The organism is Candidatus Zixiibacteriota bacterium, assembly GCA_017999435.1.
Taxonomy (GTDB): Bacteria; Zixibacteria; MSB-5A5; order GN15; family FEB-12; genus JAGNLV01.
The window spans coordinates 1-115,343 of the sequence record JAGNLV010000005.1; the positions used below are offsets into that span (position 1 = coordinate 1).

Below are 115,343 nucleotides of genomic sequence, written 5' to 3' on the forward strand. Positions count from 1 at the left end.
TAAGTCTTACTTAACGTTCAAAGGTGCCACAGATACAAAACAGAAGCATAATTCATACACAACTGTTTCCCTAGACCGATCATAAACTACATCAACACACAAAATTGTCAAGAACTTTCTTCAACAAAATACACAAATCACTAAATACGGTGAGATGTAGTAATAAAACCTCGCAATCACCTAAGCGAGCTCTCGCCCCGGCGCCTACCCCAGAGCCGAACTAGTATCGCGGCCCCGACCGTCAAATTGGACCGAGCAAAACCGGCGTACCCAACCGCTAGCGACAGCCGACCGGGCTCGGGTATCTATACGCCTGGTATTCTGGCGAACCTGGCGCCACCGAACTGACCGGACGGACAAAGGCGGGGTGAAGGCCTCAGAGCGGAAGCATGGGGCGCCCTCCTCGCGAGGCAGATTGTGACGATAGTCACAATCTGCCCGGTAACGACCCTCTGCGAGGCAGGGTCGATCATAGTGTTGCCCATCCATGAAATCACCGCCTGACGTCGGCCCCACTATTGGCGCCCGCCCCCTAAAAGCGAGGGGGACCGACGCCTGCTGTTGCCTCATTTCGCCCGTCCGGGTCGGCCCCGCCGAGCCGGACCGTTTCGCCTCTTGGGGTCGCCGTGATACGGTTAAGACATCCTCGCTGCCGGAGTCGCCCGCCGAAGGGCGACCCTAACCTGAGCGACCTCCCGGTACCGGCATCGGGCAGCCCGGCACCACCCCTTTGATGATCCTCTCATGATGGCCGGGAGTTGCCCCCTCACGGAGATGCCTCGGGGAATGACTGTGGATAAAATTTATCTGACCGGCTCGCGACACTTCGATCCGCGGCCTCTTAAGGTCCCGACTGTGTCATAGATGACACGCCGGCTGAGGGTCAGAAAGAGCCCCGTCATTGGTTGCTCAAGAGCCAATGACGGGGCCGCAAATGGCCGATAGAAGATCCGGACACCCGGTCACCGGGCCCGGTATTTCTGGTAGAGCTCGGTGTGTTTCGAACTCAAATCCACCGCCCGGCCGTCGATGAACTCCATCCGAACGCGAGCCCGAAGCGGGTCCAGAAGGTCGCCGTCGGACACCACCAGCGTGGCGCGCTTCCCGACCTCCAGGGAGCCGAGCTCGCCCTCGATCCCCAGAATCTCAGCCGAGGTCAGCGTGAGGGACCGGAGAGCCGCCTCCCACGGCAGTCCGAAGCCGACCGCCTGGCCGGCCTGGAAGGGGAGATTCCGGACCCCGGTCGCCCCGCCCCCGGCCGAAAAACAGAACTCCACCCCGGCCTGGTGAAGGAGGGCGGGGATTTTGTAGTTGAGGTCGTAGTCGTCGTCCTCCCGCATCGGGAGGCGCTGCGTCGGTCCGAATATAACCGGGATGCCGTTGTCCCGGAGCAGGGGGGCCATCTTCCAGGCCTCCCGTCCGCCCACGAGGATCATCCGGAAACCGTACTCCCGGCAGAGGGCCACCGCCTGATCGATCTGCCGGTAGTCATCGGCATGCACAAAGAGCGGCATCGTGCGGTCGAACAGGGGGAGGAAGCCTTCCCAGCGGGAATCGACGGGGATGGCATAATCGGCCGTTTTGGCGAGATAGTAGGCGCGGGCCTGGTCGAATACCCCGCGGAGCTGCGCCTGCTCCTCCTGTCGGGCTTTTTTCTGCTCCTCGACCGACTCTTCCATCCACCACTCCGAAGTGGTCGACGCCCGCGGCCAGCTCAGGTGGAGCCCAACGACCGGCCGCACCAGCGCGTCCTCGACTGTCCAGCCGTCCAGATTGACCAAACTGGACCGTCCCATCACGAGTTGGCCGCCGGGCACGATCAAGGCCGTGGTGATGCCGTTGGCGCGAACGGTCGGGATGATCTCGGAGTCCGGGTTATACGCCGCGTAGGCTTTCAGTTCGCCTTTGGCCAGGCCCCGCTCCTGCGTATCCTCGGTGGCGCGGACCGCGCCGATTTCGGACAGACCGAGAGTCGAGTGCGGGGCGATCAGGCCGGGGTAGACGTGCAGCCCGGTGACGTCGATGACCTGGGCGCCCTCCGGCGCTTCGAGGTTCCGCCCGATGGCCGTGATGCGCCCGGATTCGAACAACAGGTCCGCCCCGTCCATGACGCCGTTCGCCACCGTGAAGAGCTTGCCGTTCCGGAGCAGAATCGGGCGATCCTGCGGCGGGCCGGGGAGATAGTCGTGGGCGGCTCCGCTGACAGCAAAGGCGACGAGCATGGCGGCCGCAACACCCGTCGTCCGCAGCCGCTCCCGGAGAGGTCTACCGGTGTGCTTCACGGGCGCCTCCTTCTGTCGAAGATAACCCGCCGTCGGGCGGCGGACCCGGCCGTCCGCGCGGCGGCCGCTTGGGCGACCCGCCTCCGGAAGCCCGCAGTACTTTCTGAATCAACCGCTGCTTCTCTGTCTGAAGCTGCTCCCGGAGCAGGCTGTCGGTGGCCAGGTCGAAGAACTTCCGACCGTCCACCCACGTCTGCTCCGCCCGGGCATATATGGAGAGGGGGTTGTCGCTCCAGATGACAAAGTCGGCGTCCTTGCCCACCCGCAGGCTTCCGGTCAAGTCATCCACACCGAGGAGCCGGGCCGGATTGATCGTGACCATTTTGAGCGCCTCTTCCGGCTTCATCCCGCCGTACATGACCGATTTGGCCGCCTCCTGGTTCAGGTGGCGGGCCAGCTCCGGGCTGTCGGAGTTGATCGCCACCACCACGCCCTTTTCGCTCATGAGGGCGGGGGAGTGGGGGATTCCGTCATAGGTCTCGAACTTGTATGCCCACCAGTCGGGGATGCTGCCCACGCCGACGCCGGCGTCGGCCAGCTCGCGGGCGATCTTGTAGCCCTCGAGACCATGGGCGAAAGACTGGAGTTCGAGGTCAAACTCCTGGGCGAGGCGGATCATCATGAGCATCTCCGGCGCCACGTATCCGTGACAGTGGATCGCCATCCGCCGGTGGAGAACGTCGGCGAGGGGCTCAAGCTGCAAGTCGCGGCGCGGGGGAATGGTTCGCTCCTGCTCGCTCTTGCCGAGGCGGCGGAAGCGGTCCCAGCGCTGCTCGTAGGCCTGGGCGGCCAGAAACGCATCGCGTATGATCGCGTCCACGCCCAGCCTTGTCTGCGGATAGCGGATGGTGAAGCGCTCCCCCCAGCCGCTCTGTTTGACGTTTTCGCCGAGGGCGAACTTAATTGCCTTCGGCGCGGCCGCGAACACCAGGCTGTCCGCCGGGAGCCCCCAGCGCAGCTTGATGGTGGCCGCCTGTCCGCCGATCGGGTTGGCCGATCCGTGGAGCAGGCGCGAGGCCGTCACGCCGCCGGCCAGTTCGCGGTAGATGTTCAGGTCGTCCGGATCGAGGATGTCGGCGATCCTCACCTCGGAGGTCACGGCATGGGTTCCCTCGTTGACGTCGCCGTCAATTGCGATGTGCGAGTGTTCGTCGATAATCCCCGGCGAGACGTGTTTCCCGGCGGCATCGATCACCGCCGCCCCCGAGGGCGACTCGAGGTTGCGGCCGAGCGCGGCGATCTTGCCGCCCCGCACCAGCATGTCGGCGCCCTCAAGTACGCCGGCCTCATCCGACGTCCAGATGGTCGCGTTGCGCACGAGCACGTCCTGCGGGACCGGCACCGATTCCAGACCGTAGGCCCGGTTGGGGTAGGTCAGGCGGGACACAAACGGCTCCGGTTCGGGCGCGGGGGACGGCGCCCCGGCGGTGTCTTTTTCCGCTGCTAGCGGGGCGGTGCGGACCGCCTGCCATTCGCTGCGCCGGCCGTCCGGGAAGGCCACGAATCCCCGAAGCGAGTCTCCGAACAGCCGCCCAGAGAACCGGCAGACTCCGGGCTTCCCCCAGAGGCTGTCGGCCCGGAACGTAATGCGGTCGCGGGCGGCTTCAATCTCGCCCAGCTCCACGGAATCGGAGCCGGCCACCAGTCGGCCCGCGAGTTTCGATGGTGCACCTTCCAGGGCGAGTGTCGCGCTGTCCGCCGCAGTTCGCAGTTGCCACTGACCCCGGTATTCCCCCGGATGCAGCGGCTCGAACTCGTATTTCTGGCCGGCCGCCCAGACGGCCAGGATGCGCGTCGTGTCGGCGAACAGGTCGCCGCTGCACACAACGAGGTTGGCCAGCTTCCCCGGTTCGAGGGTACCGACATACCGGTCTACTCCGCAGAGCCGCGCAGGGACCGTCGTAAGCGCTCTCAGGGCCGTTTCCGGGGGCAGACCGTACCGCACGGCCGTGCGGACGCGGGAGAGGTATTCGGAGGGGTCGTCCAAGCCGGCCGCGGTGAAAGCAAACGGGATCTTTTCCTGGGCCAGGCGCGCGGCGTTGCCGGGGGCGCGCTCCCAGTGCCGGAGATCCTCCAGGGTGACCTCGAGTTCGTCCTCCAGAGAGCCCACTTCCGGCGCTTCCGGGTAGTTGACCGGAATGATCAGCTCCACCAGCTCACCGCGGATTTCCTCAGCCCGCTCGTATTCGCACCCGCTGCCGACACAAATGAAGGTCCGCCCGAACTCCCGGGCAAGCCGTGCGGCCCGGATGATTTCTTTGTCATCGGCCGCCACGAAAATCATGGTGTCAGCCTGCCGTCCCAGAGCCTCGATGGCCGCGTTGAATTCGGGCATTTCCTGACCGGGGTTGCGTTCCCAGGCCGCCCGCGCGGCCCGATACCAGTCTACGTCGAGCAATGTTTGCCGAATCAGGGCGATAGCCCCCATTTGCGAAGAGGGGTAATCCTGCGCCGATGAGCCCTTGTAGAACGACAGCGCCGGATAGGAGCGGGCCCGCAGCACCTGATTGTTGGGCAGCCCCTGCCGCAGGAGAACCACAGCCGGGCGTCCCCGGAAGATTCCCTCCTGTCGGGTCGTTTGCGTCACCGTGATGCCCGCCCCGAGGTACTTCTGGGCCGCCGTCGAGTCGGGTCGGAAGGAATCGACCCAATCGATCTCGGCGCGGATCGCCTCGTTCCAGGCGCTGCCGCCGATCCGGTCAGCCTCATACTTGGGACCGCCCCAGGCGATTCGGCCGCCCTGGCCGTGTCCCTCTTCCTCGGCGAGCAGGCCGTAGTCGGAGTGGGGATCGATGAATCCGGGGTAGACCACGCGGCCGCCGAGGTCAACCACCAGCGCTCCCTCGGGTACGCGCGCCGACCGGCTGACCTCGCGGATGACACCGTGCTCGAACACGATCACCGCCGAATCGATCGTCCGGTCGGGGGAGATGACGACGCGGGCGTTGACCAGGGCTGTGAGATCCGGCGTATGATCGCGAATGCCCAGCTCCGGGGTGGTGCCGGAGGCGGCGAGCACGCTGCCGGCACACAGCGCGAGAATTATGACCGAGTGATTTGACTTCATGATGATGCTCCCAGTTGCCTCGACCTGCAGTACGGCGAACCGCCTGCGCCAGAGTTAGGATGTCGCGGCAATATGTCGGGAAACACGGCCGATGGCAAGCGGCAAACGGTTCCGACGGCCCGCGTGCGAAAACGCCGCCGGCGGCGGCCGGCGGCGCGAAGTCTGTTGCAGTGGAGGACCGGCGATCCCGGCCCCCGCGCCTCTATGGGCAGTCGGCCGGCGGGGGGCCGCCCTGGAAGAGGTAGGCGGTCAGCGCCGTCAGGTCGGACACTCCGATGGTTCCGGAGGAATCCCCGTTGATGTTGGCCTCCTCAAGACAGCCCGGCGTCGGCCCGCCCTGGAAAAGGAACGAGATCAGGAATGTCACATCGGCAATGGAGATGTTGTCGGCCGCGTCGCCGTTCACGTTGCCTCGCCGGGGGGCCACGCAGCACCCGGCGTCGCACGCGTCGCCGATGCCGTTGCTGTCGGCATCGGCCTGCGACGGATTATAGGTGTACGGGCAGTTGTCCGTCGGGCAGGTGTTGGCCGGGTACCCGGGGTTGCCGTAACCGTCGCCGTCCGTATCCGTGCACGGATCGCAGGCGTTGCCGAGGCCGTCGGCGTCAATGTCGGCCTGGTCGGGATTGCCCACCGTCGGGCAGTTGTCGCAGGCGTTACCAAGGCCGTCGCTGTCGTCGTCGGCCTGCCCGGCGTTGGCGCGCGCCGGGCAGTTGTCGCAGCTGTCCGGCACGCCGTCGGAGTCGCCGTCCTGGGCATCGTCAAACCCGGGGCACAGGTCGCACCCGTCGGCGACGCCGTCGCCGTCCGTATCGACGTTGTCGTTAAAGCCGGGACAGACATCGCAGCCGTCGGGCACCCCGTCGGCATCGGCATCGAGGCTGTCGTCGAATCCGGGGCAGACGTCGCAGAGGTCGCCCGCGCCGTCGCCGTCGGCATCCGCCTGGTCCGGGTTGGCGACCAGCGGGCAGTTGTCCGTGGGGCACTCGTTTTCGGGGTGGCCGGGATCGCCGAACCCGTCGCTGTCAGTGTCCACGCATATCCATTCGTCGATCGCCAGCCGCAGGACGAACATGTCGTACCCGCCGCCGTGGGTCCCCTGGATGGCGTTGACGGTCGGAAACGTCGTGCTGCTGGTATACCCGCCGATGTAGGCATTCTGCCCGGTGTCGACCGCCACCGCGTAGCCGAAATCCAGCGCCCCGGAGCCGAGGAAAGTCGAGTACACGAGGGTGTCGCCGGGCTGGCCGAAACAGGTCGCGAAAGCATCGGCGCCGGCCGCGAACGTGCTGTCAACGGCCGCGCGCGTGGGAAAATTCGGGGAGAAGGTGTTGCCCGTGACATAGGCGAACCCCAGGTAGTCGACGTCAATCCCCGCCCCGAGATCGTTCCCGCTCCCGCCGAGGTAGGTGCTGTAGGCGAGGCTGTTCCCGGACGGGCCGAGCTTGGACGCGAAAGCGTCCAGATAGGCGTTGTGCGTCGCGTCGAAGGGCGCGACGACGGGGAAATCCGTCGAGAGGGTGTAGCCGGTGACAAAGGCATTGTCCGCCGAGTCGAGGGCGATGGCCAGGCCGGCGTCATCCGCCGCTCCGCCCAAAAACGTGCTGTACACCAGCCCGCTGCCGGCGGCATTGAAACGCGTCACAAACACATCGCCGGCCGAGGATCCGCCGGCGTTCGTGGCGTCGTAGGCCGAGAGAACCGGGAAATCTGTCGACAGCGTGTAGCCGGTCACGAATGCTTCGCCCGTACCGTTCACTGCTGTCGCCAGCGCCGCGTCGTTGGCGCTGCCGCCCAGAAACGTGCTGTACACCCGGGGGCCCGTCGGCGAGAACTTGCCCAGAAACGCCTCCTGCGTGCCGCCGAACACGTTGTCAAAGGGCGACCCGGAGAGGGGGAAATCGGATGACTCGGTTCGCCCCACGACATACAGATTGCCGGAGTTGTCCACAGCAACGCCGTTGGCCACGTCCGAGGCGGTTCCCCCGAGGTACGACGCCATCAGAAGGGCGTCGCCGCTTGCCGACAGCCGCAGCAGCGCGGCGTCGTCGCCGCCCGCGAGCGCCCCCTGGGAGGCGCTCACGACCGGGAAATCGCTCGAGGACGTCTGTCCGACCGCGCAGGCCTCGCCGGCGCCGTTGACCGCGACACCGTAGGCCCGGTCATCCCCCGTGGCCCCGCCGATGAAAGTGCTGTAAATCAGCGAGTCCCCCAGCGGCGAAATCTTCGTCACGACCATGTCGTAACCGAATGTCCCCCCGCCGTTGTAGCTGCCGTCGTACGCGGCCTTGACGGGGAAATCAACCGACGAGGTGTACCCGGCCGCGTAGGCATTGCCGTCGGCGTCGATCGCGAGACTCCGGCAGTAATCGTTCGATGCGCCCCCGAGCATCGTGGAATACTCGACCACCGGGTCAATGACAAGGGGGAGGTCCGGGTTGTAACCGGCCGGCAGCCGGAACCCAAAGGTGTTGTCTCCGAGAATTACAAATTGGGCCGGCACGGCCAGCCGCGACGATCCGGAGAGCTGGTAGACGACCGGCGCGTACTCTTCGATCCGGCCCCCGTCGGTTTCGATTACCAGACGGCCGTCGGCGGCGATCACCGTCCGTTCCGCGCCCTGCACCGCGATACGGATGCGGGACGGATCGGCATGCGGGTCGATGTGGAAATCATACTCCAGAGCGTTTCCTGCGGCGCGGTACACCAGATCGATGCCGTCGTACAAGTCTTCAAATGCAACCGCCCCGAATTGCGGCACGTGGGTGCGCCAGTCTGCGGGATCCGCGCCCACGAGGTAGTGGCGCAGGCCCGGCATTGGCTCGCGCCCGACCACGGCCGGCGCCGGATTCGCCCCGGCGAAAGAGACCCTCACCAATCGGTAGGTGAAACGCGCGGCTTCGCCGGCCGGGTAATACCCGTAGCGGGAGAGATCGTCCGGAGGCGGCGTTCCCTCCGCGGGTTCGATGAATTCATAGAATACTTCGTTTCCGGCAACCCAGACAATGGCATCGCCGTTCTCGGCCCGAAACGTCACCGGCGCGGCGTACTGGCCCACGTTGGGGACGAACGCCAGGGAAGCGGCCGCGAGTGTGATTCCGATCGGCAGGTCGGCGGAACGATCGGGCAGCGGCGCGGACGCGTACAGTCCACCGGTTGCGGCGGCCGCGAGCGCAACCACATATCCCGATAAGACTGTCAGTGTGAATTTGGCCCTCCGGGCCAAAAACCGGCAGTTTGTCACTTGTTACTCCGGATGTCGATCTGCAACGAAACTACAAAGAAAGAGATGTCAATGCACTTACACTTCCAATAAACGCCGCGACCCTCCGCTTGTCAAGTCCAAATCCGGAATCGGCCGCAGGCCCAACACATATGCCTAGATTCGACAGACTCCGCGCCGGGGTTTATCGTTGCCGGCCCGCTTTTTTCCGAGGCGTCCCTGTATACGCAGTAATACGGAATGGACGCCGCGCTCCCGAAGGTCTATTGCGCACGATGCCGGCCGTTTTCGCAAATCGGCGGGGGTCCGCCCCGAAACAAAAATCCGATAAAATAGGTCAGGTCGCCTACCGTCGGAAGTCCCCCGGAACCGTCGATGTCCGCGGCTGCCATGTCCGCCGGCGGCGGGCCGCCGCGGAAAAGGAAATTGACGAAATAGGTAAGGTCCGCCACGTTCGGCGTCCCGCCGTTCCCGGTGAGGTCCCCGCACACGTACTGGGGGGGGAGCGTCACGTGCACCGTCGCCGGCACCGACCACGGGCTCTCGTCGGGATCGTTGCTGGTCACCAGCAGGATCAGGCCGTAGCTGCCGGAGCCAAGATTCGCCGTCGTGATTGTCAGGGCGAGCGTGTCGGCCCCGCCCGGGTCGACCGACCCGGCCGTCCGCTCCAGCGCCAGCCACTGGGAGGGATTGGTGAAGAGAATGGCCAGCGAGTCTTTCAGATAGGGCGTCAGGTAGGCCACCTCCAGCCCGTCGGCGCCCGCGGGGTTCTCAATCCCCACCGCGCAGCTGGCAACGTCGAAACCCGGCGCGATCGACAGGTACTGGTAGACGATCGACCCGTCCGGATACAGGATCACTTCAGCGTTCACCACATCCCCGGCGCCGGCCAGGTACTCCGGATACGCGGAGAACTGGATGACGCAGCGGGCCGGCGTCGCGTCGACATACACGGCCGCCCCCGGGTTGGCCCCGTCGGTGGGATTCAGATCATCCCATAGCCAGGCCAGCAGGGCGTTCGGCGCGGTAGTGTCGGGGAGGTGCCTCTTGAACCGGCTGTTCAGACTTATCGGTGCGAACCCGATGATTCCGTTCGATCCCACAAAGAGCGTCGAGTACGTGCTGTCGTAGAAGGGGAAATCGAAGCCGATCGCATACGGCCCGCTGAACGAATCATCGGTCAGCGTGCCGATGATGTTGATCCCGGTGGTGCTTGCCTCAATCCAGGCAAAGGTCGGCCCGGCCGGCTCATCGGAGTCGACCCAGAAATACCCGTAGGCGTCCGGGCCTCCGGCATCACGCGTCACCGGCGCTCCGATCCGGGGATCCTCGCCGCCCTTGGGCTCGGCGTAGTCGTCGAACCCATCCGGATAGGACCGCAGCGCCGGCTCCAGGCCATCTTCTGCTGCCAGGCGCGCGAACGGCAACGTGGCCGTCGCGGGGACCCGGCTGAGCGAGTAGTCCAGCCCGCCCAGCCCCTCATTTTCGATAATCAGGTGCGCGGCCGCCGAATCCCCCTGCTCGAGCGTCACCTCAATGGCGGCCGGGGCCACGGCGATGTCCGGGGCGTAATCGATGCGGATATCGTCAATGTACCAGTGGTCGCAGTTGGCGCAGGAACCGAACGAGCGCAGCCGCAGCTGGAACCCGCTGTGCAGGGCCGCCGGGACCAGGGGGATCACCCGCTGTGCGAAGTAGTTCATGGCGCCCCCGCCCCCCGCCAGTTGATCGAGCTGCACCCACTGCCCGACCGATGTCTTGTACTCCAGCCACAAATCCTCGCCCGCTTCCGGCGGGTCGCTCGCCGCCCGCTGGTAATAGAAGGAGAGATTCGCCTCGCCGACCGCGCTCAGGTTGAGCACCTGGCTGACAACCGTGTCGATCCCGCCGTCGAGGTCAAGCGCGTACGGCGGGGTCGGGGGATCCACCGCCGACGCGGTGACCGTGGCCCCCGAATTCTGCGGCCACCGGAAGGCGATGAGGGTATCCTCGGGGAAGCTCTCGTACCACGGGAATCCGCCGGGCGGTCCGCTCGAGACCGTTTCAAGGGCGGCGGTGTCGGCTACCGACGTGTTGCTCAGCGAGACCACGCGCACCCGGGCGGCGCTCGCGTCGTTGGCGGCCGCGTCGGCCGGGATGGGCACTTTCGCGGCAAACCGGCTCGAGTCTCCGCTGGGGACGAAATCGGTCACGGTAATAATCCCCTGGCCGAGCGAATCGTAGGCCGCGACCGGCCACCCGCCGAGATCCTCGGCGAACAGGTGGTAGCGGTCCGTGTTGAGCCCCCGGTTGTGCACCGTCACCAAGTACATTACCGTGTCGCCGGCGAACCCGTACTGCCGGGACTGCGGCGGTGTCACGCGAACGGCGTAGGCCGGCGGCGGCCCGACATACACGTCGTCGACAAACCAGTCGTCGAACACGCCGATTGTGCCCGTGCAGCGCAGGCGCAGACGGAAGCGCCGGTGGAAGGCGTCCGCGGGTAGCGAAAACTCCACCTCCTCGAACGTCGTCATGTCGGGATCGGCGCCGAGGTGCTGGCGGATCAGGCGCCACGTGCCGGTCGAATCGAAATACTCGACCACGAGATCGTCGCCGGCTTCCGGCGAATCTCCGCCCCCGGTCCGCTGGTAAGCGTACCCAACCATGGCGGCCGTCTGCCCCCGCAGATCGATCGCCATCGAGAGTACCGTATCCGCGCCGTACCGGTTGCCGTCGAGGTTGAGGCTGTAGGGCGGCGAGGGTTCCGCGAGCCCGGCCTCGCTGATCTCGGCTTCGACCACCCCCGCCCACCTGGAGGAATCGAACGCGGCGGCGGCGAATTCCTCGCTGAACGGAACGGCGAGGGCCGGTCCGTCCGACACCGTCACCGCGGCGCCGGCAGCGGTCACCGCCGGATTCGCCGTCGAGAGGACGGCCATTACCGCCGTGTCCGCCGCCAGATAAGTGCTGGCGGGGATGAGCACGCGGACCTTGACTTTCACCGAATCTTCCGCCCCCACCGCCCCGGTCGCGCTGATCGGGCCGGCCATGGTGCTGTCGAAAATCTGGGTCACCCACTTCGCCTGTCCGATCCCCAGGGTGTAGTCGTCCGCGCGCAGCCCCGTGTTGACCACCCAGAGGTCAAACCACATCGTGTCGGACACCAGCCCCGTCTGCGTCTGCCAGTCGGGGCGCACACTCACCGCGTAGTCGATCACCCGGAACGTGAAGATGTCGGTGGTGTCCGCTTTTCCCTCCACGTCCGCCGCGGTCAGATAGTAGCGGATCGTCGTGCCGGGCGGCTGGGCGGGAATGGCGCCGCTGTACTGGACTCCGCCGGCCGGGGAAAGGATCGCGCTTGTCCACACGCTCGCAATCTCGTAGTGCAGGCGCAGCGAATCCGGCGCCAGAGTCGTGTCCGACGTAATCTGGGCGGCGACCGCGTAATCGTTCACGGTATCCCGGGTGTCCGCGAGCGGTTGGTGGACGATCGTCACGCCGGTCGGGATGGCCTGCACCAGCACCGCCGCGGTGCGAAGGTTGAGCCGTCCGCCCGTGACCGTCACGCCGGTGAGCGACCCGATCGAGTCGACGCCGTCCAAGATAGCCTGGCGGATAAGCAGGGCTACCGAGTCGGGGCGCCGCCGCGCCAGGTCGATGACCACGGGGGAGGCTGCGCTGTACATGAACCCGACTGCCCCCGCGACATGGGGGGAGGCCATCGACGTCCCCGTCTTGTTCCCGTACCCGCCTCCGAGCAGCGTGGAGTAGACCGAGGTCCCGGGTGCGCCCAGGTCGATCGAGGCGGCGCCCCAGCCGGCCCCGCTGTTGCGCACGTCGCTGGAGGTTGTGTTGGTCACCGCAATCAGGTAGTCGCTGGGGCAGGCGGTGGGGACGTCGCCGTTTGCGTCGATGTCCATGCCGATGTTGGCGGTGGCCGCCGCGCTCAACACGCCGTAGGCCCCGAGCGAGTCAAACATGGCGCACCAGACAGGGAAATTGACCGGGTCGCCGTAGTCCACGCCGAACGAGGAATTGGTCGCCACCACGAACGCTCCGAGCGCGCCCTCCGATTCGTTGTACTGCGCCCGCATCTCCAGGGCGTAGGCGTACGCGGCCACCACCGTCGCCTCGGAAGTCGAGGACCCGGCGATCGGCATCACCTTCACCTGCCAGTTGACCCCGCTCACCCCCGCGCCGTTGTTGCCGATGGCCGCGGCGATCCCCGCCACGTGCGTTCCGTGGTCGCTCGCCGGCAGCGTCCCGTCGTTCGAGTACGCATCCCAGCCGTCGTAGTCGTCGATATACCCGTTGCCGTCGTCGTCAATCCCGTTCGCGGGCGTTTCATGGGTGTTCTTGAAAAAGGAGATGTCGGGGTGGTTCAGGTCGTACCCGCGGTCGACAATGGCGATCACAATCTGATCCCCGTCGGCCGTCGTCCCGGAGGTCGTCAGATCCCAGGCCTCGGGAGCGTCAATATCGGCATCCGCAACCCCTCCCGTCTGGCCGGTGTTGTGCAGCGCCCACTGCTGGCCGAACGAGGAGTCGTCGGGGAAGGTCGAGCGGAGGGCCACTTCATGATTGAACTGGCCGAGCTCGACCGCGGGATGCCGCCGCACCCGGGCGAGCACCTCCTCATGCGCAGCCGTGTCCTTGTGCCCGTCGGCGCGGTATTCGTAGAGCCAGATGTTCAGGCGGCGCGAGAGCAGTTGCCGGGGCCGCAGGTCGAGGGCGGCGAAATCCGAAGCCAGTTGGCCGGCGGCTTTGGCCGAGGACAACTGCAGAATCATCTCTCCCGGCACAAAGACCGGTTCCCGGGTTTCTGCCTCCGCCGTCCGAGCGGCGGAGGCCAGGATGAGAATGACCAGGATGAGGGTCGCCGAGAGGGGGAAGTGCCGGCCTGTGTGCGCGCGCATGGAATACCTCAGAGTCGGGTGTGACGATTTGCCCGTCCGGCCACATCGGCAACGCGGTCGTTGGCGGTCGTTCGGCGGATGCGGTCCGACGTACTTCTCCGGGTCGGTACTACACTACAATCTACGTGCTTGCCGGTCGATGTCAACACCTTTGACCGGCGGCGCGGGCGGCAATAATGGATTGCCGCCGCCGACGGCGGCCGGTCGCCCGGGGGGGAGGTCCTCCCGGGATTGCCGCGGCTCCCGGCCGCACAGTTTCTGTCGCTCGCCGTCTGCTTCCTGCCGTACCTCTTCCTCATCAATCCCTCCTGATGATCGGAGCGCCGCATGTGGAGCCGTTGGAAAATGCGCATCGGCCTTATTCTTGGTCCGGCTGCGGCCCCGGGCCTCCTGGCGCCGGCCGATCTCCAGCCCGGCCACCCGGCCGTCACCGCCGCCGCCGCGGTCGCTGTCCTGATGGCCGTCTGGTGGATCACGGAGGCCATTCCCATTCCGGCCGGCGCCCTTCTGCCGATCGCCCTGCATCCGGTCCTGGGGATCATGAAGGGGGACGCCGTGGCCGCCAAGTACGTCAGCAGCGTCATCTTCCTCTTTATCGGCGGATTCATCGTGGCCCTTGCCATGGAGCGGTGCGGTCTCCACCGGCGCATCGCCCTGCGCATCATCACCCTCATCGGCGCCTCCCCCCGCTGCCTGCTGGCCGGCTTCATAGCCGCCACCTTTGTTCTGTCGATGTGGATTTCCAACCCGGCGGCGACGATGATGATGATTCCGATTGCGATGGCCATTGTGCTGAAGGTGGAGGAAGGCGCACCGGGCGCTCCGACCGCCAGGTTCGCCGCCGTTGTCTGGGCCGTCCTCACCGCCTTGTATGCACCGTCCGCCGGCGAGCTAAAGGAGGGAAAGGAAATCTTTGCGTGGTTGGGATCTCTACGTTGGCTCGGCCGGCGCCGCGGGGAGGGCCAACGAGAAATCAGGGTGGAAAAAGCACGGGACCGGTTCGGCTTCTGTAACCTGCTGTACGCCAATACGGAAGGCTCTTGCGAAGAGGCGGCGGCGAACGCATGGAACCCAGTTTCTCCGTGACAGTCTGCCGTCGAGCGTATAAATTGGAGCTTTCATGCTGTGTGTTCAACCTCAGGAGGTTTCGGTTCGATGAAGCTCTCACACTCGCTGGCTCTCATTTTGATCGCGGTCGCCCTTGTCGCCTCGGCCGCGTTGGCCCAGGAAACGGCCGTCGCACCGCATGCCCCGGTAGCCGCCATGATCCCGCGCGTCGACACTGTGAACGGCAATATCGTCCGCATTGACGACTACTACTGGCTCCGCAACCGCGGGGACTCGGCTGTTATGGCGTACCTCGAAGCCGAGAATGCCTACACTGAGGCCTGCATGGCGCACACCGCGCAGCTCCAGGAGGACCTCTACAAGGAGATGCGCGCCCGCATCAAGGAAACCGACATGAGCGTGCCGGCCCGCTACATGGACTACTACTACTACGCCCGGACAGAGGAAGGCCGGCAGTACAACATCTACTGCCGCAAGAAAGGCTCGCTGGAGGCTCCGGAGGAGATCATTCTCGATGTGAACAGGCTGGCCGAGAATTTCGACTACTATCAGGTCGGCGCTTTCGAGATCAGCCCCGATCAGCAACTGCTGGCCTACACCTTCGATACCGCCGGCAGCGAGGTGTACACGCTGGTGGTCAAGAATATGCTCACCGGCGATTACTTCAGCGACACCCTCCCCAATGTCTCGGCTGTCGCCTGGGCCGGCGACAACCTCACGCTATTCTACACGGTCGAGGACGAAACCCGGCGGCCCTACCAGCTCTTCCGCCACAAGCTGGGCGCCGCGCCGGCCGAGGACCGGCTGGTCTATCACGAACAGGATCCGGCCTTCTACGTCGGCGTGGGGGAGACCCGCAGCCGGCGGTACCTGATGATGATGATCGGCAGTCAGATCACGTCCGAGGTCTGGTATCTGCGGACCGACAATCCCGAGAGCGACTTCACGCTCTTTGCGCCCCGCGAGCAAGGGGTGGAATATTCCGTCGACCACCAGGGGGACAATTTCTACATCACGACGAACAAGGATGCGGTCAATTTCCGCCTGCTGCGCACCCCCACGGCTGACCCGTCGCCGGCCAATTGGACCGAGGTCATCCCGGCCCGGGATTCGGTGAAACTGGACGGCGTCGACTGCTTCAAGGACTATCTCGTCGTCTACGAGCACGACCGCGGTCTCCCCATGGTCCAGATCCGGACCGTGAGCGACGGCGCCGTGCACTACATCGCCTTCGACCAGCCGATCTACTCGGTCTATCCGAACCGCAACCCGTCGTACGATGCGTCGAAGCTCCGCCTCAATTTCCAATCGCTCATCACGCCGAGCACGATCTTTGACTACGACATGGATTCGCGCAAGCGCACCACGCTGAAACAGGAGGAAGTGCTCGGCGGCTACAACCCCGAGGACTACGCCCAGGAGCGGGTGTGGGCGACGGCACCGGACGGCACACGGATCCCCATTTCCATGTGCTACCGGAAAGGGATGGTGAGAGACGGTTCCCACCCGCTCTACCTGTACGGTTACGGCGCTTACGGCATGACGATGGAGCCCTGGTTTTCGGCCAACCGGCTGAGCCTGATCGACCGCGGTTTCATCTACGCCATCGCCCACATCCGGGGCGGGGGATACCTCGGGCGGCCGTGGTACGAGGACGGCAAGATGCTGCGCAAGCGCAACACCTTCACCGATTTCATCGCCTGCGGCGACTACCTGGCCGAACAGGGCTACACCGCGCCCGACCGAATGGTGATCTCGGGGGCCAGCGCCGGCGGCCTGCTCATCGGCGCGGTCGTCAACATGCGCCCCGACCTGGCGGCCGTGGCCATCGCCGATGTCCCGTTTGTCGACGTCATAAATACCATGCTCGATGAGTCGATCCCCCTGACCGTGATCGAGTACGAGGAGTGGGGCAATCCCCATGACCCGGCCTACTACGATTACATGATGTCCTACTCGCCGTACGACAACGTCACCGCGAAGGATTATCCCGCGATGCTCGTCACGGCAGGGCTGAACGACCCGCGCGTGCAGTACTGGGAGCCGGCCAAGTGGACGGCGAAACTCCGCGCCACCAAGACCGATGACCACGTTCTGCTGCTCAAGACTAACATGGGGGCGGGGCACGGTGGGGCCTCCGGCCGCTATGATTACCTGAAAGAGGTTGCCCTGGAGTACGCCTTCATTCTCGACCAGCTCGGCCTGACCGGGCCGTGAGCGGAGGAAGCGGCCTGGGCGCAAACCGGAGGGCCGGGGACCCGACCGGGGCGCCCCGGCGCAGTCGTCAGGCAAACAAGAAACTCGCCCGGGCGGGGACACCGCGGGCGAGTTTCTTTAGGGGAGGTCTCATGAAGCGACGGCAGTATAATAGGCCTTATGGATCAAGTCAATCTTTTTTTGCACCAAAACGCGACTTTTTTTATCCCCTCGTCGCGCCGGTCCCGGACAGCAAACCAAGGCACGTATCCTATTGCGTCACAAACTATTGCGTTGTCGTGTGGCCGTCGAAAGAAAGGAAAACGGCGCTCCCCAGGCGGGACAGCGCCGTTAAGGTCCATCGGAGAATGACCTCAGACTGATCCCTGCGGCGGCCGCTCGAGCCGCCCGAGGTGCCGCTGGGCGACGGCGAAGTAGATGAGGAATCCGATCCCGGCCAGGACAAGCATCAGCCCGAACACGCCCCCATCGTCAAACATGTCCGGATTCATGTAGCCGACCAGCAGCGCAATCCCGAGCCCGACCAGCACCATGCCCCACTTCAGCGACGACAGCCGGGCCAGTTCCGCCTCCCGGAGAAGGAAACGCTGCGCCTTGTCATCCACCGGTCCCTTCTCGAGGATCTGGCGCCGGAGCTTGTAGTCCAGCACCAGTTTGACGATGACGACGCCGGTCCCGAAAATCACCAGCGGGATCAAGACATCGGTCCACATAAATACTCTCCTTGCATCGCGTTTCCGTCCTGTCTGACCGATTCGACCGCCCGGCGCGGCGTTTTGTTGCACCGGAGAATGCATTTTCTTTGATGCAACACCGCGGCCGCCTATACTGTCTTTAGGTATGTATGGAGCAGGCTGCGCCGGACAACCGGTCCTTAATTGAGGAAATCCTCCGCGGCAGCCAGGCGGCGTTCCGGACGTTCGTGAGCCGGCACCAGCGGCTGGTCAGCCACATTGTTTTCCGGATGGTGGCGAATGCCGCCGACCGCGAGGATGTCTGCCAAGACGTGTTCCTCAAGGTTTTCCACAACCTCGGCAGCTTCCGCCATGACGCCAGGGTGTCGACGTGGGTGGCCCGGATCGCCTACAACGCGTGCATCGACCACCTGCAGAGGCGGAAGATCCCGCTGCTGGAAGATCTGGCCGGCGAGGACGGATCGTCGCCGCTGGAGACGATCGCCGATCCGGCGGAAGGGGCGGATGCGGCGGCTGAGACGCGCGACCTGTTTGCCCGGGTGCAGGCGGAGATGGCGTATCTGCCGCCGCAGTATCGGGCGATCCTCACGCTGTACCATCTCGACGAGATGACGTACGAGGAGATCGTGGAGATCACCGGCCTGCCCATGGGCACGGTGAAGAACTACCTGTTCCGGGCGCGCCGGCAGTTGCGCGACCGGCTGTTGACGAAATACCGAACGGAGGACATATGGTTGACAGGCACATGACCGACGACGAGATGCAGGCGTATCTGGAGACCGGGACGTCGGCGCTCGACCAGGTGTTCGAGTCCCACCTTGCCGAGTGCCGCGACTGCCGGGAGCGGGTGGAGAGCTATCGGGCCCTCTTTGCGGCGCTCGGCCGGGATCCCGGCTGGGTGTTGTCGCCGGGGTTCGTCGGGGCGGTCGAGGCGCGGCTGGCCGCGGACCGGGCTGCCGGCGCCAAGCGGCGCTGGTACCACGCCCTCTGGTGGCTGGGAGGGATGGCGGCGGCGTTCGGGGCCACGGCGTACTTCATGGGGCTCGGCACTTTCACAGGCTATCTGCGCGGGGTGTTCGAGCCGTCCCTGCAGCATGGGACACGCGCGTTCAACAACGCCCGCCAGGCGGTCGGAACGCTCGAGGGGGTGCCGCAGTCGGTGGCTGGGGACGGCGGCAATACGCTCATAGTGGTAGGGATCTGCCTGCTCATTCTCGCAGCCGTGGCCGGGGCCGATCACCTGATCTTTCGCAGCCGCCAGGCCAAGTTCTGTCTCTGACGATCCCGCCCGCCAAGAGGCCGAGTCCGAACCGGGCCGACGAGGCCGGCGCGACCGGCTATTTCAGGTAGTACGCGTTGGACAGCCGGAGAATGTCGTTGATGAGGGAGGCGTTGAGCGAGGCTCCGGGCAGTTCGTTGAGCGATGTGTCGGTAATATCGAAAGTGCGGTCGAAGTTGATGCTGGTGATGCGATCAGGTTCGAGCACGGCGAAGTTGTCCTCGCTGCCGACCAGCAGCCAGCCGCGTCCGGCGGCGTCGGCGAGGTTGCGGCCGATGCTGTAGTCGCCGACAGGGTTTTGGCAGCGGAACAGACGCTGCATGAGAGTCGGTACAATGTCGAAATGGCTGGTCCAGTGGCGAGCGACGGGTGGTTGGGCTGCGGGCGCCGACAGCGAATCGGTCGGCCGCAGGGAATCGGGCCAGCGGATGATCAGCGGGACGCCCAGCTGGGCGCGCGAGTAGTTGCCGTTGTGCCCCCAGTAACCCTTGCCGTTTTCGTTGAATTCCTGGCCGTGGTCGCCGGTGATAATCACGACCGTGTTTTCAAGCAAACCGTGCGCCTCGAGGTCGGCCAGAACGAGGCCGACGAGCGAGTCTTCGAAGTAGGCCACGTTGCAGTAGAGGTTCCAGAAGGGGGCCGGGTCGGTGTCCTCGCCCAACGCTGAGTACTTGGCGTGGGTCCAGGCGGGCTGAAAGGGGCCGGTGAAATCGTCCGGGTGGCTGATCGAGTGGAGGGCATCGTAGAAGAGAAAGCCGAAGAAGGGGGGGGCGCCGGTGGAGGCGGCATAGTCTTCAGTGAACGCGAGCCAGTCTCTGGTAATCTGAAGGTCGCGGTCGTGCGCGCGCTCGCCGGGGACGCGGAGGGGAATGCCCGGGACGCCGGCGAACACCGTCTGATCGAAAGGCGGGCTGACGAGACTGGCCGAGGTGAAGACCCCGAACCGATAGCCGCAGGCAAGCAGGTGGTTAATGAATACCGGGCGGATCTTGGCCGCGAGCACCTCATACCAGTAGGTGCCGGGGAGGCTGTAGAACAACGAGAAGATGCCCGTGCGGGTCCCATTGGAGCCGCTGTAGTGGTTGCGGTACTGCTCCGCCGAGGCGGCGAAATGCCAGAGGCGCGGCGTGACGAGCGAGTCCAGCGCCCGGTAGTTCCAGGAGTCGAGCAGGATGAGCAGAATGTTGGCGCCGGAGCCACAGTCGGCGCGGAGGGGGGCCAGCGGGTAGCGGAGGTACTTGCGGGACTCATCGGCGCCGGCGGCCAGAGCGAGCTGGTTCTGTTCCGGCGACGCCCAGCCGTGTTTGATGAAAAAATCGTTGGCGGTGGCGGGGAAGTAGAGCGGGTAGAAGCGCGAGGCCCGGGTGATCGAGCGCGAGCCGTTGGCGGCCGCCCAGGCATGGACGGCGTGGCCGGCCAGCATCATCAGGAGCACCGCCGGGACCGCCCAGCGGGCGACGCGCAGGGGACGCCACCACTGTCCGCGCCACACCCAGCGGAAGAGGAACAGTTCGAAAAGGATTCCGAGAACGAGCACGGTCGCGACGAACGCGTACTCCGAGGGGTGAAATTCATAGATCTCCGCGCCGGCCCCGCCGAAAAGCAGCTCGAGGGTGAAGCGGTTGATGTGGAAGCGGTAGAGGTTGAACACGTGAGTGTCCAGAGCCAGCAGGCCGAGGGTAAGCGCGGCGATCAACGCCCCCCACGGCAGCAGCACGCCGCGGCGCGGCACGAGGAGCGCCACCGGGGCATAGAGCGCCAGCCAGGGGATGAAAACCAGGGCCACAAAGTGGCTGAGGGTCACGATGGCGATGTACAGGTAGGCCCCGAGGCCCGCGATCGCGGTAAAGTGGACCATGTAGCGGGTCGCGATGAGGATGGCGAACCCGGCGTTGATCAGGAAGAACCAACTGCCGGCGCGGAGAGCATCGCGGCGGGGTGTCGGAGACACGGTCTGCATAGGGTGAGATAATCGTAGGGCGAAAGGAGGGGGAAGTCAAGGCGGTTGTGACGCGCGCGGGCCGGGGCGTGCGGACGGCCGGCGAGGGCCGACCGCACGCCGCCGCCCCGTTCACTTGTTCTGCGTGTCCTCCGCGGTTCGTTTCTCGGCGCTGAAGACGCCGTTGGGCTGCTTGAAGCGAAGACCGGTAATCCGGCCATCCTTGGCGCGGTCGAACGCGACACTGTACCCGGACAGGTCTCTGAAGGTGAATTCGTCATTCCGGTAGGGCAGGAGGGTGTAGGTCGGCTGGCCGGGGACAGTGACAGTCAGGCGGTCGGCCTGGATGGCGACGGTCACAGCAAGTTGCTCCAAGAGGTAGTCGCCGGTGAACTGGGCCAGGTAGGCGGGTTCCGAGAGGCGGCTGTCCGGCCGGCGGACGAATTCGATAGGCGGGAGAGTCGGTTCGAGAACGACGCTGAGGCGGTCGATGTCGCCGAAGGTGTTGGTCGAGAAGGAGAGGAAGGACCGCGCTTTCTTGTCGGCCAGCGGCTCATCGATCATGCGGAAAACATCGTAATGCCAGTGCTCCAGATCCGACTCGAGGGAGTGCAGGACAGCGCGGAGGTGCTGGTCCTTCCGGGGAACGCCGGCGAGGCTCACCGTAACGACGCCGTAGCCGGGGTGTTCGTACTCCCCCGCGTAGGCGCTGAGGTCGTGCGAGGGTTTGGTGTTCGGGACGCGGTCGGCGGCCGCCTGGGCCTCGGTTCCCCGGCTGCTGTCGGCGGCGGCGAGCTGGGTCAGGGCGCGCCGATGGTAGTCGACCGGCTCAAGGCCGAGGAGGAGGTCATCGACGTAGTTCGCGACGATCGAGGGGAGGGGCGTGCCGTTCTTGTTGGTGAGGATGACCAGGCCGAGCCGGTCGTCCGGGAGGAACGACGCGAGGGCGGAGAAGCCGTCGATGTTGCCGCCGTGGTGGACGCGGTAGTGGCCGCGGTAGGACTCGATGAACCAGCCGAGACCGTAGCTCGTGAGAATGGTCTCATGGTAGCGGCCACCGGCGCGATCGAGGGAGACGCAGGGGGAGTGCATCTCAATCATCTGGCCTTCGCTCACCAGTCGCACCGTGTCCCGGAGGCCGTTGGCCAGGTGGAGGCGGATCCAGTTGACCATCTGATCGACGGAGGAGTTGATGGCGCCGGCCGGGCCGATCGCCTCGATCGGACGGTACGGCATGAGCGCCAGGGTGTCGTTCTTCTCCTCGTAACCGCGGGCAAACTCGGGCGCCTTCTCCAACTCGGCGATCGAGAAGTTTGAGTTGGTCATGCCGAGGGGGAGGAAAATGCGGGCGCGGACAAACTCCTCCCAACTGGTACCGGCGACCCTGCCGACCAGATACCCGGCCGTCATGTACATCAGGTTCTGGTACTGGAATTCGCTGCGAAAGTCCTTGCTGAAGTCCAGGTAGCGCAGACGGCGGTACATCTCCTCGCGCGTGCAGTCGGAGCTGTACCACATGAGGTCGTGGCGCGGCAGGCCGATGCGGTGGGTGCAGAGGTCGCGCACGGTCGCCTGGTCGGTGATCTCGGGGTCGGAGAGGCGGAAATCGGGGAGGTAGTCGCGCACCCGGCCGTCCCACTCCACCAGCCCGGAGTCGACGAGCATGGCGAGGGCGGTAGTCGTGAAAGCTTTCGTGGAGGATCCGATGGGGAACAGGGTGCGGGGGGTGACCGGGAGGTTGTTCTCGCGGTCGCGCAGACCAAACCCCTCCATCATCAGCACACTGTCGTCCTTGACGATCGCAATGGCCAGGCCGGGGACTTTCCAGGGGGCGAGCGCGGTGTCGATGAACGAGCGGATCCGGGCGAGGTTGTCCGCCAGAGCCGCGGCCCGCGCCTGCCGGGCAGCCACATCGAGGCGGGTCATGGAGAAGGGGAACGCCTGGCCGCCCTGGGTGAAGTTACCGGCGACGGCGCCGGAATCAGCGGCGAAGGCGCCGCGGAAGACCGGGGCGCCGGGAATTCCGGCGAGGGCGAAGATGAGGGAATCGTCGGTGACGATGATGCCCTCGACCGGCAGGTCGGCGGCGTTCTGGGCGGGGATGTCGACCACGGCGGCCCAGGCGCCGGCGGAATCCCGGCTGAATTCCACGGTGAAAGCGAGGGCAGAACCGGGGATGTCGATCGAGCCCTCCCACCCGCCGCTCGGATCAGCGGCGCGAACACCCGAGGCAAGGCACACACCGGCGAGCGCCGCGAGAGCGCTCGCGCGAAGGCGGTTGCGAACAGCAGACATGAGGTCCTCCACAACGAGAATATGGGTCACAGCCTGTCCTTAAGGACAGACGGAGGAAATGTTTGCGATGTTGCGCGGGGAACGCAAGAGCATTCGGCGGGGAAGAGGCCGCTTTGCACGCCGACGCCGTCCACCGCAATAAAAAGCCGGCGCGCGCCGGCAGCCGGCGGGGAGGGAAAGACCGGCCACCGGCATTCCGCAGCCGGCGAAATCAGCGCTATTTATACAACATCAGGTGTTGTAGTACAACTCAAATTCGTGCGGTGTGGGACGAATTTGTATCTGGGCGACTTCTTTTCGCTTCAGGGCAATCCAGTTTTCCACCAGGTCGCGGGTAAAGACCCCCCCCTGGAGCAGAAAGTCGCAGTCGTTCTCCAGGGCATCCAGCGCCCCCGTCAGGGTGGTGGGCAGCTGGTGGTGGGCCTTGAGTTCCTCGGGCGTGAGGTGGTCGGCGTTGCGGTCGAGGGGGGCGCCCGGGTCGAGTTTGCGCTTGATGCCATCCAGCCCGGCCATGAGCATGGCCGCATAGGCAAGGTAGAAGTTCATGGTGCCGTCCGGGGGGCGGAACTCAAAACGCATCTTCCGCGGATCACGCTGGTAACCGGGGATGCGGATACAGGCAGTCCTGTTTCCCATCGAGTAAGAACCGATGATAGGGGCTTCGAAACCGGGCACCAGGCGCTTGAACGAGTTCGTCGACGGGTTTGTAAAGGCCAGCAGGGCATCGACATGCTTCAGCAGACCACCGACAAAGTGCAGGCCGGTCTCGGAGAGCATCGCCGGGCCGTTCTTGTCGTAGAACAAGGAACCGTTGGCATCGGCAAGGTACTGGTGGACGTGGAGGCCGGAACCGGGTTCGTTGAAGAGCGGCTTGGGCATGAAGGTGGCGGATTTGCCGCGGCGGAAACAATGGTTCTTGATAATGTACTTCACGAGCATCGACAGGTCGGCCATGCGGCGGAGGGGAGAAAACTCCACCTCGATCTCGTGCTGTCCGCCGGAACCGACCTCGTGGTGGTGGTACTTAAGATGGACGCCGACATCCGCAAGCAGGACCGCGAGTTCCGAGCGCAAGTTAAAGGTGCGGTCCATGGGCGGAGCGATATGATACCCCTTCTTGTGGGGAATCTTGAAGCCGAGGCTCTCCTCGTCGGCCGCCGCGCTCCAATCGGCTTCGACCGAGTCGAGGTGGTAGAAGGCGCTCTCGGCCCCCTGGAAGAAGTTGACCTTGTCGAATACGTAGAACTCGAATTCCGGGCCCAGAATGCACTGGACGCCGGGGAAGGCTGCCTGGAGGAAACGCTCGGCGTCGGCTGCAACCCGGCGGGGGTTCCGGGAGTACGGGAGGATCCGGTCCGCCGATTCCATCACGTCCCCGATCATGGAGAGCGTCGGACGGTCGAAGAAGGGGTCCATGAAGGCGGTCGCGGTGTCGGGGATAAGGATCATGTCGCCGCGCTCGATCGAGGAGAAACCGGGGAGGGAGGAGCCGTCGACGCCGACGCCCTGTTCGAAGAGGCTGGGTTTCAGCGCGGCAATGGGAAGGGTCATGTGATGCCACACACCGAGAAGATCGCAGAATTTCAGGTCAAGGAACTCCGCCCGGTGTGATTCGGCAAGTTTTTGCAGTTCGGCCAGATTCATGTATCGTCCTTTCTGCCTTACGAGCTTGTGATACAATTCACATTATATGACATCGCGCCGGTATCTGACAAGGAGATTCTTTCGCCGCGCGGCATACCGCGAGAGGCGGCGGGCAAAGAAAACCGGCGGGTCGGAACCCGCCGGCTGGGAATGTCCATGGGGCGAGGGTCTCACATGATGATGGCGACTTTGCCCATCTGGGTGTTGCCCTCTTCGTCCTCCACCGTCCAGTAGTACAGACCGGACACGACCATCTGCGTGTTGCGCGTGATCAGATCCCAGGAATCATGGGACGCATTGGGATCGCTCGGATCCATGTCGTGCTTGATCTCGCGCACCAGGTCGCCGTCGAGCGTGTAAATCCGGATCGTGCACTTGGCCGGCAGATTGGCAAAGTGCAGGTCGCGCACCCGGCTGTCGGGCCGGTTGATGTCGTCGGCGCCGCGCCCCTCGAAGCCCAGAGCGCGGTACCCGCCGTCCGATCGATACGGGTTCGGGTACACGATGACATCGAGATTCTCCTGCTCCACGGCCTGCGCCGTAGCCAGCGGGTAAGCCATCTTCGAACCGACCGTCTTGGAGGTCTCCAGCGACGACAGGCCGGAGGAGGGCGAACCGTAGTCGAACGCCGTCACGTTCACGTAGTACGGGACGGTGGGGAGGAGCGAGTCGATGATGTACTCGTACTCGAAATACTTGAAGAAGCCGTCGGGAGTCAGTTCGCTCGGATCCGCCTCGGAAGGAATCAGGCTGGAGGGGTAAGGTTGATCCGGGTAGATTTTGTGGATGCCCTTCAGGTTGGTCAGATCCGACACGTTGTAGTCCTGCGCGGCGAAGTAGTACTGGGGGAAGCGCGGATCCGGGTTCACGGCCGGCGTGTAGGCGCGCGAGAAGGTCCACGCACCCGGGTCGAGAGTGGGATCCTGGAAGAGAGCGCGCAGGGAGTCGAGCGTATAGGGCGGGTCGTTGAGCTGCCAGCCCTTGTCCAGATCGTAGTCCCACTTGTTGAAGTCGTGCCGGTCGTAGGACGCCAGCACGCTGAAGCTGGTCTCCCGGTTGTCGCGGCCGAGGTAGATCCGGTAGCCTTCGAAGTCATTCAGGCCGGAGAAGCGGTCAACCCCGGTTTCGGAGGCCTTGCCGTTGAAGCGGACCCGGATTTGGCCGACCTTGGGTTCAAGCCAGATGCGCGGGGCATCCGGCGGCCGGGCGCCGCGGAAGTCGGGGATGCCGTCGCCCATGTAAGCGACTACCTCCCACTGCGCACCCGGCGCATTGGCGGCCGTCGTGTCGCAGTCCTCCAGGCAGATGCGAGACCCGTCGGGCAGGGTCGCCATGCAGCGAAACTTTCCCGAATAACCGTCGCTGTCGCTGTCGACGCCGGGGTTGTCATAAATCCAGGAGGCCCAGGTGGCGTTTTCGGCCAGCGAATCGAAATAGAGGTTGGAGTAGTAGAGAACCGGATCGGCCAGGAGATTGTCGCCGTTATCGGGATCCCGATGGAGATCGGCCCCGGCCACATAGGCGAATGAAAGCGGCAGCTTCTGTCCCTTGCGAATGTTGAACGGTCCGAAGGAGAGCAGGTAGCGGGTATCGAATCCGTCGGCGATGTCCGGCGCGAGCGCCGAGGGCGGCTTAATCCAACTGGGGTCGCCCTCGCGGATCGTGTTGGTAAAGATCTGGTCGTAGTCGAACTCGCGGTTCCGGAGCGAGTAGTAGCGGTTGCGGTCGCCGACCGGGGTGCCGGTGCCGCCGGTCCGGAAGTCACGGTAGGGTTCTTTCCAGCGTCCGACCGAGTCCTTCTCGCGCGGGCCGAAATCGAGCGCGGCATTGCCGTTGCTCACCCACCAGTTGAAAGAGACATCGAGCGTGTCGGCGGGGGTGCGGACGATGCGGGTGCCGGTGACGTGCGGCGTGGACTGAATCCCCTCGCCGGCGTTGAAGTCGCCGTCGTTGTCCGCGATCCAGGCGATGTACACGGTGTCGTTGTACTCGCAGCGCATGCGCCCGTATTCCCGCGGATAGGTCACGAGGAAGCCGCAAATGTCGTCGGCAAACCCTTCGTTGTCCTGGCAGTTATCGCACACGTCGGCATCCACATAGACGCCCATATACACGTTGCGGAGGTCGATGTTGCCGATATTTTTGATTTCGTAGTCGAAGAGGATGATGTCGTCGGCATAGTCATAGGACCACGCATAGGAACGCTGGGTGACCTGAATGTTCAGCGGCCGGTGGGCGGTGCCATCCTCCTCGGCATCGGCCAGGATCGTGGAGGTGTCGGTATAGAGCGCAATGAAATCCTGTTCCGAGACGGCATTGACGTACTCCTCCGACTCGGGGTCGATAATCGAGCGGCGGACAGTATTGCCGAAAGGTTCGTCATTGGGGAAAAACTGCCGGACATCGCTCCAGCCCTCCGAACCGGTCGACACAAGGGTGTCGCGGCCGAGGACGGCGCCGATCCAGAAGGCGGCCGAGAACATATACATGGCGCCCGTGCCCTTGGGGTACTGGCAGCCGCCGGGCGGAGGGGTTTGGCCCGTGAAGCAGTCCGGAGCGTCGCTGGGCACGGAGAATTCCGAACCGAAGGTTCCGTTGTTGTTGACGGCCAGGACGAGGCGGCCGACGTTGTGCAGGGTCATGCAGTAGGCCGGGCTGCGGCTGGCCATGGGCCGGTTGTACCCGCGGCCGGAAAGGCCGCCGTCGTCACGGGCCTCCGCGGAACCGGATATCAGCAACAGGCCTGCGGCAAGGGCGGCAGTGATAGTGAGCACTCTTCGCAACATATACCTTCCCATCGGATTAAACCGTTTTACCTGACAGACGCACAGGACCGCTCAGGCGTTTAATCGCATTATGCAAAGTCACACACGGGGTAAACTAATGTCGGTACATCGGATAAAGCAAGGAATTTCGGCGAAAAAAACCGCCCTCTCCGGAGGTCCGACCGCCCGGCTGCCCATCGGTCTGAAATGTTTGCCAAATGGACGTTTAGACGAGTTCGGGGGATCGCAGATTCTGCCGGGCCGGGACGTGCAAACTCCGCAGGGCGCCGTCGCTCCCAACGCCTCTGGCCGCCAATGTCCGGGTCCGCCAAAAACCCCCGTGCAAACACCGAGTCGTTGCGGCCGGGCGTTGAAACCCCGATATTGCGGATCGTTAACGAACCGCCGGCGCGTGGGGGAATTGCGGAGCCGATGAGTGACTGAGTTTCCGGTCAGCGGCGTCGAGACCTGGTGGTGGTTGCCATCGCTGGTGGCTTTCTGCGTGTCAACGCTGACTTCGACCGGCGGGCTGTCGGGGGCATTCCTCATGCTGCCCTTTCAGGTGAGCGTGCTAGGCTTTACCGGGCCCGGAGTCACGCCCACGAACCTCCTGTACAACGTGGTCGGCATACCGAGCGGCGTCTACCGGTACGGGCGGGAGAAACGGATGCTCTGGCCGCTGGCTTGGGCGATCGTGATCGGGACCATGCCCGGCATGGCGATCGGGACGGTCATCCGCGTGACCCTGCTGCCGGACCCGTCGGCGTTCAAAGTGTTTGCCGGATTGGTGCTCGCCTTTGTCGGCGTACGGTTGCTCCGCGATGTGGTGCGTGGGGAAGGCGCAAGGCCATCACCGCGGGGCAACGGGGCGGGGCGGTTCGAGGTCTCGGGGGGACGGCTGACGAAGCTCACTGTGGAGTACGATTTCGGGCGCCAACGATACACGGCCTCAACTCCGAAAATCCTCCTGCTGAGTTTCCTGGTCGGCGTGGCCGGCGGGGCTTACGGGATCGGCGGCGGCGCGGTCATTGCGCCGTTTCTGGTCTCGGCCTTCGGTCTGCCCGTCTACACCGTGGCCGGGGCCGCGCTCTTCGGCACTTTTGTCAGCTCGGCGGCCGGTGTGGCCATGTTCTGGCTGATCGACCTCTCCGGGTTGACCGGCAGCACGGCGGCCCAGCCGGACTGGCTGCTGGGTCTGGCCCTGGGGATCGGCGGGGCCTTCGGGACGTATACGGGAGCGCGGCTGCAGAAGCGGGTGCCGGCGCGGGGCATAAAGGCGCTCCTGACAGCGTTCCTGCTGTTTGTCGCCGGGCGGTACATAGTGGAAGCTTTCTGACACAACAGGGTCACGATATGGATGACACGATTGCGAAATTCGCCTCCCCGGCGCCGATTGCCGTGGTGGGCGCAACCGACGAGACGCGGAAATTCGGGGGCTACCTGTACCGCGAATTGAAGCGGCAGGGGTACCGGGTGTACCCGGTCAATGCGCGGAGAGCGGAGGTCGACGGGGACCGGGCGTACCGGTCGCTGCGGGATATCCCCGACGACGTCGAGGGAGCGGTGGTCGCAATCCGTCCGGACCGGGCGGGGGAGGTGGTGGCGGACGCTCTTGCCCGCGGCATTCGGCGCATCTGGTTTCAGCAAGGAGCGGATTTCACCGAGGCGGCCCGCACGGCCCGAGAGGCAGGCATGGAGACGGTTGTGGGGAAGTGCATTCTGATGTATGCCGGAAAGGCCCGCGGCGTGCACCGGTTTCACGCGGTGCTCGCCAGGCTCTTCGGGCGGTACTGAAAATCAGACGGAGGACGCGCGTGGCGACGGAGATTCGGGAAATTGAGGACCGCGACCTGGACGCCTTCATTCGCCTCCAGATCGACGCCTATCCGGGGCTGGGTATGATCTACGAGCGGGACCGGGAGAAACTCCGGCAACGGATCGCGGAACGGCGCCAGGATGTGCGCGTGACCCTCTATGGAAGCTACCGGGGGAACCGCCTGGTCGGGTGCATGCGGGTCCATGACTACCGGATGAATTTCCGCGGTGCGCTGGTGGCGGCGGGCGGGCTGGGCGGAGTGGCGGTGGATCTGACGGTCAAGCGCGAGGGAGTGGCCGGCGGCATGGTCCGGTTTTACCTCGACAAGTATGCGGCCGCCGGCGCGCCGATGGCGGTGCTGTGGCCGTTCCGGCCGGACTTCTACCGCAAGATGGGTTTCGGGTACGGCGGCAAGAAATACCGCTACACGATTCTGCCCGAGACGCTGCCGCACGCGGCCGGCAAGGGCCACCTGGCCCACGGGGAGGAGAGGGATTTCGCCGCCATGACGCGCTGCCATAACCGGCTGCTGGCGCTACGGACCGGCATGCTGGACGAGACCGAGCTGTCGCTTCGCCAGACGGTGGGGGCGGCCGGCGGAGGGCGCGCAGTCGTGTACCGCGACGGGCGCGAAGTGCGCGGCTTCATGGTCTATCGCTTTCGCCCCGGGGCGCCGGGCAATTTCGTCAGCAACGATCTCTGCGTGGAGGAGTGCCTGTACGAATCTCCCGAAGTGCTGGCGGAGTTCCTGGCCTTTCTCCACAGTCAGCGCGATCAGGTGCGGCGGGTGATTTTGGACTTGCCCGATCCGAATTTCCACTACGCGCCGGTCGATCCGCGCAACGGTTCGGAGGGCCTTTACGCCTCGGTGTACCACGAGGTGGCCGCCTGCGCCGTGGGGCCGATGTACCGCGTCCTCGACGTGCAGTCGCTCCTGGCGGCGGCGTCGGAGGCGAAATTCGGGCCGGGCGAGGCAACCGTGGCGTTTACGCTGGCCGACCGGTGGTGGGGAAAAACCGCCGGGACGACCGCCATCCACTTCTGCGAGGGCAGAGCCGCAGCGGCGCCGAAAAGGAAGTGCGACGTGGCGGTTGAAATGGAGGTCGCCGATTTCTCCTCTGTGATATTGGGGGCGGTGCGGCTGTCGCAACTGGTGGATTACGGCCTGGCACGAGTGTCGAAGCGCAAATCTGCAGAGGTTGTCGACAGCATCCTGGCCGCCGCCCAGCCGCCTTACTGCTTCTCAAGATTCTGACGCGCGTTCCGCGGTCCGCCCGACGTCACGATCCCTCAAGCCGGGGCGGCGGCGACCGCCGCCGCCGCTCAACACGGCGCCGGGGCCGGACCGCCGCGAAAGAGGTACGCGACCAGGAAGGTCAAGTCGGCGATCCCGATCTCGCCGTCGGCGTTGACATCCGCCTCGGCCATCACGGGAGGCGCGGGGCCGCCCCGGAAAAGGTAGGCGACAAAGAACGTGATGTCGGCCACGTTGACCAGGTCGTTCAGGTAACCGTCGATATTCCCCCGGATGCCGGTGCAGATGTCGAGGACTTCGCAGGCGTCGCCGGTGCCGTCGGCGTCGCTGTCCTCCTGGAGCGGGTTGTAGTGGCCGGGGCAGTTGTCGGCGGCGCCGCAGATGCCGTCCCCGTCAGCATCGTTGGAAGGATCGGTCGGGCAGGGATCGCACAGATCGCCGAGGCTGTCGGAGTCGGCGTCGGCCTGTGAGGCATTGGACACGGCCGGGCAATTATCGCAGGCGTCCGCATAACCGTCGGCATCGGCGTCCTCCTGGCCGGGATTGGGATCATTCGGGCAGTTGTCGCAGGCGTCGCCGAGGCCGTCGCCGTCGGTGTCGAGCTGGCCGGCGTTGGCGACCGCGGGGCAGTTGTCATACTGGGCGCAGATCAGGTCGCCGTCGGAATCGTCGCAGCAGGCCAAAGAGCGGGCCTCTCCGCCTACCCAGAAGAAGGGGAATCCGGGATCGTAAACCCAGAAGATGTTCCAGGCGTACCAGGCGGTGTCGTAGAACTGGAAGGCGTCGCAGAGGGCCGGGGAGGAATCGGTGTCCCACATGATGGAGGGGAGACGCAACGAGGTGGTGTCGGTGTACCTGATGCCGATGAAGAAGGGTGCGTCGAAGCAGCAGGGAGAGGGGAGAGGGACGGTGCCGACCTGCGGGAACGCGAAAGAGGCGGAGTCGCAGGCAGCCGAAACCGAGCACAGCAGAGCGCCGGGACCGTCGCACGGATCCCCGGACGGGGCCAGGGCGTAGACGACCACCTCGAGCTCAACCGGCCACTTGTAGAGACGGGAATCAATGTAGGACGGCGGGTCGAGGAGCGTGAAGGACAATTCGGTGATGCCGAAGGGATAGGTGGAATCGGCGGCACAGGAAGTCGGGTCGAAGTAGACGATCGTCTGCTGGCCGGCAGTGAATGACGAACTGTAGCCGAGAACGGAATCGTCGGGATTATGGCGGAAGAGCAGGCAAGTGTCCGTGCTGCGGCCCAATCGGTCGAACTGCACCTGGCGATCCGGGCGGAATGTCTCCCAGCCGGTTTCCGGGGCGCCGAAGGCGGCGCTCGCAGTGCACAGGTACAGGCAGGCGAAGGCAAGACATTTGGACATTGGCAGCCTCCAGTGTTACGTGGCCCCGCCGCCGGCAGGAGTTTCGGCGGCGACGTGCGGCCAGAGCAACGGTGTACGCATTCAGTATACCTTGTGCCGCGGCAGGGCACAAGCGAAAATGCGGGCAAGCGAACCCCCGCCTCAGCAGTCGGCTGAGGCGGGGGTGAGTAGAAAAGCTGCTATCAATGGCAGATGGGAGGCGGACCGCTGCGGAAGAGGAAGGCGACCAGGTAGGTGAGGTCGCCGATGGCGATGGCGTCGCCGCCCTGGCCGTCGCAGTCGGCGGCGGCGAGCACCGGCGGCATCGGGCCGCCGCGGAAGAGGAAGGCCACCAGGTAGGTCAGGTCGCTCACCTTCGGGCCCGTCCCGTCGCCGTCGACGTCACCGCACACCCAGCTGCTCACCGTCAGCGTCACCGGAAGCGTCGCCGTCGGCAAGAGCGGGTCGTTGGTCGTCACCGACACCTGGCCGGTGTACACCCCGGCCTCCAGCTCCCCCGCATCCAGGTGCACTACCACCTCGGCGGTCCCGTACGGCTCCACCGTCCCCCCGCTCGGCTCCGCCCACAGCCACCGCACCACGCTCAGCGTGATCGCCAGGTTGTCGTGCATGTACGGACCGTTGTACACCACCTGCAATCCGTCCGTCCCGCTCGCGTTCTCCATCCCCACGGTCGCCCCCGACAGTCCCTCCGCGTCCGTCCCCGGATCCATCGTCTGGTACTGCAGCGTGATCTTCCCGTTCGCCCACAAAATCGCCTGGAAATTCAGGCTCCCCGTCCCCGACGGGTACAGGTAGTTCCGAATGTCCACAAAGCTCACGATGAACCGCCCCAGGCTCGCATCCTGGTAGTAGTAGATCTGGCCACCGTTCGACGGATTCAGGTCGTCCCACCACAGCGCCAGAAGGTTGTTCGGCACCGCCGCCGTCGGAAGCCCCGTGTTCACCCGCGCCGTCGATCCCGACCCAAACGTCAGGATCCCGTTCGACCCGATGTACACCGCGCTGTAGCTCGAATCGTAGTAGGGAAAGGCAAAACCCAGATCCAGCGCCCCGCTCATCGCATCGTCCCCCAGCGCCACCGCCGTCCCCACCCCGCTGATGTCCACCCACGAAAACGCCGGACCACCCGGATCGTCCGAATCGATCCAGCTGTACCCGTACGTGTCCGGGCCCCCGTGGCTCCTGCCCCCCGCCGCGTAGAACGGCTGCTCGCCGTCACCCTTGTCATCCCCCGCCGACCGGTACCCCAGAAGCACCGCCGTCTCCGCCGCCGCCGCCGCGCTGGCCGTCTTCGGAAGATCGAACGCCTGGCAGGTCAGGTTGTACACCAACCGCCCCGCACCGCTGTTGCTGATCGTGAACGGCACCTCCACCGAATCCCCCGGACTCGTCGCCGCCGCGATCTCCGCCACGCTCAACTGCGCCGCCGGCGCGTATATGTACAAGTACACCGGCAGGCTCCCCGTCGCGTGCGCCGGATCGTCCGACGTGTAGTTCAGCGCCCCGTTGTACGCCCCCGGCGCCAATCCCCCGCAACTGAATGTCACCGCCACCGCCGCGCTGTCCGACGGGTTCACCGTGATCGCCCCGCTCGGACAACTCAGCCACGGCAGGCTCTCCGTGAACGTGATGTGCAAGACCCCCAGACCCGAGTTGCGCACCCAGATACTCTGCTCCGCCACGTCCCCCGTCGCCAGGCTGTCCGTCAACCCACCCGCGCTGAACTCCACCCCCGGCGTGTGAACGTGCAGGCGCACCGTGATGTCACCCGACGCGTGCAGGTTGTCGTTCGTCGTGTAGTGCAACAAACCCACGTGGTCCCCCGGCGCCAGGCCCTCCGTCGTGATCGTGAACGGAAACACCAGCGAATCCCCCGCCGGCACGTAGTTCTGTTCCGTCCCGCACACCAACCACGACACCATCGGCACAAAACGGATCCGCAGCGTCCCGTCCCCCGTGTTGTACACCTTCACCCCCTGCGACGAACTCCCCCCCGCCAACAGACTGTCGCTCACCTCCGTCTCCGGAAGCACGCACACCGCCGTCCCCCCCGTCGCCTGGTTGTACCCCTTCAACTCCACGTCGTCAAGGTTCCACCCGCAGTAGTTCCAGCTCCCGTCCGTCGTCCCAATCCCAAAACGAATCTGGAAATCCGCATTCTCATCCGCGTACGCCGACACGTCGTAGTACGACTCCGTCCAGCTCGTCTCGTCGGTCGACGCCGCGTTCGTGAACAACTGCACCCAGCTCGTCCCGTCGTACACCTGCAGGTACACGTGGTCGTACGACGGACTCTCAATCCCCAGCCAGTGCCAGTACCGCAACTGCACCCCCGTGTAGTCCGCACAGTCGATCACCGGCGACGTCACCCAGTACGTCGTCGTCAAACCCCCCGCGTAGTCACCACCCGTCCCCGACGTCAGGTCGTTCCCCAGCACCCCGTTGTCGCTCGTCGCCGTGTGGTCCACGCTCGGATCCGGACCCCCGTAACTGTCGCTCCCCGTGCCCCCCGTCGCCGCTCCAATCGTCCACTCCCCCGAACCCCCGAGGCCCGTCCACCCCTGGTTGTACGAAAAATCATCCGTGAAAAACGCCACCCGATCCCCCACAATCAGGGTGAACGACAGCACCGCCGTGTACCCGTTCGCACCCGTCACCGAAAGACTCACCGGCACGCCGTACCCCATCGGACACGACGACGACGCGCTCACCGTGTACACGTCACCACCGTTGCTCGCCACCCCCACCAGCGAATCCAGCCACCCATACGTCCCCCCGCCGTCCACCACCGTCACGTAGCTGTCGCTGACCCCCAGATCGGCAACCACCCCAAACGCCTCGCCCGTCCCCGCGTTCGTCAACGTCACCGTCAGATCCACCGTCTCCCCGGGATCCAATATCCCGTTGCTGTTGCCCGAAACGTCGTTGATCGCCACCTGACCAAAACCCACCTCCGGCGCGTGCACCTTCACCGTGAAGTTCCCCGTCCACGTCTCCCGGTTCGTCCCCGTCACCGCCAACGTGAACACCACATTGTGACCGTCCGGCGTCCCCGCGTCCAGACTGAACCCGTACCCGTCCGCCACATACCCCGTCCCGTTGTCCCCCGCGATCGTCCCGTACGACTCCACACCGTCCGTGATCGTCACGTACGTATCCGATGTCGTCAACGACGCCTCCACATTGTACGCCGCGTCCGGACCCACGTTCTTGATCTGAACCCCCATCGTGAAACTCTCCCCGCCATCCACCACACCGTTCCCGTTTCCAGATACCTCGGTCAGGGTGTTCGTGTCATAGAGGCAGTAGGGACCGTCGGGCGTAATGACGGTCAGCTCGACCTCGTAGGGGATGCGGTTGTGGGCGGTAACCGTCAGGGTCATGTCGTTGCCGATGGGGAGTTCCGGGGGCAGCGCGAGGGAGGCGTTGCCGCCGGCATCGGTGTAGGCGGTCGCGTAGATCTGCCCGTTGTAGGTGAGGGCGCAGAGCGCGCCGGACACGCCGGCGACGGTCACGGCCATGCTGCTCCAGCCGACCATGATGACGTCCGAGTGGGAGACCGCCAGGGCGGTCGGCGCGAGCGTGCGGAGCATGACCGAGGGATCGCCGAAGATGTGCCAGGTGTCGTATATCTCGATGCCGTCGGCCCCGTTGAGGTCGATCATTTTACAGGAGCCGTTAAAGCAGAGGCCGCCGACAGTCAGTTTGGCTTCGGCGACGAGGAGGTCGTTGATCTCGTCCTGTCCGTCCATGGGAGGATTCCAGGACTGATTAATCGACGACATGTACGCGGCCAGCGCGCCTGAGGGATTTCCGTTATGTGTGGCGCGCAGCCAGGCTTCGCCGAAGCAGGTGGTGCCGCCGAAGTCGCCGTTGACGCAGGCGACGCTGAAGATCACCGGCAGCAGATTGTCATTGACGAGGCTGTTGACGTTGCTGTTGCTGAAGCCGGTGGTGGACCAGGCGGTAGTGGATCCGTGGCCGACGTAGTTGACTACGCCGCGGCCGGCGTTAAGGGCCGTGGCCACAGCCGACGCGCTCGCTCCCGGGTCGTAGATCTGATCGACCGACGTGTAGTTGTAGGCGAGCAGGTCGTTGCGGATCAGGTTCATGTGCTGGTAGTCGTATTCGCCGAAGTGCCCGGGACCTTCGGAGGACGCGATGCCCGTAGCCTGCACGTACATGTCGGCGCCGGCCGGGTTCATCTCATACATGAGCGTGCGCTGCACCTGGGTCTGGACCTGGGCGTCGGTCTCCGCCGAGAAGCGGCCGACCAGAATTTCCGGGTAGGAGTCGCCGCCGGCGAGTTTCGCGTAGCTCGGGTCGGACTCGCCGCCGGAGGCGGAGGGAGACGCGACCTGGGCGGCGTCGCCGACGAGGAGGAGGAAAGCGAGGTTGGTGGAATCGTAGAAAGCCTGGACGAAGTTCTTGATCGAAGCGGCATTGTTGCCGATAGCGGCGACATTGACCATCGTCGTCTTCATGCCCTTTTTCGTCTTCCAGTCCACGAGCGGCTGCATGTCATCGGCGAACTGCCCGTAGGTGATGATGAGCATGTCGCCCGCTTCGGCCACGGGAGTGTACTTGCCCACAAAGGCATCGAAATTGATGAAGTGCCGGCGATAGGTGAATTCGAAATCGGCGACCGGACGGCGGGCCATGCCGGGGGAGTCCAGGACATTGATCCGGCCCGGGCCGGTAACGCGGATTTCGATGGACACCGATGTGTAGATGCGCAGAATTTTGGTCGCCGGGTTGTACTGGATCGGGTTGACCTCTACGACCAGGCCGCGGTGGTCGCGCAAGATGTAGGGCTCGCCGAGCGCGGCGAGGTCGGCCGGAGCGAACCGGTCGAGCGAATAGGCCGGTCCGAATTCGAAGGGCACGTCGCTCGGAAGGACCGTGCGGAGCAGATTCCCCTTGGACGGGGCGACGAGCACGTTTTCGATGTCGACGTAGTCGGCCGAGAGGACCGTGACGCCCATTTCGGCGTCAGCGGGAATGATGATGCTCCTCCGCAGGGAGGGGAGAGCCGGCTCCCCTTTGGCCAACTGGACGGCCTCGTCGGGAAGCGTGATTTCGTAGTAGGTTTCGCCGCCGATGGTATACGGCGTTTTCTCGTAGGCGCCGATCGAGTAGGAGATGACGGTACGGACCGGGCCGGACTGCTCGACCGTGACGGCAACCGGGTCGCCCGCGGCTGCGCCGGGCAGGGCGACGAGTTCGGTTTCGCCGGACGGGCCGTAGGGGCCGGCAAGCAGGGGAGAGGCAAGCAACAGGAGTGCGAGCGCCGTGGACACAAGTAATGCTCTCATGGGGTCCTCATATCTTCTAAGAGTGCTTGGCGGAAAGCGCGTGTGTCATGCCTGGTTACCTGTTCCTCTTTGCGCCGCCACCCCGGCTGTTGAGCCGGGGTGGCAGGTATTCGCAGCAGATTATCAATGGCAGATGGGAGGCGGACCGCTGCGGAAGAGGAAGGCGACCAGGTAGGTGAGGTCGCCGATGGCGATGGCGTCGCCGCCCTGGCCGTCGCAGTCGGCGGCGGCGAGCACCGGCGGCATCGGGCCGCCGCGGAAGAGGAAGGCCACCAGGTAGGTCAGGTCGCTCACCTTCGGGCCCGTCCCGTCGCCGTCGACGTCACCGCACACCCAGCTGCTCACCGTCAGCGTCACCGGAAGCGTCGCCGTCGGCAAGAGCGGGTCGTTGGTCGTCACCGACACCTGGCCGGTGTACACCCCGGCCTCCAGCTCCCCCGCATCCAGGTGCACTACCACCTCGGCGGTCCCGTACGGCTCCACCGTCCCCCCGCTCGGCTCCGCCCACAGCCACCGCACCACGCTCAGCGTGATCGCCAGGTTGTCGTGCATGTACGGACCGTTGTACACCACCTGCAATCCGTCCGTCCCGCTCGCGTTCTCCATCCCCACGGTCGCCCCCGACAGTCCCTCCGCGTCCGTCCCCGGATCCATCGTCTGGTACTGCAGCGTGATCTTCCCGTTCGCCCACAAAATCGCCTGGAAATTCAGGCTCCCCGTCCCCGACGGGTACAGGTAGTTCCGAATGTCCACAAAGCTCACGATGAACCGCCCCAGGCTCGCATCCTGGTAGTAGTAGATCTGGCCACCGTTCGACGGATTCAGGTCGTCCCACCACAGCGCCAGAAGGTTGTTCGGCACCGCCGCCGTCGGAAGCCCCGTGTTCACCCGCGCCGTCGATCCCGACCCAAACGTCAGGATCCCGTTCGACCCGATGTACACCGCGCTGTAGCTCGAATCGTAGTAGGGAAAGGCAAAACCCAGATCCAGCGCCCCGCTCATCGCATCGTCCCCCAGCGCCACCGCCGTCCCCACCCCGCTGATGTCCACCCACGAAAACGCCGGACCACCCGGATCGTCCGAATCGATCCAGCTGTACCCGTACGTGTCCGGGCCCCCGTGGCTCCTGCCCCCCGCCGCGTAGAACGGCTGCTCGCCGTCACCCTTGTCATCCCCCGCCGACCGGTACCCCAGAAGCACCGCCGTCTCCGCCGCCGCCGCCGCGCTGGCCGTCTTCGGAAGATCGAACGCCTGGCAGGTCAGGTTGTACACCAACCGCCCCGCACCGCTGTTGCTGATCGTGAACGGCACCTCCACCGAATCCCCCGGACTCGTCGCCGCCGCGATCTCCGCCACGCTCAACTGCGCCGCCGGCGCGTATATGTACAAGTACACCGGCAGGCTCCCCGTCGCGTGCGCCGGATCGTCCGACGTGTAGTTCAGCGCCCCGTTGTACGCCCCCGGCGCCAATCCCCCGCAACTGAATGTCACCGCCACCGCCGCGCTGTCCGACGGGTTCACCGTGATCGCCCCGCTCGGACAACTCAGCCACGGCAGGCTCTCCGTGAACGTGATGTGCAAGACCCCCAGACCCGAGTTGCGCACCCAGATACTCTGCTCCGCCACGTCCCCCGTCGCCAGGCTGTCCGTCAACCCACCCGCGCTGAACTCCACCCCCGGCGTGTGAACGTGCAGGCGCACCGTGATGTCACCCGACGCGTGCAGGTTGTCGTTCGTCGTGTAGTGCAACAAACCCACGTGGTCCCCCGGCGCCAGGCCCTCCGTCGTGATCGTGAACGGAAACACCAGCGAATCCCCCGCCGGCACGTAGTTCTGTTCCGTCCCGCACACCAACCACGACACCATCGGCACAAAACGGATCCGCAGCGTCCCGTCCCCCGTGTTGTACACCTTCACCCCCTGCGACGAACTCCCCCCCGCCAACAGACTGTCGCTCACCTCCGTCTCCGGAAGCACGCACACCGCCGTCCCCCCCGTCGCCTGGTTGTACCCCTTCAACTCCACGTCGTCAAGGTTCCACCCGCAGTAGTTCCAGCTCCCGTCCGTCGTCCCAATCCCAAAACGAATCTGGAAATCCGCATTCTCATCCGCGTACGCCGACACGTCGTAGTACGACTCCGTCCAGCTCGTCTCGTCGGTCGACGCCGCGTTCGTGAACAACTGCACCCAGCTCGTCCCGTCGTACACCTGCAGGTACACGTGGTCGTACGACGGACTCTCAATCCCCAGCCAGTGCCAGTACCGCAACTGCACCCCCGTGTAGTCCGCACAGTCGATCACCGGCGACGTCACCCAGTACGTCGTCGTCAAACCCCCCGCGTAGTCACCACCCGTCCCCGACGTCAGGTCGTTCCCCAGCACCCCGTTGTCGCTCGTCGCCGTGTGGTCCACGCTCGGATCCGGACCCCCGTAACTGTCGCTCCCCGTGCCCCCCGTCGCCGCTCCAATCGTCCACTCCCCCGAACCCCCGAGGCCCGTCCACCCCTGGTTGTACGAAAAATCATCCGTGAAAAACGCCACCCGATCCCCCACAATCAGGGTGAACGACAGCACCGCCGTGTACCCGTTCGCACCCGTCACCGAAAGACTCACCGGCACGCCGTACCCCATCGGACACGACGACGACGCGCTCACCGTGTACACGTCACCACCGTTGCTCGCCACCCCCACCAGCGAATCCAGCCACCCATACGTCCCCCCGCCGTCCACCACCGTCACGTAGCTGTCGCTGACCCCCAGATCGGCAACCACCCCAAACGCCTCGCCCGTCCCCGCGTTCGTCAACGTCACCGTCAGATCCACCGTCTCCCCGGGATCCAATATCCCGTTGCTGTTGCCCGAAACGTCGTTGATCGCCACCTGACCAAAACCCACCTCCGGCGCGTGCACCTTCACCGTGAAGTTCCCCGTCCACGTCTCCCGGTTCGTCCCCGTCACCGCCAACGTGAACACCACATTGTGACCGTCCGGCGTCCCCGCGTCCAGACTGAACCCGTACCCGTCCGCCACATACCCCGTCCCGTTGTCCCCCGCGATCGTCCCGTACGACTCCACACCGTCCGTGATCGTCACGTACGTATCCGATGTCGTCAACGACGCCTCCACATTGTACGCCGCGTCCGGACCCACGTTCTTGATCTGAACCCCCATCGTGAAACTCTCCCCGCCATCCACCACACCGTTCCCGTTTCCAGATACCTCGGTGATCGTGCGGGAATCATACACGCAGTACGGGCCATCGGGAGCGATGACCATGATAGTGGAGATGTAGGGCTGCCGGAACTGGCAGGAGACGACGATATCGACCTCACCGGGGACGCCGAATGCGTCGATCGGCACTTCGACCGAGCCGGTCGCGTCGACATAGGCGGCGCCGTGGAGGACGCCGTCCTTGGAAATCCCCACGTAGGAGCCGGGATCAGCCTGTACCGACACCGAGGTGGCGGTGAGGAGGATGGTCGCCGGGTGGTCGACGTTGTTGACCGAGGGGACCCCCATGTAGGACATCAGGGAGGGGTCGCCCATCACGTGGTAAATCTGCCAGTAGTAGGCGATCCGGGAGGATCCGGATTCCGTGACCGCCATGTTGCCGGCGAAGATGATGGCGTCGTTGGTCACATAGTGGTGATACACCGCTTCGCCGTGGTCGTGGAACAGACCGTCGTAAGCGCCCTGGGTGGTCTGCTCATAGGTGGGGCCGGCGCCGACCACCGGACCGTAGCCGACGCCCCAGTAGTAGTCTTCGTACCAGTAGGTCGAATTGCTGCCGCCGATGTAGCCGATCCCGCCGCGTTCAGGCAGCTGAAGGAAGGCTTCGCCGAAGCAGGGTGTGGAGTAGTCATCGCCAAAAGTGTTGGAGAGGCAGCAGTTCCCGATGCCGAGGAGGTACTTGTGGTAGTTGGTCAGGCCCGGTATATCGCTTGTGGTGAACGACGGGTCGCCGTGTCCTTCGTGGCTGCAGTGAGCCGTGTAGTTGTAGAGGCCGACACCTTCGTTGATGGTGTTGATAATCGCGGCTTCCACCGAGCCAGAAGATGCGGGATAGAGCCAGACATTCGGCGTGATGCCGTGGGCGGCGTTGAAGTAGTAGTTGGTGCCGTAGTTGAGCTGCCCGTTACCGTGGGTGGCGGCATAGGTGCCGTCGACACCCGAAACCAAGGTGACCTCGGCCAGGTAGCTCGGATCGGGCATCAGGTATTTTTCGTATTCGAGCGTCTTGTCAATCTGCGGCTGCAGTTGACCGGTGTTCTGGGCGGAGAAGCGGCCGTAGTAGATTTCGGGGAAGTTGTCGTTGGTGAATTCGCAGAAGTAGAGGTCGGAGATGTGGCCGCTGTAGCCATAAGCCGGAATCTGCTGGTCATCGCCGACGAAGAGGACAAACGACGGGGCCGGCTTCCCGACCGTGTCGGCGTAGACGCTCTGGATGTAGGTCTTGATCGCCGAAGTGGTCGAGCCGATCACGTCGGTGTAGGCGACCTGAACCTGGAAGCCCTTCTGGGTCTTCCACTCGATGAAAGGAGCCAACTGAGCTTCGAACATCCGGTGCGAGACAATCAGGTACCGGACCGGGTACTTGACCAGGTCGTGGCGGAGGTTCGCTTTCTGCTGATCATAGTTCGCAATCTGCCCATAGATGGGCTCGAAGTAAGGAGAGGCGAGGTTGGAGCGCAATTGATCGGTGAGCACCCAGTCGGCGCCTTCGTAGGTCACATTGACGATCATGTTCTTGTGAACCCGGATGGCGTGCTTGACGGGGTTGTACTCGATCGGAGAGATCGAGATGAAACCGATGTTGACGGCGCGCATGGCGCCCAGGACCTTCGCCTCGGCCTGCGGGAGTGAGTACCACGTGTCCTGGTTGTAGAGAGACACGTTGTACTCGAACGGCACGCTGGCCGGATCGTCGGACTTGGAAATCGAGGGCTGTACCGGGATGAGCACGTTGGTGATGCCCAGATCGGCCAGCGCGATCTCCTCGACCTCACCGTCAATCACCTCCACGCGCAGGTTCGCCCCGAAGGGGACCGAGAGCAGGCGGTTGACGGTGGGGAGATCGGGAGCGCCCAGCTCCTGGGAACGGTAGCTCCCGGGGAAACTGAGCAGTGTAAAATCCCCCTGAGGGGTGGTCACATCGTGGAACTGAAGTTCCCCGAGGCCTATCTCGAGGCGTACGCCGTCCCGATACAAATCTGTCACGGTAGCGTGGTTTGAACTGTTAGCAAGCGTGACGGTTTGAAACCCGGAGGCGGATGCGGCGAGACAGAGGCATGCAAAGCACGCAGACGCAGTTAGCAAATACCTCTTCACGACGTCCTCCTGGAAAAAACGCGAGTATGATAAGATGACTTGATCGCCATTGTATGTACAAACACAGCAAGAACCTGGCGGACGGTTACTGTCGGTCGGATGTACATGTTTTGTATCTACATTATAAGGCATTCAACGCCGTCTGCAAAGCAAAAAAATCGATATATCGGCCCGTTTGTCGAAGCTCAGCGGGGGGCCGCACCGGCCCGGCCGGGGCCGCCGCTCGCCGGCGCGGGAAAGGCGACGGCGCCGGCAGAATCACGCCGAATCGTTTGCCAAACAGCCGACATTTTATTATTCTGTCCGGACGCCGGCGGCCCCAGGCGGGGCGGAAGAGGAATACAGCGTCGGTGAAATCTCGCGTTCCCGGCGGGTTGCCCTGCGGCGGCGCGATTGACAGGTGGTCGCAATGGAGACGGAATACATCGCCGGGCAGCAGACCGGTCCGGTTGACCCGGACGCAAACATCCGGCAGACGGCCGCGCTCGTGCAGTACGTCCCGCGCAACCGGGCGACGCGGGAAACCTATGCGGCGCTCGGGTTCAAGTGCGGACTGGAAATTCATCAACAGCTTCTTACCCGGAGCAAGCTCTTCTGCCGCTGTCCGGCGGGCATCTACCACCACCGGGATGACTTTGACGCCGAGGTCATCCGGCACATGCGCCCGACGCTGTCGGAGATGGGGGAGTACGACGGCACGGCGCTGATGGAAAAGCGGACGAAGAAGAACATCATTTACCGGATCAAGGACCGGACCGCCTGCACCTACGAAATTGACGACACGCCGCCGTTTAAGATCGACCGGGAGGCACTGGAAATCGCGATCGAGGTTGCGCTTCTGCTGAAAACCAACATTGTCGGCGAGCTTCACATAACGCGAAAGCAGTACCTGGACGGGTCGATCCCGACGGGTTTTCAGCGCACGGCGATTGTCGGCATCGAGGGGGAAATTCCCCTGGCGGCCAGGAAGGTGCGGATCATCCAGTTAAGCGTCGAGGAGGACAGCTGTCGGGAAGTGTCGGACGTCGCCCACGACCGGACCTACACGACCGACCGGCTGGGGATGCCGCTGATCGAAACGGTGACATATCCGGACATGCTGACGCCCGACGAAGCGGCGGAAGCGGCCCAATACCTGCGGTATCTCGCGCGGAGCACGGGTCACGTGCGGACCGGGATCGGGGCGGCCCGAGAGGATGTGAATGTGAGCATCACCGGGGGAACGCGGGTGGAAATCAAGGGGGTGGCGAAGATCAAGTGGATACCGGAATTGACCCACAACGAGGCGTTTCGCCAGCGGGCGCTGCTGGAGATCGCCCGGATTCTGCGGGAGCGGGTGGGTGATCCGGCCGCCTGGCGGATCAGCCAGGCGGACCTGCCCTTCGCCGTCTTCGAGCAGCCCTACGCGGTCTGGGCGAGCGCGCGCCAACGCGGGGGGCGGCTGGCGGTCATCAACCTGCCGGATTTCAAGGGGATACTCTCGTTCTTCACCCAGCCGGGGCAAATGTTTGCGCACGAACTGGAGGGGCGGGTGAAAGTGATTGCTTGCCTGGAGCGCCCGAATATTGTGCACAGCGAGCAGCCCGACCTGGTGCTCTCGGCGGCCGACTGGGCGGCCGTTTACGAACGGCTGCAACCGGGGCCGGGGGATGCCCAGGTCCTGGTGTGGGGGCCGCCGGCCGACGTAGCCACGGCAATCGAGACGATCGAAGAACGGTGCCGGATGGCTTTTGACGGCGTGCCGAACGAAACGCGGAAAGCGCTGCCGGACGGGACGACGATTTTTGAGCGGGTCCTGCCGGGACCGGACCGGATGTACCCGGACACCGACTCGGCGCCGCTGTCGGTGTCGGAGGAGCTGATCGAGAGACTGCGGAGGCGCCTGCCGGTCGAGGTGGCCGAGCGGATGCGGCAGTTGAGCACCTGGCAGGTGCCGGCGGACGCACACCGGTATCTGCTGGCCCGCAATCTGACACCGCTCATCGAGCGGATCGCGTCCGATTGGAGCTACGAGCCGCGCTGGGTCGGCAAAGTGCTCGGCCACGGACTGAAAAACATCGAACGCGAGAATATCTCGGAAGGGGCGCCGCTGGATTATGAACGGCTGTACGGGCTGTTCGCTTTCGTGAAGGAGCAGGGGCTGGACCGGGAGATCATCAAGGCAATGCTCCCGGCGGCCTACCGCAACCCGCAGGCCGGTTTTGCGGAGATTCTGGAGCGCACGGGATTCCGCCGGCGAAGCGAGGGCGACCTGCTCGGGCGGATTCCCGGGTTGGTGGGCCAATTCCGAAGGCACCGCCGGTCGGGCCACCCGGAGGCCGCAATCCGGTGGGCGATGGGCGTGCTGCGGCCGGAGGCGCTGGGGAACCTGTCGTTCGCCAAACTCCGGAAGGCCATCGCCGAGGAGGTGCGGGTATGACGGAAGATATCCTGAAGGGATACCGGGGGGCGGCCCGCGAGGTGCTCGAAAAGTACCGGATTCGGGTCTGGAGCCAGACGGAGATCAACACGACCCGGGGCGGGTTCGCGGGAATTCTGTTGCCCCGGTCGGTCAACGACGACGAGAACCACCTGGTGCTGAAGCTGGCGACAGGGTACAACATCGGGATCGACGTGGCCACCATCCTGGACATGAAAGAGAGCGGGTACAAGGAGGCCCACTACAAGATTCCGGAGAAGGAGTTCCCGGTTTCGCCGGGGAAACCGCATGTGAAGCTGCTGGGGACCGGGGGCACGATTGCGTCGCGGCTGGACTACCGGACGGGGGCGGTGATTCCGGCCTTTTCGCCGGGGGAGCTGTACGGGGCGGTGCCGGAATTGGCGGACATCTGCAACCTGTCGACGGAGAAGTTGTTTGCGGTGTTCAGCGAGAACATGGGGCCGTACCAGTACCGGGAGCTGGCCAAAGCGATCGGGCGGGAGATCGAGAAGGGGATCGACGGCATCATTATCGGTCACGGGACGGACACGATGCACCACACGGCGTCGGCTCTGGCGTTCATGGTGCAGAACCCGCCGGTCCCGATCGTGATGGTAGGCTCGCAGCGGTCGAGCGACCGGCCCTCCTCGGACGCGGCCCTCAACCTGATCCACGCGACTAAGACGGCGGCGGAGTCGGACATCGCCGAGGTGATGGTGTGCATGTTCGGGCCGACCTCCGATGAGTACGCGTTGCTCCACCGGGGCACGCGGGTGCGCAAAATGCACTCGTCGTACCGGTCGACGTTTCGGACGGTGGGGGACACCCCGCTGGCGATGGTCGACCGGCAGCGGATCACGCCGCTCAAAGACACCTACAACCGGCGTCGGAGGGACCGGCAGGTGAAGGTTCTGCCGTATTTCGAGGAGATGGTGGCGCTGGTCTACTACTACCCCAACATGCGGCCGGACATCATCGACTCCCTGCGCGAGAACGGCTACCGGGGGATCGTGATCGCGGGCACGGGCCTGGGGCACATCAACAAGCCGGTGTACCCGGCGATCGAGCGGGCGGCCCAGGCCGGCATCGCGATCTACATGACGGTGCAGACGCTGTGGGGGTACGTCCACATGTTCGTGTACGACACGGGGCGCGACCTGATGAGCCTCGGGATCATCCCGGCCGAGAACATGTTGCCCGAGGTGGCGTACATCAAACTCGGGTGGGCGCTGGGCCAGACGGAGGACCTGAACGAGGTGAAACGGCTGATGCTGACGCCGATCGCCGAGGAGATTACGCCGCGCGAGCCATACAACGGGTACCTGATTTTCCAGGGAGGCGTCCCCGAAGTGGAGGAGTTCCTGAAGAAGATTCACAAGTAAGTGAGCGGGGATCTCGGCGCGTGTCAGACCTCAAACGCCGAAAGCCGCCGGCCAGCCACCGGCGGCTTTGCTATTGAGGGCAATCGGCCGGGAGCGTCACGGGGCGCAGCGGCGGGCGCACGGGTGGGCGTCGTCGTTGAGACCGACCGGAACCGCCGCGCGCAGGTCATGCACCAGTTCAATCGAGGGGCGGGCGTCCTCGAGGCCAAACCCCCGGCCCGCGAGCGTCTCCCGGTACACCAGAGTGTGAAGGTCGGTGAAGCCTTCAGAGAATTCGATCTCCTCGCCGTCGATAGTGATGGAGCGGTAAGTGCGCTGTCCCTTGGCCTTGGCCGAATCGGGGAGGTCATCCTGGTTGATCGAGAGAAACCACTGGACGCGGGCGCGGTCGAGTTCGAGGAAACCGGCCGTCTGCAGCGGGTTGGCGAGGTGGACGGCGGAGCGGCGGACGCCGCCGAAAAACCACATGAGCATGTCGAAGAAGTGAATGCCGATGTTCGTGGCCAAACCGCCGGAACGCTCGATCTGCCCCTTCCAGGAAACCAGGTACCAGGGACCGCGCGAGGTGATGTAGGTGAGGCGTACGTCGTTCTTGGCGTTCGCCGGCTGCGCCTGGAGACGGGCGCGCAACGCGATCAGGGCCGGATGGACGCGCAATTGGAGGATCGTGTAGATGCGGCGGTCACTCTCCTCCTCGAGCTCCTTGAGGGCGTCGATGTTCCACGGGTTGAGCACGAGCGGTTTTTCGCAGATGGCGTTGGCGCCGACCCGGAGGGCGAACCGGCAGTGCGCGTCGTGGAGATAATTGGGGGAACAGATGGAGACGTAGTGCACCGCCTTCTCGGAACCGAGGCGGCGCAGTTTCTCGATGTGCCGGTCAAAGCGTTCGAACTCGGTGAAGAAGGCGACCCGGTCGAAATAGCCGTCGAGAATGCCCACGCTGTCGTGGGGGTCGACGGCGGCGATGAGGCGGTTGCCGGTCTCCTTGATCGCTTTGAGGTGGCGCGGGGCGACATACCCGGAGGCGCCGGTGAGAGCAAAGTTGTAGGGCATGGAGTTCCTCAACGTGATTCCGTAACGATCCAGTGGTCTGTCAATCCTCCAATAAACGGCCCCTCGCGGGAGGCGCAAGGACGAAATTGCGGCGGTCGGGGCGGCCGCCGTCACAAAAAAGCGCCGGGCCATCCACGCAACGCGCGGGTGGCCCGACGGATCTTTCAGACCCCGCCGAAGGCGATGGTCCGCGGAGTCCGATGCCGCTCAGCAGGCGGCCGGGGCGGGACCGCCGCGGAAGAGGTAGTTGATCAGAATCGTGAGGTCCCCGACTTTGATCGTGCCGTCACCGGAGGTATCGCCGTGGTCGAGGCAGACCGGCGCCACGCCGCCGCGGAAGAGGTAATTGATCAGGGCGGTCAGGTCGGCGACCTTGACGACCCCGTCGGAGTTGAAGTCGCCGCGGAGCTGGCAGCACTGCGCGTTCACGGTCAGCGGATCTGACCAGGCCGTCTCGGCCAGCCACAGATCGCGCGCCTTGACGCGGACGTCATAGGCGCCCACGGCCGCCCACTGGTGGGACTGGGAGCACGGGTCGCCGGAGGCGTACGGGCCCTGCCAGGCCGACTGCTCGCCGTCGCCCCAATCAAACTGGTACCACATCTGATCCCCCTCGGGGTCGGTCACCCCCGTGGTGTACAGATGGGGAGTGCCGATGAGGGGCTCCACTTCGCCGGTCGGCGGACCCGGGTTGGCCGTGCCGGTATTGAGCGGCGTCCCCTTCGCGATGGCGTAGTCGACCTGCAGATCGCTGTTGCCCATCCAGGTGACTTTCACGATGACGTTGGCGCCGCTGACGACGCGGCTGTCGGCGGCGGCGATGGCATTCTGATAGTAGCTGGCGGCGGTGTAGCCACCGATGAGGATCTGGTTGCCGCCGTCAAGGTAGCAGGTCGGGAAGTAAATGATGTTGTAGGAATCCAGCCGCTTCTGGGCGTCGCTGTTGCGGTCGTCGACCAGAGCCGTATAGATGAAGTTCAGGACGCCCTGGTTATAGACGTAGTAGAGCCAGTAGTTCGGATCCGGGCAATACGGACACCAGACCGCCGTGCCTTCCTCGATGAACACGGTGTGGGTGGAGTTGCCGGAGGTGTTGTTGCTGTCGCAGAAACCGGGGCGGGCGTAGGCCGCCGCTTCCGCGTAGTACGCGTTAAAGACTCCGCCGGACGGCGGATCGCTGTAGGCGGTGTGCGGGGTGCCCTCAAACAGCACCGCGATCACCATCGCATTCTGCTCCGTCATCGCCCAGGTCGTCCCCTCCCAGAAGCGGCTGCGGACATAGCGGTCGCCGTCGTTGAGGGCGATGGACGTGTCGAGGGCGATGTCGATGGTGGCGAAGTGGTAGGGGAGTCCGTCGGCGTCGTCCCAGCGCGACTCCGGCTCCACGACATAGAGGCGCAGGGCGCCGCTGAAGGGCGCCTTGGGCGATCCGTCGGCGGGCATGATAATCTCGGACGCGTTGTCGGCCACGCGCCCCCTGTTCGCGACGCTGTAGTTGACAGCGTCTGCGCCGCCGGCCGAAAGGCCGAACAGGCACAACAGCAGCACGGCAAGGGCTGCCTGACGGTTGCGGGTACTCATTCCGGGATCCTTTCTCGTCAATCGGACAATCGGTGGTTCTGTTGCCAAGGTACCGTTAACGGCCTCACGGCCGGACAAGGATATTGAAGGTCACGGCCGTGGTCGAATAGTCGAAATTGTCGCGCGTGGAGCGATTGTCAATGTACTCCAGGCCCAGGCTGGGTTCGAGGTACAATCCGCCGCGGAACGTGAACGGGCGCTGGAGACCAAAATAGAGCCGGGTCATGTCGTCTTCGCGGGCGGTCGCGTCCTTGGGATCCACCCAGCGCGTTTCAATCCGGACGCGGTCGGGGTCGTCGGGGCGGGGCGTCGGAATGGTGTCCACTACCACCTCAGTCGAGCGCAGGAAGGTCTTATCCCAGTAGCCCAGGCCGCCGGTCAGAATGAAATCGGAAATCACATAGCTCTTAATGCGCAGTTGCAGCGAGGAGCCGTCGAAGAAACTTGTCCACGGCGACAGGAAGTCGGTCGTGATGCCGAGAACCACGGCTTCGTCGACATCGAGGAACTGCCGGTAAACGTAGGTGAGGCTGATGCCGGTTTTGTCTCCGAGCGGCCGCGAGACGCGCGGAGAGACGTAGAGAGCACGAAAGTCTCCATCCTCAAGGAACTTGGTGGCCGGCCACTGCACGCCGGGCGCGGCGTAGGGGTTCTGAAAATCCGGGTTCTTGGCCGCGTCGATCAGAGCAAAGTTGGTCTGGCCCAGGCCGGCTTCAAGATCGAAGGAGTTACTCCACGGAAGAGCGATGTTGACGCCCGCAAAGAGCTCGTACTGCTCGTAGTCGGCATCGGTCGTGCTGTCCGGGGTTATGTAGTTCGTGCCGTTGAACTTGATCCCCGATCGGAGGAGGAAGCGGGGGTTGAGCCGGAATCCGACCGAGCCCTTCAAGTAGCCTTCATTGGTGCTGTAGGAGGAGTACGCGGCCCGATACCGGCGCGCGCTGGTGTTGCCCTCAAGGTAGAAAGTGAGGCGGCCGGCCGGGTCGGTCGGCACCCAGATCAAGCCGGCGCGCGGGGTGTTGTTGCCGAGGCCGATGACGTTATTGTAGTAGGTATAATCGGTGCCGAGGCTGAGCTGGAGCTGGGGGAGGGGGTACCACCTGGCGGTGAGGCGGGCTGTGGAGTAAGCATCGTCCTGGGCCGAGGCCTCGCTCAGGAGGTTGTTGGTGTAACCGTTGTTTAGGCCGAATTCGATCTCCGCATCCGCGCGCGAGGAAGGGGGATACAGCACGAGCGCCGCCAGAAGAACGGCCGGGCCGAGACAGGCAGGTTTCACGTTTCCGCGCCTTTCAGTGGCACACGCCGCCAACGCACGTGCCGCTGCTGACCGCGCCGGCGCTGATGCCGTTACCGGGACCGAAATTCTCGGCCGAACCAAACCCGCCGCGGTTGAGCGTGAGGCAGGTCAGGCGGCTGAGCCGTTGGTTGAAAACATCGGAGTTGCGGGCCGCCAGGGCAAACGATGGAGAGGCAAACCGGGTGTCGCCGGAGAAGATGCCGGCGGTCGAAGCAATCGGCTCGGGCTCGTCCGGGATACCGTCGCGATTGGCGTCGACGAAATTGTCATTGATGCCATCGCCGTCAAAATCGACAAAGAGAATCGGAGCGGCAGGAGGGGCGGCAGGAACAGGGGCCGGGGTGTCCGTCGCGGATGCCACACTGACGAGTATCGGAAACACAACCGAGAGCACTGAGCGAATTCCCAAAGACGTCTCCTTTCGCGATGCGAGTCTCAGCACAACTCAATTTGCGACGAGCGGATCGCGGCTGTATCCAATACTTGATAATAAGGTACATTTGACCAAATTCCAAACTATTTCTGGGGTTTTTTGCGGTAGTGCCCCCAATCGCAAAGATTGACGACGCGTAACGGGAAAGCCCCTCCGGGGGGAGGGGCCTTCGCGCAAAAGCGGGACGAAACCTGTCAGTGGGCCGAGAACAGGGAGGGCCGTCCGGCCAAAGCCGGACCGGTATCGCCGGCCAGGTAGGCAATTGCCGACTGGAGCAGGGCCACCGCGTAGTTGGTGTTGTGAATGCCGTGCGAGCCTTCGCTCTCAACAAACAGGTAGTTCCAGACTGCCCCGGCCGAGTCCGCCGACGTGGTCACCTCGGGGTCGGGCTCGAGCAGGCCGTCTTCCTCGATCACCAGGCCGGCGTTGAGCAGGAGAACGCCGAGGCTGTCGAGAAGACCGTGGATTTCGTCCTGAACGCCCTCGGAGGTGCCGTCGTAGTCGTAGTCGATGTCGGCCGGGAAGACGGGGTTGATCGTGGCGAAGGACTCGTGGCAGCCGCCGCAGGAGTTAGCGAAATTGGTTACTTCTTCAAACATCCCCGGCTCATCCTCGACTTCGACTTCACCGGCGATGTTGAAGGTGTGGCCGCCGACGGGGGCCCAGAGGGCGGGATCGGCCATGTGGCAGGCGACGCAGCCGTCTTCGATGACGCTGGGGTGGCGGGACGGGCTGTAGTCCCAGTCGTCGTACTCGTACCCGTTGGTGCCGATATACATGTCGGCCTGCGGGCTGCCGTGGGGTCCCCAGTGGGTGCTGCCGAAGGTCTCGGGGTCGGTGATGTAGACGTTCACGCTGCGCCGGGAGTGGTGGCAGGTCGCACAGAGGTTGGACGCGCCCTCGTCGTACTCGGCGCCATTTTCCAGCGTGACCGCCGTCTCCACGCGGACACCGAACTTGCCCGTGCTGTGCGGGGCGTGACAGGTGAAGCAGGCGAAATTGGTGAAGTAATCGCCGTCGGCCGGGACGCCGGTGACGAAGGCGACGAAGCCCTCGTTGGTGTGGCAGCGCTCGCAGCCCTGGGAACCGTTGAGGCGGTTCTCGTTCACCGTGGCGCTGTGGGCGTGCGCGGACAGGTCGTACTGGGCGGCCACCTGAGCCAGGTCAAAATCCTGATCGCTGTGGCAGTCAAAACAGCCGGCCGCCGGCTGGTTGACCATTTCCACGTCGCCGGTGATTTCCCGATCGCAGCCGGCGACGCACAGGGCAAGGGCAGCCAGAGCCAACAGAAGCAAGGTCGTGTGTTTCATGGCATCCTCCATGGGAAGACTTCTCTTATTATGCGCAATCATGTGTTCGCTCATTCATCGGGCCGCGGCGCTCACCGCTGGGCGCCGAAATCGTAGACGAGGCTGACCTGGACGACGTTGGCCGTGTAGTACTGGTCATATAGGCCGCCCAGATCGGCGAAGTCATCGTAATTGTGCGCCGCGTAGACCGCCTCCACCGCGTAGTGCTTGAGGAATTCGTACACGCCGCGCAGGCGCAGGCTGAAGCTCTCGATGTCCTGATCGAGACGGGTGCGGTAGTATTGGCCGCCGACCCCGACCCGGAAGCCGCGGCAGGGGGCGGTGAGCAGATCGCCGGAGACCACGTGTTCCTCGAACGCGAAACAGTCGCCGCCGGCGTTGGCATAGTCGCCGTGGTAGTAGGCGTACGACGCCGACACCTGGCCGTAGCGGGGCAGGTCGGCGGTCAGGTCGGAGGCCACGCGGACAAAATCAACCTCGGTGGCGATGGTTGTGTCGGAAGCGGTCACGTTGATAATGCCGCCCCCCTCATCGAGCGAGCGGTCGTCCAGGACGCGGTCGCGGGACTGATGCTCCACCTTGGCCTGCCAGGTGACCCGGGGGTGGCGATACTTCACCGAGGCCCAGCCCCGGGTCGTCTCGTCCTCGCGGATGAGCGGGTCGCCGGCCCGGGTGTCGAGCATGTCGGCGCCGTAGCCGGCCCGGACCGTCAGCGCGGGAACCGGCCGAATCCATCCGGACACCACGAAACCGTCGGCCCGGCGCTCGTTGCGGATGTCGTCGTTGTACCGGTAGCGGTAACCGGCGGTGGCGCCGGCGAACGTGCCGAAGCGCTTGTCGCCGAAGACGGCGTGAGTGATGTTGTCGGTGCTGGCGAGGTCATCGGTGGACCGGGCACGGTTCCACACGGCGTTGTAGCGGACGCCCCACCCGTCGCCGAACGAATAGCGCCCACCGCCCCAGACGGTGGTGGCAACCAGACTGTCGTCGCGGGTCGTCAGTGAATGTTCAAAGCGCTGGGCGCCGCCGTGGAGGACGAGCTTTTCAAAACCGGGCACGGGTCCGTAGGCCGTGAGGCGGTAGCGCCGCGAGGCCCGGTCGGTCGCCGTCAGACTGGGACCGTCCGAAAAGTCCGAGCCGCGGTACTCCAGGGTGGCGAAGCGGCGATTCCCGCCGACGGTCACGCCCGCATTGTAGAAGAAGTGATCGTAATCGACCCGGTAAGTCGGCAGACCGAGCGGGGGTGCGGCGACCGACTTGACGACCGTCCCGTGCTTGTCGACATACCCCAGGCCGCCGAAAAGCTTGAGCCAGGGGAGGGCCTGCAGCCAGCCGTCCGTCCGCGTGGCATTCCGCCGGGTGAAACGGTCCGCCGTAAAGCTGTAAGTCCGCCGGTACTGGGAGTTGCGGACGGAGAGGCCGAACAGCCGCGCCTTGGTCGCGCCGACCAGGATCGTACGGTCGTTGAGGGTGACGTTGTCGAGGTCGGCATAGAGGCGCAGGCCGTTGTCGAAGGCATAGTAGAAATCCTTCAGGGAGAGGGCCGCCCCCTCGTAGAGGTTGTAGGTCGGCTGGAAGACGCCGCGGTTGCCGTCCTCATCGGAGTACACGTACCCGGCGCGCAGGGTGCCGCTGTAGTCGGCCGCGAATGCGGGCGCCGGCGCAAGCAGACTCACCAGGACAACGACCGCCGGAGTCAGTATGCAGAGCTTCATGGGCATCCTCCTCTCTTACTCCACGCCGTGGCAGTAACAGGTTTCGGGGCCGTCGGGCAGATCCGCCCCCAGGTTGGGATCCAGCAGGGAGCGCGTGCTGTACGAGCCGTGGACCTGGGTGTGGCACTCCAGGCACTGGAAGCGCGCCCCGATCCCCTCGTGGGCGGTCCGGTGGGCGGCGGGGAGGGCATGGCACTGGAAGCAGAGATGGTTGCCCGTCTGCACGAGGAGGCGGTCATTCGGGCTGCCGTGGGGACGGTGGCAGGCGACGCAGCCGCCGTCACCCTCGGTCGAGAAGGAATTCACCGCCTCGTGCGGGAACGGATGCGGTTCGCTCTCCTGGGGGTGGCAGCGGTAGCAGGCGGCCGAGGCGCCGTGGCCGTACATCGTCTCGCCGCTCAGCGTGAAGTCGTGGCAGCTCAGGCAGGTGACCATCTGATCCGTCAGCGGATGGTTGGACCGGTGGCGAAAATCGTTCACCTGGGCGACATGGCACTTGCCGCAGAACGCCGCGCGGTCATCGATGAGCAGCGCCGGCGTCCCGGCGTGGATGCTGTGGCAGTCGGTGCAGGCGAGATTCAGCCCGGCGTGCGGGTCGATCCCGGCCTGGCCGGAGGCGGTGTGGGGCTGATGGCAGGCACTGCAGATTTCCGTCTGTACGGCCGCTGGGGCAGTCGCCGGATTCACAATCGTCTGCACCGAGGGGTCATCGACGTGCGCCGCCGCTCCCCGGTGGCAGCGCGCACAGGCGAGGTCGGCGGCCGGCTTGTCCGTCTCGGACCGAAGGCGATGGGCCGTGATCCTCAGATGCGCATCGAAACCCTCATGACAAGTCAGACAGGTCTCGTCATCCACTTGTGTGTCCTGTGTTCGGCCGACGGCGAAGAGGCCCGCCGACAGGAGCACCAGCAGTGGGATCATAAGGCGCTGGAAACGGGCTCTGTGCCCGTTGGCATCGGTCATATCGCACCTCGAGCGGTTGCTGATAAATGTCATTTCACTGTCATCTGCTTTTTTATATCGGTTAGTCGGTTACTAAAGCAAGTAAAAAATACCTATTTTGCGGCGTTTATCTCGCTCTGTCTGAGGCAGCGCGCGCAGGCGACAGCCGGAATCAGACTCATGGATAATTTGGCCTAACCCATTGGCTCCTAAGCGCCAACAAGCACGGCCACGCTCCCTGCAGTAATGTCAAGTATAGGATCAACCTCTTGACAAGCAATGTACCGCTTTGTGATGGCCGGCACAAGTGAAAACAATGAGAATTGACTATTAAAGGCTATCTTGACCAGTTTCAAGGTGATCTTCGACGGTGTCGCGAAGTTCGGGGAAGGTTCGGAGGAAGAGCCAAAAAAGAAAGCGGAGCCGACAGCTCCGCTTTCGCTTGACACATGACTTTCAGACCTTATTCGCACATCACGGGAGCCGGGCCGTCGCGGAACATGTAGGCGACGAGTTTGGTGATGTCGCCGATCCCCACAGCGCCGCTGCAGTCGACGTCGCCCGCCTCCGCCGGATCGGGCGCCGGCCCGCCGCGGAAGAGGAATCCGACCAGGAAAGTGACGTCGCCGATGGTGAGGCCGGTGCGGCCGTCGCAATCACCCGGCTGCGCCAGCAGCGTGACGCTGCCGGCCAACGGGACGGGGTTCCAGTCCAACGTCGGCGAGTGGAAAATCGGCGAGAATTGCAGGTAGCCGCTGACATCGAGCGGGGTAACCTGACCGTAGTTGCCCTGCGGCGGAATACTGAAATAGAGCTTCAGGATCGGCCCCTCGCCGGGCGGCAGGAAGGGTTGGGAGCCGTCGGTCGAAGACAGCAGGAGCAGGGTCGCCTGCTTTGCCTCCGGGTGGGAGTAGGTGGGGGCGACGGAGGCGAAGTAGTCGGTGCGGCAACCCTCGGTGGACCAGGAGTCCAGTACGAGGTCGACCGGCCCGCCGTAAGTCAGCGGGAGTGTGATCGACTGGACCGGGGCGTTGTTGCGAATGCAGACCGGGACCTGGATGACGCTGTTCACGGATCCGGCAAGGTGAGCCGGCCGCACGGTGTCGGCGAGAGCGGCGATGAAGCCGGGCTTGGAGATCTGCCGCAGGCCGCCGAGAGAATCGTACGCGGAGACGGTCACGGTGAAGCTCCCCGGAGTCGTGTATGTGTGGGCGGTGTACTGGCCGGCGCCGGTGTGGCCGTCGCCGAAATCCCAGGACCAGTCGGTCAGGTTGAGGCCGGAGCGGCCGGAGAAGTTGACCGTCAGCGGCCCCCAGCCCGACTGGACATCGGCCGAGAAGGACACCCCGCCGTAGTACTCGACATAACACGCGCCGTACCCGACCTGGAGACAGCCGTAGGCGATGTACATATAGCCGTTGTCCCCCCAGCCCGGTCCCCACGAATTGCGCAGAATCCAGACCCCATAGTCGCCCATGGTGTCATCCCATCCGACGAGCGTCACGGCGTGGTTGATGGTGCCTTCGGAACAGGCGTTGAACACGCCGCCCGAATAGGCGTGAAAGGGGGAAGTGACGGCGAGGGCCACGGAAATGGGACCGTGCTCGTAGATGGCCAGTTTCATGGCGCCGACGCTCGGGACGCCGGACTGGGAGTCAATGAAGGCCCAGTCGCGGATCTTGTAGGGGTGAGGGTCCGGACAGGCGCAGGGAGCGTCGGAGGCCGTGTACGGGTAGTCCTGTTCGAGGACGGCGCCGGAGCTGTCGCAGGCATCCTTGGACCAGCGATGGTATTCGTGGGCGAACCAGCCGCCGTCGCAGCCCCAGCCCATGCGGTTGCAGCTCACGAGCCACTGCTCGGACAAGTCCACGATGTCGCCGTCTTGAATCTTGATGTTGCACTCGAGGGGCCCGACGGTCCCGAAAGCCCAGCAACTGCCGCAGCTGCCCTGGTTGCGCACCGGCGGCAGGCCGCCGGCCGTCTCGCGCCAGTCAAAGCGGGGGCGGAGCGGCCCCTTGTCGTCGAAGGGGACGAACCGCGCGGAGTCGCGCCAACCGGGGGGCTCTTTAAGGCCGCAGAGCTGCTCGAGGGGATACTGGGTGGCCTCATTCTGGGAGACCTTGAAAGTCCAGCCCTCCCGGGCCGCCTGTTGCTGCATGCGGGCGATGTCCTCGGCCGTGAGCTGAGCGAACGAGGAGGCAGCAAGAAGGGTGAGAGCCGGAAGGAGAGCGCCAAGGGCGAGATTCCGCCGGCGGAGGAAACGCAACGGGTGTGACATCACTGTCGTCCTTTCGCAGTTCGCGCGAGCCGGCCACACCGGCTGATCGTCAGGACGCCTCCCCCGGAGGGCGGCGGATCAGCGGCGGCGGCGCGAGGGGACCGTTATTGATTCTTAATATACCTGAAACCGGGCCTTTGTAAACAAAAAAGCGGTCCCGTGGGGCGCGGCCAGTTCCTGGCGGCAGCGTAGCCGACCGTTCCACCGCCGCATCGAACAGCGCCGGGTCCGCCCACAGCCGGCGGCGGCGCGAGAAAGGGCTTGTCTTGGGACCGTCCGCACGGTACTTTCCGCGCTGGTGTGTGATCCCGCAGGCTGCGGACCGGCGGGGTGAGGAAGGTACCGCTATGACCGACAAACTTCGACCCGTCACAGTCTATGACATTCCCGACAATGCCTTCAAACTGATCGCCGACGACTGGATGCTCATCACGGCCGGCGGGCCGGGGGCGTTCAACACGATGACCGCCTCGTGGGGCGGGGTGGGGGAGCTATGGCATCGGAAGATCGCCATCTGTTTCGTCCGGCCGACGCGCTACACGTATGAGTTCATGAACCGGCACGAGTTTTTCACTCTGACGTTTTTTGACGAGCGCTACCGGGAAGTGCTCAACCTCTGCGGCCGCCGGTCGGGGCGGGATTTTGACAAAATGGGCGGTATCGGCCTGACGCCAATCGCCTCGCCGCGCGGGTCGGTCTACTTTGCGGAGGCGCGCCTCGTGCTCGAGTGCCGCAAAGTCTACACGCACGATCTCGACCCGGCGCGCTTTCTGGATCCGGCGATCGAGCAGGAATATCCGCGGCGGGATTACCACCGCATGTACATCGGGCAGATCGAAACGTGCCTCCGGCGGTGAGAGCAGGGAGCGGGTGAGAGCCGGATGCTGACGACGTGGCTGGGTTTCGGAATCTCGCTGGCGGTCATTCTGGCGGTCGCCAGCCGCACCATGCCGGCGGCCTTGCTGGCCGGGGCCTTCGTGCTCGGCCTGACCACCCTGCCGTGGAGCGTGTTCGCCGACCGCGTAACCTTCACCCTCACCGATCCGGCGGTGCTCCTCTTGGCGGCGGCGATGGCCATGGTGCCGATGATCGGCGGGGCGATGCGGCAGAGCGGGCAGGTGGACGCGCTCGTGCGCAACCTGCGCGTGCGCCAGCGCTGGCTGCTGCCGCTGTCGGCCTCGATGATGGGGCTTCTGCCGATGCCGGGAGGCGCGCTGCTCTCGGCGCCGATCGTGGAAAAAGCGGGCGGCGGCGTCCCCGACGAGTTGAAGGCGGCGATCAACAACTGGTTCCGCCACCTCTTCATTCTGATCTATCCGCTCAGCCCGGCCCTGATCGCCTCGTCGAAGATCGCCGGCGTCGATGTCTACGCGGCCATGCTGCACCTGCTGCCGGGCTCGCTGCTGTCGGTGGTGCTGGGGTACTTCTTCTACCTCCGCCAGGTGAACGGGCCGACGCGCCGAGAGGGGCGGTTCTCGTGGGCGGAACTGGCGCTGCCGCTGGCCGTGGTGCTCGCGGCCCCGGTGCTCGATTTCACGCTCAAGCGGGCGGCCGGCCTCGGGAACCTGGCGACCGTGATCGGCACGGTGACGGCGTTCGGGCTGTCGGCGGGACTGAGCCGGGAGCGGATCGATCTGACGGCGTTGACGCGGCGGGCGCGGCCCTGGAATTTTGCCCTCATAATCATCGGCATGTTCCTCTACGTAAACGTCTTCGTGGCCTCGGACATTCGGGAGTTGATCGCGGCGCTCCCGCTGCCGACGCTGATTCTCGCGCTGGCCGCCGGATTCGGGCTCGGTTTCGGCACGGGCCGGGTGGACCTGTCGTCTTCGATCATCTTCCCCATCTACCTGGCCGGCGCGGGGTCGGTGACGCCCTCAGTGTTTGCCCTGATTTACGCGGCCGTGTTTTTCGGATACATGATCTCGCCGGTCCACCCCTGCCTGGTGGTCACCAGCGAGTATTTCAAAGTGCCGGTGCGGAAGATTATGCGGCGGCACGCCGCGCCCACGGCCGCCGTGCTGGGGATTGTGCTGACGATCGCCGGTGTGCTGCTGGCGCAGTGACGGCCAAAGAGGTAAGATCAAGAGGCAACCTTGGCGTGCCTCTTTTCGTCATAAATGGCTAAAGCGGTTCGTACTTTCCGGAGGTTCAATGCGATCATTCATCAGTGCTCTGGCGCTCGCGCTCTTCATCGGCGCGGCGGCACAGGCGGAGGAAGCCCGGCTGCTGCGGTTTCCGGCAGTGCACGGCGACAACGTGGCGTTTGTCTACGCCGGGGACATCTACACGGCGCCGCGGGCCGGCGGGGCGGCCACGCGGCTGACCAGCCATCCCGGACTGGAAATCTTTCCCCGGTTTTCGCCGGACGGCGCGAAGATTGCCTTCACCGGGCAGTATGACGGCGACATGGCCGTGTACGTGATCCCGGTCGCGGGCGGCCAGCCGCAGCGGCTGACCTGGCACCCCGGGCTCCAGCGCACGAGCGAACGCATGGGGCCGGAGAACGTGGTCATGGGCTGGAACCGCGACGGATCGAAGGTGCTGTTCCGATCGCGGAAAGAATCGAAAAGCGACTGGGAGGGGAGGACTTACCTGGTCGATCTGAAAGGGGGAATGCCCGAACCGCTGCCGATGGCGTCGGCGGGGTTCACCAGCCTGTCGCCGGACGAACGCAAAGCGGCCTACTGCCCCATCTACCGGGATTTCCGCACCTGGAAACGCTACAAGGGGGGAATGGCCCAGGACGTGTGGATCTATGACATGGAGAAGAATGTCTCGGAGAAGATCACCGACTGGGAAGGTACGGACAACGTGCCGATGTGGTACGGCGACCGGATTTACTTCAACAGCGACCGCACCGGCAAACTCAACCTGTACCGCTACGACCTGACCACCGGGCAGGTCACGCAGGTGACGTCGTTCACCGAGTACGATGTCCGGTGGCCGAGCCTCGGCGACGACGGGATTGCATTCGAGAACGGCGGCTATCTCTACGTGCTCGACCTGCCGGGGGAGAAGGTAGCCAAGGTATCGGTGGAGGTGATCTCCGACCGGCACGCGATGCGGCCGGAGATCATGGAGGTGTCGGACAAGATCGGCGATTACGATATCGCACCGAACGGCAAGCGGGCGGTGTTCGCGGCCCGCGGGGACATCTTCACCGTGCCCGCCAAGGAGGGAAACACCCGGGCGCTCCTGGCCCGCTCGGAGGCGCGGGAGAAATCGGTCCGGTGGTCGCCCGACGGCAAGTGGATTGCCTTCTACTCGGACATCAGCGGCGAGGAAGAACTGTATCTGGTGGCGCACGACGGAAGCGACACCGTGCAACTCACCAGCGGCAACCGGATGCAGCGGAACGATCCCGAGTGGTCGCCCGACAGCCGCATGCTCGCTTTCGTCGATATGACCGAAGCGATCTGCTGTGTCGACGCCGCCACCGGCCGCGTGGAGACGATCGACTCGGCCGAGTTCGGCGGACTCGGCGGCCTCGCCTGGTCCCCCGACAGCCGCTACCTCGCCTACAACAAGGCGCCCGGCGTGAATCGGATCCGCACGATCTTCATCTACTCCTTTGACGACCGGCGCAGTTACCAGATCACGCCCGGCTTCACCCACGACTACTCGCCCGTGTTTTCAGCGGACGGCAAGTATCTCTTCTTCATCTCCGAGCGGAACTTCAACCCGATCCTCGGGTCGTACGAGTTCTCATTCGTCAACCAGGCGATCGAGGATCTGTACCTGATCATTCTCCAGAGCGACGGCGCGTCGCCGTTCCGGCCGGGACAGGACGAGGGAATCGCGGAGAAGACCGAGGCGGGCGCGGGAGGCGAGCAGGAGAAGAAGGGGAAAGACCGGGACGGCGGGCCGCCGCCGGAGCCGGTGAAGGTCCGGATCGACATCGAGGGAATCTTCGACCGGCAGGTCGCGTTCGACCTCCCGGCCGGCAACTACGGCAACCTGGCGGCCCTCGACGGCGCGGTGCTGTACATGTCCTTCCCCATCCGCGGGCTGCGCGGTCCGGTCACCCACGACGATCGGACGCTCCACAAGTACGACCTGAAGAAGAAGAAGGACTATGAATTCGCCAGGGATATCGGCGGGTACCGCCTGAGCGCCGACCGCAAGTGCCTGCTGGTCGACAAGGACCGGTCGTATTTCATCGTCGGGGCTGACGGCAACCAGGCCGACCTGTCGGAAGGGCGGCTCGATCTGTCGCACCTGAGCACCCGGGTGGACCACGTCGCCGAGTATCGCCAGATGCTCCGCGAAGTCTGGCGCGGAGAGCGCGATTTCTTCTACGACCCCGCCATGCACGGCGTCGACTGGGACAAGATGTGGGACCGCTACGCCGCCCTCCTGCCCTATGCGGCGAACCGCTATGACCTGACCTATGTGATCGGCGAGATGATCGGCGAGCTGGCCTGTTCGCACACCTACACGGGGGGCGGAGAGTATGCGGAGATCCCGCGCGGGAAAGTCGGGCTGCTGGGTGCGGATTTCGCCGTCGACAAAATCTCGAACCGCTACCGGATCGCGCGGATCTTCCGCGGGGAGAATTTCGACGACGACCTGCGCTCACCGCTGACGGAACCGGGGGTCAACATCCGGGAAGGGGAGTATCTTTTGGCGATCGACGGCCGGGAACTGACGGCGGACATCGACCCCTACCAGCTGACCGAGAACAGCCTGGGCCAGCGGGTCACGCTGACGGTCAACAGCCGTCCGACGCGCGCGGGGGCCCGCGACGTGCAGGTGAAACCGATCGCATCGGAGGGCGCGCTGCGCTACTTCGCCTGGGTCGAAGACAACCGTCGGTACGTCGATTCGGTCTCCGGCGGCCGGGTCGGATACCTGCACATTCCCGACATGGATTCCTACGGGCTGTACCGGTTCACGAAGATGTTCTACTACCAGATGCGCAAGCCGGGGCTGATTATCGACGAGCGCTGGAACGGCGGCGGGTTCGTCTCGGGGTTGATTCTCGAGCGGCTCCGCCGGACGCTGGCGGCGGCGGGCAAAGGCCGCTACGGCAGCAACTGGCCCGATCCGGGCGACGCGGTGCACGCCCACATGGTCATGCTCATGAATGAATTCTCCTGCTCCGACGGGGACTACTTCCCGTATTTCTTCCGCGAGTACAAACTCGGCCCGCTCATGGGCAAGCGGACCTGGGGAGGCGTGATCGGGATTGACGGATTCAACCGTCTGATCGACGGCGGCTACTTCACGGTGCCCGGGTTCGGCATCTACAATCTCCAGGGAGAGTGGGTGATGGAGAATGTCGGGGTGACCCCGGATGTCGAGGTCGACAACCTCCCCGAGCGGCTGGTCGCGGGGTACGACGATCAGCTCGACCGGGCGATCGAGAATGTTCTCCAGCGGCTGCAAGAGGATCCCAAGACGATCCCGGCGGTCAAGGGTTCGCCGACGCCGCGCTGAAAGCGACCAACTCCCGCCGTATCCGCGGCCGCTGCCCGGCGGGGCAGCGGCCGCAACGGTGAAGCGCGGTCACCGGCCGAACATGACGAGAAACGCGCCGCCCACGCCGAGGATGATGCCGAGCGTGCGCATCGGGGTCACTCGCTCGCCGAGGAAGAGGGCGGCAAAGATGAACATGAAGACGTTGGACGTCTGATTGAGGGCGGCGGCGATCGAGGCCTGCGTCAGTTTCATGCCGGCCAGCCAGAGGAGGGTGGAGACGTAAGCGCCCATGAACGAGCCCGATAACGTGTACGCCCAGCGGTGGACGGAGAGCACGGAACGGACGATCTCGCGGCGGCGCGGGTGGAAAGCCAGGACGACCAGCAGCACGGCCGCACCGCCGATCATGCGCATCTCGGTGACCCACAACAACGGCGAGCGCTCCAGCAGCGGCTTGACCGCGACCAGGCTGGTGGCCGTGCAGGCCACCGCCAAGGCCCCCAGAAGCACTCCTTTCACGAGACGGGCGCGGGGAAGATCGGCGTGCGACTCCCCCGTCACGCTGACGACCCCGGAAATGATCATGGCGACGCCGGCGAGCTGCGGCAGCGCCAGACGCTCGGCGAGAAAGAGCATGGACAGGGCGATGACGAAGGGACTGTAGAGGCAGTCGACGACGGCGAAACGGCCGGCGCCGATGGCGTTGAGGCTGAAGAAGAAGATCGTGTCGGCGATCCCGATGCCGAGTGCCCCGGAGCCGAGCACCAGCAGGTAATCCCCCGCCGGAACGGAGCGAAAGAAGGTCTCCCGGGAGAGCCCGATGGTGGGGACGAACAGGAGGGCGGCCAGGAGGACTTTGAACAGATTGAGTCCGATGGGGTGGACGGTCTCGCCGCTCTTCTTGAACAGGATGACGGCGCAGGCCCAGGCGATCGCGGTGAGAAGCGAGAGGGCGGGACCGAGATAGTTGGCCGGCATGTCGATCATGGGAGTCAAAGGTAACCGACGGAAGAACCGGGGACAAGCGGGAAAGGCGCTCCTGCCGCCGTCGAGAACCGTGCGCTGCGAGAAATGCCGGAGGCCGGACTCGAACCGGCATGGTGTTGCCACCGGGGGATTTTGAGTCCCCTGCGTCTACCAGTTTCACCACTCCGGCAGAGCGTGAGCCAATATCCGGCGCGGGCGCCGGTCTGTCAAGATGGAATCGGTGCGCGGCCGGGCGCGCAACTGTCAGAAATGTGTCCGGTCCTCGCTCGTGTCGACATCCGGCGCGGCCGGGCGGCGGGCCGCCGCGCCTGCGGAGTAGCGGCCGGATGACGGGTGCAGGCGGCAGCGCTGCGTGGGCTGGCTGTCGGCCGTGAATATCTCGGTCCGCACGTCGGTGCAGCGGTCGGTGGCCAGCTCGCCGGATTCGAGGCAGACGTCGGCGTGTACGATCCCCTCCGGCTCCTCGAAATCAAGGATGGGGAGGGTGTCGTGGGCGGCCATCATGAACTCCGTCCAGATCGGAACGCCGTTCTTGGCGCCGTCCTGGCTGCGGCCAAGCGAGGTTTTGACGTCGAAACCGACCCAGGCGCCGGCCGTGATCTGGGGCGTGAACCCGATGAACCAGTTGTCGCAGAAATTGTTCGAGGTCCCGGTCTTGCCCGCGGCCGGGCGGGTGAAACCGCGCGAACGGACCCCGCGCCCCGTGCCCGCGTCGACCACCGACTGCATCAAGTTCACCATTATATAGGAGGTCTGCTCCGAAAGCACTTCCTCCTTCTGGATCGCCGTGTTGTCCTCGATGACGCTGCCGTAGCGGTCGACAATCTTGTGGATCATCCGGTAGGGGATGTGGATCCCCTTGTTCGGAAAGACCGAAAAGGCGGACACCAGCTCGATGGGAATCACCTCGCTCGTGCCGAGGGCGAGGGAGGGGTTCGCCTGGAGCGGGGTGGTGATGCCCATCCGGCGGGCGTAGAAGATGGCCTGCTCCGGTTTGATCCGGAGAAGGAGGCGGATAGCGACGAGGTTGCGGGAGAGCCGGATGCCGTCGCGGAGCGTGATCGGCCCCATGAACTTGTCATCGAAATTGTGCGGCCGCCACTGGCTGGCGCCGGGGATGTCCAGGACGATGGGGAGATCGTCGATCAGGTCGGAGGTGCGGAAACCGTTGTCGACGGCCGCCGTGTAGACGAACGGTTTGAAGGCCGAGCCGGGCTGAAGCCGGCCCTGCGTGGCCCGGTTGTATTTGGTCGCCTCGAACGACCGCCCGCCCACCAGCGCGAGAACGTCGCCGGTGGCGTTGTCGATGGCGACAAAGGCCCCCTGCACGTGCTTGTAGGCGCGGATGGGGCGCCCCTGGGCGTCGACCGTGTCGGGAAGCAGCTCGGTGTAGTCGGGATTGCCCAGCGTATACATCCGTTCGATCCGGGCGCGGAGCGAATCCACCTTTCGGGCCACGGCCGCCTCGGCCGCGCGCTGCAGACCGACGTCGAGCGACGTGAACACCTTCAGCCCCCCGGAATAGAGCATCGACTCACCGTAGCGGTCAAAGATGTACTGGCGGATTTCCTCGGTGAAATAGGGGGCGTCGCCGACGTTTTCCGAGGGCGGGGTGACAACGAGCGGCTCGTCCTTGAGCGAATCGTACTGGGCCCGGTTCAATCCGCCGTACGTGTAGTAGGAATAGAGGACGCGGTTGCGGGCTTTGAGGGCCCGGTCGGGATACCGGAAGGGGGAGTTGCTGTTGGGAGCCTTGAGCATGCCGATCAGCACCGCGTCGTCGCTGATCGTCAGCTCCGCCACGTTCTTTCCGAAGAAATTGTGGGCGGCGGCGGCGACACCGTAGGCGCCGCTGCCGAAATAGTACTGGTTCAGGTACATCTCGAGGATTTCCTGCTTGGAATAGGTCCGCTCGAGTTTGACGGCGGTGAGGGCCTCCTTGAACTTGCGGTCGAACGTCTGCTCGCGGTTGAGGAAGAGCATCCGGGCGAGCTGCTGGGTGATGGTCGAAGCGCCGGCCTTGATGTCCCAGCTCAGAAGGTTGGAGAAGGCGACCACGAGGACGCGGCGCACATCGATCCCCCAGTGGTCATAGAACTTCCGGTCCTCCGAGGCCAGGAGCATGTTGACCAGGTCGGGAGGCATCTGGTCAAAGGGGGTCAGGGCGCGGTTTTCACTGAAGAACTCCTGAATGAGGATTCCGTTGCGGTCATAGATCTTGGTTTTCAGGCTCGGTTCGATGTTGTGGAGCTGCTCGAACGAGGGGAGATCGGATTGGTAGACGCGGTAGGTCTTGTAGGCGGCGACCGCCAAGAGCAGGAGGGCCAGGGCAACCAGGCCGACCAGCATGGTGCGGAGGCGATCGCGGCGGAACTTCTTTTGATCGGGCGATTTCATCCTGTCTGTCAATAACAGGCCGGTCTCCCGGACACGCAAGCTAAAACAAAATCCCGCTTGTTCCGCCGGAGCCTCGGCCGTTTATTGTTCACCACGCGGCAGCAGCCTTCCGACCAGGCGGCCGCCGCTGAGGCTTTTCCGATTATATGTCGATACGTGAACAAAAGATGCACACCAAGGAGAGCGAGTTGAAGACGCGGACTGACAGTGCGGCGATCAACCGGGAGTTCGAACGGCAGTGGCAGATCATCACCCGCGGGGCGGTCGACGTGCTTCCCGAGGAGGAGTTCCGGGAGCGGGTGAAGCGGTCGCTCCGCGAGAACAAGCCGCTGCGGGTGAAGCAGGGGTTTGACCCGACGGCGCCCGACATTCACCTCGGCCACACCATCGGCATCCGCAAGCTGCGGCAGTTTCAGGACCTCGGACACACCGTCGTGCTCATCGTCGGCGACTACACCGGCATGGTCGGCGACCCCTCGGGGCGGTCGGCCACCCGGCCGCAGTTGGACTACGATACCCTGATGAAGAACGCGGAGACTTACCAGCGGCAGTTTTTCAAGATTCTCGACCGCGCGAAAACCGAGGTGCATTTCAACGGCGAGTGGTTCAAGCAGATGTCGTTCGCCGAGGTGATGCAGCTGGCCATGAAGTTCACGGTGGCCCGGCTCTTGGAGCGGGACGATTTCGAAAAGCGAATGCGGCGCGGGATTCCGATCTCGGTCCACGAGCTCTTCTACCCGCTCATGCAGGCGTATGATTCGGTGGCGATCCGGGCCGATGTCGAGCTCGGCGCGACCGAGCAGAAGTTCAACCTGCTGGCCGGAAGGACGATCCAGGAGGCTTACGGCGTCGAGCCGCAGTGCATCCTCACCCTGCCGGTGCTGGTGGGGATCGACGGCGAGAACCGGATGTCCAAGTCGCTGGGAAACTATATCGGAATCGACGAGTCGCCGCGGGAGATTTTCGGCAAGATCATGAAGATTCCCGACCGGCTGATCGCCGACTACGCCGCGCTGGTGGCCGACTACACCCTTGAGGAACTCGAGGACATTAAACAAAAACTTGCAAGTCCCGATATTAATCCGATGGATGTCAAAAAGATGCTTGGGGAACGCATGGTCGAGATGTACCACCAGGCCGGAGCCGGCGCGGCGGCCCGGGAGGAGTTCGGGCGCGTCTTCTCCCAGAAGCAGTTGCCCGATGAGATTCCCGAATGTCCCTCGGCCCGCATCAGGGAGTGGGGACTTGATCCCGACCGAATCTATCTGGTGCACCTGATGGCCAAGGCCGAGTTGGCGAAGTCGAACAGCGACGCCCGCAAACTGATACAGGCCGGAGCGGTCGAGCTCGACGGGGAGCGGGTGTCGGATCCCGACTACGAGTTCGCGCTGCCCGACACCGGCTTCGTCGTGCTGAAAGTAGGCAAACGCCGGTTCCTCAGGCTGCGGCGATAGCGACCGGGCACTTTCTACGGCGGACGTTGTAGTAAGGGTGACCTTTCGCTCTCCCCGGGGGCGGCGTCCGGTCCCCCGGAGACGGTTCAAGATGATAAGGATAGTTTTCACAGCAACGGTGGCTGCGGCCCTTCTCGGCGGCTGCGCCTCGCAGGCGATTCGCCGCGAGACGGTCGAGGTGCATGCCGACCCGCAGCCGGTGCGGGTGGAGAAAATTCCGCTGGCGGCGGAGATCGAGCGGGTCAACCCGCTTGCTTACAACTTTTTTGTCGACGGCGTGCTGTTCGAGGCCCTCGGCAATTCGTACCAGGCGACCGAGAGTTACGGCAAAGCCCTCCAGTACTACCCGGACTCGTATGTGATCCGCGCCTCGCTGGCTGAGAACCTCTTTCGCATGCAGCGTTTCGACGATGCGCTGGCGGTGCTGCAGCCGGTTGCGCCGGAAGACGCCGCGGTGTGGGAATTGCGCGGCGACATCTATCGCGCGGGGGGGCAGATCGACGCCTCGGTGCGTGCCTACGAGCGGGCCGTCGAGCAGGATTCCAGCCGCTTCGAGATCTTCTCGTTTCTGGCCGGCGTCTATTCGCGGGACGGGAATTTCCCGAAAGCGAAGTGGGCGTTCCGCCATCTGGCCCGGCTCGATCCGGAAAATCACGCGATCTGGTACGAACTGGGGCGGCTGCACTTGCGGCTGGGGGAGGCGGATGCGGCGCTGACGTCTTTCCGACGCTCGGCGGAGTTGCGTGCGGACCCCACGAACGTGATGTCGTTTATCGGGATGGGAGAAATATATGAAGCACGGGAGCAGCTCGATTCCGCCAAAATGGCGTTCGAGCGGGCGCTCGCGATCGACACGGCCAACATTGTCGCCCATCGGAATTTGGCCGGCGTTTATGTGAAGCTCGACTCCCTGGAGCAGGCGGCCGTGCATGCCCGTATCGAGAGTCGGCTGGCCCCGCTGGACCGGAATTCCAGCCGGCGGCTGGGGATGATCTACTACTATATAGACTCCCTGGCCGCGGCCGACTCGGTATTTACGGCGCTGGTGGCGAGCGGCGAGAACAGCCCGGTCAACCACGAGTACCTGGGGCGGATCGCGCTGCGCCAGGATGATCCGCCGCGGGCGGTCGAGCAGTTCCGCCGGGCGCTCGCTCTGTCGGATTCGACCTGGGAACCATGGGTTGATCTGGCCGCCGCCTACCGGGCCGGCCATCAGCGCAACGAGGAGATCGCCGCCTACCGCGAGGGATTGGGGCAGGTGCGGGACACCGCCGGGCAGGCCCAGTTGATGATGGCGCTGGGGGCGGCCTACGAACAGACCGGCCAGTTCGACAGCGCGGTCGCCACCTTCGAGCGCCTGGTGGCGCTGGCCCCGACGTTCGACGCCGCCCTGAACTACCTGGGGTACATGCTGGCCGACTCCGGGCAGCGGTTGGATTACGCACGGGAACTGATCGAGCGGGCGCTCCAACTCAAGCCCAACAACGCCGCCTATCTGGACAGCTACGGATGGGTGTTCTACCGGCTCGGCCGTTACGAAGAGGCGCGCGCGCAGCTCGAGCGCGCGGTAGGACTTGACAGCGACCCGGTAATGTTCGATCATCTGGGCGATATCTATCATGCTCTCGGCCAAGCGGAGGCAGCGCAGCACTGGTGGCACAAAGCACTCGAACTCGATCCCGACAACGCGACCATTCGAGCGAAACTGGATCTGTGACGATCGCTGCGGTCCTCCGGGCCGCGGCCCTGGCCGTCCTCCTGGCGGGCTGCGCCGAGATCGCTCCGCCGCCGGGCGGCGACGTCGACCGCACGCCGCCCGCGCTCCTGGCCGTCACCCCTCCCAACGGCGCCACGAATGTCCCGCTGTCGGACCGGGTGGTTCTCCGGTTCTCCGAGCGGGTGCTCGCACCCCAGACCGGCAAGGCGTTCTTCATCTCCCCCCATCTGCGGGCGGAGCCGACCGTGAAGTGGAGGGGGGACCGCATCGAGATCATTTTCCCCGACAGTTTCCAGGCCAATCAGACGTACATCATCGCCCTGAGCAGCGCGATCAGCGACCTGCGGAACAACGTGTTCGACAGCGCCGGCGTGATTGCCTTTTCCACGGGAGCGACGCTGGACTCCGGGCGGGTGGCCGGGACGGTGCTCGGCGCCGGCGGATCCCCCCAGGGAGGACTGCTGGCGGGGCTGTACGACGCGACGCTGTTCACCGACTCGACCGTTTGGGACAGCCTGTTTCCGACCTATCTCACACAGACCAACCAGCAGGGGCAGTTTAGCTTCGCCTATCTTCCCGACCGCCCCTACCGCCTCGTCGTTTTTCAGGATCGCAACCGCAACGAGCGGTTCAACCCGGCGCGCGAGTCGTTCGCACTGGCCGACCGGCCGGTGATCGTGGGCGGGGCGCTGCGGCTCTCCGGTCTCCGTCTGGGCCTGACCACAACCGATACGACCACGGCGCATGTGCTCTCGGCGACCTTCACGGCCGACCGGCTCCTGCGGCTGCGGCTGGACCGGCCTGTCGCAACTGACCACCTGTCGGCCAATCCGCAGGATCTCGCGCTCGTGTCGCTGGCCGACACAACGGTGCGGGTCACGGCTCAGGCAATCCTGGAGCAGGGAGAGGAGACGTCGGCCACGCTCACCGCCTGGCTGGGCTCGCCGGACAGCGGGCTGTACCGGGTGACGGCGATCTACGATCCGGACCGCCCGCCAATGGCGTACGACAGCCTGCGCATCGCCGGGGCGGAGGACCAGACGGCGCCGCAGCTTGTGGCGTTCGCGCCGGCCGGTCCCGGGTTCCTTCGCGATCTCGACCTGCGGCTGACCGTCAGCGAACCGCTTGACACCTCGGCGATCACCCCCGAAACCTTCGTTCTCTGGCGGGAGCCCGATACAATGCGCGTGCCGCTGGCATGGTCGTGGAAGGATGTGTTCCACCTGACTTTCGGCAAGGAGTCGCTGCGGGAAGGGGAGGGGTACCGGCTGGCGGTGACCGAGTTTGATCTGAAGGACCGGGCGGGCAACGTCGCGGGCGACTCGCTGCGCGAGTACCGTTTCAACACCCTCGACGTCGATTCGCTCGGGTCGATCACGGGCCAGGTGCGGATCGGCCTGCCGGACCGGGAGAAGGACACGGTCGAGCTGACATTCAAGCCGGTCGGCGGCACGGGGGCGTTCTACTGGCGCGGGCCGCAGGGAGGTTTCACCCTGGCGGCGCCGGCGGGCAAGTACCTCCTGTCAGGGTACATCGACAGCAACGGCGACGGCGCGCTGTCGCTCGGGTCGGTCGATCCGTGGCGGACGGCCGAGACCCAGAGCGCCTACGCCGATACGGTGCAGGTGCGGGCGCGCTTCGAGACCGCCGGCATCGACTTTGTCCTCCAGTAGCACAGGACAGGCGGACCGGTGATCGGCGCGGCCGGCCGGCAAGACTGCGGGTGAAATAGGAAAGGCGGGACCGAGCGGTTCCGCCTTTTGCGTGATCCTGAAGACTCTGGTCGCTACTGCTGCTGGGGGATGCCCCAGATGGTCACCTGGACGCGGCGGTTCTTTGAAGCGGCGTTGCGCTCATCGCCCATTGCGGCCGGCTTGCTCTTGCCGTAGCTGATAATGAACATACGGTAGGGCTGGGCCCCGCAGCGGTCGGCCAGGAACAGCTTGGTGGCTTCAGCGCGCATTTGACCAAGCTGCAGGTTGTAGCGGGCGGAGCCGGTCTGGTCGGTATGGCCGGCGATGGTGGCAACCGAGCCGGGATTCTGCTCCATCTTCTCGCAAGCTTCCAGAAGGGTCTCTTTGGCCAGTTCCGTCAGTTCGTACTGGTCGAAGTCGAAGTTCACGATGTTGTCCCAGAGTACCTGGTAGTTCTCAAAGCCGGACGCTTTATTCAGAGCCAGGTCGGTCTTTTCGGAGAGTTGCTGGCCGAGCGCCTGGAGCTGCTGAATCTGCTGCTCGTTCGCGTCGACACCGGCCTGGAGTTGGCCGACCTGGGCGCCCGTGCGGCTCTCAGATTCGGCAATCTGCTGCTGCACGTATTCTTTGTTGACGCCGCAGCCGGTCGCCAGCAGCAGTCCCACGACCAGGACCGTTGTCATGAGAACTTTCATACGTCTGCATCCTTTCGCAAGAGTTTAGGTTCAATCATCCGCTTGCGTGGTCAGTTCACATGATCCCTCAGTATCCGCCATTTGCGGCGCCGAGGCAAGAAAAAAGTGACCCCGGTTTCGCCGCTACTGCTTTATACCGCCGGCAGTTATTCCGGAGACGATGTGGCGCTGCAGAAAAATGAAAAGCACGAGGATGGGCACGACCGCAACCGCCGAACCCGCCATGAGGTGCTGCCAATCGATCGCCTGCTGCCCCTGGTAGTGGGCGAGACCCACCGGAAGGGTGCGCAGCTCCTCCCGCGACACGAGGATGAACGGGAAGAGGAAGGAGTTCCAGTTGGTGAAGAAAGCCTGGATAGCGAGCACCGCCAGGGCCGGCCGGCAGACGGGCATGACGACGGCGAGCAGGATGCGCAGCTCCCCGGCGCCGTCGATCCGGGCCGCCTCCTCCATCGACGGCGGGATCGCCTCCACGTACTGCTTGATCAGGAAGATGCCAATCGGATACACCAGCCACGGCAGGACCAGCGCCCAGTACGTGTCGTAGAGGCGGGCCTTGAGCATGAGCACGTAAAGCGGCACGATGAGAATGTGGGCGGGGATCATGAGAACGACGACGACGGAGGCAAAGAGCACGCGGGTCCAGAGCCCCGGGCGGCGGGCGAGCACGTAGGCCGCCATGAAGCAGAAGAGGATATTGCCGGCCGTGACCACCAGCGCGACGAAAGCCGAATTGAAGAGGTACCGGCCGATGCGGCCGGAGGCGAACAGGTCGGCGAAATTGCGGAATGTCACATCGGACGTGAAGAGGTCGGCAAGCCCCACGCCGGCGCCGGGCGACATCACCGCCACCCGGAACATCCACACGAGGGGGAACACCATCACCGCCAGGATGACGCCGAGCACCGCGTAGCGGACGGCGGACGCGGCTCTCCGGGCTACCACAGCGGCTGCCTCCGCCGCAGGAGCGCGAACTGCACCACGGAGAAGACCGCGATGATGAGGAACAGGAGGTAGGCGGCGGCCGAGGCGTAACCGAAGCGGAAGGCGGTGGTCAGCCCGGCGTCATAGATGAAGTATACCATTGAGGCGGTGTCGAACTTGCCCTTGGTCATGACGAAAATCTCGACGAAGACCTGGAACGACTTGATCGAGTTGATGACGACGATGAAGAGCGCGACCGGGCGGAGCAGGGGGAGGGTGATGGAGAAGAACTGGCGCGCGCGGCCGGCCCCCTGGATGCGGGCAGCCTCGTACAACTCGTCGGGAATCGACTTCAGGCCGGCGAGAAAGATGAGCATGTAGTACCCGACCGCCATCCAGACATCCATCGCCATGATGGAGGCGAGCGCGGTCTTGTCGCTGAATAGGAAACCGTGCTCCGGCGCCGGCAGGCCGACCATCGCGGCGAGGGCGGCGATATACCCTCCCCGTTGGTAGAGGTTGGTGAAAATCAGGGCGACGACAACCATGGAGGTGATCGAGGGAATAAAATAGCCGGCGCGGAAGAGGCCGCGTCCGGGAAACTGCCGGTTCACCAGGAGAGCGAGGCCGAGCGCGATGACGGTGGTGACGGGCACGGTCCCGAGGACAAAGATGAAAGTGTTCTCCACCGCGGCGAGGAAGCTCTCGTCGGCCAGCAGGCTCCGGTAATTGGCCAAGCCAATCCAGCGCCAGGCCGGGGCGAGGAGACGGTAGTCGGTGAACCCCATCACCAGCGAGTACACCAGGGGAAACAGCCAGAACACCGCGAAGCTGAGAATCCAGGGGGACAGGAGGAGCAGGGCGGTGAGCCGCGAGCGCCTCATTTGAGCCCCTTCAACTCCTCGATCTTGTACCGGGCCTCCAGCAGCGGCACGGCCACCAGGTGCGACCCGAAGAGCGCCTCCTCCACGGCTTTCTCGAGAATGTCCTCGATATAAACCCAGTCGGGATCGACCGGCGGATGCTGGGCGGACTTGAGGGCTGCGATGAAGGTCTGCAGGTGGGGGTTGGAGGCGAAATAGGGATCCCTTTGGGCCTCGCGGCTCGAGGGGTTGGCCGAACGGTTGGCCCGGCAGAAACGGACCTGGTTGACCGGGGAGGTGACGAAGCGGATCAGCCTCAGGGCAGCCTCCTTCACGTCGGAGTCGGCGCTCACGGCCAGGAACTCGCCGCCGAGGAACGAGCGCCCGGGGAATTTCGGGCCGGGGATCAGCGTCGATATCAAGTTGATTCGCCGGTTCTCCAGCTCGATCCGCTTGAGCAGCCAGTCCCCGGAAATGATGAACCCGATGCGTCCGTCGAGGAAGGCGTCCTCGATACCGCGCTGGGTGTCGACATAGCCGGCGGAGTCGTGCAATTGCTGGTAGGTCCGGAGGGCACTGACGGCGCGCGAGGAGGCCACCACGCACATCCGGCCGTCATCGGAAAACAACTGGGCGCCTGCCGACCAGAAAAACGGCAGGTACTTCTTATAGAGGCGGTGCTTTTCGGCCGTGTTGGACCCCCAACCGTAGAAGTTGGGGCCGAGCGCCCGGACTTTCTTCGCCGCCTCCGTCAGTTGCGGCCAGTTGACCGGGTAGAAGGCAGTGTCGTAGCCGGCGCGGGTGATCAGGTCGCGGTTGCCGAAGAGGACGCGGGTGCCGAGAATCCAGGGCCAGGCATACAGCCCGCCGCGGTCAGCGGCCATGCTCCAGCCATCGTACCCGGCGGTGTCGCCGGCGACCAGGCCGGAAAGATCGGCGAGCCGCCCGTTGGCGGCGAACTGGGCGATCCAGTCGGAGCCGAGTTCCACCACGTCCGGGGCCGTGCCCGAGGAGAAAGCCAGGACGATTTTCTCGTGGCCGTTCGCCCAGGTGAGATCGGTCAGGCGCACTTTGATGTCGGGGTTGGCCTGTTCAAACTCGGCCACCATTTGTTCGATGACCGGTTTGATGGCCGGGTCGGTCCAGAACTGCCACCATTCCACCGTGGCGGCGCGGGCCGGGCCGGCCAGAAGGAGCGCGGCCGCAAGGATCGTCGCACGTATTCTCATCCACCTACCTCTGCATCCAGACACGTCGTCTCGCAGCGGCATGAAACGGATCGCCGGCGTCCCCGGTCAACCAAAATAATCTTTTAGTTGTTTCGACGCAGGCGGAGGTCTTTCCATGTGCCGTGAACATGGCGGCAGTTCCACTCATCGCTGCGGCCGCCGATCCGCCCTGGTTCGACGCCTCCACGAGCGTGACCCTGGTGGCGGCGGCGGTCGCCATCGTCATCGTGCTTTATACGACCTACCACCGGAAAAGCCGCGCCCGGTACCGGATGCGCGAGATCGCGGGCCTCCGGGCGATCGAGGAGGCGGTGGGGCGGGCCACCGAGATGGCCCGGCCCATTCTCTACACGCCGGGATGGGGGGGAGACATCCAGCGCCCCACCACCATCGCCTCGCTGAACATCCTCAGCCACGTGGCCGAGAAGGCGGCCCAGTACGACTGCCGGCTGGTGTTTCCCACCCACGATCCGGTCATCATGGCGGTGGCGCAGGAGGTCATGCGCGAGAGCTGCGCCCGGGCGGGATTTCCCGACCGTTTCCGCGAAGACAGCGCCTCGTATGTCAGTTCGTCGCAGTTCGGATACGCGGCCGCCGTCGAGGGGCAGATCAGCCGGCTGAAACCGGCCTCGGTGTTCCTCCTGGGGACGTTCGAGGCCGAGTCACTGATTCTGGCGGAGACGGCCAACATCAACAAGAGCATCCAGATCGCCGGCACCGACTCCACCATCCAACTGGCCTTCTTCATCGTGGCCTGCGACTACGTTCTGATCGGCGAGGAGCTGTTCGCGGCCTCGGGCTACCTCTCGGAGGATCCCTCCATCATCGCCTCCGTCCGGGCTCAGGACATTCTGAAGGTGCTCATCGTAGTGCTGCTCATTGCGGCGGTGGTCTGGGCGACCTTCGCCCCGGACAGCACGTGGTGGAGGCTGTAGATGGGACGGCGGCTTCCCCAGTTTATCGTGCTGGTGTTCGGCGCAGTCATGTTCCTCCAGTACTTCTCCGATGCGCCGGCGGCCCGGAGCATCAACTCCGCGGTGCTCGTCGATTACTGGCAGATTATTTTCGCCTTCACGCTGCTGGTGGGGGTGGTGAGTTATGTGCGGACGGCCACGGCCGGGATTGGACGCGCGGCCGATTGGCCCTACCGCGCGGTGTCGCTGGCGGGCGTCGCGCTCATGCCGGTGCTGGCGGTTTTGTGGGGAATCCGGGCCGAGTCCCCCTTCATGTGGGTCTTTGAGAATGTCCAGGTGCCTATGCAGGCGACTGTGTTTGCGCTCCTTGCGTTTTTCGTCGCCTCGGCCTCGTACCGCGGGTTCCGGGCGCGATCGGCGCCGGCGGCTGTGCTCCTGGCGGCCGCGTTCCTGACGATTCTCACCCGCTCGGCGCTCGGGGATTGGTACCCCGACTGGGTGAACCGGGTCGCTGAGTGGGTGCGCGATGTACCCTCGATGGCGGCGCGGCGGGCGATTCTCATCGGCATCGGCCTCGGGTCGCTCACCACCTCGCTGCGCGTGATTCTGGGGATCGAACGCACCTGGCTGGGGAGAGGCGGAAGATGAAGCTGGAATCGCGCCACTGGATCTTCCTCGGTCTCGGGGCGGCCGTGGTCGCGGCCATGGCGCTGCAGGTCAATCTGCAGGTGCCGGCCTCCGACGATACGCTCGGGATGCACCGGTTCATCGAGGAGGTGCCGGCCGGGTCGACGATCATCGTGTCGTTCGACCACGAGGCCTCCTCGCTCCCGGAAATCCGGCCCCTGGCGCTGGCGGTGCTCCGGCATGCCTTCTCGCGCAACCTGAAGATTGTCGGCACCGCCCTACTGGCCGAGGGGACGGGGGTCGGCTACCGCCTGGTGCAGCAGACGGCCCGGGAGTATGACAAGCGCTACGGCGAGGACTGGGTGTACCTCGGGTTCAAGCCGCAGTATATCGCGGCGATTCTCTCGATGGGGGAGTCGTTCGCGAAGACCTGGCCGGAGGATTACCTCGGGCGGCCGTATACGGACCTTCCGATGCTGGCGGAGATCGAGACCTATGGTCAGATCGCCGGAGTCGTGTCGGTGGCCGACGGGTCGCTGACGACCCACTGGATCGAGTACGCGGCCAGCCGCTACCGCGTGCGGGTGGCGGCGGCGGTGACGGCCGCGATGGTGACCACCTATGATCCGTACCTGGCCTCGGGGCAATTGCAGGCCATGGTCGGCGGGCTGCGCGGGGCGGCCGAGTACGAACAGCTCATCGCGCGCGGTGGCGGGGGAGAGCGGGGGATGCTGGCCCAGACGGTCTCGCACCTCTACGTGGTCGCGCTCATCGTCGTCGGGAACCTTGTCTTCTTTGCGACCCGGCGGCGGGAGAAAGGAGGGGGCGGCTGATGGATTGGGGCACGGCGGTCGCGGGCGCGCTCACGCTGGCGATCCTGAGTTTCCTGTACCGCGACAATCCGGTCTACCGGATGGCGGAGTCGCTTTTGATCGGGGTGGCGATCGGGTACTTCCTCGTGATCACGTGGACCAACACGCTCATGGACCTGCTCGTGCGGCCGCTGTTCGGGGACGGGCGGCTCGGCCTGATCGCGCCGCTCGTGTTCGGGCTGCTCATGTTCGGGCGGTTCCACCCGAGCACCAAATCCTGGTCGCGGCTGTCGATGGCGGTGCTGATCGGCTCCGGAGCGGGCGTGGCCATACCCGTGATGCTCGAGGCCCGGACGCTCAAGCAGATGTCGGCCACGGTGATGCCGCTGGTCGGCCCGACCGGGATGCCCAACTGGTCGGCGATCGTGGTCATGGTCGGAGTCGTGACCACCCTCTCGTATTTCTATTTCAGCCGGGAACACAAAGGGGCGCTGGGGCGGTCGGCGAAGATCGGGGTGTACTTCCTGATGATCTTCTTCGGGACCACCTTCGGCTACACGGTCATGTCGCGGATGTCGACGTTTATCGGGCGGGTGGAATTCCTCCTCAGCGACTTCCTCCGCCTGACCAGCTGACGGGGGCCGGATGCGCTGTCCCCGCTGCCAGGCGACGATGAAGGAACTGAAACGGACGTTCCACAAGCAGCGCAAGTGGGTGTGTCCAAAGTGCGGACGTGTGCGCTTCCAGCGGCGGCCGGCCGACCGCCGGCCTCCCTCCGGCGACCGCTGAAGCGGCGCGCGGGCCGGTCGCCCCGGGCCGCAACCGGCCGCGGGCGGCAACGTACCACACTTGGCAGCCGGCCCAAAGGAGCGGAAACGGAACCGTGGAAATACGCATCGGCACATCGGGATTCAGCTTCGAGGATTGGAGAGGCAGCTTCTATCCGGAGACGATCGACAAGGGGAAAATGCTGGACTACTACGTGGAGCGGTTCTCGACCGTCGAGATCAACTCCACCTACTACCGTATCCCGCACCCGGCGGTGATGAGAAATCTGGCGAAGAAGGCGCCCGAGGGATTCGACTTTGTGGTGAAACTGCCGCAGTCGGTCACGCACCGGCGGCAGGACATCGAGGAGGATCTCCGGCAGTTCCTGCAGGCGGTCGAGCCGATGGAGGCGTCGGGGAAGCTGTCCGGCCTGCTGGCCCAGTTTCCCTATTCGTTCCGGTTCAGCCCGGACAGCCTGGACTACCTGGGCGCGCTCCGGGCCGCCCTCGCCCCCCGGCCGCTGTTCACCGAGTTCCGCCACCGGAGTTGGGTGAACCGTACCATGTATGACCGCCTCCGGGCGGAAGGGATCGGCTACGTCTGCGTGGACGAACCGGAACTGCCCAACCTGATCAAGCCGGATCTGTTCACGACCGGGCCGACCGCCTACCTGCGGCTCCACGGCCGCAACGCCGAGTACTGGTGGGAGGGGGGAGCGCTGCGCTATGACTACCGCTACTCGCGCGAACAACTGGAGGAGTGGAAGCAGAAGATCGGCAAACTGGCGGCCAAGGGAGAGGCCGCGAAGCTGTATGTCTATTTCAACAACTGCCACCTGGGACAGGCGGCGGCCAACGCCGTCGAAATGAGAGAACTATTGGGGCTGTGAGGCCGCCGGGGACGGTTTTTTGGTTGACGCCGACCGGGCGGAATGCGTATCCAAAGCCATTGTGAGACCAGGAGAAGCGGATGCAGTTGACGCTCGATCATATTCGCAAGGAATTTGACGGCAAGGTGGCCGTCAACGATCTCTCGCTCGAAGTGCCCGAGGGGGTGATCTACGGCATCATCGGGCCCAACGGGGCGGGCAAGACAACGACCATCCGTATGGTCATGAATATCACCGTCCCGGACCGGGGGCGGGTGCTGGTCGACGGCCGCACGGCCGGTCCCGATTTCAACAACCGCGTCGGGTATCTTCCCGAAGAGCGGGGACTGTACAAGAAGATGACGCTCGAAGAGGTCATCCTCTACATGGCCGAGCTCAAAGGGGTCGGGCGGCGCGAGATGCTGCCGAAAATCGGCCCCTGGCTGGAGCGCATGAACCTGGCGGCCTACCGCCACCGCAAGGTCGAGGAGCTGTCCAAGGGAATGGCGCAGAAACTCCAGTTCGTCACCACCATCATCCACGAACCGGAAATCGTCATCCTCGACGAGCTGTTCTCCGGCCTCGACCCGATCAACATCGAACTGATCAAGGACATCCTCCTGGAGATCAAGCGCTCCGGCCGGACGATTCTCTTTTCGACCCACGTGATGGAACAGGCCGAGAAGCTGTGCGACCACGTGTGCATGATCGCGGGCGGGGAGAAGGTGCTCGACGGTCCCCTGGGCCGGGTGAAAGCGCAGTTCGGCGAGAACACGATCCAACTGGAAATCGAGGGGGACGCCCTCTTTGTGGGAGAGCTGCCGGGGGTCAGGAATGTCACCCAGTTCACCAATTACATCGAAATCGATCTGGGGGACGGAGCGCGGCCCAACGAGATTCTCCGGGCGGTGACCGACCGCGTGCCGGTGCGGCGGTTTCAGATAATCGAACCTTCCCTCTACAGCATCTTCATCCGCATGGCCCGGCCCGAATCGGACGCGGCCGCAGCCGGCGGGGAGGCCGCCCATGCGTAAATTCTGGGTCGTCTTCAAGCGCGAGTACGCGCAGGTGGTCAAGAAGAAATCGTTTCTCATCGGCGTGCTGCTCACGCCGGCGCTCATGGCCGGGTTCGTGGTGCTCCCGATGCTGCTGGCCGACCCGGGGCTGGACCGGCCCCAGTCGATCGCCATCATCGACCAGAGCAGCGCCGGATTCGGCGAGCGGCTCCAGGAGCGGCTGGTCGAGGTCAAGATCAAGGAAACCGAAGCCCCCCTGTATGACTTCCGCGGCTTTTTCACGGTCGCCCCCGGGGACGACCCGGGCTACCGGCGGGTGCTCGATTCGCTCACCGCGGCGATCAACGCCCAGGAACTCAAATACGTGGTGGTGATTCGGCCGAACCCCCAGTTGTCCGACACGGGTGTATTTGCGGTCACCAACGCCACCAATTTCACCATCCTCCAGACAATCGAGAATCACGCCTCGCAGCTTTTGTCGATGGAGCGGCTGCGGCAGTCCCACGTCAATGTGAGTGTCGATTCCGTTCTCGCCCTGACGCGCCGGCTGGATCTCCAGGTGCGGGACGCGAAGGGGGAGACGATGCCGTTCGAGTACAAGTATTTCGGCGCGCTCATCTTCGTCATGGTCATGTTCGGGATGATTCTCGGATACGGCCAGATGGTGATGCGGAGCGTGATCGACGAGAAGAACTCGCGCATCATGGAAGTCCTGATCTCCTCGGTCACCCCGTTCCAGCTTATGCTCGGGAAAGTGCTGGGGCTGGGGGCGGCGACCTTCACGCAGGCGGCGATCTGGGTGGCGCTCGGCGCCGTGCTGTATGCAAACAAGGCCGCGCTCAGCGTCGACAGCTCGATCGACCGGCTCCTGTTCAACCCGGTCATCGTGGTCTTCTTCGTGCTCTACCTGACGACCGGGTACCTGCTGTTCTCGACGCTCTTCGCGCTGGTCGGATCGATCGTCAATTCCGAGAAGGAAGCGCAGAATTTCGTGTTCCCGATCACCATGTCGCTCGTGCTGCCGGTCATGATCGGGATCCACGTCGTGCAGGAACCCAACTCGACGCTGTCGCTGGTGCTCTCGTACATTCCGTTTCTCACGCCCACGATGATGATGATGCGGATCATCTTCATCGCCCCGACCATGACCGAGTACTCGCTCTTCGGGGGAATCGTCGGCCAGGCGGTGCTCGGCTTCGTGCTGGTGTCGCTGACGACGGTGGCGGTGATCTGGCTGACGGCGAAGATATTCCGCGTGGGAATCCTGATGTACGGCAAGCGGCCGACGCTGCCGGAGATAGTCAAATGGGTGAGATACTAGCGGCAACCGACAGAGCGGAGACACCTGGGGAATGATCGTCAAGCGCACTACCCTGCCGAGCGTGCTGATCATGCTCGCCGCATTCGTGTTCTTCTCGGCCAACACCGTCTATTTCCTGGAGGCCGAGGACGGGCCGGGGCTTTCACCGCTCCAGCGCAACTACCAGTTCGATTTCTCGACCGTGCGGGAGGGACCGCGGCTCAACACCAAGGCGGCGATCCTGGTCGACTACGAAAACGGCCGGGTGCTCTATGCGAAAGAGGCCGACGAGGTCCGGCCGATCGCCTCGATCAGCAAGCTGGTGACCGCCATGGTCGTGCTCGACAAGGGGATTGACATGAGCCGGACCGAGACCATCACCCAGGAGGACGCGAAGGAATCGTCGCGCTCGCGCCTCCGCGTCGGGTACGAACTGACCATCCGGGATCTGCTCCACGCGGCGCTGATGAACTCGGACAACCGCGCCGCGCGGGCGCTCGCCCGCGTCACCTCCGGATCGTACGGCGATTTCGCCAAGGCGATGAACAAGAAAGCGCGCAAGCTCGGGCTGCGGAACACCTACTTCGTCGAGCCGACCGGTCTCTCGGAACAGAATGTTTCGACCGCGCACGAGGTCGCCAAGATTCTCCACTACGCCTACGACTATCCGCTCATAAGGGAGATTTCCAGCAAGGAGTCCTACCGGGTGCGGGTTCTGAACCGCAAGCACGCGAGCGTGAGCATGTCCAACACCAACGGCCTCATGCACTCGCAGTTCCGCGTGCTCTCGGGGAAAACGGGATATATCAGGGAATCGGACTACTGTCTGACGACCATGGTGCGCGACCGGACCGGCCGCCGTCTCACGGCGGTGGTGCTCGGCGTGCCGGGGGACAAGCTCCGCTTCCGGGAATGCCGGCGCCTGATCGAGTGGGGGTACAAATCCTGCGCCGATCTGGCCACCTGATGGGCCCCGGCGAATCCGGCTAAAACCGTTGCCATTTTTCGGTTAAGAGGTTATACTGGCGCCGGCGTATGACCCCTCGTCCCAACATACTGGTCGTTGGCGCCGGGTATGTCGGTCTGGCGACCGCCGTATTCCTCGCCGACAAGGGTTTCCCGACCACGGTGGTCGAGAAGAACAGCGCCCTGGTGGAGACGCTCCGCCGGGGGCGGCTCCATTTCCGCGAACGTCTGCTCGCCGAGCGGCTGCGGGAGGTGATCGGGGAACGCACCCTCATGGTGGCGGAGCCGGAGAAAGCGCTCTACCAGCGGGCCGACCTCATCTTCATCGCCATCGACTCCGCCAACCGCAAAACGTGGCAGATGCGCACCGCCACCTTCGCCGAGATCGCCGCCTGGATCGGAGAGGTCCGGCGCAAGACGGCACCGACGGTCGTTCTCAAGTCGACCAACGTTCTGGGGTTTGCCGGGGAGTTCCGCCGCCTGCTCGACGCCGCCCCCTTTGGGAAAGCGGTCAAGCTGGTGGTCAACCCGGAGTTCTTGCGCGAGGGAAACGCCCTGGAGGACACGGCCCGCCCGTTCCGGATCGTGATCGGGTCGCGCGAGAAGCGGGACGCGGCGCGGCTGGCCATGCTCTACCGGCAGGTCTACCGCACGGGCGTGCCGATCGTGCACACCGACTGGACGTCGGCCGAACTGATCAAGCTCGCCTCCAACGTCTACCTCGCCTACCGGCTCGCGTTCATTCATGAGATCGCCGATTTCGCCCGCCGTGAGGGACTCGATCTGGAGGCGATCCGGATGGGGATCGGGCTGGACCAGCGGATCGGCCTGGACTACTTCACGCCCGGGCTGGGATTCGGAGGATCCTGCCTTCCCAAGGACTGCCTGCTCATCAACTCGCGCGAGACCGGCAACGGCTTTACCTTCCAGTCGGCCCAGACGGCGATGGCGGTGAACGAGGGGGTGCTGGAGAACCTCGTGAAGATGCTTGCCGAGAAACTCGGCGGGCTGGCGGGGAAGAAGATTGCACTGCTCGGCGCGGCGTTCAAGCCCGATGTGGACGACACGCGCGACTCGCGCGCCGTGCGGCTGGCCGAGCTGCTGAAGGCCAAGCGCGCCAAAGTGGCGATCTACGAACCCTACCTCGCGGGGCGGGACAGGATTCCCGAGACCGAGTTCGCCCTGGAGAAAGACGTCGCGGCGGCTCTCGACGGGGCGGCGGCGGTGATCATCGGGACCGCCCACAAGCGGCTGGCGATGTTGCGGCCCAGGGAAGTGGCCGCCCTGGTGGCCAACAAGCTCGTGATCGACTATTTTCGCGTGCTCAACCGCGGCGGGTGGCGCGAGGCCGGTTTCGAGGTGATAGGGTAGAGGCGTGGGGCAGACCATTCTCGTGACCGGTTCATCGGGGACGGTGGGGACGGCGCTGGTGCGGGCGCTGGAGCAGGCAGGGCACAAAGTCATCCCCCTCGATCTTCGCCGCTCCTATTGGGACGCCCGCATCGACCGGCGGACGGTGTTCCATGACCTGCGCCGGCCGCTGACGGGGCTGCGGCTGCGGCGGAAACCGGACACGATTATTCACCTGGCGGCCAACGCCCGGGTGCACGAGCTGGTGCTCCATCCGGAGCAGGCGCGCGACAATTACCTGATGACGTTCAACGTGCTCGAGTACGCCCGCCGGGCGGGGATCACGCGCGTCTGCTACGCCTCGTCGCGCGAGGTCTACGGCGAGTCGCGGTCCGGCGAGCGGCGCAAGGAGGAGTCGACGCACGTGTGTGCGATCAAGTCGCCCTACACGGCGTCGAAATACGGCGGCGAGGCCCTCATGCACGCCTACGGCGAGTGCTACGGAATCCAGCCGGTGGTCGTGCGGCTGTCCAACGTCTACGGGCGCTACGACGTCTCCGAGCGCGTGATTCCCCTGTTCATCTACTACGCGCGGCGCAATCGCGAAATCACGGTGTTCGGCGCGGAGAAGAAGCTTGATTTCACGTATATCGACGACTGCGTCGGGGGATTCCTCCGGATCGTGGACCGGTTTGAGCGAAGCGCGGGGATGACGTTCAACTTGTCGGCCGGGCGGGGGGAGAGGATCCTGGATCTGGCCAGGTGGATCGTGGAGATGCTGGGTTCGCAATCGACGGTGCGCGTGAGCGAGAAGCGGGTCGGGGAGATTTCGTCGTTTACCGGGGATATCCGGCTGGCGCGGATGTACCTGGGGTATGAGCCGAGGGTGAGCTTGCGGGAGGGGCTGCCGCCGACGATCGCGTGGTATTTACAGGCGATCCGGGAGCCGCGAGTGTATGCGGCGCAGCGGCGGGCGCTCGCCCGGTTGGGGTGGCTGTAGCGCTGCGGCGGGGGGTGGGCGCGTTTGTCTGATTTCTTTTCACCCGTAATCATCGACTGGGCCTGCTTCGCTCGTTTTTGAGATTTCGTCCATCGGCTCTGTTTCGTCTGCCTCTCTCTCAGACTGCCTCTCTTCGGCGGGTGGTTTCGTCCAGTCTTGGAGGCTTTGCTCTTGGCAATCTGGGGCAGCGGCAGGGGAGAGGCGCGTTGCCGGGATTCCCGCCTCCGCGGGAATGACAGTACCGGGGGGCGGCAATTCCCCGATCGGGTTGCGGGGGACGCCTATTCTGGGGGTCATGGGCTGACCTCCCGAGCGAGAGCGCCGGTCGCCCACAGCTCTGCCGTGGGTACTTGCCTTGGTGACGGGAACTGGTCGAGCTGTAATTCCTACTTGGGACGGCAGGACGCGCCCAGGCCGCTGGACAGGTTGCGCAGCGCACTGATTGAATAACGTTAAGTCCCCACAGCGGAGCTGTGGGTTACCCTTTGAAAGCCGCAAAGGGCGGGCCACCGGTCCAATCATCCGTGATTGCGCCTACCGCCCCAAGTTGTACTTCAATATACACCACACCGCGTGCAGGCCGTCGCGCCAGCCGATCTTCTTGCCCTCGTCGTACGTACGGCCATAATACGATATTCCGATTTCGTAAATGCGGACACGACGGCGGGCGATTTTCGCAGTGATCTCCGGCTCAAACCCGAAGCGATTCTCCTGAATGTCGATCGACTGGATCAGGTCGCGGCGGAAAACCTTGTAGCAGGTCTCCATGTCGGTCAGGTTGACATTCGTGAACATGTTCGAAAGCAGCGTCAAAAAGCGGTTGCCGACATAGTGCCAGAAATAAACGACGCGGTGCGGGCCGCCGCCCATGAACCGGGAGCCATAGACGACGTCGGCCTTGTCGGAGACGATCGGCTCGATCAGGGCGGGGTACTCGTTGGGATCGTACTCCAGGTCGGCGTCCTGGACAATCACGATGTCGCCGGTGGCGCGGCCGAAACCGGTCTTGAGCGCGTAACCCTTGCCGAAATTGCGCGGCTGGTAAATGACCAGGTCGACCAGCGGCTCAAGGCGGGTTTTCAGCAGGTCGCGGGTACCATCCGTGGAGTAGTCATCGACGACGATAATCTCCTTGTCGGCGACCGGGGCGTTCCGGACGTGGTCGATGATGTCGGGGAGGGTGGCGACCTCGTTGTAGACAGGGATTATAATGGAGAGTTTCATGATGGCCAGCGGGAGTTTAGTGTCCTATAAGACATATTATGTTAACCGCCGCACGTCAGAACCCGCCCCACTGCTCGGCCAAGCGGGTCGCTCGTTCTATCGGCGTAGCGGTGTCCCTGTCGAGTTTACCGGTCCCGTCCGGACCTCGGAGCCAGGTTTTCGATCTATCCTGGCCTTCTGACCCTTCCGGACTGCTCGAACCATCCAGGATTTCGGTACCCGTCCGGCGGCACACGATCAGCCCTTCACCACTATATTGAGGATTCGGCCTGGGACGTAGATGACTTTGATGATCGTTTTGCCCTCGGTGAATTTGGCGACCTTTTCGCCGGCCAACGCCGCTGCCTCGACCGTCTTCTGATCGGCATCGCGGGCGACCCGGATGGTGTCGCGCAATTTGCCGTTGATCTGGACTGCGATTTCAATTGTCTCGCCGACGACGGCCTCCGGGTCGTAGACCGGCCAGGCCGAGCGGAAGATCGAATCGTCATGCCCGGCCATCTCCCAGAGCTCCTCGGCCATGTGCGGGATCAGCGGAGCGGCGAGCTGGATCGATTTGAGAATCAGGTAGTCGTTGAACTCGTTGCTGACGATCCGGGCCGCGTCATAGTCTCGCAAAAGCTCCATGAGGGCGGCGATCGAGGTGTTGAACTGGAGGCGTTCGAAATCCTCGGTGACGCGCTTGACGGTCTGGTTGAGCTTGATATAGAGGGCCCATTCGAATTCGTTCAGTTCGGCGGACTTAAAGTAACGCTTTAAGTCGGGCCGCGCGCCCCGCACATAACCGGCCAGCGGCCAAATCTTGTTCAGGGCGAATTTCTCAACCCCGGTAACCGAATCCTCCGACCACAGGACTTCTTTCTCCGACGGCGCGGTGAAGAACATCGCCAACCGGGCGATGTCGGTGCCGTGTTCCTCCATGACGGCAACGGGCGAGACGACGTTGCCCTTGGATTTCGACATCGTAACACCATGCGCGTCCTGGACCATACCGTGGTTGAACAGCCGGGCCGCGGGTTCCGGGCAGAAGACCCAGCCGATGTCCTGGAGGAATTTGTGGAAGAATCGGAAGTAGATCAGGTGGCCGGTGGCGTGGGTGATGCCGCCGATATAGAGATCGATCGGCAGCCAGCGGCGGGCAAGTTCCTTGTCGAAAGGAGCCGACTCGTTGTCCGGATCGAGGTAGCGCAGGTAATACCAGGAGGAGCAGACGAAAGTGTCCATGGTGTCGGGGTCGCGCTGGGCGGCGCGGCCGCACTTGGGGCAGGCCACATTCATATAGGAGGAAACGTCGGCAAGAGGCGAACGGCCTTTCGGGAGATAATCCTGAACCGGCGGCAGGAGGACCGGGAGTTGGTTTTCGGGAACAGGAACAGCGCCGCAGCTCTCGCAGTGAATAATTGGGATCGGGCATCCCCAGTAACGCTGGCGGGAGATCGACCAGTCTTTCAACTTATAGTTTACTTTGCCTCGGCCAAACCCCTGCTGTTCGGCAAATTGCGTGACTTTGGAAAGGGCCTCTTCCCCCGCCAGACCGTTGAATCGACCGGAGTTCACCATGGGGCCGTAATCGGTGAAGGCATCGGCCATCTCATTGGCATTGAGCGAAGTATTCGCATCCGGATGAATCACGACTTTAATGGGAATGCCGTATTTCCGGGCAAAGGCAAAATCGCGCGTGTCATGGGCAGGCACCGCCATCACCGCGCCCGTTCCGTAGCCGGCGAGGACGTAATCGGCGACCCAGAGCTGGACACGCTCGCCGCTGAACGGGTTGACCGCATACTTGCCGGTGAAAACACCGTCTTTTTCCGTGGTGGCGGCGGCCCGTTCAATGTCGGTCCGGGCGAATGCTTTGCGCTGGTACCCGGCCACCGCCTCGGAGTAGGGCGGCTCCAGTTTCAACGACTGGAGGAGGTCGGATTCGGGCGAGATAGCCATGAAAGTGACGCCGAAAATCGTGTCGGGGCGGGTGGTGAAAATCGGGAGCTTCTCCCCCGTTTCCTCGATCGTGAAATCAATCTCGGCGCCATGGGAGCGGCCGATCCACTCGCGTTGCATGGTTTTCACGTTTTCCGGCCAGCCGGGAAGCAGATCGAGGTCATCGATGAGGCGGTCGGCATAGGCGGTGATTTTGAAGTACCACTGGATCTGGTCTTTCTTGATCACCTCGGTGCCGCAGCGCTCACAACGGCCTTCCTTGACCTGCTCGTTGGCCAGGACAGTCTTATCTTCCGGGCACCAGTTGACGAAGCCGCGCTTGCGGTAGGCGAGGTTATGCCGGAAGAGCTGAATGAACATCCACTGCGTCCAGCGGTAGTAGTCGGGGCGGGAGGAATCGATCTCGCGGGTCCAGTCGAATGAGACGCCGGTTCGCTGGAGCGTGGCGCGGGACACGCCGACGTTGCTTCGGGTCCACTCGGCGGGCGGGACGCCGCGCTGGATGGCGGCGCGCTCGGCCGGCAGGCCGAAAGCATCCCAGCCAAACGGGTGCAGGAGGTCGGCGCCGAGCATGAGGCGCTGGCGCGCCACGGCATCGCCGATGACATAGTTGCGGAAATGGCCCATGTGGATGTCGCCCGAGGGATAGGCGAACATCTCGAGCTGGTACCACTTGCGGGCGGGATCGGGCATGCGGGGGGCGCGGTGCACACCCCGCTCGATCCACCGCTGCTGCCACTTGGCCTCGATCTCTCTGTACGGAAAGCGCATGGTTTCAGTCTTACGGGTCCCCATCGACAACATCCTCGGTCACTCCAGAGTAGGGACGAAAGTAGCACAATGCGGCGGAGGAGGCAAGGGTTAGTTTGAGCGCCGCGTGCAGAGGCGGCCGACCCGCGGCGCCGCTACGAACGAGCGGTTCCCCTGACGCGCCGATGGGTGAGGCGGGTCCCGGCCGAGAGCGCGTGGGTGACCCGGGCTTTGAGACGCTCGAACGATTGCAGGGGACCGGGTCTGAGTTTGCGCCGGACCGAACCCGGGGTATCGAAACACCACACGCCGTAACGGCCGGCCGTGAACAGCGTGTCGGCCAACGAGGGAAAGCGCAGCGTGTAGCCGCAGCAATAGCCGGCGGCGCGCGCGTACTCGGACACCCGGGAATCGACCCGTCCGAAGGGGTAGCTGAGAGCGGTCACCGGATAGCCGGTGAGATCCTCCAGAATTGCGCGGGACACGCGGAGCTGTTCGATCAGAGTTGAATCCGAAAGGCGGGTCAGATCGGTGTGGGTGTGGCCGTGGGAGCCAAAAGCGACACCGCACGCCGAGAGAGCGCGAATGTCCCCGGCCGTCAGGTGCGGTTCGGCGCGGAAGACAAAGCTATAGTCCCAGGCGTTGGGGCGGCCAAGGTATCCGGTGGGGACAAAAACGGTCGGGCGAAAGCCGAATTCCTCCATCAACCCGGGGAGCGCGTCGACCAGGTGGCCGTACCCGTCATCGAACGTGATCGCCAGTTCCCTCTCCCCCGTTGTGCGCCTCTCCCCCGCCCCGTCGAGGGGGACAAAGGTGTAGCCGTCGGTGAGGAGCGAAACGAGCAGCCTTCGGAAACGGTCGGGCCGGTAATTGGTGGAGCCGAAGGTGAGGCGGCGGGTGAGTTTGTGGAAGGCGAGGACGTGCATGGGGGTAACGTAGGGGGCGACAGCGAGGCCGTCAAGTGTCCGCCGCGACCTCGCGACCCGGGGACGCGGCGCCGGTCAGCGCTTCGCCCCGGCTCCCGTGACCTCGCGGAGGCGGCGGTGCGGGGCGGGTCCGAGGGTGACGACGGTGAGCTGGGAGCGATCGAACGACTCGTTGGCGAATTCCAGGAGGTCGAAGGGGGTCAGCCGCTCCATCGAGGCGAGGGTCTCGGCGAACGGGATGAAGCGGCCGAGGTAGAGCTCCTGGCGGGCGAGACGGTTCATGCGGGCGGAGGTCGATTCCATCCCGAGCATGATCTGTCCCTTGAGCTGGGCTTTGAGCGGATCAAATTTCAGGCTCGGCAGTTTGCGGCGTTTCATGCGCTCCATCTCGGCGATGATGATCTCCAGCGCCCCGGCGACGTGCGCCCGGTCGGTGCCGACGTAGGCGCCGAACATCCCTGTGTCGCGGTAGAAATCAGCGAAGGTGTAAACCGAGTAGGCAAGGCCCTTGAGTTCGCGGACTTTCTGGAAGATGACCGACGACATCCCTCCGCCGAGGTAGGCGTTGAGCGCGAGGGCGGCGTTCTTCTTCGGCGAATCGTAGGGGACGCCGGGGTAGCCGAGGCTGAGGTGGGTCTGCGCGTTGCCGCCCTCGATCAACCGCAGCAGCTCAACATCGGGGCGGGCGGCCGGGAGAGGCGCCTCTCCCCTGCCCTTGGGGAAACAGAATTTCTCGCTGACCAGCCGGACGAGGCGGTCGTGGGAGAGGTTGCCGGCGCCGGCGATGACGACCGAGCCGGCCCGGTAGTGGCGGCGGACGTACTCCAGGATCCGGGACCGGGCGAACCCGGCGACGTTCCCGGCGCTGCCGAGGATGGGCTGGCCCAGCGGGTGGCCGTTCCAGTAGACCTCGGCGAATTCGTCGTGGATCCGGTCGGAGGGAGTCTCGAAGGCCTCCTTGATTTCCTCGAGGATGACCTGTTTCTCGCGGCGGATGTTCTCGGGCGTGAAGGTCGAGCAGCAGGTGATGTCGGAGAGGACGTCGACGGCAAGGTCGAGGTGCTCGTCGAGAACGCGGGCGTTGAAGCAGGTCTGCTCGCGGGACGTGAAGGCGTTGATGCTGCCGCCGACCGCCTCGAGTTCTCCGGAGATCTGGCGGGCGGTGCGGCGGTGCGTGCCTTTGAAGAGCATGTGCTCGACAAAATGGGAGATGCCGTTCTCGGCGCGCGTCTCATGGCGCGTGCCGACGTCGACCCATACGCCCAACGACACGGAACGGACCGTGGGGATCTTCTCGGTGACGATCCTCAGTCCGTTCCGTAGGGTCGTTTTGCGGTAGATCTGGGCGGCGGTTCGTCTGGAATTGCGGCCGGCCATATCCTATCGATCGCGGTCCCGATCCCCGTGGTGGCGCCGGTCGCCGTCACGGCGTCCGCCGCGGCCGCCGCCGGCTCCGGCGCGCTCCCGGTCGCGCGGGGGGCGCGGGGGCCGCTCCCCGTCGCCGCCTTCCATGAGAGCGCGGCGGGAGAGACGGATCTTGCCGTCGGAATCGACGCTGATGCACTTCACATCAACCGCATCGCCCAGCTTGAGCACGTCTTCGACTTTCTCAATGCGGCGGGTGTCGATCTCGGAGATGTGCAGCAGGCCCTCGGTGCCGGGAAAGATTTCGACGAAGGCGCCGAAGGCGGTGACGCGGCGGACGATCCCCTTGTAGACCTTGCCGACCTCGGCCTCCTGGACGATGGCCTCGATGCGCTCCCGGGCCCGGAGCCCGGCTTCGGCCTGGACGGAGGCGATGAGGACAGTGCCGTCGTCCTCGATATCGATCTTGGCGCCGGTCTCCTCGACGATGGCGCGGATGATTTTGCCACCGGGGCCGATGACGTCGCCGATGCGCGACGGATCGATGTGGATGGTGATGATGCGCGGCGCATACTGCGAGAGCTGATCGCGGTGGCGCGGCATGGCCTCGTTCATGATGCCGAGGATGTGAAGGCGGGCGTCGCGCGCGCGCGAGAGAGCTTCGCGCATGATCTCGACCGCGAGACCCGTGATCTTGATGTCCATCTGGATGGCGGTGATGCCGGCCGCGGTGCCGCAGATTTTGAAGTCCATGTCGCCGAAGTGGTCTTCATCGCCGAGGATGTCGGTGAGGATGACGACGCGGTCGCCCTCCTTGATGAGGCCCATGGCGATGCCGGCGACCGCCTCCTTGATCGGCACGCCCGCATCCATGAGGGCGAGCGAGCCGCCGCACACCGAGGCCATCGACGACGAGCCGTTGGACTCCATGATGTCGGAGACGATCCGCAGCGTGTAGGGGAACCCTTCCTCGCTCGGGATGACCGGGAAGAGGGCGCGTTCGGCAAGCGCGCCGTGGCCCACCTCGCGGCGGCCGGTGCCCCGCATGCCCTTGGTCTCGCCGGTGGAGAAGGGCGGGAAGTTGTAGTGGAGCATGTAGCTCTTGGTCGACTCCCCCTCGAGCTCATCGAGGCGCTGCTCGTCCATCTTGGTGCCGAGGGTGACGGCGACCAGGGCCTGGGTCTGGCCGCGGGTGAAGACGGCCGAGCCGTGGGCGCGCGGCAGGAAGCCCACGTCGCACGTGATTGTCCGGATTTGCTCCGGCGACCGGCCGTCGATGCGCACGTTCTCCTTGAGGATCATGGTGCGCATGGAGGCGGAATCGAGTTCGTCGAGGATGCCGCCGATCTTGCGTTCGCTTTCGGGGAATTCCTCGGCGAGGGCGGCGACGATCTCCTCGCGCATGGCGCGCTTGGCCTCGCGGCGGCCGTCCTTGCCGGCGATGCGGTTGAATTCGTCAAAACGCGCCCCGGCGAGCTCCTTCACCCGGGTCTCAAGGGCGGTGTCGAGGACGACCGGCGTGTAAGCCATCGTCGGTTTGCCCACCCGGGCTTTGAGTTCTTCGATCTTGCCGACAATGAGCTTGATGTGGTCGTGGCCGAACAGGAGGGCGTCGATCATGACGTCCTCGGGGATCTCCCGGCCTCCTCCCTCGACCATCGTGATCGCATCGGCGCTGCCGGCCATCGTGATGTACAGGTCGCTTTCTTCGAGCTGGCTGATGGTCGGGTTGATGACGAATTCGCCGTTGATGCGGCCGACGCGGACGCCGGCGATGGTTTTTTCGAAGGGGATGTCGGAGACGGCGAGCGCGGCCCCGGTGCCGGTGAGGGCGAGAATGTCGGTGTCATTGGCCTGGTCATGGGAGATGACGAGGGTGATGCACTGCGTCTCGCCGCGGAACTCTTTGGGGAAGAGGGGCCGGATGGGCCGGTCGATGAGCCGGGAGGCGAGGGTTTCTTTCTCCGACGGCCGGCCCTCGCGCTTGAAGAAACCGCCCGGGATCTTGCCGGCGGCGTAGGAGCGCTCGCGGTACTCGACGGTCAGGGGGAAGAAATCCTGATCGACCTTGGGTTCGGACTGGGCGCATGCGGTGGAAACGACCATGGAGTCACCGTAGCGGACGGTGACGGCGCCGTTGGCCTGGTTGGCCAGGTAGCCCTGCTCGATGATCATCGTGCGGCCGCCGAGTTCGAATTCTACTTTGTGTCTTTCATGCATACTACATTGGTTCCCTTCGCCTAGCGGCGGAGATTGAGCTCGCCGATAAGCTGGCGATAGCTCTCGATGTCGCGGTCCATCAGGTAATCGAGCAGCCGGCGGCGTTGGCCGACCAGTTTCAGCAGCCCGAGGCGGGTATGGAAGTCCTTGCTGTGGGACTTCAGGTGTTCCGTGAGATGGTTGATGCGGGCCGTCAGCAGGGCGATCTGGACCTCGGGCGAACCCGTGTCCGTGCCGTGCAGGCGGTTTTCCTCAATGATTTTGGCTTTGTGCTCCTTGTTGAGCGGCATACCGTTTCTCCTTCTTCACTATGTCTAAAATCACTTCTTTGTCTTTGCCGATCTGGGCGACGAGCGCTTCCCTGGACTCAAACCGCCGGTTTTCGCGGACATGGCGCATCGGGTAGACGATGATCTCGTGCCCATAGATGTCGCGGTCGAAATCAAACAGGTTGGCCTCCACCGTGATCCGGTTTTCCGGGTTGAAGTGGTTGCGGCCGATAAACATCATGCCATCGAACTCCTCGCTGCCGACGTGCGCGTAGCAGGCGTAAACGCCGTCGTGCGGCAGCAGCTTCCGCGGATTGTACGCGACATTCGCGGTCGGATAGCCGAGCTTCTTGCCCAGCCCGATACCCCGTTCGACCGTGCCGTAAATGGCGTACTCATGGCCGAGGAGGCGGATAGCCTCCCCGAAGCGGTTCTCCTGCAGCGCGCGGCGGATGCGCGAGGACGACACCGGCTGGCCGTCAACAACCACCGGCGCGACCACCTCCACCTCGAATCCGAGCTTCGCGCCGATTCTCTGCAGAAACGGGATGTCGCCTTCGCGGTTCCTGCCAAAGGCGTGATCGTAGCCGACAATAAGCTTCCTCACACCGATTCTGTCAATGAGGATATCGCGGACAAAGCGGTCGGCGGGCATGTTTTTCAGGTGTTCGTTGAATTCCAGCACCAGGACGTTGCCCTCGAAGAAATCGGGGACGAACTTCTCCTTCTCCTCGATCGTGGTCAGGAGGAGGGGGACGTTCTGGGGGGTGACGACGACCCGGGGGTGGGGGTGGAAGGTGATAAGCACAGCGCGGGCGTTGTCCCGCTCGCCCTGGGCGCGGACGCGGCGGAAGATCTCCCGGTGGCCCAGGTGGATACCGTCGAACGTGCCGATGGTGGCGATCACCGGGCGGCCGTCGGCAGCCCGGGCGAAATTCTCGATCCCTCGGATAAACGTCGTCGTCAATGGAGCACCCGTATGTAGTCAAAGAGGGAGCGGGCGGCCGGTCGGGCCAGGTCGGCCGAATCGACGCCGGCCCGTCCGACGGCCAGAACCGCGCCGTCATCGCTTTTCAACAGCACCGTGTCACCGGCGCGGAAGGAGCCGTCCAGACCGGTGAGGTCGTCGCGGTCCGGGCGGCGGCCCTCGATGACATGGGGGCGAAACTGCTCGCTGACCCGGAGGGCCGAATACGGCAGCACCTCGCCGTACCCGAGCAGGTGCTGGTGGAGATAGCCGTCAGCCATCGCGTCGGCGGCCTGGTCCAGCGTCAGCGCGCCGGAGAGCGCCAGGTCGCCGACCCGGGTGCGCCGCAGGTGCGCCAGGTAAGCTCCGCAGCCGAGCACCCGGCCGAGATCGTCGGCGAGCGTTCGGATGTACGTCCCCGAGGAGCAGGTCACCTCGATGCGCAGGTAGGGCAGAGCGACTTCGAGGAGGCGGATTTCGCGAATCGTCACCTCCCGGCTGGGGGGGTCAACCTCTTCCCCGCGCCGGGCTTTCTTGTACAGCGGCACGCCCTCGACGCGCACGGCCGAGAAGGCCGGGACGCGCTGGGTGACACGGCCCTCGAAGCGGCGGAGCGCGGATTCCAGGTCGGCGCGCGGGAAATCCGGCACCGGGGCGGCCGGCGCCTCCGCATCGATCCCTTCCCCATCGAACGTGGCCGAGGTGCGCCCGAGGCAGATCGTGGCGACATAGACTTTGTCGAACCCGGTCAGGAAGCGGGCAATCTTGGTGGCGTGCCCGAGGCAGACGACGAGCAGTCCCTCGGCCAGCGGGTCGAGCGTGCCGGCGTGGCCGATGCGGCGCTGGCGCGTGATGCGGCGCAGCGTCTGCACGACGTCGTGGCTGGAGCAGTGCAGCGGTTTGTCAATCAGCAGCACGCCGTTAATCCTGTCTGTCGGTGTCTCTTTTCCGGGCATGGGTCAGCACGCGTATGATTTCTTCGCGGGCGCGGGCCAGGCCGTAAGGCATGGTGCAGCCGGCGGCGTTGAAGTGTCCCCCGCCGCCGTACTGGGCGGCGAGGGCGGCCACGTTGACGGCGTCGCGGGACCGCAGCGACACGCGGGTGCGGTCCTCATCGACCTCTTTCAGCAGGGCGCCCACCTCGGCCGTGTCGGTGAACAGCGTAAAATCGACCAGGCCGTCGGACTCGGACAGGCCGGCGCCAGCGGCCTCGAGCATCTCCTGCGTGAGAGTGAGCAGGCAGAGGCGGTCGCGGTCGTGGAATTCGATCGAGGCGAGCACCATGCCGGTCAGACGCATGGTGGAGACGCTCAGGCGGTAGTAGACGTTGTCGGCGATCGCCTTGGGATCGGCGCCGGCGGCGATGAGCCGCCCGACGATCTCCATCGTGCGCGGCGACGTCGAGGGGTAGCGGAAGCGCCCGGTGTCGGTCATGATCGCGGTGTAGAGCTGCTCGGCGACCTCGGGCGTGATCTCGCAGCCGAAAGCCTCGTACAACTCGAAGAGCATCTCCCCCACCGAGGACTTGGTCGGGTCGATCCAGTTGACGGCGCCGAAGTCCCCCGACTCCCGGTGGTGGTCGATGTTGATGATCCGGACACCGTCCGTGAGAAAGCGGGCGGCCCGGCCGACGCGGTCGAGGGTCGGGCATTCGAGGACGACGGCGGTGTCGATGGCGAGGTCGACAGGGAGGGCGTCGACCGGGCGGATCTCGCCGGCGCCGCGGAGGAAGCGGTATTTCGAAGGGATTTCAGACTCCCGGACGAGCACCGTCTCCTTGCCGAGGTTCCGGAGGCAGGCCCCGCAGGCCAGCAGCGAGCCGATGGCGTCGCCGTCGGGTTCAACGTGGGCGACAACCAGGACGCGCCGGCTCCGCTCCAGAAGGGCGCGGAGTTCGTCAAGCGGCGGCGCTGTCGGGCCCGGCCGGTCATTCATCTGGCGGTCGATCGCTCTTGATTTCATCGAGCAGCTGCTGAATGCGAATACTCTCTTCTATGGACGGATCAAACTTGAAAGCAAACTCGGGAATGAAGCGCATGCGCAGGCCGGCGCCGACCATCTTGCGGATACGCCGCTTCTCCCGCTCCAGGTAGTCCGCGACCTTTTCCCGATCCCCGTCCTTGCCCAGCACCGAGTAGTACACCGTCGCGTAGCGGAGGTCCTCGGTGAGGCGGACACGCGTGAAGGTGACCATGCCGGGAACCTTCTCCGCCAGCTCCTCCTCGAGCATAGTCGAGATGTCGCGGAGGATCTGCTCGCCCATGCGGGACTGCCGCCGGTTGTCCGCCATCAGTAGGTCTCCGTGAGGTAGTCGGCCAGGATCACCTCGTGGGAGGACTCGACACGCGCGATGACCTTGGCCATGACCTGGTGGCAGAAGGCGGAGCTGTTGGAGATGACGGCGGCGCCGAGGACGGCGGCGCGGATCTGATCCTGGAGGTCGACCTCGGCAATCGAGATGTTGAAGTCATTGCGGAGCCGCGTAATCATCGACTTCAGAATCCGGCGCTTCTCCTTGAGCGAGCCGATAGCCGGGATGTCCAGACGCATTTTGACCACGAGCGTAACCACGGGCGCGCCTCACGAGAGCGTGCGGGCCTCCTCCACAACTTCGAGACATTCGATCTGGTCGCCGACTTTGACGTCGTCGTACCGCTCGATCCCGATGCCGCACTCGAAACCCTCCTTGACCTCGCGGGCGTCGTCCTTGAACCGTTTCAGCGAGGCGATCTGGCCGCGGTAGATCACCTTGCCGTCGCGGATCAGCCGAATGCTGTCCTTGCGGTTGACCCGGCCCTCCTTGACGTAGCAACCGGCGATCATGCCGACCTTGGGCACCCGGAAGGTGTTGCGGACCTCGCACAGGCCGACGAATTCCTCGCGGACGGTCGGAGCGAGGAGCCCTTCGAGCGCCTTCTTCACGTCCTGCTCGGCCTCGTAAATGATGTCGTAGAGGCGGATGTCGACCGATTCCTGTTTGGCGACTTCGCGGGCGCGGGAGTCGGGCGAGACCTGGAAGCCGATGATGATGGCGTCGGAGGCAGCCGCCAGGAGAACGTCGGATTCCGTGATGCCGCCGACGCCGCGGCGGATGACGTTGACCTTGACTTCCTCGCTCTGGATCTTGCCGAGGGTGTCGGAGAGCACCTCGACCGAGCCGTCGACATCGGCCTTGATGATGAGGCGGAGCTCCTTGATCTGGCCCTCCTTGATGCGGTCGAAGACGCGGTCGAGGGTGACGCGGCCATGGGTGCGGCGGGCCTCCTGCTCGCGCTTGATCTGGGCGCGCCGCATGACGATCTCCTTGGCCTCCTGGTCGCTCTCGACGACCATGAGGGAGTCGCCCGCCTGCGGGGTCCCGTCGAGGCCGGTAATCTGGGCCGGGCGGGAAGGGCCGATCTCGTCCAGCAGCTGCTCGCGGTCGTCCATGATGGTCCGCACGCGGCCGGAGTGCACGCCGGCGACAATGGAGTCGCCCACCCGGCAGGTGCCTTTCTGAACGAGGACGGTGACGACCGGGCCGCGGCCGCGCTCGAGGCGGGAATCGATGATGACGCCCTGGCCGCGGATGGTCGGGTCGGCCTGGAGATCCATCATCTCCGCCTGGAGAAGGATCATCTCGAGCAGCCGGTCGACTCCCTGGCCGGACTTGGCCGAAACTTCGACCATGATGGTCTTGCCGCCCCAGTCCTCGGGCATGAGATTGAGCTTGGACAACTGGGTCTTGACCGTATCGGGGTTGGCCGAGGGTTTGTCGATCTTGTTGATGGCGACGATGATGGGGACGGCGGCGGCGCGGGCGTGGTCGATCGCCTCCACAGTCTGCGGCTGCACACCGTCGTCGGCGGCCACGACGAGGACGATGATGTCGGTGACCTGGCTGCCCCGGGCGCGCATGGCGGTGAAGGCCTCGTGGCCGGGAGTGTCGAGGAAGGTGATGCGGCCGCCGTCGCGCCCCACCTCGTAGGCGCCGATGTGCTGCGTGATGAGCCCGGCCTCACCGGCGGCCACGTTGGTCTTGCGGATGAAGTCCAGCAGCGAGGTCTTGCCGTGGTCGACGTGGCCCATGATGGTGACGACGGGGGCGCGGCGTTCGAGGTTGGCCGTGCGCTCCTCCTCGCGCGATTCCTCGCCGATTTCGGCGAGCTGCCGGACCTCGAATCCAAACTCCGCGGCGAGCAGCGTGATCGTGTCCATTTCGAGACGCTGGTTGATGGTCGCCATCATTCCCAGCTCGAAGAGCTTGGTGATGAGTTCGGCCGGTTTGCGGTCCATGAGGCCGGCGAGTTCGGCCACCGACATGAATTCGTTGACTTCCAGGACGTTGTCCTCGAGGACCTCGATCTGGCGGCCGTCGGGCGTGCGGCGGTACTTGCGCCGCCCCTTGCCGGCGGAGAGGTTGGCCATGGTCGAACGGAAGCTTTTCTGGACGGCGGTCTTGTCGACCTGATGGCGGCTTTTGCGTTTGCGCCGGTCTTTCTTCTTCTGCTTCTTCTCGGAGCGCCGCATCCAGGCGGCGACGTCGGATTTCGAGTCGTTGACTTTGATCCCGCCGATGCGCGTGGCTTTGCGTTCCGCGGCCTCCTTGACCTGGGCGCGGTGTTCCATCTCCTTCTTGGCTTCCTGCTTCTCGGCGGCGAATTTCCGCTTGATCGCGTCGATCATCTCGACGGTGGCCACGGACATGTGGGATTTCGGCTCGAACCCGAGTTCACGCAGCACCGTAACCATGGCATTGGAGGAGATTTTATACTCCTTCGCCAGCTCATAGACACGTTTCGTCGTTCCCATCAGGTGCTACCTCCCCGGGCATTGTGGGCTGCCCGATGTGTGAGCGATCATCCATCCTTGCGGGCGGACTCGTCTTCGTTCTCGTCCTCGTCCTCCGTGAGGTCTTCCATGCTGGGCGCGGTCGCTTCCGCCTGATCGTCAACCTCGGTCACGAAATCCTCGTCCTCCTCGAAAACGTCCTCGGGCCGGAGCTTTTCCTCGGCTTTGGACTCGGCGGCCTGGGCGGCCTCGGCCGCCCGCTCCATGGCCTTTTTGCGTTCGTACTCGGCCTCGAGTTCCGCGACAAACACCTTGGCCTTCTCAATGAGGGTTTCGGCGGTCTTTTCGCCGAGCCCTTCGATTTTCACGAGCGCCTCCACGGTGGCGTTGGCGAGGCGCTGGACGGAGCCGATGTTATGGTCGGCGAGCCGCTCGGAGAGTTTCGGCCCGACGCCGTCAAGACGGCCGACGGGGACGAGCATTTCGGCCTCGCGGTGTTTCATTTCGTTGTATTCGGTCTCGGACATGATGTTGACCTTCCACCCGGTCAGCTTCGACGCAAGCCGGGCGTTCTGGCCGCTGCGTCCGATGGCGAGGGATAACTTGTCGTCTTCGACCGCCACCGTCATCTTCTGCTCGGTGTCGTCGACGTCGATGTTGACGACCTTGGCGGGGGCCAGGGCGCGGGTGACGAAGAGCTCGGGGTTGCCGGACCAGGGGACGATGTCGATGCGCTCGTTGTTGAGTTCGCGCACGATCGCCTGGACGCGCACGCCCTTGATGCCGACGCAGGCACCGACGGGGTCGATGCGGTCGTCGGAGGAGTACACGGCCACCTTGGCGCGTTCGCCGGGTTCGCGGGCGAGGGCTTTGATCTCGATGACGCGCTCGTAGATCTCGGGGACTTCGAGCTCGAACAGCTTGCGGAGGAAGTCGTTGGAGACGCGCGAGAGAATGATCTGGGGCCCGCGGGTGACTTTCTGAACGTCGACGATGAAGGCGCGGATGCGGTCCCCCTGGCGGAACTTCTCACGGGGAATCTGCTCCTTGATGGGCATGATCCCCTCCCCGCGGCCGAGGTTGACGATGACATTGCCCTTGTCGACCTGCTGGACGACGCCGGAGATGAGGGTGCCGACCTTGTCGATGTACTCGTCGTAGATGCGGTCGCGTTCGGCCTCGCGGACCTTCTGGATGAGGATCTGCTTGGCGGCGGCGATGGCGTTGCGGCCGAACTCCACCTCGTAGTCGATGTAGATGTCGACCTCGTCGCCGAGCTCGGCTTCGGGATCGATGTCCTTGGCCTCGGCGAGAGTGAGTTCGACGTTGGGGTCGGCAACCTGTTCGACGACCCGTTTCGTTGCGATCATGAGCAGTTCGTTGTTCTTGCGGTCGAAACGGAAGGTGATGTTGTCGGTGAAGGCGTACTTCTTCTTGGCGGCGGCCATGAGGCCGGCCTCGAGGGTTTCCAGAACCGCATCAAATTCGATGTTCTTTTCTCGGGCGATGAGAGTCATCGCCTCGATCATGTCAAACGACATACACGCATCTCCGTCAAAATACGATTTTCGCCCGCTTGATCTCGGCCAGGGGCACGCGCTCGACGGTCCCTTCGTGCCGCAGTTCCACATCCGTATCGGTCGCCGCGACCAATTCGGCGGTCAGCTTCTTGCGCGCCGGGTCGCGGAATTCAACGCGGACGGTCTCGCCGGTGCGGAACCGGAAGTCGCGCGGGGTCACCAGCGGCCGATCGAGGCCGGGCGAGGACACTTCCAAAGTATAACCGTAGTCGAACCAGTCGGTTCCATCGAGCACATCGCCCACGATCCGCGAGAGCCGGGCGCATTCCTCAAGCGTCGTCCCCCGTTCGGAGTAGACGAACACGCGGACGGTGGCACTCTTCTTGAAAGTGGCGACGACGAGGTCGGCCACATACGCGCCTTCCGCGGCAAGGGGCGCCTCGACGAGCGCCAGGAGGTCGGCTTTGAACCGTTCGTTCACACTCGGCATACACCGTTTCCCGTACAAAAAAATGGGCCACTGCCCACCCAGAATCTGTTAAGATATGGGAACTTGAGTTGCCGCGCAACCCAAAAATGGAACGATTTACGGCAGGGTGTCCAGGAGGTCGCGGACAGCCGGCACGATGCGGTCGATAGGCACGAGATGGGGCTCCCCCCCGCGCCGGGCCTTCATCTCTACCTTCCCATCGGCGAGCGACTTATCGCCAATTACGAGGCGTACCGGCAGGCCGATCAGGTCGGCATCGTTGAACTTGACCCCAGCCCGCTCCGTACGATCATCCCAAAGTACATCTATATTGGCCTCGTTCAAGGCGGTATAGATGTTCTCCGCGGCCGTCCGGTGCTCCGCCTTGTCCATATTGAGCGGAATGAGAGCGACCTGGTAGGGGGCGATGTTTTTGGGCCAGCAGATGCCCCGCTCGTCGTGGTACTTTTCGAGGGCGGCCTGAGGGGTGCGGGTGACCCCGATCCCATAGGAGCCCATAAGGATAGGCCGCTCCTTCCCCTCCGCATCGAGGAATTTCGCGCCCAGCGAATCGGAGTACTTGGTACCGAGCATGAAGGTGTTGCCCACTTCGATACCGTGCTTGGCCACCAGATGGCCGTCGCATTTCGGGCAGCCGTCGCCGTGGCGAGCCGACGTAAGGTCGGCGATTTTAGCGGCCTTGAAATCCCGTCCGAGGTTCACGTTAACTGTATGTTTTTCAAACAGATTCGCGCCAACGATGAAGTTGTTCATTTGGGTGACGAGGGGGTCGGCGTAGATCGGAACGTCTTTCAGGCCGATCGGGCCGGCGAACCCGACCGGGGCGCCCGTGAATTGCTCCACCTCGGCCGCCGCGGCCATGACCAGCTCATTGGCCCCAACGGCGTTCTTGAGCTTGGTTTCGTTCAGTTCCCGGTCCCCCCGCACGAGCGCGGCCACCGGCTTGCCGTCGGCCATATACAGCAAAGTCTTGACCAGTCGGTGCGCGGGGACTTTCAGGAAAGCGGTGACTTCCTCGATCGTGGCCGCCCCAGGCGTGTCCACCGTTTCCCTGGGTTTGGTCTCGGGCTCGGGCGCCGGTTGGAGCGGATCGCAGAACGCGGCTTTCTCGAGGTTGGCCGTGTAGTCGCAGGAGTCGCACGACATGATGATCTCTTCGCCGGCCTCGGTGTCGACGAGCAACATGAACTCGTGGGCGGCCTTCCCCCCCATCGCGCCGGTGTCGGACTCAACCTTGACGACGTCGAGGCCGGCCCGGTGGAAAATACGAAAATAGGCGTCGACCATCGCCTGGTACGAGCGTGCGAACGATTCCTCGTCGGCATCGAACGAGTAGGCGTCTTTCATGATGAACTCGCGGCCGCGCATGAGGCCGAAACGGGGGCGGATCTCATCGCGGAACTTCACCTGGATCTGGTAGAGGTTCAGGGGAAGCTGGCGGTAGGATTTGACCTCGCCGCGGATGAGGAATGTGACCGTTTCCTCATGGGTGCCGCAGAGAACCTGCTCGTGGTCGTGCCGGTCGCGGAGGCGCATCTGCTCTTTGCCGATCGTCCCGTAGCGGCCCGATTCCTGCCAGACCTCGGCCGGGCACAGGACCGACATGGCGATTTCGAGGCCGCCGGCGCGGTTCATTTCTTCGCGGACGATGTTTGAGAACTTGTGGATGACGCGCTGCATGAGGGGCAGGTAGAGGTAGATGCCCGAGGCGAGTTTGCGGATGTAGCCGCCGCGCAGCAGGAGCTGGTGGGAGATCAGTTCGGCCTCGGCCTGGTTCTCGCGGAGGGTCGGGATGTAGGAGTGCGTCCAACGCATGGTCGGGTCCTCATGTTCGGTTTGGTCCGGGTCACGTTAACGAATTGGTATATTAGGCAATCAGGGGTTCAAAGCAACTGAAAAACTCCGGCCTCGGCCGGCGCCGGACGCCGAGCCGTGCGGGCCGGGGGCGCGAAAATGGGGACAAAATCTGGTTGCGCACAGGACGGGAATTGGGTATTAATGGGCCGTGCATGCCCCCGTGGTGTAATGGATAACGCGTCGGCCTCCGGAGCCGGAAATCCAGGTTCAATTCCTGGCGGGGGTATTTCTGCTGTGTGGAGAACCGAAAGCAGTACGGGCGTCATGAAACTTTCCCCCGGCACATTCGCCTGGCTGCCCTTTGCGACAGCCGTCTCACTGACAGTCGTACCCCCCGCGTTATCACAGCCGTACCGCCCTGATGAGACTCCCATGATCCCCAGCGTTGCCGACCTATATAAAATCATTGAGCAGTCTGACCTGGTCTACGTACTTGAGCACCTCGACTCCGTTCAGGTGGATTCAATCGACAAGGCGCGACGCCTTAACTCAAACATGTTATACCTGTACGTTGACAGCTCCAGCCGGAGCTTGGTCAGACATGAAATCGACGATTCGCTCGGTGTCATCTTCGCCATAGCTGAAGGGGCGTACGAGGCCGGCGACTTCGAGGCCGCTCTGGCGGCTTACTCCGAAGCGCTTCTCCTGCGGCCGAGTTTCGATCCGGCGATGGTCTACGCGGGGGATGCCTATTTCGGCATGAACGAACTTGACAGCGCACGGGCGTGGTACCAGCGGGCAGTCGATGCGAATTTCATCAATTACCAGGCGCACTGGTTCCTGGGGCATATGATGTGGCTCCAGGGTGACAGCGCCCGCGCCATCGAAGAACTCACCATCGCCCACTTGCTGAACGTGAATCACATGGAGATCAAGAAGGTGCTGAAATCATACCGGGAAGATGCCGGGGGAACCTGGCGTGGGCCGGATATTTCCCTTCACTATGCGCTCACACGAGACACCTCAGGGGTACGGGTGCGTTTTGAAGCGGAATCCGTCGCCTATGCCTTGGTCCGGGCGGTTTGGAAATATGAACCCGGGTACGCGGAATCACGTCAGGGAGAAGACTGGCGCGGTAGTCTCATGCAGGAGATTGCAGAAGCTGCTGTCACCTGGCTTGATTTCATGGCGGGATTGGATGACACACTGGCCCCGGCTTGGTGGCCTCAGGTTGAGGAATTGGCGCAAGAGGCAGACGACTCGGGCCAGGTAGAGCACTTCATCTGGTACGCCTTCATAGCGCCGGAACTGCCCGCGGCGATGATGCTGATGCCGCGGGAGCAATTCGATGCGATTCGGGAGTTCGTTGACAAATTCTACTGAGCGATTACGGAGGCGATTAGGATTCGACGAGTAATCAAGCTGTCCCGCCAAAACCTTTCCCCCGGCTTTCCATTATATACCTCACGTTTATGCCCAAGCGCTTCCTCATATTCGTCGCCATCGTGCAGGGTATTCTCTGGATCGGGCACGCGCTGCTCGGGGCGACTGCCGTCGCATTCTTCTCGATCGCGCCGGGACCCGCGGCGGCGATCCTCTTCGTCCTCTCCCTCACCTTCGTCTCGGCCAGCCTGATCGGGCACCGGCGGCATGGACCGGTCGTGCGGCTGTACTACCGTTTCGCCGCGGTATGGCTGGCGGTCGGACACGTGCTCCTGTTGGCCTCGGCGGCGGCGTGGGCCGCGCTCGGTCTTTTCCGGCTGGCGGCGCTCGGAATCGGGCCAGTGGTCGGAGCAGCGGCGGCGCGGATGGCGATCGGATCGGCCGCGCTGGGGGCGGCTGCGGCCGTCGCAGCGTACGGGCTGGTCAAAGCGCGCCTGATCCGGGTGGCGCGGTACCGCGTGCGGGCCGCGGCCGTGCCGGCCGCCTGGCGGGGGCGAAAGGCGGTGTGGATCTCCGACGTGCACCTCGGCTATGTCAACGGCGCCCCCTACGCCCGCCGGGTCGTCGGCCTCGTCCATCGGCTCCAACCGGACATTGTGTTTATCGGCGGCGACCTGTTTGACGGGACCGACGGGAACCTCGACGAGTTATTCACTCCGCTGAGAGACCTGACGGCGCCGCTGGGGGTGTATTTCATCACGGGGAACCACGAGGAGTTTTTCGACCGGGAGGCGTTTCTCGCGCCGATTCGCGCGGCGGCGAACGTGCGGATTCTGCTCAACGAGGCGGTGGAGATCGAGGGCCTGCGCCTGATCGGGGTGGACTTCCGGGAAACGGCCGATCCGCGGCGCTATGCCGACGTGCTGGCACGGCTGACGCCCGGGATGAGCCCCTCCCCCGCCGGCACGGAGTTCACGGTGCTGCTCCGGCACGATCCCTCGCACAACGAGGTCGCGGAGCGGGCGGGCGTGGATGTGCAACTGTCGGGGCACACCCACGGGGGACAGATTTGGCCGTTCACGAAAATCGCGGAGCGGGTATACGGAGCGCGGAACTATGGACATTCGCAGACGAGCCGCCTTCAGACGATCACCTCCTCGGGAGTGGGAACTTGGGGCCCGCCGATGCGGCTGGGAACACAGTCGGAGGTGGTTGAAATAGTGTTTGAGTGAAGGGGCTTGATTCCACGACCGAATCCGCGAAGATTCCGTTTGCGGGTCAGGTCCTTTATCGTCCTGATGGGGGTAGGCAGAACCGAGCTGTCAGGCTGAGCGGAGTCGAAGCCTGAGACGACCGAGACAGGTCACTCTTCGACTCCGCTCAGGGTGACGGGGAAAACGTCAGGACCGCAAGGGGCCTGACCTACCGCCCTGCCGCGTGAACGCAGGTCAAGCACCGCCGTGGGGGCTTGGCGGTTGCTAAACACAGGCGAATCGCGTCAGGCACACTTCTCGTTGCCCGCTCCTCTCCCCTGCGTCACGGGCAGGAGGCGCAGGGGGCCGGACCGCCTCGGAACAGGAAGCCGACGAGGTAGGTCAGATCGGCGACCTTGACGTCGCCGCTGCAGTCTAGGTCGCCGGCCAGCATGGTGATCGGCGGCAGACCGCCGCGGAAGAGGAAGTTGATGAGCCACGTGAGATCACCGACAGTGACCCCGCCGAAGTGGTTGATGTCCCCGCAAATGTAAGTGTCGAAGTGATAAATGAAGAAGCCGGTCGTGTCGGCAAATATCCCCTCGCTCACGGTCAAGCAGATCCAGTAGACGTTAGTGTCCGCAGGCGTGCCGAGATAGTGGAACACGCCCGTGGCCGGATCGAGCGCGCAGGGCGGGACGGGGTCCTGCACGCTGACATACCAGTCAAACGTGTAATGATTGAGCGGATCGGGATCGGTCACCGCCATTGAGATGTACAGGTCATCCCCCGAGGTGGTGACGAAGGTGTTCGGCTGCCCCGAGACGAACCGGGGAGGATTGCAGTCCTCGACTACTATGGTGAACACAGCCTCGTCGGTAGGGCCCCGGTAGTACGGGTCCATTCCGGTGCCGGCGCAGAGGTCCTCCCACACGATGACCCGAACGCTGAATTGCTGACCGACATGTTGAACTCCCGGCTGCCACGTGAAGAGGCCGGAGATGGAATCGATGGCGGCGCCCTCGGGGGCATCGGCAAGCGCCAGGTAGGCGGGGAACTCAAAGCAATCAGCGACATCAAAGTCGTACGCAACGGGATAGCAGGGAGAGGCAGAGAGGGGCATTTGCGGTGGATTCACGATCGTGCTGCCGCAATTCGGCAGGGTTTCGAATACCGGCCAGTTCAGCGGGCCGGCAAAACCGGAGGCCGTTCCCGAAGAGAAGTACCAGCCGCCGTAGGCGGGCGACACAGCCGAATCGACAGTAACTGATTCCGTACCTTCGAAAATCTCCCCCGGACCGAGGGCGAAGCTGAGGCCGAGATACGTGACCGGGAAATCATGGACCGGGAGGCCGCCGGGCAGACCGGAGCCGTTGGTCGTGGCCGCCACTGTCACGATGGTCGTGCTGCTCTGTTGTTCCGCATGCCATGCGACGGTACCAGTGAAGCCGAAGACAGCCTCAAATCCGTTGAGGTAGTGCACCTGGATATCCTGCAGTTGGTGACCGGGGTCGACATGGAGCGACAGGACGATGCGCAACTCCTTCTGCACCGAGTCGGGATTCTCAATGGCCACATACTGCGTATACGGAGCAATGAACTGAGCCAGTTCCCCACACACGAGATCCCCGGCGAGGGAGTCAAGGACAACCACGGGCTGTCCATGGGCCAGGGCCGCGGCAAGAAGCACCGCGGCCAGCGGGAGAATCGCTGTCTTCATACGACACCTGCGTGATTCAGTGTGAGAAATCGTTCCTGATGCATAATATAGCGATCGTGGATACCGACGTCAACTAGAGATACCGGCAGCGATCACCCGGCGGTGTTGCGGTCGCGGGCCGAGAAGAGTCGGATGCCGAGAAGGCGGCCGGGCAGCGACGGGTAGAAGGCGAACCAGAGGATGAGCGGAAGGGCGTCGTTGACCAGATAGAGCGGCACGATCACGCGGTAGAAGGATTTCGAGAGACCGTAGGCCTCGTTGAGGTGGTACACCGCAGTCGACAGCAGCAGGTGGCCGAGGACAAGGGCGGTGCCGCCGCCGAGGAGGGCCGCGAGCGTGCGGCGCCAGCGGGCGATCAGGTCCGGAGACGCCAAAACGAGCGCCAGGTACGGGACTATGTTGGTGAAGTGTTCGATCACCAGGGCGAGCCACCAGCGGCGCACGCCCACCAGCCGGAAAAACGGGTCGGCGACCACGTCAACAAAGTCCGGGTACTGCCGCTGCACCGTGCGGAACCAAACGTAGCCCAAAAGCAGAGTGAGCGGAACAAGTTTAGCCAGGAACAGCCACAGCTCTTTTCGGATCACGAAACACCACCAGGTATATCCAGGCGATCCAGACGGACGCGATCATGAGAATCAGGGTCGCCTGCCAAAAATACAGGTGCAGGAAGTCGAACAACGGTTTCGAGGATGCGCCGGCGATCACCAGCACGACGATGCGGAGGATGTTGAAGAGGTAGATTGCCGGAAGCCCGAGCGCCAGGCCGAGGAGCTTCTTCCCAGGCGTGGTGGAGAAGGCGAGGACGGCGGCGGTGAAGATGACCATTTCCAGCAGGCCCGTGCATTCGTCGATAACCTCGACCGGGAATCCGCGGTAGGAGACAAAGCGGCCGGACCAGTGCACCTCGCCGAAGAAGAGCGAGACGACGCTGCCGGTGACGGCGGCAGTAGTGTCCATCAGCCATCCGAGACTCTCGGCATAGCGGGCGGTCAGCCAGGCGTAGGCGCCGCCGAGGACCGCCAGCAGGAGGACGAATTTCAGGACGAAGCGGAGGGCGGGGGATCGGCCGGGGCGGCTGTCCGACAAGGACGCCGGGGGGCGTTCGGGCAATGACTTCCTGCGTGGGCGTGCCATCAACTGCAATTTAGCCCGCGGCGGGGAGGGGCGCAACACCCGATTGCGCGGCCGCCAAGCCCGGGTCGCCGCTCACCAGAGGAAAGTGGCCAGAACCGCGGAGCAGACCAATCCGGCCGAGACGACCGCGAGCGTGCGGCCTTCCCCGACGAAGAGGACAAACGCGGAGTAGGCGAGTGCGATGCCGAGTTTGGCCGTCCAGCGGTGAAGGTGGGCGACGTGGAAACCGTCGGCGATCAGCAGCAGCCCGGCGACGAGCAGGCTGAGATAGAGGATCCACCACGGGCGGTCGGCCGCCGATCCCGATCCCCCGCTGTTACCCGCTATGGCGCACCTCCCGGTCAGGTGGCATCGGCGTACTCCTTGAGAAAGCGCTTGATCCCCTCGCACAGAGCATCGGCCAGGGTCACCCGAAACGCGCGGGTCTTGAGGGCATCCTCCTGCTCGGGGAGGATCATGAACGTGCATTCGACCAGGACGGCCGGGTAGCCGGTCGGGCGCAGCACGGCGAGGTTGCCGTGGAAGAATCCGTGGTCGGCCAGGCCCGTCCGACTGACCAATTCATCGTGAATGGCGCGCGCGAGATTGACCGAATGGGGATGGTAGTAGTAGGCGGAGGCGCCGTTGTTGACGAGCGGGTTGACGCCGTCGGGAAGGGCGTTGTTGTGGATCGACACGAAGAGGTCGGCCTCGGCGGCGGCGGCGATTTTCGGCCGGTCGGCCAACTCGACGTGGGCGGTGTCGATCCGGGTCATTACGACGCGCGCGCCGGCCCCCTCGAGACGGTCGCGCAGCTCGAGGGCGATCGCCAGGTTCGCCTCGGCCTCGCTCAGACCGGTCGGGCCGACCGAGCCGGGATCACGGGAATGGCCGGGATCGAGGACGATGACTTTCCCCTTCAGGTCGTCGACATGCGCGGGGGCGCGGTAAACCTGCAGGTAGAGCGTGCTCCCCCGGTAGTACGCATCGTACCCCCAGAGATCCTTGGTCAGGCGGATCGTCAGTTCGTAGAGCCCCTCCTCCGGCTGCGACCAGGCGGCGTAGTCGATGAGCGGGTCGCGGGGGTCGTAGCGGATCCAGTCGGTGTCGGCGGTGACGCCGAAGAGCTGGAGGCGGAGAGTGCGGCGGTCGTCCTCGACGACGCGGAAAGCGTGTCTCCCGGCGAGCGGGAGTTCGATGCGGACGGCGGCGGAGTCGCGGTAGGTGCGGAGCGAGCGCAGGAACGACTGCGGGGGGAGGATGCCGCGCGGGAGCGGCGTCACCGTTCGGCGGTCCACCCAGGCGACCTGCGAGCGGGAGAGCCGCAGCTTGTACCAGTCTCCCGCCCGGCCGACCGCGAGCGCCTCCACCCCGCCCGGCGGGCCGACCGCGAGGTAGGCGCGCTGCGGGGCGTAGCGGATGACTTTGACGGAATCGGAAAAGCGAACGGTGAACGGGAAGACCGGGCTGTTGAGCGAAAGCCGCCAGGTGCTGGAGTCGGTGAGGACGGTGTCGGGCAGGCGCAGAGTGAGCAGCGCGCTGTCGGCGGCGCGGGAAGCCGATTCCAAGGCCGTGTGCGACTGCGCCGCCGGTCCCGGCGGCGCGAGGAAGTAGCGCAGGCGGACACTGTCGGCGCGCGCCGCGGCCGGAACATCATAGAAGCCCGAGTAGATGCCGGCGATCCGGAGCGACTCGGGGACCGCACCCTCGCCGAAAACCGCTTCCCCCCAGTAGGGCTGGAAGCGCGGGTCGGTCTCGGCCATCGGCACCGAGTCGGCAACGCCGGGAATGGCGAACCAGGCGCGGCATCCAGGGGTGGCCTGGATCCAGGCCTCCACGCGATCGCCCGCCGCCAGGTACAGATCGCCCGCCGGCGGGCGATACTCCCGGCCGAGGCGAAGGACATCGCGGGGGTAGCTCACGGCCGGCGCCGGAATGGCGACGGTGATGGAGCAGGCGATCGGGGCCGACGGTTCGTTTTCGGGGAACGACGTCTTCTGGCGGTGCTGGCGCCCGGCGTCATCGTAACCGACCGGGCGGGCCTCGAGCCGGAAAGTGAACGGGCCGGGAGCGATCGGCAGGAAAGCGATGAAACCGCCGCTGTCATGCACGGGCACGGCGGCGCCGTTGATGGTGAGCCGCCACTGGTCGCGGTGCGTGCACGGCTTGATGTTGCCGAGGATGAAAGTGGAGTCGACGGCGGCGACCGTCTGGCCCTCCTTGGGATAGATCACTTCGATGCGCGGCGCGGGGCCCTGCGGGGCCGCGGGGGCGATGCCGATCCACGCCAGCACGGCCGCCGACGCGAGCAGAGTCCTATTCCGAGAGGTATTTCTGCAATACATCGCGACGCAATTTGGGACCGCCGATGATTTCGCGGTCGACGTTGATGGACTCGCGGTGGTAACTGATCCCCCGGGCGATGTCGTCCTCGAGCAGCAGGGGGCCGTCAAGATCGAAGTAGTCGGCCAGGGCCGACATGTAGACCGACTGGGCGATCCCGACGGAGGACTCGACCATGCAGCCGAGCATGACTTTCTTGCGGTCCGCCTGGGCCTGCCGGGCGAGGGCGACACCGTGGAGGATGCCGCCGCACTTGTCCATCTTGATATTGATGCCGTCGATAGAGGCGCGACAGCGCATGTAATCATCGAGGGTATTGAGACCCTCATCCATGATCAGCTCGACGTCGGCCTTGCCCTTGAGGTGGGGCCACTCCTTCACGTAGTCGGCATCGGTCGGCTGCTCGATCACGCGGACCCCTTTGCGGCTGAGGTGGTAAATCATCTCCTCGGCCTTGGCGCACGACCAGGCGCCGTTGGCGTCGACGCGGACTTCTTTGCCGAGGCCGGCCTCAAGGGCGTCGAGTATCATCACATCCTGTTCGTGCCCCATCTTGACCTTGATGATCGGGTACTCGGAGGAGCGGATCGCTTCGACCATCCGGTCGGTGGCGTCGATGCCGACGGTCATGGAGCTCTTGATGCCGATAGGTGTGCCCAGGTCGACCAGCTCCCACGGGTAGCGGCGGGATTCGCCGGAGAGATAGTTCAGGACGGCGGCCATGAGGGCCGACCGGGCAGCGGGGTGGATATCCATGCGGTCGATGTCATGGAGGGTGCCGAGGGTGACGGCCGTCTGGCGCTCAAGCAGTGCGATCCCCTTTCTCAGATCGGCGGCCATTTCCTCAATTGAGGGTCCGTAGTAGATCGAGGTCGAGGCCTCGCCGCTGTAGCGGTTGTTGAGGATGGTGAGCAGGTTGGTTTTGACGGTGACTTCGCCCTGGGAAACCGCGAATTTCTTCTTGAGCGGGAGGTTGACCTTGACCGCGTCGAGCTGCATCATATAATTCGCCTCGCTTCCAAATAGCTCTGGTCCAAATCCGACCGGTACGCGGGGGCGTCGGGCGCCAGCGATTCGATGCGCACGCCGCCGCCGCCCCGGGACGAATGAATAATGCGGTCGCGTCCGACAGCGATCGCGACGTGACCGGGAAAGAACACCAGGTCCCCGCAGATGGTACGCGCGCGCTCGACCGGCCGGCCGGTGCGGATCTGGTCTTTGCTGTCGCGCGGCAGGCTCAGGCCGAGGCGACGGCCGACCGTCTGCACCAGCCCCGAGCAGTCGAGGCCGGCGGCCGTGATGCCGCCCCAGAGGTACGGCACCCCGACCAGCCGGCCGGCTTCGCGCACCAAGTCGCGGCCGGTCAGCGGGCCCCGGTTGTACTCCTTTATCGGTCGAACGGAGGAAGCCTTGACGCACAGACGGCTCCCGTCGGGGGCAACGAGGATCAACCGGCGCGCCTCGAGGCGGTCCAGGGCGACGATGGTGCCGTAGTACAGCAGGTGCGGGGGCAGCGGCCGGCCGTCGAAGTCGAGCAGGCGGGACTGGAGAGCGGTGACGACAGCGGCGGGGCGGCGGCTGTACGCAACGGCCCGCCGCTCCGACAGCGACGCCAGGAAACGCCGATCGGCCCATCCCCGGTAACCGTCCCAGCGCCGCACGTACGCAAACCCTCGCTTCTCGGCCGACCAGGAGACCAGGTCGGCGAACAGCAACTGATTGACGCGCTCGGCGCGGTGGTCGGGCTCGGCCCGCATGTCCAGAATGTTGGTCGTCACCCAGGCACATTCCATATGAAAACCTTATAAGTCGAGCGGCAGCGGGAGACAACATAAAAAAGCCGGGCCATCCGGCCCGGCTGGGAAACTGCAAGGGCGCCGCCTCAGTGCGTCCTGACGCCGGCCAGCACTCGTTTGATCCGGGCGAGCGCCTCGCGGATGTTCTCGACCGAATTGGCATAGGAGAAGCGAACGTACCCCTCGCCGTACTCGCCGAAAGCGGTGCCCGAAAGACAGGCCACCCCGGCCTCGTCGAGCATGACGTCGGCGAATTTCTGCGACGTCAGGCCGGTGCCGGTGATGTTCGGGAAAACGTAGAAAGCGCCTTCGGGGTTGAGACAGCGAACACCGTCGATCGCGTTGAGGCCGTCGACGATGACCGTGCGGCGGCGGCGGAATTCGGCCACCATCTTGTCGACATCGTCCTGCGGTCCGGTGAGGGCTTCAATCATAGCGTACTGGGCGAAAGTGCAGGTGGAGGAGAAATTGTTAATGGCCAGCGTGAAGAAATACTGGGCCAGTTCTTTGGGCATTGCGGCAAATCCCAGCCGCCAGCCGGTCATGGCGTAGGTCTTGGACATCCCGTCAACGATGATCGACCGCTCCATCGCGCCGGGGATCATGGCGATCGATTTGAACTCCCCGTCGTAAACCAGGCGCGAGTAGATCTCGTCGGAGAGGATCCACAGGTCGTGCTTCTTCGCCTCGGCGTGGATGGCTTCGAGATCCTCCCAGGTGAGGACGCCGCCGGTCGGGTTGCCGGGCGAATTGAGGATGACCATCCGGGTGCGGGGGGTGATGAGGGAGCGGAATTCATCGATGGAGAAGCGGAAGTCGTTCTCCTCGCGCAGGCGGACGGGGACGGGCTTGGCGCCGACGAATTTGACGATGGAGCGGTAGGTCGGGTACCCGGGGTTGGGGACGATGACCTCGTCGCCCTCGTTGATCAAGGCGATGAGGGCGCAGAAGAGGAAGGGCTTGGCACCGGGCATGATGATCGTGTTTTCGGCGGTGACGGGGATGTGCCGGGTTCGGGCGAGGTAGGAAGCGCAGACCTCGCGGGCCTCCATGACGCCGCCGGAGGGGGCGTAGTGGGTCTGGCCGGCGCGGAGGGCCTTGATGCCGGCCTCGGTGACGTTGGCGGGGGTGTCGAAGTCCGGTTCGCCGATCTGGAGGTGGATGATCGACTTGCCCTGGCGTTCGAGCGCTTTGGCTTTCGCCAGAACGACGAACGCGCCCTCCGACTCGAGCTTCCGAACCCGCTCCGTATACTGCATGGCGCAACTCCTCTCTAGTGCTTCACGAGCTCTCGTGCCTTCGCGGCGATGTGTTCGGCCGAGACGCCGAAACGTTTGATCAGTTGCCAGGGCTGCCCGGACTCGCCGAAGCGGTCGGCGATGCCGACCATGGCGAAACGAACCGGGCGGCCGGTCTCGGCCTGCCGGCGCAAGATAACACCGGCGACCAGATTTCCCAAGCCCCCAACTTGATGTTCTTCGGCCGTCACCACGGCGCCGGTTTCCCCGGCGGCGCAGACGATCGCGGTCTCGTCCAAGGGCTTAACGGTATGCATGTTGATGACCCGGGTTTCCAGGCGGAAGTCGGTGCGGAGAATGTACGCCGCCCGCAGGGCCTCGGCGACCTCGGGGCCGCAGGAAATGATCGTGAGGTCCTCTCCCTCGCTCCGGTACTCGGACGCCGGGGTGATGTCGAAAGCGTCGGCAAACCGGTCGGCTTCGCGGCGGAGCCGGAAAATGTTGGCCTCCCCGAACCGAAACGGGCTGTCGGGCCGGGTGATGATCGGGGTGGCCTCGCGGGCAAACCGCAGGTACTTGGGCCCGACGACGTCGAAGAGCAGCGCGCGGGTCATCTTTTCGGTCTCCAGGGCGTCGCACGGGATGGCCAGGTGCATGTGGGGCAGACCGGCGATCTGGAAAATCGCCTCCAGCTCCTGGTGGGTGGCGCCGTCGGGACCCACCGAGATCCCCCCGTGGGCGCCGACGATGAGGACGTTGTAGTTCCCGTAGCACACGGAGACGCGGATTTGGTCGAGGTTGCGGGCGGCGGCGAACACGCCGTAGGTGCCGAAGACGGGGATTTTCCCCTCCTTGGCCAGGCCGACCGCGATGGTCGTGGCATTCTGTTCGGCCACGCCCACCGAGAAGAAGCGGCGGCGGCGCTCCGGGTGGTTCTTGTGGAAATCGGAGATGCAAATGGAGTCGGAGATATCGGCGCCGAGGCAGACGATGCGCTCGTCGCTCCCGCAGGCCTCAAGAGCGCGGCCGAACCCTTTGCGCGTAGGATCCATGTCCACGCGCATGGCCGGCCCGGCATTCCACCAGAAGTCGCGCGAGAACGCGGGGAGTTCGTCGTTCAGGCGGGCGTCGACGCCGATCTGGTGGCGGACGCCGTAGTCGATGAGATCGGACACGGCGAAGGTGTCTCCGAGGCCGAGCTCGGCCAGCAGGCGCTCCAGTTCGTCGAGCTTCGGCGGCTTGCCGTGCCAACCGACGACGTTCTCCATGAACGACACGCCCTTCCCCTTCACCGTGTGGAAGATCAGCGCGACCGGCTTGCCGGAGTCGTTGCGGTTGCGGGCCCAGTCGAGGGCCTCAACGATCTCGGCCATGGCGTGGCCATCAGCCTCGCGCACGTGCCAGCCGAAAGCGGCGTATTTGTCGGCCAGCGGGTCGATGTTCATGACCTCGGCAACCGGACCGTCGATCTGCAGGCGGTTCTTGTCGACGATGAGGATCAGGTTGTCGAGACGATAGTGGGCGGCGGCCATGGCGGCCTCCCACATCGAGCCTTCCTGGTGCTCGCCATCGGACGAAATAACAAACACCCGGTAGTCCTTCCCATCGAGCCGGGCGGCGAGGGCGACGCCGACGGCGACTGAAAACCCCTGCCCGAGCGACCCGGAGCTGATCTCCACCCCCGGCAGGTCGAGGCGGTGGGGGTGCCCCTGGAGCGGGGAGTCGAGCATGCGGAGCTTCATGAGCTCGGGTTCTGGGAAATAGCCGGCGACGGCCAGGGCGGTGTAGAGAGCGGGGGCTTTGTGGCCGGCCGACCAGATGATGCGGTCGCGGTCGGGCCAGTCGGGGTCGGTTGGATTGTGGCGGGCGATTCTCAAATAGAGGGCGGCCGCGATATCCATCACGCTCAGCGTGCCGCCGGAGTGCCCCGACCGGGCCGAGCAGAGAGCGATTTCGTTCAGGCCGCGCATGTAGCGCGCGCGCTCGACCAATTCGTCGACGCGGTAGTCGCAGCGCGCATTCTCAGGGTGCGGTGTCGGGTTCTTCATGCGAGTCTCCCCTTTTCGAGCGGGTGATCATCTCCCAGATGTCGCTCAAGGTTGCGGCGAGGCGATCGGTGGATCCGTCGTTGACGACCAGGAAGTCGGCGCAGACGCGCAGGTCCTGCGGGGACGGCTGCAGGCGCTCGATCGCCCGGGCCTCGGACGGCGCCATCCCCCGCGCGGCCAGCCGGTCGAGCCGGACCTGTTCGGGGGCATCGATCACGATCGTGTAGTCCATGCGTTGATGCAGGCGCCACTCGGTCAGCAGCGCGGCGTCGACCACCACCACCGGGCAGCGCTTGGCCAGCCGGCGCATGCGGCTGTCAAGCTCGTGGAGGAGGTAGGGGTGGACGATCTCATTCAGGCGGCGGCGGGACTCCTCGCCGGCAAACGCGC

The 115,343-nt window shown here is 64.6% G+C and carries 79 protein-coding genes and 2 tRNA genes (1 of these 81 running past the window's edge); 29 read left to right on the top strand and 52 right to left on the bottom strand.

Annotated elements, in window-relative coordinates; genetic code table 11:
- Positions 1 to 962: 962 nt before the first annotated feature.
- From KA261_12675 to KA261_12690, 4 genes are all read right to left on the bottom strand, one after another.
- The gene (locus tag KA261_12675) at positions 963 to 2,222 is read right to left on the bottom strand and encodes an amidohydrolase family protein (protein MBP7698656.1); all 1,260 of its coding nucleotides are present in this window, start codon (positions 2,220 to 2,222) and stop codon (positions 963 to 965) included.
- A gap of 43 nt (positions 2,223 to 2,265) precedes the next feature.
- Positions 2,266 to 5,349, bottom strand: a complete 3,084-nt coding sequence (locus tag KA261_12680) for an amidohydrolase family protein (protein ID MBP7698657.1) — start codon at positions 5,347 to 5,349, stop codon at positions 2,266 to 2,268.
- A 202-nt stretch (positions 5,350 to 5,551) separates the two neighbouring features.
- Entirely contained in the window at positions 5,552 to 8,530 is a 2,979-nt protein-coding gene (locus KA261_12685) for an SBBP repeat-containing protein (GenBank protein ID MBP7698658.1), read from the bottom strand.
- A gap of 305 nt (positions 8,531 to 8,835) precedes the next feature.
- Positions 8,836 to 13,470: a S8 family serine peptidase gene (locus tag KA261_12690; protein MBP7698659.1), complete on the bottom strand. Its 4,635-nt coding sequence runs from the start codon at positions 13,468 to 13,470 to the stop codon at positions 8,836 to 8,838.
- A 345-nt stretch (positions 13,471 to 13,815) separates the two neighbouring features.
- On the opposite strand from KA261_12690, the gene KA261_12695 reads away from it, so the two are divergent.
- Positions 13,816 to 14,556 (top strand): anion permease, encoded by a 741-nt coding sequence (locus tag KA261_12695; GenBank protein MBP7698660.1) that lies wholly within the window; start codon positions 13,816 to 13,818, stop codon positions 14,554 to 14,556.
- A 69-nt stretch (positions 14,557 to 14,625) separates the two neighbouring features.
- Positions 14,626 to 16,755 carry a S9 family peptidase gene (locus tag KA261_12700; GenBank protein MBP7698661.1) on the top strand — a complete coding sequence of 710 codons (2,130 nt, stop codon included), beginning with the start codon at positions 14,626 to 14,628 and terminating at the stop codon, positions 16,753 to 16,755.
- 353 nt (positions 16,756 to 17,108) lie between these two features.
- Here the strand turns inward: KA261_12700 and KA261_12705 are convergent, their stop codons facing one another.
- A complete protein-coding gene (locus tag KA261_12705) occupies positions 17,109 to 17,468 on the bottom strand; it encodes a hypothetical protein (protein MBP7698662.1) in 360 nt (119 codons plus the stop codon).
- Between the two features lie 131 nt (positions 17,469 to 17,599).
- Between KA261_12705 and KA261_12710 the strand changes: the two genes are divergently transcribed.
- Together KA261_12710 and KA261_12715 are read left to right on the top strand one after the other, a co-directional pair.
- Positions 17,600 to 18,199 (top strand): sigma-70 family RNA polymerase sigma factor, encoded by a 600-nt coding sequence (locus KA261_12710; protein ID MBP7698663.1) that lies wholly within the window; start codon positions 17,600 to 17,602, stop codon positions 18,197 to 18,199.
- A complete protein-coding gene (locus KA261_12715) occupies positions 18,181 to 18,729 on the top strand; it encodes a hypothetical protein (protein ID MBP7698664.1) in 549 nt (182 codons plus the stop codon). The genes KA261_12710 and KA261_12715 overlap by 19 nt, the downstream gene beginning before the upstream one ends.
- Positions 18,730 to 18,787: 58 nt before the next feature.
- Here KA261_12715 and KA261_12720 read toward each other — a convergent pair whose 3' ends face one another.
- The 4 genes from KA261_12720 to KA261_12735 all read right to left on the bottom strand — a co-directional run bounded on the left by KA261_12720 (position 18,788) and on the right by KA261_12735 (position 27,276).
- Complete coding sequence (locus KA261_12720) at positions 18,788 to 20,689, bottom strand: DUF3413 domain-containing protein (protein MBP7698665.1); 1,902 nt, start codon at positions 20,687 to 20,689, stop codon at positions 18,788 to 18,790.
- Positions 20,690 to 20,800: 111 nt separating this feature from the next.
- Positions 20,801 to 22,963 carry a serine hydrolase gene (locus tag KA261_12725; GenBank protein MBP7698666.1) on the bottom strand — a complete coding sequence of 721 codons (2,163 nt, stop codon included), beginning with the start codon at positions 22,961 to 22,963 and terminating at the stop codon, positions 20,801 to 20,803.
- A gap of 231 nt (positions 22,964 to 23,194) precedes the next feature.
- Positions 23,195 to 24,607, bottom strand: coding sequence for a type I glutamate--ammonia ligase (gene glnA, locus KA261_12730; GenBank protein ID MBP7698667.1), 1,413 nt, complete (start codon positions 24,605 to 24,607; stop codon positions 23,195 to 23,197).
- A gap of 170 nt (positions 24,608 to 24,777) precedes the next feature.
- Positions 24,778 to 27,276, bottom strand: coding sequence for a hypothetical protein (locus KA261_12735; protein ID MBP7698668.1), 2,499 nt, complete (start codon positions 27,274 to 27,276; stop codon positions 24,778 to 24,780).
- Positions 27,277 to 27,808: 532 nt separating this feature from the next.
- On the opposite strand from KA261_12735, the gene KA261_12740 reads away from it, so the two are divergent.
- The 3 genes from KA261_12740 to KA261_12750 are packed head-to-tail and all read left to right on the top strand — an operon-like array spanning position 27,809 to position 30,443.
- Positions 27,809 to 28,708, top strand: coding sequence for a sulfite exporter TauE/SafE family protein (locus KA261_12740; GenBank protein MBP7698669.1), 900 nt, complete (start codon positions 27,809 to 27,811; stop codon positions 28,706 to 28,708).
- A gap of 17 nt (positions 28,709 to 28,725) precedes the next feature.
- Positions 28,726 to 29,166, top strand: coding sequence for a CoA-binding protein (locus KA261_12745; protein MBP7698670.1), 441 nt, complete (start codon positions 28,726 to 28,728; stop codon positions 29,164 to 29,166).
- A gap of 20 nt (positions 29,167 to 29,186) precedes the next feature.
- The gene (locus KA261_12750) at positions 29,187 to 30,443 is read left to right on the top strand and encodes a GNAT family N-acetyltransferase (GenBank protein MBP7698671.1); all 1,257 of its coding nucleotides are present in this window, start codon (positions 29,187 to 29,189) and stop codon (positions 30,441 to 30,443) included.
- Positions 30,444 to 30,511: 68 nt separating this feature from the next.
- Here the strand turns inward: KA261_12750 and KA261_12755 are convergent, their stop codons facing one another.
- The 3 genes from KA261_12755 to KA261_12765 all read right to left on the bottom strand — a co-directional run bounded on the left by KA261_12755 (position 30,512) and on the right by KA261_12765 (position 42,351).
- Positions 30,512 to 31,816: a thrombospondin type 3 repeat-containing protein gene (locus KA261_12755; protein ID MBP7698672.1), complete on the bottom strand. Its 1,305-nt coding sequence runs from the start codon at positions 31,814 to 31,816 to the stop codon at positions 30,512 to 30,514.
- A 182-nt stretch (positions 31,817 to 31,998) separates the two neighbouring features.
- Complete coding sequence (locus KA261_12760; protein MBP7698673.1) at positions 31,999 to 37,134, bottom strand: hypothetical protein; 5,136 nt, start codon at positions 37,132 to 37,134, stop codon at positions 31,999 to 32,001.
- A gap of 123 nt (positions 37,135 to 37,257) precedes the next feature.
- Complete coding sequence (locus KA261_12765; protein MBP7698674.1) at positions 37,258 to 42,351, bottom strand: hypothetical protein; 5,094 nt, start codon at positions 42,349 to 42,351, stop codon at positions 37,258 to 37,260.
- A 520-nt stretch (positions 42,352 to 42,871) separates the two neighbouring features.
- Here KA261_12765 and gatE point away from each other — a divergent pair.
- Both gatE and gatD read left to right on the top strand, forming a co-directional pair.
- Complete coding sequence (gene gatE, locus KA261_12770) at positions 42,872 to 44,881, top strand: Glu-tRNA(Gln) amidotransferase subunit GatE (protein MBP7698675.1); 2,010 nt, start codon at positions 42,872 to 42,874, stop codon at positions 44,879 to 44,881.
- A complete protein-coding gene (gene gatD / locus KA261_12775; protein ID MBP7698676.1) occupies positions 44,878 to 46,263 on the top strand; it encodes a Glu-tRNA(Gln) amidotransferase subunit GatD in 1,386 nt (461 codons plus the stop codon). Before gatE ends, gatD begins: the two co-directional genes overlap by 4 nt.
- Before the next feature lie 96 nt (positions 46,264 to 46,359).
- Here gatD and KA261_12780 read toward each other — a convergent pair whose 3' ends face one another.
- From KA261_12780 to KA261_12815, 8 genes are all read right to left on the bottom strand, one after another.
- A complete protein-coding gene (locus KA261_12780) occupies positions 46,360 to 47,316 on the bottom strand; it encodes a Gfo/Idh/MocA family oxidoreductase (protein ID MBP7698677.1) in 957 nt (318 codons plus the stop codon).
- Positions 47,317 to 47,523: 207 nt separating this feature from the next.
- On the bottom strand, positions 47,524 to 48,897 hold the full coding sequence (locus KA261_12785) for a hypothetical protein (protein MBP7698678.1): 1,374 nt from the start codon (positions 48,895 to 48,897) through the stop codon (positions 47,524 to 47,526).
- Between the two features lie 64 nt (positions 48,898 to 48,961).
- The gene (locus KA261_12790; GenBank protein ID MBP7698679.1) at positions 48,962 to 50,173 is read right to left on the bottom strand and encodes a hypothetical protein; all 1,212 of its coding nucleotides are present in this window, start codon (positions 50,171 to 50,173) and stop codon (positions 48,962 to 48,964) included.
- A 13-nt stretch (positions 50,174 to 50,186) separates the two neighbouring features.
- Positions 50,187 to 50,603, bottom strand: a complete 417-nt coding sequence (locus tag KA261_12795) for a hypothetical protein (GenBank protein ID MBP7698680.1) — start codon at positions 50,601 to 50,603, stop codon at positions 50,187 to 50,189.
- A 218-nt stretch (positions 50,604 to 50,821) separates the two neighbouring features.
- The gene (locus KA261_12800) at positions 50,822 to 51,937 is read right to left on the bottom strand and encodes a hypothetical protein (protein ID MBP7698681.1); all 1,116 of its coding nucleotides are present in this window, start codon (positions 51,935 to 51,937) and stop codon (positions 50,822 to 50,824) included.
- Between the two features lie 71 nt (positions 51,938 to 52,008).
- A complete protein-coding gene (locus KA261_12805) occupies positions 52,009 to 53,652 on the bottom strand; it encodes a hypothetical protein (GenBank protein ID MBP7698682.1) in 1,644 nt (547 codons plus the stop codon).
- 15 nt (positions 53,653 to 53,667) lie between these two features.
- Complete coding sequence (locus KA261_12810; GenBank protein MBP7698683.1) at positions 53,668 to 54,507, bottom strand: hypothetical protein; 840 nt, start codon at positions 54,505 to 54,507, stop codon at positions 53,668 to 53,670.
- A gap of 550 nt (positions 54,508 to 55,057) precedes the next feature.
- A complete protein-coding gene (locus KA261_12815; GenBank protein MBP7698684.1) occupies positions 55,058 to 56,872 on the bottom strand; it encodes a PKD domain-containing protein in 1,815 nt (604 codons plus the stop codon).
- 347 nt (positions 56,873 to 57,219) lie between these two features.
- Here KA261_12815 and KA261_12820 point away from each other — a divergent pair, with 347 nt between their 5' ends.
- From KA261_12820 to KA261_12830, 3 genes are all read left to right on the top strand, one after another.
- Positions 57,220 to 57,729, top strand: a complete 510-nt coding sequence (locus tag KA261_12820; protein MBP7698685.1) for a flavin reductase family protein — start codon at positions 57,220 to 57,222, stop codon at positions 57,727 to 57,729.
- A 24-nt stretch (positions 57,730 to 57,753) separates the two neighbouring features.
- Entirely contained in the window at positions 57,754 to 58,938 is a 1,185-nt protein-coding gene (locus KA261_12825) for a DUF401 family protein (GenBank protein MBP7698686.1), read from the top strand.
- An 88-nt stretch (positions 58,939 to 59,026) separates the two neighbouring features.
- Positions 59,027 to 62,314 (top strand): PD40 domain-containing protein, encoded by a 3,288-nt coding sequence (locus KA261_12830; protein ID MBP7698687.1) that lies wholly within the window; start codon positions 59,027 to 59,029, stop codon positions 62,312 to 62,314.
- Between the two features lie 69 nt (positions 62,315 to 62,383).
- Here the strand turns inward: KA261_12830 and KA261_12835 are convergent, their stop codons facing one another.
- The 3 genes from KA261_12835 to KA261_12845 form a co-directional block, all read right to left on the bottom strand.
- Positions 62,384 to 63,283, bottom strand: a complete 900-nt coding sequence (locus KA261_12835) for a DMT family transporter (protein MBP7698688.1) — start codon at positions 63,281 to 63,283, stop codon at positions 62,384 to 62,386.
- A gap of 85 nt (positions 63,284 to 63,368) precedes the next feature.
- Positions 63,369 to 63,452, bottom strand: a tRNA-Leu gene (locus KA261_12840).
- Positions 63,453 to 63,526: 74 nt separating this feature from the next.
- The gene (locus KA261_12845; GenBank protein ID MBP7698689.1) at positions 63,527 to 65,680 is read right to left on the bottom strand and encodes a PBP1A family penicillin-binding protein; all 2,154 of its coding nucleotides are present in this window, start codon (positions 65,678 to 65,680) and stop codon (positions 63,527 to 63,529) included.
- 167 nt (positions 65,681 to 65,847) lie between these two features.
- Here KA261_12845 and KA261_12850 point away from each other — a divergent pair, with 167 nt between their 5' ends.
- The 3 genes from KA261_12850 (at position 65,848) to KA261_12860 (ending at position 70,524) form a co-directional block, all read left to right on the top strand.
- Positions 65,848 to 67,134 carry a tyrosine--tRNA ligase gene (locus KA261_12850; GenBank protein MBP7698690.1) on the top strand — a complete coding sequence of 429 codons (1,287 nt, stop codon included), beginning with the start codon at positions 65,848 to 65,850 and terminating at the stop codon, positions 67,132 to 67,134.
- A 91-nt stretch (positions 67,135 to 67,225) separates the two neighbouring features.
- Positions 67,226 to 68,851: a tetratricopeptide repeat protein gene (locus tag KA261_12855; GenBank protein ID MBP7698691.1), complete on the top strand. Its 1,626-nt coding sequence runs from the start codon at positions 67,226 to 67,228 to the stop codon at positions 68,849 to 68,851.
- Positions 68,848 to 70,524 (top strand): Ig-like domain-containing protein, encoded by a 1,677-nt coding sequence (locus KA261_12860; protein MBP7698692.1) that lies wholly within the window; start codon positions 68,848 to 68,850, stop codon positions 70,522 to 70,524. The genes KA261_12855 and KA261_12860 overlap by 4 nt, the downstream gene beginning before the upstream one ends.
- A gap of 113 nt (positions 70,525 to 70,637) precedes the next feature.
- Here the strand turns inward: KA261_12860 and KA261_12865 are convergent, their stop codons facing one another.
- The 4 genes from KA261_12865 to KA261_12880 form a co-directional block, all read right to left on the bottom strand.
- Positions 70,638 to 71,240: an OmpA family protein gene (locus KA261_12865; GenBank protein ID MBP7698693.1), complete on the bottom strand. Its 603-nt coding sequence runs from the start codon at positions 71,238 to 71,240 to the stop codon at positions 70,638 to 70,640.
- 123 nt (positions 71,241 to 71,363) lie between these two features.
- On the bottom strand, positions 71,364 to 72,185 hold the full coding sequence (locus tag KA261_12870; protein MBP7698694.1) for a carbohydrate ABC transporter permease: 822 nt from the start codon (positions 72,183 to 72,185) through the stop codon (positions 71,364 to 71,366).
- The gene (locus tag KA261_12875; protein ID MBP7698695.1) at positions 72,179 to 73,048 is read right to left on the bottom strand and encodes a sugar ABC transporter permease; all 870 of its coding nucleotides are present in this window, start codon (positions 73,046 to 73,048) and stop codon (positions 72,179 to 72,181) included. Before KA261_12875 ends, KA261_12870 begins: the two co-directional genes overlap by 7 nt.
- Positions 73,045 to 74,256, bottom strand: coding sequence for an extracellular solute-binding protein (locus KA261_12880; protein MBP7698696.1), 1,212 nt, complete (start codon positions 74,254 to 74,256; stop codon positions 73,045 to 73,047). The genes KA261_12875 and KA261_12880 overlap by 4 nt, the downstream gene beginning before the upstream one ends.
- Before the next feature lie 128 nt (positions 74,257 to 74,384).
- Here KA261_12880 and KA261_12885 point away from each other — a divergent pair, with 128 nt between their 5' ends.
- The 11 genes from KA261_12885 (at position 74,385) to KA261_12935 (ending at position 83,877) form a co-directional block, all read left to right on the top strand.
- Entirely contained in the window at positions 74,385 to 75,191 is an 807-nt protein-coding gene (locus tag KA261_12885) for a hypothetical protein (protein ID MBP7698697.1), read from the top strand.
- Positions 75,192 to 75,818: a hypothetical protein gene (locus tag KA261_12890; protein MBP7698698.1), complete on the top strand. Its 627-nt coding sequence runs from the start codon at positions 75,192 to 75,194 to the stop codon at positions 75,816 to 75,818. It abuts the gene before it with no gap.
- Positions 75,815 to 76,630 (top strand): hypothetical protein, encoded by an 816-nt coding sequence (locus KA261_12895; GenBank protein MBP7698699.1) that lies wholly within the window; start codon positions 75,815 to 75,817, stop codon positions 76,628 to 76,630. Before KA261_12890 ends, KA261_12895 begins: the two co-directional genes overlap by 4 nt.
- Positions 76,630 to 77,244, top strand: a complete 615-nt coding sequence (locus tag KA261_12900; protein MBP7698700.1) for a hypothetical protein — start codon at positions 76,630 to 76,632, stop codon at positions 77,242 to 77,244. Before KA261_12895 ends, KA261_12900 begins: the two co-directional genes overlap by 1 nt.
- Before the next feature lie 37 nt (positions 77,245 to 77,281).
- A complete protein-coding gene (locus KA261_12905) occupies positions 77,282 to 77,398 on the top strand; it encodes a hypothetical protein (GenBank protein ID MBP7698701.1) in 117 nt (38 codons plus the stop codon).
- Between the two features lie 94 nt (positions 77,399 to 77,492).
- Positions 77,493 to 78,266, top strand: coding sequence for a DUF72 domain-containing protein (locus tag KA261_12910; GenBank protein MBP7698702.1), 774 nt, complete (start codon positions 77,493 to 77,495; stop codon positions 78,264 to 78,266).
- Positions 78,267 to 78,346: 80 nt separating this feature from the next.
- On the top strand, positions 78,347 to 79,279 hold the full coding sequence (locus tag KA261_12915) for an ATP-binding cassette domain-containing protein (protein MBP7698703.1): 933 nt from the start codon (positions 78,347 to 78,349) through the stop codon (positions 79,277 to 79,279).
- A complete protein-coding gene (locus KA261_12920; protein MBP7698704.1) occupies positions 79,272 to 80,582 on the top strand; it encodes an ABC transporter permease in 1,311 nt (436 codons plus the stop codon). The genes KA261_12915 and KA261_12920 overlap by 8 nt, the downstream gene beginning before the upstream one ends.
- Positions 80,583 to 80,613: 31 nt before the next feature.
- Entirely contained in the window at positions 80,614 to 81,528 is a 915-nt protein-coding gene (locus KA261_12925; GenBank protein ID MBP7698705.1) for a D-alanyl-D-alanine carboxypeptidase, read from the top strand.
- A 68-nt stretch (positions 81,529 to 81,596) separates the two neighbouring features.
- On the top strand, positions 81,597 to 82,898 hold the full coding sequence (locus KA261_12930; GenBank protein MBP7698706.1) for a nucleotide sugar dehydrogenase: 1,302 nt from the start codon (positions 81,597 to 81,599) through the stop codon (positions 82,896 to 82,898).
- A gap of 4 nt (positions 82,899 to 82,902) precedes the next feature.
- Positions 82,903 to 83,877: an NAD-dependent epimerase/dehydratase family protein gene (locus KA261_12935; protein MBP7698707.1), complete on the top strand. Its 975-nt coding sequence runs from the start codon at positions 82,903 to 82,905 to the stop codon at positions 83,875 to 83,877.
- Between the two features lie 534 nt (positions 83,878 to 84,411).
- Here the strand turns inward: KA261_12935 and KA261_12940 are convergent.
- The 15 genes from KA261_12940 to KA261_13010 form a co-directional block, all read right to left on the bottom strand.
- Positions 84,412 to 85,101 (bottom strand): glycosyltransferase family 2 protein, encoded by a 690-nt coding sequence (locus KA261_12940; GenBank protein ID MBP7698708.1) that lies wholly within the window; start codon positions 85,099 to 85,101, stop codon positions 84,412 to 84,414.
- Positions 85,102 to 85,338: 237 nt separating this feature from the next.
- On the bottom strand, positions 85,339 to 87,813 hold the full coding sequence (locus tag KA261_12945) for a leucine--tRNA ligase (GenBank protein MBP7698709.1): 2,475 nt from the start codon (positions 87,811 to 87,813) through the stop codon (positions 85,339 to 85,341).
- A gap of 134 nt (positions 87,814 to 87,947) precedes the next feature.
- On the bottom strand, positions 87,948 to 88,718 hold the full coding sequence (locus tag KA261_12950; protein ID MBP7698710.1) for a polysaccharide deacetylase family protein: 771 nt from the start codon (positions 88,716 to 88,718) through the stop codon (positions 87,948 to 87,950).
- Between the two features lie 75 nt (positions 88,719 to 88,793).
- The gene (locus KA261_12955; protein MBP7698711.1) at positions 88,794 to 90,095 is read right to left on the bottom strand and encodes an insulinase family protein; all 1,302 of its coding nucleotides are present in this window, start codon (positions 90,093 to 90,095) and stop codon (positions 88,794 to 88,796) included.
- A 3-nt stretch (positions 90,096 to 90,098) separates the two neighbouring features.
- Entirely contained in the window at positions 90,099 to 92,303 is a 2,205-nt protein-coding gene (gene pnp / locus KA261_12960) for a polyribonucleotide nucleotidyltransferase (GenBank protein ID MBP7698712.1), read from the bottom strand.
- A 20-nt stretch (positions 92,304 to 92,323) separates the two neighbouring features.
- Complete coding sequence (rpsO, locus tag KA261_12965) at positions 92,324 to 92,593, bottom strand: 30S ribosomal protein S15 (GenBank protein MBP7698713.1); 270 nt, start codon at positions 92,591 to 92,593, stop codon at positions 92,324 to 92,326.
- Positions 92,556 to 93,539, bottom strand: coding sequence for a bifunctional riboflavin kinase/FAD synthetase (locus KA261_12970; GenBank protein MBP7698714.1), 984 nt, complete (start codon positions 93,537 to 93,539; stop codon positions 92,556 to 92,558). Before KA261_12970 ends, rpsO begins: the two co-directional genes overlap by 38 nt.
- Positions 93,536 to 94,456 carry a tRNA pseudouridine(55) synthase TruB gene (truB, locus tag KA261_12975; GenBank protein ID MBP7698715.1) on the bottom strand — a complete coding sequence of 307 codons (921 nt, stop codon included), beginning with the start codon at positions 94,454 to 94,456 and terminating at the stop codon, positions 93,536 to 93,538. The genes KA261_12970 and truB overlap by 4 nt, the downstream gene beginning before the upstream one ends.
- Before the next feature lie 4 nt (positions 94,457 to 94,460).
- Entirely contained in the window at positions 94,461 to 95,501 is a 1,041-nt protein-coding gene (locus KA261_12980; protein ID MBP7698716.1) for a bifunctional oligoribonuclease/PAP phosphatase NrnA, read from the bottom strand.
- The gene (gene rbfA, locus KA261_12985; GenBank protein ID MBP7698717.1) at positions 95,467 to 95,829 is read right to left on the bottom strand and encodes a 30S ribosome-binding factor RbfA; all 363 of its coding nucleotides are present in this window, start codon (positions 95,827 to 95,829) and stop codon (positions 95,467 to 95,469) included. The genes KA261_12980 and rbfA overlap by 35 nt, the downstream gene beginning before the upstream one ends.
- On the bottom strand, positions 95,829 to 96,089 hold the full coding sequence (locus tag KA261_12990) for a DUF503 domain-containing protein (protein ID MBP7698718.1): 261 nt from the start codon (positions 96,087 to 96,089) through the stop codon (positions 95,829 to 95,831). The genes rbfA and KA261_12990 overlap by 1 nt, the downstream gene beginning before the upstream one ends.
- Before the next feature lie 30 nt (positions 96,090 to 96,119).
- Entirely contained in the window at positions 96,120 to 98,330 is a 2,211-nt protein-coding gene (gene infB / locus KA261_12995) for a translation initiation factor IF-2 (protein ID MBP7698719.1), read from the bottom strand.
- A gap of 47 nt (positions 98,331 to 98,377) precedes the next feature.
- Positions 98,378 to 99,850, bottom strand: a complete 1,473-nt coding sequence (nusA, locus tag KA261_13000; protein ID MBP7698720.1) for a transcription termination factor NusA — start codon at positions 99,848 to 99,850, stop codon at positions 98,378 to 98,380.
- Positions 99,851 to 99,863: 13 nt separating this feature from the next.
- Positions 99,864 to 100,319, bottom strand: a complete 456-nt coding sequence (locus tag KA261_13005) for a ribosome maturation factor RimP (GenBank protein ID MBP7698721.1) — start codon at positions 100,317 to 100,319, stop codon at positions 99,864 to 99,866.
- Positions 100,320 to 100,415: 96 nt separating this feature from the next.
- Positions 100,416 to 102,134 carry a proline--tRNA ligase gene (locus KA261_13010; GenBank protein MBP7698722.1) on the bottom strand — a complete coding sequence of 573 codons (1,719 nt, stop codon included), beginning with the start codon at positions 102,132 to 102,134 and terminating at the stop codon, positions 100,416 to 100,418.
- Between the two features lie 196 nt (positions 102,135 to 102,330).
- On the opposite strand from KA261_13010, the gene KA261_13015 reads away from it, so the two are divergent.
- The 3 genes from KA261_13015 to KA261_13025 all read left to right on the top strand — a co-directional run bounded on the left by KA261_13015 (position 102,331) and on the right by KA261_13025 (position 104,731).
- Positions 102,331 to 102,402 (top strand) — tRNA-Arg (locus KA261_13015).
- A 146-nt stretch (positions 102,403 to 102,548) separates the two neighbouring features.
- A complete protein-coding gene (locus tag KA261_13020; GenBank protein ID MBP7698723.1) occupies positions 102,549 to 103,499 on the top strand; it encodes a tetratricopeptide repeat protein in 951 nt (316 codons plus the stop codon).
- Between the two features lie 89 nt (positions 103,500 to 103,588).
- Entirely contained in the window at positions 103,589 to 104,731 is a 1,143-nt protein-coding gene (locus KA261_13025) for a metallophosphoesterase (GenBank protein MBP7698724.1), read from the top strand.
- A 304-nt stretch (positions 104,732 to 105,035) separates the two neighbouring features.
- Here KA261_13025 and KA261_13030 read toward each other — a convergent pair whose 3' ends face one another.
- From KA261_13030 to KA261_13075, 10 genes are all read right to left on the bottom strand, one after another.
- On the bottom strand, positions 105,036 to 106,412 hold the full coding sequence (locus KA261_13030; GenBank protein MBP7698725.1) for a hypothetical protein: 1,377 nt from the start codon (positions 106,410 to 106,412) through the stop codon (positions 105,036 to 105,038).
- 92 nt (positions 106,413 to 106,504) lie between these two features.
- The gene (locus KA261_13035) at positions 106,505 to 106,999 is read right to left on the bottom strand and encodes a hypothetical protein (GenBank protein MBP7698726.1); all 495 of its coding nucleotides are present in this window, start codon (positions 106,997 to 106,999) and stop codon (positions 106,505 to 106,507) included.
- Positions 106,965 to 107,525, bottom strand: coding sequence for an exosortase H (xrtH, locus tag KA261_13040; protein MBP7698727.1), 561 nt, complete (start codon positions 107,523 to 107,525; stop codon positions 106,965 to 106,967). Before xrtH ends, KA261_13035 begins: the two co-directional genes overlap by 35 nt.
- Before the next feature lie 96 nt (positions 107,526 to 107,621).
- On the bottom strand, positions 107,622 to 107,939 hold the full coding sequence (locus KA261_13045) for a hypothetical protein (protein MBP7698728.1): 318 nt from the start codon (positions 107,937 to 107,939) through the stop codon (positions 107,622 to 107,624).
- On the bottom strand, positions 107,891 to 109,822 hold the full coding sequence (locus KA261_13050) for an N-acetylmuramoyl-L-alanine amidase (GenBank protein MBP7698729.1): 1,932 nt from the start codon (positions 109,820 to 109,822) through the stop codon (positions 107,891 to 107,893). The genes KA261_13045 and KA261_13050 overlap by 49 nt, the downstream gene beginning before the upstream one ends.
- Positions 109,823 to 109,844: 22 nt before the next feature.
- The gene (locus KA261_13055) at positions 109,845 to 110,873 is read right to left on the bottom strand and encodes a hypothetical protein (protein MBP7698730.1); all 1,029 of its coding nucleotides are present in this window, start codon (positions 110,871 to 110,873) and stop codon (positions 109,845 to 109,847) included.
- The gene (locus tag KA261_13060) at positions 110,870 to 111,664 is read right to left on the bottom strand and encodes a C40 family peptidase (GenBank protein ID MBP7698731.1); all 795 of its coding nucleotides are present in this window, start codon (positions 111,662 to 111,664) and stop codon (positions 110,870 to 110,872) included. Before KA261_13060 ends, KA261_13055 begins: the two co-directional genes overlap by 4 nt.
- 89 nt (positions 111,665 to 111,753) lie before the next feature.
- Entirely contained in the window at positions 111,754 to 112,926 is a 1,173-nt protein-coding gene (locus KA261_13065) for a pyridoxal phosphate-dependent aminotransferase (protein MBP7698732.1), read from the bottom strand.
- A 14-nt stretch (positions 112,927 to 112,940) separates the two neighbouring features.
- Positions 112,941 to 114,953 carry a transketolase gene (locus KA261_13070; GenBank protein MBP7698733.1) on the bottom strand — a complete coding sequence of 671 codons (2,013 nt, stop codon included), beginning with the start codon at positions 114,951 to 114,953 and terminating at the stop codon, positions 112,941 to 112,943.
- Positions 114,928 to 115,343, bottom strand: partial view of a dephospho-CoA kinase gene (locus tag KA261_13075; protein MBP7698734.1) — the 3' portion only. The gene runs 211 nt beyond the window's last position; only the last 416 of its 627 coding nucleotides appear in the window; its start codon lies off the right edge, out of view — the gene reads right to left on this strand; the stop codon is at positions 114,928 to 114,930. Before KA261_13075 ends, KA261_13070 begins: the two co-directional genes overlap by 26 nt.

Excerpts from the sequence above, each read along its gene's own strand:
- KA261_12675 (MBP7698656.1), bottom strand. The coding sequence starts at position 2,222 with ATGCTCGTCGCCTTTGCTGTCAGCGGAGCCGCCCACGACTATCTCCCC.
- KA261_12680 (MBP7698657.1), bottom strand. The coding sequence starts at position 5,349 with ATGAAGTCAAATCACTCGGTCATAATTCTCGCGCTGTGTGCCGGCAGC.
- KA261_12690 (MBP7698659.1), bottom strand. The coding sequence starts at position 13,470 with ATGCGCGCGCACACAGGCCGGCACTTCCCCCTCTCGGCGACCCTCATC.
- KA261_12695 (MBP7698660.1), top strand. The coding sequence starts at position 13,816 with ATGCGCATCGGCCTTATTCTTGGTCCGGCTGCGGCCCCGGGCCTCCTG.
- KA261_12700 (MBP7698661.1), top strand. The coding sequence starts at position 14,626 with ATGAAGCTCTCACACTCGCTGGCTCTCATTTTGATCGCGGTCGCCCTT.
- KA261_12705 (MBP7698662.1), bottom strand. The coding sequence starts at position 17,468 with ATGTGGACCGATGTCTTGATCCCGCTGGTGATTTTCGGGACCGGCGTC.
- KA261_12710 (MBP7698663.1), top strand. The coding sequence starts at position 17,600 with ATGGAGCAGGCTGCGCCGGACAACCGGTCCTTAATTGAGGAAATCCTC.
- KA261_12715 (MBP7698664.1), top strand. The coding sequence starts at position 18,181 with ATGGTTGACAGGCACATGACCGACGACGAGATGCAGGCGTATCTGGAG.
- KA261_12720 (MBP7698665.1), bottom strand. The coding sequence starts at position 20,689 with ATGCAGACCGTGTCTCCGACACCCCGCCGCGATGCTCTCCGCGCCGGC.
- KA261_12725 (MBP7698666.1), bottom strand. The coding sequence starts at position 22,963 with ATGTCTGCTGTTCGCAACCGCCTTCGCGCGAGCGCTCTCGCGGCGCTC.
- glnA (MBP7698667.1), bottom strand. The coding sequence starts at position 24,607 with ATGAATCTGGCCGAACTGCAAAAACTTGCCGAATCACACCGGGCGGAG.
- KA261_12735 (MBP7698668.1), bottom strand. The coding sequence starts at position 27,276 with ATGGCCAGCCGCAGCCCGGCCTACTGCATGACCCTGCACAACGTCGGC.
- KA261_12745 (MBP7698670.1), top strand. The coding sequence starts at position 28,726 with ATGGATGACACGATTGCGAAATTCGCCTCCCCGGCGCCGATTGCCGTG.
- KA261_12755 (MBP7698672.1), bottom strand. The coding sequence starts at position 31,816 with ATGTCCAAATGTCTTGCCTTCGCCTGCCTGTACCTGTGCACTGCGAGC.
- KA261_12760 (MBP7698673.1), bottom strand. The coding sequence starts at position 37,134 with ATGAGAGCATTACTTGTGTCCACGGCGCTCGCACTCCTGTTGCTTGCC.
- gatE (MBP7698675.1), top strand. The coding sequence starts at position 42,872 with ATGGAGACGGAATACATCGCCGGGCAGCAGACCGGTCCGGTTGACCCG.
- gatD (MBP7698676.1), top strand. The coding sequence starts at position 44,878 with ATGACGGAAGATATCCTGAAGGGATACCGGGGGGCGGCCCGCGAGGTG.
- KA261_12780 (MBP7698677.1), bottom strand. The coding sequence starts at position 47,316 with ATGCCCTACAACTTTGCTCTCACCGGCGCCTCCGGGTATGTCGCCCCG.
- KA261_12785 (MBP7698678.1), bottom strand. The coding sequence starts at position 48,897 with ATGAGTACCCGCAACCGTCAGGCAGCCCTTGCCGTGCTGCTGTTGTGC.
- KA261_12800 (MBP7698681.1), bottom strand. The coding sequence starts at position 51,937 with ATGAAACACACGACCTTGCTTCTGTTGGCTCTGGCTGCCCTTGCCCTG.
- KA261_12805 (MBP7698682.1), bottom strand. The coding sequence starts at position 53,652 with ATGAAGCTCTGCATACTGACTCCGGCGGTCGTTGTCCTGGTGAGTCTG.
- KA261_12815 (MBP7698684.1), bottom strand. The coding sequence starts at position 56,872 with ATGTCACACCCGTTGCGTTTCCTCCGCCGGCGGAATCTCGCCCTTGGC.
- KA261_12820 (MBP7698685.1), top strand. The coding sequence starts at position 57,220 with ATGACCGACAAACTTCGACCCGTCACAGTCTATGACATTCCCGACAAT.
- KA261_12825 (MBP7698686.1), top strand. The coding sequence starts at position 57,754 with ATGCTGACGACGTGGCTGGGTTTCGGAATCTCGCTGGCGGTCATTCTG.
- KA261_12830 (MBP7698687.1), top strand. The coding sequence starts at position 59,027 with ATGCGATCATTCATCAGTGCTCTGGCGCTCGCGCTCTTCATCGGCGCG.
- KA261_12835 (MBP7698688.1), bottom strand. The coding sequence starts at position 63,283 with ATGATCGACATGCCGGCCAACTATCTCGGTCCCGCCCTCTCGCTTCTC.
- KA261_12845 (MBP7698689.1), bottom strand. The coding sequence starts at position 65,680 with ATGAAATCGCCCGATCAAAAGAAGTTCCGCCGCGATCGCCTCCGCACC.
- KA261_12850 (MBP7698690.1), top strand. The coding sequence starts at position 65,848 with ATGCACACCAAGGAGAGCGAGTTGAAGACGCGGACTGACAGTGCGGCG.
- KA261_12855 (MBP7698691.1), top strand. The coding sequence starts at position 67,226 with ATGATAAGGATAGTTTTCACAGCAACGGTGGCTGCGGCCCTTCTCGGC.
- KA261_12865 (MBP7698693.1), bottom strand. The coding sequence starts at position 71,240 with ATGAAAGTTCTCATGACAACGGTCCTGGTCGTGGGACTGCTGCTGGCG.
- KA261_12875 (MBP7698695.1), bottom strand. The coding sequence starts at position 73,048 with ATGAGGCGCTCGCGGCTCACCGCCCTGCTCCTCCTGTCCCCCTGGATT.
- KA261_12880 (MBP7698696.1), bottom strand. The coding sequence starts at position 74,256 with ATGAGAATACGTGCGACGATCCTTGCGGCCGCGCTCCTTCTGGCCGGC.
- KA261_12885 (MBP7698697.1), top strand. The coding sequence starts at position 74,385 with ATGGCGGCAGTTCCACTCATCGCTGCGGCCGCCGATCCGCCCTGGTTC.
- KA261_12890 (MBP7698698.1), top strand. The coding sequence starts at position 75,192 with ATGGGACGGCGGCTTCCCCAGTTTATCGTGCTGGTGTTCGGCGCAGTC.
- KA261_12895 (MBP7698699.1), top strand. The coding sequence starts at position 75,815 with ATGAAGCTGGAATCGCGCCACTGGATCTTCCTCGGTCTCGGGGCGGCC.
- KA261_12900 (MBP7698700.1), top strand. The coding sequence starts at position 76,630 with ATGGATTGGGGCACGGCGGTCGCGGGCGCGCTCACGCTGGCGATCCTG.
- KA261_12905 (MBP7698701.1), top strand. The coding sequence starts at position 77,282 with ATGAAGGAACTGAAACGGACGTTCCACAAGCAGCGCAAGTGGGTGTGT.
- KA261_12915 (MBP7698703.1), top strand. The coding sequence starts at position 78,347 with ATGCAGTTGACGCTCGATCATATTCGCAAGGAATTTGACGGCAAGGTG.
- KA261_12920 (MBP7698704.1), top strand. The coding sequence starts at position 79,272 with ATGCGTAAATTCTGGGTCGTCTTCAAGCGCGAGTACGCGCAGGTGGTC.
- KA261_12925 (MBP7698705.1), top strand. The coding sequence starts at position 80,614 with ATGATCGTCAAGCGCACTACCCTGCCGAGCGTGCTGATCATGCTCGCC.
- KA261_12930 (MBP7698706.1), top strand. The coding sequence starts at position 81,597 with ATGACCCCTCGTCCCAACATACTGGTCGTTGGCGCCGGGTATGTCGGT.
- KA261_12940 (MBP7698708.1), bottom strand. The coding sequence starts at position 85,101 with ATGAAACTCTCCATTATAATCCCTGTCTACAACGAGGTCGCCACCCTC.
- KA261_12945 (MBP7698709.1), bottom strand. The coding sequence starts at position 87,813 with ATGCGCTTTCCGTACAGAGAGATCGAGGCCAAGTGGCAGCAGCGGTGG.
- KA261_12950 (MBP7698710.1), bottom strand. The coding sequence starts at position 88,718 with ATGCACGTCCTCGCCTTCCACAAACTCACCCGCCGCCTCACCTTCGGC.
- KA261_12955 (MBP7698711.1), bottom strand. The coding sequence starts at position 90,095 with ATGGCCGGCCGCAATTCCAGACGAACCGCCGCCCAGATCTACCGCAAA.
- pnp (MBP7698712.1), bottom strand. The coding sequence starts at position 92,303 with ATGCATGAAAGACACAAAGTAGAATTCGAACTCGGCGGCCGCACGATG.
- rpsO (MBP7698713.1), bottom strand. The coding sequence starts at position 92,593 with ATGCCGCTCAACAAGGAGCACAAAGCCAAAATCATTGAGGAAAACCGC.
- KA261_12980 (MBP7698716.1), bottom strand. The coding sequence starts at position 95,501 with ATGAAATCAAGAGCGATCGACCGCCAGATGAATGACCGGCCGGGCCCG.
- rbfA (MBP7698717.1), bottom strand. The coding sequence starts at position 95,829 with ATGGCGGACAACCGGCGGCAGTCCCGCATGGGCGAGCAGATCCTCCGC.
- KA261_12990 (MBP7698718.1), bottom strand. The coding sequence starts at position 96,089 with ATGCGTCTGGACATCCCGGCTATCGGCTCGCTCAAGGAGAAGCGCCGG.
- infB (MBP7698719.1), bottom strand. The coding sequence starts at position 98,330 with ATGGGAACGACGAAACGTGTCTATGAGCTGGCGAAGGAGTATAAAATC.
- nusA (MBP7698720.1), bottom strand. The coding sequence starts at position 99,850 with ATGTCGTTTGACATGATCGAGGCGATGACTCTCATCGCCCGAGAAAAG.
- KA261_13005 (MBP7698721.1), bottom strand. The coding sequence starts at position 100,319 with ATGCCGAGTGTGAACGAACGGTTCAAAGCCGACCTCCTGGCGCTCGTC.
- KA261_13010 (MBP7698722.1), bottom strand. The coding sequence starts at position 102,134 with ATGCGTTGGACGCACTCCTACATCCCGACCCTCCGCGAGAACCAGGCC.
- KA261_13020 (MBP7698723.1), top strand. The coding sequence starts at position 102,549 with ATGATCCCCAGCGTTGCCGACCTATATAAAATCATTGAGCAGTCTGAC.
- KA261_13025 (MBP7698724.1), top strand. The coding sequence starts at position 103,589 with ATGCCCAAGCGCTTCCTCATATTCGTCGCCATCGTGCAGGGTATTCTC.
- KA261_13030 (MBP7698725.1), bottom strand. The coding sequence starts at position 106,412 with ATGAAGACAGCGATTCTCCCGCTGGCCGCGGTGCTTCTTGCCGCGGCC.
- KA261_13055 (MBP7698730.1), bottom strand. The coding sequence starts at position 110,873 with ATGATGCAGCTCGACGCGGTCAAGGTCAACCTCCCGCTCAAGAAGAAA.
- KA261_13060 (MBP7698731.1), bottom strand. The coding sequence starts at position 111,664 with ATGGAATGTGCCTGGGTGACGACCAACATTCTGGACATGCGGGCCGAG.
- KA261_13065 (MBP7698732.1), bottom strand. The coding sequence starts at position 112,926 with ATGCAGTATACGGAGCGGGTTCGGAAGCTCGAGTCGGAGGGCGCGTTC.
- KA261_13070 (MBP7698733.1), bottom strand. The coding sequence starts at position 114,953 with ATGAAGAACCCGACACCGCACCCTGAGAATGCGCGCTGCGACTACCGC.